Source organism: Streptomyces sp. Ag109_O5-1, from assembly GCF_003814875.1.
Lineage (GTDB): Bacteria > Actinomycetota > Actinomycetes > Streptomycetales > Streptomycetaceae > Streptomyces > Streptomyces sasae.
Genome location: NZ_RKQF01000001.1, coordinates 3427492 through 3541513 on the forward strand (window position 1 = coordinate 3427492; position 114022 = coordinate 3541513).

The 114022-nt window shown below is 71.4% G+C and carries 101 protein-coding genes and 4 pseudogenes (1 of these 105 cut by a window edge); 44 read left to right on the forward strand and 61 right to left on the reverse strand.

Annotated features, from left to right (window positions below):
* From EDD90_RS15330 to EDD90_RS15345, 4 genes are all read left to right on the forward strand, one after another.
* Positions 1-971, forward strand: partial view of a citrate synthase gene (locus tag EDD90_RS15330; protein ID WP_123973550.1) — the 3' portion only. Its footprint begins 286 nt before the window's first position; 971 of the gene's 1257 nt are visible here — the last part of the coding sequence; the start codon falls outside the window, past its left edge; its stop codon occupies positions 969-971.
* A gap of 68 nt (positions 972-1039) precedes the next feature.
* Positions 1040-1984 (forward strand): sucrase ferredoxin, encoded by a 945-nt coding sequence (locus tag EDD90_RS15335; protein WP_123973551.1) that lies wholly within the window; start codon positions 1040-1042, stop codon positions 1982-1984.
* An 82-nt stretch (positions 1985-2066) separates the two neighbouring features.
* Complete coding sequence (locus EDD90_RS15340) at positions 2067-3728, forward strand: sensor histidine kinase (RefSeq protein WP_185149107.1); 1662 nt, start codon at positions 2067-2069, stop codon at positions 3726-3728.
* Positions 3725-4405, forward strand: a complete 681-nt coding sequence (locus tag EDD90_RS15345; RefSeq protein ID WP_123973552.1) for a response regulator — start codon at positions 3725-3727, stop codon at positions 4403-4405. Before EDD90_RS15340 ends, EDD90_RS15345 begins: the two co-directional genes overlap by 4 nt.
* Positions 4406-4411: 6 nt before the next feature.
* Here the strand turns inward: EDD90_RS15345 and EDD90_RS15350 are convergent, their stop codons facing one another.
* From EDD90_RS15350 to EDD90_RS15360, 3 genes are read right to left on the reverse strand one after another with little or no spacing between them, the layout of a single operon-like run.
* Positions 4412-5464: an ABC transporter substrate-binding protein gene (locus tag EDD90_RS15350; RefSeq protein ID WP_123973553.1), complete on the reverse strand. Its 1053-nt coding sequence runs from the start codon at positions 5462-5464 to the stop codon at positions 4412-4414.
* Positions 5465-5516: 52 nt separating this feature from the next.
* Positions 5517-6380, reverse strand: coding sequence for an ABC transporter permease (locus EDD90_RS15355; protein ID WP_123973554.1), 864 nt, complete (start codon positions 6378-6380; stop codon positions 5517-5519).
* Positions 6370-7185 carry an ABC transporter ATP-binding protein gene (locus tag EDD90_RS15360; protein ID WP_123973555.1) on the reverse strand — a complete coding sequence of 272 codons (816 nt, stop codon included), beginning with the start codon at positions 7183-7185 and terminating at the stop codon, positions 6370-6372. Before EDD90_RS15360 ends, EDD90_RS15355 begins: the two co-directional genes overlap by 11 nt.
* A 159-nt stretch (positions 7186-7344) precedes the next feature.
* Between EDD90_RS15360 and EDD90_RS15365 the strand changes: the two genes are divergently transcribed.
* Positions 7345-8037, forward strand: a complete 693-nt coding sequence (locus EDD90_RS15365) for a response regulator (RefSeq protein WP_123973556.1) — start codon at positions 7345-7347, stop codon at positions 8035-8037.
* A gap of 22 nt (positions 8038-8059) precedes the next feature.
* Here EDD90_RS15365 and EDD90_RS15370 read toward each other — a convergent pair whose 3' ends face one another.
* The 6 genes from EDD90_RS15370 to EDD90_RS15395 all read right to left on the reverse strand — a co-directional run bounded on the left by EDD90_RS15370 (position 8060) and on the right by EDD90_RS15395 (position 15172).
* Positions 8060-9652, reverse strand: a complete 1593-nt coding sequence (locus EDD90_RS15370; RefSeq protein WP_123973557.1) for a cation acetate symporter — start codon at positions 9650-9652, stop codon at positions 8060-8062.
* The gene (locus EDD90_RS15375) at positions 9649-10203 is read right to left on the reverse strand and encodes a DUF485 domain-containing protein (protein WP_123973558.1); all 555 of its coding nucleotides are present in this window, start codon (positions 10201-10203) and stop codon (positions 9649-9651) included. The genes EDD90_RS15370 and EDD90_RS15375 overlap by 4 nt, the downstream gene beginning before the upstream one ends.
* A 68-nt stretch (positions 10204-10271) precedes the next feature.
* Positions 10272-10949, reverse strand: a complete 678-nt coding sequence (locus tag EDD90_RS15380) for a response regulator transcription factor (protein ID WP_123973559.1) — start codon at positions 10947-10949, stop codon at positions 10272-10274.
* On the reverse strand, positions 10946-12097 hold the full coding sequence (locus EDD90_RS15385; RefSeq protein WP_123973560.1) for a sensor histidine kinase: 1152 nt from the start codon (positions 12095-12097) through the stop codon (positions 10946-10948). Before EDD90_RS15385 ends, EDD90_RS15380 begins: the two co-directional genes overlap by 4 nt.
* A complete protein-coding gene (locus EDD90_RS15390; RefSeq protein ID WP_123973561.1) occupies positions 12094-12627 on the reverse strand; it encodes a CcdC protein domain-containing protein in 534 nt (177 codons plus the stop codon). The genes EDD90_RS15385 and EDD90_RS15390 overlap by 4 nt, the downstream gene beginning before the upstream one ends.
* 421 nt (positions 12628-13048) lie before the next feature.
* A complete protein-coding gene (locus EDD90_RS15395) occupies positions 13049-15172 on the reverse strand; it encodes a type IIA DNA topoisomerase subunit B (RefSeq protein WP_123973562.1) in 2124 nt (707 codons plus the stop codon).
* A gap of 441 nt (positions 15173-15613) precedes the next feature.
* Between EDD90_RS15395 and EDD90_RS15400 the strand changes: the two genes are divergently transcribed.
* The gene (locus EDD90_RS15400) at positions 15614-15844 is read left to right on the forward strand and encodes a hypothetical protein (protein ID WP_123973563.1); all 231 of its coding nucleotides are present in this window, start codon (positions 15614-15616) and stop codon (positions 15842-15844) included.
* A gap of 101 nt (positions 15845-15945) precedes the next feature.
* On the opposite strand, the gene EDD90_RS15405 is transcribed toward EDD90_RS15400, so the two are convergent.
* From EDD90_RS15405 to EDD90_RS15440, 7 genes are all read right to left on the reverse strand, one after another.
* Positions 15946-16812, reverse strand: coding sequence for a serine protease (locus tag EDD90_RS15405; protein ID WP_123973564.1), 867 nt, complete (start codon positions 16810-16812; stop codon positions 15946-15948).
* Positions 16813-16934: 122 nt separating this feature from the next.
* Entirely contained in the window at positions 16935-18485 is a 1551-nt protein-coding gene (locus EDD90_RS15410) for an RNA polymerase sigma factor (protein ID WP_123973565.1), read from the reverse strand.
* 562 nt (positions 18486-19047) lie between these two features.
* On the reverse strand, positions 19048-19935 hold the full coding sequence (locus tag EDD90_RS15415) for a FadR/GntR family transcriptional regulator (RefSeq protein WP_123973566.1): 888 nt from the start codon (positions 19933-19935) through the stop codon (positions 19048-19050).
* A 162-nt stretch (positions 19936-20097) separates the two neighbouring features.
* Entirely contained in the window at positions 20098-22869 is a 2772-nt protein-coding gene (locus EDD90_RS55460) for an ATP-binding cassette domain-containing protein (protein WP_185149108.1), read from the reverse strand.
* An 80-nt stretch (positions 22870-22949) separates the two neighbouring features.
* A complete protein-coding gene (locus EDD90_RS15430; RefSeq protein ID WP_123973567.1) occupies positions 22950-23708 on the reverse strand; it encodes an NUDIX domain-containing protein in 759 nt (252 codons plus the stop codon).
* 179 nt (positions 23709-23887) lie between these two features.
* On the reverse strand, positions 23888-25999 hold the full coding sequence (locus EDD90_RS15435) for a glycogen debranching N-terminal domain-containing protein (protein WP_123973568.1): 2112 nt from the start codon (positions 25997-25999) through the stop codon (positions 23888-23890).
* Positions 26000-26359: 360 nt separating this feature from the next.
* The gene (locus EDD90_RS15440) at positions 26360-27850 is read right to left on the reverse strand and encodes a DUF4192 domain-containing protein (protein WP_123973569.1); all 1491 of its coding nucleotides are present in this window, start codon (positions 27848-27850) and stop codon (positions 26360-26362) included.
* Between the two features lie 160 nt (positions 27851-28010).
* On the opposite strand from EDD90_RS15440, the gene EDD90_RS15445 reads away from it, so the two are divergent.
* Together EDD90_RS15445 and EDD90_RS15450 are read left to right on the forward strand one after the other, a co-directional pair.
* Positions 28011-30176 carry a RecQ family ATP-dependent DNA helicase gene (locus tag EDD90_RS15445; protein WP_123973570.1) on the forward strand — a complete coding sequence of 722 codons (2166 nt, stop codon included), beginning with the start codon at positions 28011-28013 and terminating at the stop codon, positions 30174-30176.
* A 285-nt stretch (positions 30177-30461) separates the two neighbouring features.
* Complete coding sequence (locus EDD90_RS15450) at positions 30462-31082, forward strand: hypothetical protein (RefSeq protein ID WP_123973571.1); 621 nt, start codon at positions 30462-30464, stop codon at positions 31080-31082.
* Between the two features lie 304 nt (positions 31083-31386).
* Here the strand turns inward: EDD90_RS15450 and EDD90_RS15455 are convergent, their stop codons facing one another.
* From EDD90_RS15455 to EDD90_RS15465, 3 genes are all read right to left on the reverse strand, one after another.
* Positions 31387-32013 carry a hypothetical protein gene (locus EDD90_RS15455; protein WP_123973572.1) on the reverse strand — a complete coding sequence of 209 codons (627 nt, stop codon included), beginning with the start codon at positions 32011-32013 and terminating at the stop codon, positions 31387-31389.
* Positions 32014-32081: 68 nt separating this feature from the next.
* Positions 32082-32783, reverse strand: coding sequence for a ribonuclease HII (locus EDD90_RS15460; RefSeq protein ID WP_123973573.1), 702 nt, complete (start codon positions 32781-32783; stop codon positions 32082-32084).
* Positions 32784-32864: 81 nt separating this feature from the next.
* Complete coding sequence (locus tag EDD90_RS15465; protein WP_123981287.1) at positions 32865-33488, reverse strand: TetR/AcrR family transcriptional regulator; 624 nt, start codon at positions 33486-33488, stop codon at positions 32865-32867.
* A 783-nt stretch (positions 33489-34271) separates the two neighbouring features.
* Here EDD90_RS15465 and EDD90_RS15475 point away from each other — a divergent pair.
* Positions 34272-35816, forward strand: coding sequence for an MFS transporter (locus EDD90_RS15475; protein WP_123981289.1), 1545 nt, complete (start codon positions 34272-34274; stop codon positions 35814-35816).
* A gap of 106 nt (positions 35817-35922) precedes the next feature.
* Positions 35923-36241, forward strand: a pseudogene (locus EDD90_RS15480) (MFS transporter); the annotation flags it as partial.
* A 222-nt stretch (positions 36242-36463) separates the two neighbouring features.
* Here EDD90_RS15480 and EDD90_RS15485 read toward each other — a convergent pair.
* The 3 genes from EDD90_RS15485 to EDD90_RS15495 form a co-directional block, all read right to left on the reverse strand.
* Complete coding sequence (locus tag EDD90_RS15485) at positions 36464-37390, reverse strand: ADP-ribosylglycohydrolase family protein (RefSeq protein ID WP_123973575.1); 927 nt, start codon at positions 37388-37390, stop codon at positions 36464-36466.
* A gap of 10 nt (positions 37391-37400) precedes the next feature.
* Positions 37401-38060, reverse strand: coding sequence for a histidine phosphatase family protein (locus EDD90_RS15490; RefSeq protein WP_123973576.1), 660 nt, complete (start codon positions 38058-38060; stop codon positions 37401-37403).
* 86 nt (positions 38061-38146) lie between these two features.
* On the reverse strand, positions 38147-38752 hold the full coding sequence (locus EDD90_RS15495) for a YdbC family protein (RefSeq protein WP_123973577.1): 606 nt from the start codon (positions 38750-38752) through the stop codon (positions 38147-38149).
* A gap of 151 nt (positions 38753-38903) precedes the next feature.
* On the opposite strand from EDD90_RS15495, the gene EDD90_RS15500 reads away from it, so the two are divergent.
* Positions 38904-39437, forward strand: a complete 534-nt coding sequence (locus tag EDD90_RS15500) for a TerD family protein (protein WP_123973578.1) — start codon at positions 38904-38906, stop codon at positions 39435-39437.
* An 83-nt stretch (positions 39438-39520) separates the two neighbouring features.
* On the opposite strand, the gene EDD90_RS15505 is transcribed toward EDD90_RS15500, so the two are convergent.
* Both EDD90_RS15505 and nrdR read right to left on the reverse strand, forming a co-directional pair.
* Positions 39521-42415 (reverse strand): vitamin B12-dependent ribonucleotide reductase, encoded by a 2895-nt coding sequence (locus tag EDD90_RS15505; RefSeq protein WP_123973579.1) that lies wholly within the window; start codon positions 42413-42415, stop codon positions 39521-39523.
* Between the two features lie 162 nt (positions 42416-42577).
* Positions 42578-43129, reverse strand: a complete 552-nt coding sequence (gene nrdR, locus EDD90_RS15510; protein ID WP_123973580.1) for a transcriptional regulator NrdR — start codon at positions 43127-43129, stop codon at positions 42578-42580.
* Positions 43130-43633: 504 nt separating this feature from the next.
* On the opposite strand from nrdR, the gene lexA reads away from it, so the two are divergent.
* Positions 43634-44413 (forward strand): transcriptional repressor LexA, encoded by a 780-nt coding sequence (lexA, locus tag EDD90_RS15515; protein WP_123973581.1) that lies wholly within the window; start codon positions 43634-43636, stop codon positions 44411-44413.
* Between the two features lie 151 nt (positions 44414-44564).
* On the opposite strand, the gene EDD90_RS15520 is transcribed toward lexA, so the two are convergent.
* The 4 genes from EDD90_RS15520 to EDD90_RS15535 all read right to left on the reverse strand — a co-directional run bounded on the left by EDD90_RS15520 (position 44565) and on the right by EDD90_RS15535 (position 52073).
* Complete coding sequence (locus EDD90_RS15520) at positions 44565-46538, reverse strand: ATP-dependent DNA helicase (RefSeq protein WP_123973582.1); 1974 nt, start codon at positions 46536-46538, stop codon at positions 44565-44567.
* Between the two features lie 202 nt (positions 46539-46740).
* Positions 46741-47748, reverse strand: a complete 1008-nt coding sequence (locus EDD90_RS15525; RefSeq protein ID WP_123973583.1) for a GNAT family N-acetyltransferase — start codon at positions 47746-47748, stop codon at positions 46741-46743.
* A gap of 149 nt (positions 47749-47897) precedes the next feature.
* Entirely contained in the window at positions 47898-50111 is a 2214-nt protein-coding gene (locus EDD90_RS15530; protein WP_123973584.1) for an IucA/IucC family protein, read from the reverse strand.
* Between the two features lie 189 nt (positions 50112-50300).
* The gene (locus EDD90_RS15535; RefSeq protein WP_185149110.1) at positions 50301-52073 is read right to left on the reverse strand and encodes a diaminobutyrate--2-oxoglutarate transaminase family protein; all 1773 of its coding nucleotides are present in this window, start codon (positions 52071-52073) and stop codon (positions 50301-50303) included.
* A gap of 320 nt (positions 52074-52393) precedes the next feature.
* On the opposite strand from EDD90_RS15535, the gene EDD90_RS15540 reads away from it, so the two are divergent.
* Both EDD90_RS15540 and EDD90_RS15545 read left to right on the forward strand, forming a co-directional pair.
* Positions 52394-53653, forward strand: coding sequence for a glucarate dehydratase family protein (locus EDD90_RS15540; RefSeq protein WP_123973585.1), 1260 nt, complete (start codon positions 52394-52396; stop codon positions 53651-53653).
* Between the two features lie 99 nt (positions 53654-53752).
* Entirely contained in the window at positions 53753-54976 is a 1224-nt protein-coding gene (locus EDD90_RS15545) for a serine protease (protein WP_185149111.1), read from the forward strand.
* Positions 54977-55158: 182 nt separating this feature from the next.
* On the opposite strand, the gene hflX is transcribed toward EDD90_RS15545, so the two are convergent.
* The 6 genes from hflX to miaA all read right to left on the reverse strand — a co-directional run bounded on the left by hflX (position 55159) and on the right by miaA (position 63469).
* On the reverse strand, positions 55159-56652 hold the full coding sequence (gene hflX, locus EDD90_RS15550) for a GTPase HflX (RefSeq protein ID WP_123973586.1): 1494 nt from the start codon (positions 56650-56652) through the stop codon (positions 55159-55161).
* Positions 56653-56836: 184 nt separating this feature from the next.
* A complete protein-coding gene (locus EDD90_RS15555) occupies positions 56837-58324 on the reverse strand; it encodes a M1 family metallopeptidase (protein ID WP_123973587.1) in 1488 nt (495 codons plus the stop codon).
* A gap of 112 nt (positions 58325-58436) precedes the next feature.
* Complete coding sequence (locus EDD90_RS15560; protein ID WP_123973588.1) at positions 58437-60563, reverse strand: bifunctional (p)ppGpp synthetase/guanosine-3',5'-bis(diphosphate) 3'-pyrophosphohydrolase; 2127 nt, start codon at positions 60561-60563, stop codon at positions 58437-58439.
* A 288-nt stretch (positions 60564-60851) separates the two neighbouring features.
* The gene (gene dapF / locus EDD90_RS15565; protein ID WP_123973589.1) at positions 60852-61724 is read right to left on the reverse strand and encodes a diaminopimelate epimerase; all 873 of its coding nucleotides are present in this window, start codon (positions 61722-61724) and stop codon (positions 60852-60854) included.
* Between the two features lie 192 nt (positions 61725-61916).
* A complete protein-coding gene (locus EDD90_RS15570; protein WP_123981294.1) occupies positions 61917-62423 on the reverse strand; it encodes a hypothetical protein in 507 nt (168 codons plus the stop codon).
* Between the two features lie 107 nt (positions 62424-62530).
* Positions 62531-63469 (reverse strand): tRNA (adenosine(37)-N6)-dimethylallyltransferase MiaA, encoded by a 939-nt coding sequence (gene miaA, locus EDD90_RS15575; protein WP_123973590.1) that lies wholly within the window; start codon positions 63467-63469, stop codon positions 62531-62533.
* A 182-nt stretch (positions 63470-63651) separates the two neighbouring features.
* Between miaA and EDD90_RS15580 the strand changes: the two genes are divergently transcribed.
* Positions 63652-63963: a hypothetical protein gene (locus EDD90_RS15580; protein ID WP_123973591.1), complete on the forward strand. Its 312-nt coding sequence runs from the start codon at positions 63652-63654 to the stop codon at positions 63961-63963.
* A 23-nt stretch (positions 63964-63986) separates the two neighbouring features.
* The gene (locus EDD90_RS15585) at positions 63987-64277 is read left to right on the forward strand and encodes an antitoxin (RefSeq protein ID WP_123973592.1); all 291 of its coding nucleotides are present in this window, start codon (positions 63987-63989) and stop codon (positions 64275-64277) included.
* 98 nt (positions 64278-64375) lie between these two features.
* On the opposite strand, the gene EDD90_RS15590 is transcribed toward EDD90_RS15585, so the two are convergent.
* The 8 genes from EDD90_RS15590 to EDD90_RS15625 all read right to left on the reverse strand — a co-directional run bounded on the left by EDD90_RS15590 (position 64376) and on the right by EDD90_RS15625 (position 71971).
* Positions 64376-65083 carry a class III extradiol dioxygenase subunit B-like domain-containing protein gene (locus EDD90_RS15590; RefSeq protein WP_123973593.1) on the reverse strand — a complete coding sequence of 236 codons (708 nt, stop codon included), beginning with the start codon at positions 65081-65083 and terminating at the stop codon, positions 64376-64378.
* 79 nt (positions 65084-65162) lie between these two features.
* The gene (locus EDD90_RS15595; RefSeq protein ID WP_123973594.1) at positions 65163-65474 is read right to left on the reverse strand and encodes a hypothetical protein; all 312 of its coding nucleotides are present in this window, start codon (positions 65472-65474) and stop codon (positions 65163-65165) included.
* Between the two features lie 43 nt (positions 65475-65517).
* Positions 65518-67044 (reverse strand): tRNA (N6-isopentenyl adenosine(37)-C2)-methylthiotransferase MiaB, encoded by a 1527-nt coding sequence (gene miaB, locus EDD90_RS15600; RefSeq protein ID WP_123973595.1) that lies wholly within the window; start codon positions 67042-67044, stop codon positions 65518-65520.
* A gap of 78 nt (positions 67045-67122) precedes the next feature.
* Entirely contained in the window at positions 67123-67617 is a 495-nt protein-coding gene (locus EDD90_RS15605; protein ID WP_123973596.1) for a hypothetical protein, read from the reverse strand.
* A gap of 30 nt (positions 67618-67647) precedes the next feature.
* Positions 67648-68796 carry a hypothetical protein gene (locus EDD90_RS15610; protein WP_123973597.1) on the reverse strand — a complete coding sequence of 383 codons (1149 nt, stop codon included), beginning with the start codon at positions 68794-68796 and terminating at the stop codon, positions 67648-67650.
* Between the two features lie 168 nt (positions 68797-68964).
* The gene (locus EDD90_RS57300) at positions 68965-69543 is read right to left on the reverse strand and encodes a hypothetical protein (RefSeq protein ID WP_260327880.1); all 579 of its coding nucleotides are present in this window, start codon (positions 69541-69543) and stop codon (positions 68965-68967) included.
* An 81-nt stretch (positions 69544-69624) separates the two neighbouring features.
* Positions 69625-70209, reverse strand: a complete 585-nt coding sequence (locus EDD90_RS15620) for a DUF1772 domain-containing protein (protein ID WP_123973598.1) — start codon at positions 70207-70209, stop codon at positions 69625-69627.
* 256 nt (positions 70210-70465) lie between these two features.
* A complete protein-coding gene (locus tag EDD90_RS15625) occupies positions 70466-71971 on the reverse strand; it encodes an NAD(P)/FAD-dependent oxidoreductase (protein WP_123973599.1) in 1506 nt (501 codons plus the stop codon).
* Positions 71972-72346: 375 nt separating this feature from the next.
* Here EDD90_RS15625 and EDD90_RS15630 point away from each other — a divergent pair, with 375 nt between their 5' ends.
* Positions 72347-73099, forward strand: a complete 753-nt coding sequence (locus EDD90_RS15630; protein ID WP_123973600.1) for an SDR family NAD(P)-dependent oxidoreductase — start codon at positions 72347-72349, stop codon at positions 73097-73099.
* A gap of 45 nt (positions 73100-73144) precedes the next feature.
* On the opposite strand, the gene EDD90_RS15635 is transcribed toward EDD90_RS15630, so the two are convergent.
* The 3 genes from EDD90_RS15635 to EDD90_RS15645 all read right to left on the reverse strand — a co-directional run bounded on the left by EDD90_RS15635 (position 73145) and on the right by EDD90_RS15645 (position 76306).
* On the reverse strand, positions 73145-74047 hold the full coding sequence (locus tag EDD90_RS15635; protein ID WP_123973601.1) for a LysR family transcriptional regulator: 903 nt from the start codon (positions 74045-74047) through the stop codon (positions 73145-73147).
* Positions 74048-74151: 104 nt separating this feature from the next.
* Positions 74152-74937, reverse strand: coding sequence for a glucosamine-6-phosphate deaminase (gene nagB, locus EDD90_RS15640; protein WP_123973602.1), 786 nt, complete (start codon positions 74935-74937; stop codon positions 74152-74154).
* 1 nt (position 74938) lies between these two features.
* Positions 74939-76306: a 6-phospho-beta-glucosidase gene (locus tag EDD90_RS15645; RefSeq protein ID WP_123973603.1), complete on the reverse strand. Its 1368-nt coding sequence runs from the start codon at positions 76304-76306 to the stop codon at positions 74939-74941.
* A gap of 85 nt (positions 76307-76391) precedes the next feature.
* Between EDD90_RS15645 and EDD90_RS15655 the strand changes: the two are divergent.
* From EDD90_RS15655 to EDD90_RS15670, 4 genes and pseudogenes are all read left to right on the forward strand, one after another.
* Positions 76392-76715, forward strand: a pseudogene (locus EDD90_RS15655) (carbohydrate ABC transporter permease); the annotation flags it as partial.
* 71 nt (positions 76716-76786) lie between these two features.
* Positions 76787-77533: a PP2C family serine/threonine-protein phosphatase gene (locus EDD90_RS15660; protein WP_123973604.1), complete on the forward strand. Its 747-nt coding sequence runs from the start codon at positions 76787-76789 to the stop codon at positions 77531-77533.
* A 26-nt stretch (positions 77534-77559) separates the two neighbouring features.
* On the forward strand, positions 77560-77820 hold the full coding sequence (locus EDD90_RS15665) for a hypothetical protein (protein ID WP_123973605.1): 261 nt from the start codon (positions 77560-77562) through the stop codon (positions 77818-77820).
* A 96-nt stretch (positions 77821-77916) separates the two neighbouring features.
* Positions 77917-78219, forward strand: a complete 303-nt coding sequence (locus EDD90_RS15670; RefSeq protein ID WP_123973606.1) for a helix-turn-helix transcriptional regulator — start codon at positions 77917-77919, stop codon at positions 78217-78219.
* Between the two features lie 46 nt (positions 78220-78265).
* Here the strand turns inward: EDD90_RS15670 and EDD90_RS15675 are convergent, their stop codons facing one another.
* Positions 78266-78841 carry a TetR/AcrR family transcriptional regulator gene (locus EDD90_RS15675; RefSeq protein ID WP_123973607.1) on the reverse strand — a complete coding sequence of 192 codons (576 nt, stop codon included), beginning with the start codon at positions 78839-78841 and terminating at the stop codon, positions 78266-78268.
* Between the two features lie 108 nt (positions 78842-78949).
* Between EDD90_RS15675 and EDD90_RS15680 the strand changes: the two genes are divergently transcribed.
* On the forward strand, positions 78950-80194 hold the full coding sequence (locus EDD90_RS15680) for an NADH:flavin oxidoreductase/NADH oxidase family protein (protein WP_123973608.1): 1245 nt from the start codon (positions 78950-78952) through the stop codon (positions 80192-80194).
* Here EDD90_RS15680 and EDD90_RS15685 read toward each other — a convergent pair.
* Positions 80091-81167, reverse strand: a complete 1077-nt coding sequence (locus EDD90_RS15685) for a lactonase family protein (protein ID WP_260327881.1) — start codon at positions 81165-81167, stop codon at positions 80091-80093. The two genes, EDD90_RS15680 and EDD90_RS15685, sit on opposite strands and share 104 nt — an antisense overlap.
* Before the next feature lie 98 nt (positions 81168-81265).
* On the opposite strand from EDD90_RS15685, the pseudogene EDD90_RS15690 reads away from it, so the two are divergent.
* The 3 genes and pseudogenes from EDD90_RS15690 to EDD90_RS15700 all read left to right on the forward strand — a co-directional run.
* Positions 81266-81664, forward strand: a pseudogene (locus EDD90_RS15690) (SDR family NAD(P)-dependent oxidoreductase); the annotation flags it as partial.
* A gap of 100 nt (positions 81665-81764) precedes the next feature.
* Positions 81765-81974: pseudogene (locus EDD90_RS15695) on the forward strand (D-galactonate dehydratase); the annotation flags it as partial.
* A 46-nt stretch (positions 81975-82020) separates the two neighbouring features.
* On the forward strand, positions 82021-82203 hold the full coding sequence (locus EDD90_RS15700) for a hypothetical protein (RefSeq protein ID WP_260327882.1): 183 nt from the start codon (positions 82021-82023) through the stop codon (positions 82201-82203).
* A gap of 47 nt (positions 82204-82250) precedes the next feature.
* Here the strand turns inward: EDD90_RS15700 and EDD90_RS15705 are convergent, their stop codons facing one another.
* The 4 genes from EDD90_RS15705 to mhpD are packed head-to-tail and all read right to left on the reverse strand — an operon-like array spanning position 82251 to position 85855.
* On the reverse strand, positions 82251-83084 hold the full coding sequence (locus EDD90_RS15705; RefSeq protein ID WP_123973610.1) for an isocitrate lyase/phosphoenolpyruvate mutase family protein: 834 nt from the start codon (positions 83082-83084) through the stop codon (positions 82251-82253).
* A gap of 37 nt (positions 83085-83121) precedes the next feature.
* Positions 83122-84129 (reverse strand): 4-hydroxy-2-oxovalerate aldolase, encoded by a 1008-nt coding sequence (gene dmpG / locus EDD90_RS15710; RefSeq protein WP_123973611.1) that lies wholly within the window; start codon positions 84127-84129, stop codon positions 83122-83124.
* Positions 84126-85061 carry an acetaldehyde dehydrogenase (acetylating) gene (locus EDD90_RS15715; protein ID WP_123973612.1) on the reverse strand — a complete coding sequence of 312 codons (936 nt, stop codon included), beginning with the start codon at positions 85059-85061 and terminating at the stop codon, positions 84126-84128. The genes dmpG and EDD90_RS15715 overlap by 4 nt, the downstream gene beginning before the upstream one ends.
* On the reverse strand, positions 85058-85855 hold the full coding sequence (gene mhpD / locus EDD90_RS15720; protein ID WP_123973613.1) for a 2-keto-4-pentenoate hydratase: 798 nt from the start codon (positions 85853-85855) through the stop codon (positions 85058-85060). The genes EDD90_RS15715 and mhpD overlap by 4 nt, the downstream gene beginning before the upstream one ends.
* 74 nt (positions 85856-85929) lie before the next feature.
* Here mhpD and EDD90_RS15725 point away from each other — a divergent pair, with 74 nt between their 5' ends.
* The 4 genes from EDD90_RS15725 (at position 85930) to EDD90_RS15740 (ending at position 89612) form a co-directional block, all read left to right on the forward strand.
* Positions 85930-86670 carry an IclR family transcriptional regulator gene (locus EDD90_RS15725; RefSeq protein WP_123981296.1) on the forward strand — a complete coding sequence of 247 codons (741 nt, stop codon included), beginning with the start codon at positions 85930-85932 and terminating at the stop codon, positions 86668-86670.
* 298 nt (positions 86671-86968) lie between these two features.
* Positions 86969-87520 (forward strand): histidine phosphatase family protein, encoded by a 552-nt coding sequence (locus EDD90_RS15730; RefSeq protein WP_123973614.1) that lies wholly within the window; start codon positions 86969-86971, stop codon positions 87518-87520.
* A gap of 56 nt (positions 87521-87576) precedes the next feature.
* Complete coding sequence (locus tag EDD90_RS15735) at positions 87577-87936, forward strand: DUF6204 family protein (protein ID WP_123973615.1); 360 nt, start codon at positions 87577-87579, stop codon at positions 87934-87936.
* A 221-nt stretch (positions 87937-88157) separates the two neighbouring features.
* Positions 88158-89612 (forward strand): hypothetical protein, encoded by a 1455-nt coding sequence (locus EDD90_RS15740; RefSeq protein ID WP_123973616.1) that lies wholly within the window; start codon positions 88158-88160, stop codon positions 89610-89612.
* A 7-nt stretch (positions 89613-89619) separates the two neighbouring features.
* Here the strand turns inward: EDD90_RS15740 and EDD90_RS15745 are convergent, their stop codons facing one another.
* Positions 89620-90078, reverse strand: coding sequence for a MazG nucleotide pyrophosphohydrolase domain-containing protein (locus tag EDD90_RS15745; RefSeq protein WP_123973617.1), 459 nt, complete (start codon positions 90076-90078; stop codon positions 89620-89622).
* A gap of 94 nt (positions 90079-90172) precedes the next feature.
* Here EDD90_RS15745 and EDD90_RS15750 point away from each other — a divergent pair, with 94 nt between their 5' ends.
* Positions 90173-91171 carry a TAXI family TRAP transporter solute-binding subunit gene (locus EDD90_RS15750; protein WP_123973618.1) on the forward strand — a complete coding sequence of 333 codons (999 nt, stop codon included), beginning with the start codon at positions 90173-90175 and terminating at the stop codon, positions 91169-91171.
* A 10-nt stretch (positions 91172-91181) separates the two neighbouring features.
* Here the strand turns inward: EDD90_RS15750 and EDD90_RS15755 are convergent, their stop codons facing one another.
* Together EDD90_RS15755 and EDD90_RS15760 are read right to left on the reverse strand one after the other, a co-directional pair.
* Complete coding sequence (locus EDD90_RS15755) at positions 91182-92588, reverse strand: HAMP domain-containing sensor histidine kinase (protein ID WP_123973619.1); 1407 nt, start codon at positions 92586-92588, stop codon at positions 91182-91184.
* 9 nt (positions 92589-92597) lie between these two features.
* A complete protein-coding gene (locus EDD90_RS15760) occupies positions 92598-93284 on the reverse strand; it encodes a response regulator transcription factor (protein ID WP_123973620.1) in 687 nt (228 codons plus the stop codon).
* Positions 93285-93599: 315 nt separating this feature from the next.
* Between EDD90_RS15760 and EDD90_RS15765 the strand changes: the two genes are divergently transcribed.
* The 4 genes from EDD90_RS15765 (at position 93600) to EDD90_RS15780 (ending at position 97028) form a co-directional block, all read left to right on the forward strand.
* Positions 93600-94376, forward strand: a complete 777-nt coding sequence (locus EDD90_RS15765) for an amino acid ABC transporter ATP-binding protein (protein WP_123973621.1) — start codon at positions 93600-93602, stop codon at positions 94374-94376.
* Positions 94377-94464: 88 nt separating this feature from the next.
* A complete protein-coding gene (locus tag EDD90_RS15770) occupies positions 94465-95382 on the forward strand; it encodes a glutamate ABC transporter substrate-binding protein (RefSeq protein WP_123973622.1) in 918 nt (305 codons plus the stop codon).
* Positions 95383-95496: 114 nt separating this feature from the next.
* The gene (locus EDD90_RS15775; protein WP_123973623.1) at positions 95497-96144 is read left to right on the forward strand and encodes an amino acid ABC transporter permease; all 648 of its coding nucleotides are present in this window, start codon (positions 95497-95499) and stop codon (positions 96142-96144) included.
* Entirely contained in the window at positions 96141-97028 is an 888-nt protein-coding gene (locus EDD90_RS15780; protein ID WP_123973624.1) for an amino acid ABC transporter permease, read from the forward strand. Before EDD90_RS15775 ends, EDD90_RS15780 begins: the two co-directional genes overlap by 4 nt.
* 161 nt (positions 97029-97189) lie before the next feature.
* Here EDD90_RS15780 and EDD90_RS15785 read toward each other — a convergent pair whose 3' ends face one another.
* Positions 97190-98308, reverse strand: coding sequence for an NAD(P)/FAD-dependent oxidoreductase (locus EDD90_RS15785; RefSeq protein WP_123973625.1), 1119 nt, complete (start codon positions 98306-98308; stop codon positions 97190-97192).
* A gap of 53 nt (positions 98309-98361) precedes the next feature.
* Between EDD90_RS15785 and EDD90_RS15790 the strand changes: the two genes are divergently transcribed.
* The 5 genes from EDD90_RS15790 to EDD90_RS15805 all read left to right on the forward strand — a co-directional run bounded on the left by EDD90_RS15790 (position 98362) and on the right by EDD90_RS15805 (position 102193).
* Positions 98362-99066 carry a TetR/AcrR family transcriptional regulator gene (locus EDD90_RS15790; RefSeq protein WP_123973626.1) on the forward strand — a complete coding sequence of 235 codons (705 nt, stop codon included), beginning with the start codon at positions 98362-98364 and terminating at the stop codon, positions 99064-99066.
* 314 nt (positions 99067-99380) lie between these two features.
* Entirely contained in the window at positions 99381-100997 is a 1617-nt protein-coding gene (locus EDD90_RS15795; protein WP_123981298.1) for an FAD-dependent monooxygenase, read from the forward strand.
* A 78-nt stretch (positions 100998-101075) separates the two neighbouring features.
* Positions 101076-101147 carry a putative leader peptide gene (locus tag EDD90_RS58570; RefSeq protein ID WP_311737274.1) on the forward strand — a complete coding sequence of 24 codons (72 nt, stop codon included), beginning with the start codon at positions 101076-101078 and terminating at the stop codon, positions 101145-101147.
* A 72-nt stretch (positions 101148-101219) separates the two neighbouring features.
* On the forward strand, positions 101220-101771 hold the full coding sequence (locus EDD90_RS15800; protein WP_123973627.1) for a cysteine dioxygenase: 552 nt from the start codon (positions 101220-101222) through the stop codon (positions 101769-101771).
* Positions 101768-102193, forward strand: a complete 426-nt coding sequence (locus EDD90_RS15805; protein WP_185149112.1) for a rhodanese-like domain-containing protein — start codon at positions 101768-101770, stop codon at positions 102191-102193. The genes EDD90_RS15800 and EDD90_RS15805 overlap by 4 nt, the downstream gene beginning before the upstream one ends.
* A 28-nt stretch (positions 102194-102221) precedes the next feature.
* Here the strand turns inward: EDD90_RS15805 and EDD90_RS15810 are convergent, their stop codons facing one another.
* Positions 102222-103010, reverse strand: a complete 789-nt coding sequence (locus EDD90_RS15810) for a TetR/AcrR family transcriptional regulator (protein WP_123973629.1) — start codon at positions 103008-103010, stop codon at positions 102222-102224.
* 96 nt (positions 103011-103106) lie between these two features.
* Here EDD90_RS15810 and EDD90_RS15815 point away from each other — a divergent pair, with 96 nt between their 5' ends.
* Positions 103107-103496 (forward strand): VOC family protein, encoded by a 390-nt coding sequence (locus EDD90_RS15815; protein WP_123973630.1) that lies wholly within the window; start codon positions 103107-103109, stop codon positions 103494-103496.
* Positions 103497-103522: 26 nt separating this feature from the next.
* Here EDD90_RS15815 and EDD90_RS15820 read toward each other — a convergent pair whose 3' ends face one another.
* The 3 genes from EDD90_RS15820 to recA form a co-directional block, all read right to left on the reverse strand.
* Positions 103523-106051, reverse strand: a complete 2529-nt coding sequence (locus EDD90_RS15820; protein ID WP_123973631.1) for an FtsX-like permease family protein — start codon at positions 106049-106051, stop codon at positions 103523-103525.
* Between the two features lie 97 nt (positions 106052-106148).
* Complete coding sequence (gene recX / locus EDD90_RS15825; RefSeq protein ID WP_123973632.1) at positions 106149-106973, reverse strand: recombination regulator RecX; 825 nt, start codon at positions 106971-106973, stop codon at positions 106149-106151.
* Between the two features lie 4 nt (positions 106974-106977).
* Positions 106978-108108 (reverse strand): recombinase RecA, encoded by a 1131-nt coding sequence (gene recA / locus EDD90_RS15830; protein WP_123973633.1) that lies wholly within the window; start codon positions 108106-108108, stop codon positions 106978-106980.
* A gap of 718 nt (positions 108109-108826) precedes the next feature.
* On the opposite strand from recA, the gene EDD90_RS15835 reads away from it, so the two are divergent.
* From EDD90_RS15835 to EDD90_RS15850, 4 genes are all read left to right on the forward strand, one after another.
* Positions 108827-109102: a polyprenyl synthetase gene (locus EDD90_RS15835; protein WP_123973634.1), complete on the forward strand. Its 276-nt coding sequence runs from the start codon at positions 108827-108829 to the stop codon at positions 109100-109102.
* Entirely contained in the window at positions 109095-110147 is a 1053-nt protein-coding gene (locus EDD90_RS15840; protein ID WP_123973635.1) for a polyprenyl synthetase family protein, read from the forward strand. Before EDD90_RS15835 ends, EDD90_RS15840 begins: the two co-directional genes overlap by 8 nt.
* 61 nt (positions 110148-110208) lie before the next feature.
* A complete protein-coding gene (locus EDD90_RS15845) occupies positions 110209-111348 on the forward strand; it encodes an oxygenase MpaB family protein (protein WP_260328728.1) in 1140 nt (379 codons plus the stop codon).
* Between the two features lie 82 nt (positions 111349-111430).
* Positions 111431-112225 (forward strand): hypothetical protein, encoded by a 795-nt coding sequence (locus EDD90_RS15850; protein ID WP_123973637.1) that lies wholly within the window; start codon positions 111431-111433, stop codon positions 112223-112225.
* A 72-nt stretch (positions 112226-112297) separates the two neighbouring features.
* Here the strand turns inward: EDD90_RS15850 and EDD90_RS15855 are convergent, their stop codons facing one another.
* Together EDD90_RS15855 and EDD90_RS15860 are read right to left on the reverse strand one after the other, a co-directional pair.
* Entirely contained in the window at positions 112298-113551 is a 1254-nt protein-coding gene (locus tag EDD90_RS15855; RefSeq protein ID WP_123973638.1) for an AI-2E family transporter, read from the reverse strand.
* A 60-nt stretch (positions 113552-113611) separates the two neighbouring features.
* Positions 113612-113806 carry a DUF3046 domain-containing protein gene (locus EDD90_RS15860; RefSeq protein ID WP_123973639.1) on the reverse strand — a complete coding sequence of 65 codons (195 nt, stop codon included), beginning with the start codon at positions 113804-113806 and terminating at the stop codon, positions 113612-113614.
* Positions 113807-114022: the final 216 nt, after the last annotated feature.

Here is a 114022-nt window from a genome sequence, read left to right on the forward strand (position 1 = left end):
GCGGCGTCGACGCCACCGAACTCGCCGCACGCCACTCCTACGAAGAGGTGGCCGAGTGGCTGTGGACGGGCCGGATGAACCCGGGCATGACCTTCACCGCCCCGGAGGCCATCGTCGCCACCGCCCGCCGGGCCGTCGACGCTCTGCCGGAACACACCTCCCCCACCGACCGGTTGCGGGTGGCCACGATCGCCGCGGCCGCCGAGGACCCGCTGCGCTTCGACCTGTCCGAGGAGGCCGTCCTCGGCACCGCGCGCGTGCTGATCCCCACACTGGTGACCGCCCTGCCGGTGCAGCACCGGCGCCGCCACGACGACGGCCCGCTCGCCCATCGCCTGTGGCGCCGGCTGACCGGTATCGACCCGGACGACGCCGCCGTGCGCGTCCTGGACACCGCGCTCGCGCTACTCGTCGACCACGACCTGGCCGCCTCCACGCTCGCGGTCCGGGTCGCCGCCTCCGCGCGCGCCCACGCGTACGCGGCCGTGTCGGCCGGGCTCGGCGTCCTCGAAGGCCCGCTGCACGGCGCCTCCAGCGGCCTCGCCCACCGGATGCTGCTCGACGTCCTCGACCAGGGCACCGCCGTCACGGTGATCGCGGACGAACTCCGCGCGGGCCGCCGTATCCCCGGACTCGGCCACCGCCTCTACCAGGGCGAGGACCCGCGCGCGAGTGCCCTGTTCGCGCTCCTGGAGGAGGTCCCCCGCGCGCAGCCCGCCCTGCTCGCAGCCCGGGACATCGTCGCCACGACCGCCCGGCACACCCCGCTGCACGCCAATGTCGACCTGGCGCTGGCCGTGTTCACGGCCTCCTGCGGCATGCCCGCCACCGCGGGCGAGACGATCTTCGCCGTCGCCAGGACAGCCGGGTGGATCGCCCATGCCCTGGAGGAGTACGGCGAACGCCCGCTGCGGATGCGTCCCAGCGGCCACTACGTCGGTCCGAAGCCGCCGCAGCCGCTGCCCGAGTAGCCCCGCGGAAGGCGCGAAGGGCCGAGGCCGGAAGTCACCCCGGGCGAAGTCAGGTTAGGCTCACCTCTGTGAGTAGGTGCGCAACCGTCTCCCGGATGCTCGACGAGCCCGTTTCCGGCACCGCCGCCACCGCGACGACGTGGCTGCTGCTGGAACAGCCCGGCCCGTGGGGTGCCAAGGCGCTCACGTCGAGCCATCTGGACCCCACGCTGGGCCGCGCCCTGGAGGCCGCCGCCGAGGGGACCGGCGTACGGGTCGCGCTCATCCGCCGGCCCGGTCGCCACGCCGACCCGGGCACCCCCGCCGTACGCCAGGTGTACGCGGCCCACACCGTCCCCGGGAACGTCTGGCTGCACAGCGCCACCACCCGCGACCCGCGGCAGCTGCTGGGCCTCGACTTCGCCGCGCTGGGCGCGGGCGACCACCGTTCGTTCAGCACGGCGCTCGGCGGCCGGCCGCACGCGGGCAGCCCGCTCGCGCTCGTCTGCACCAACGGCAAGCGCGACCGCTGCTGCGCCCTGCTGGGCCGCCCGCTCGCCGCCGAACTGGCCGTATCCGGTGTACAGGGCACGTGGGAGGTCACCCATCTGGGTGGTCATCGTTTCTCACCGACCCTGCTCGTCCTGCCGTACGGCTATGCGTACGGCCGCGCCGAGGCCCATGCCGTCAAGGAGGTCCTGCACGGCGTCCAGGAGGGCCGTGTGGTGCTGGAGGGGTGCCGCGGCTGCTCCGCCTGGGAACGGCCCGGCCAGGCGGCCGAGCTGGCCGTGCGCGAGGCGGCGGGCGAGTACGCGGCAGGGGTGCTGAGCGTCGTACGGACCGAGGGCGCGGCCCCCCGCTGGGATGTCACCGTGGCCCACGCCGACGGCCGCCGCTGGCGGGTGTGCGTGGCCCAGGGCGCCTCCCTGCCGCCCCGCCCGGAGAGCTGCGGGGTGTCGGTGCTGGGCTCGCCGGCCCGGATGGACGTGGTGTCGCTGCGGGAGCTGCGGGCGACGACGGCGCTGGCGTGCTGATCCCGGTCTCCCCAAGAGGTGGTCAAGAGATCCACGCCACACCCCTTAAGCGCGGCGGGCCCGCGCACGTACCTTCGTGGGTATGAGCCCCACGCCCCCAGCGCGCCGTCTGCGCCCCCGGCTGCCCCGGAAGGTGTTCTCCCAGATCCTGCTGATGCAGTTGGCGATCGCGGCGGGGGTCGCGGTGCTCGCGACCGGACTCTTCCTGGCACCGCTGAGCAAGCAGCTGGATCAGGAGGCGATGCGCAGAGCGCTGGCGATCGCCGAGACCACGGTCCAGGACCCGCAGATCGCCGAGGGTGTCCTGACCACCCGGCCCACCGTGGACGGGCCGGTGCAGAAGGAGGCGGAGCGGATCCGGAAGGCCACCCACGCCGAGTACATCGTTGTGATGGACCGGCGGGGATTCCGCTGGTCGCACACCACCCCTTCGGAGATCGGCCGGCATGTGTCGACCAGCGCCAAGGAGGTGCTGTCCGGCAAGGAGGTCATGCAGATCGACAGCGGCACCCTGGGGCGCTCCGCTCGCGGCAAGGTGCCGCTGTACGACTCGGAACACCGGATCATCGGGGCGGTCTCGGTCGGCATCGCCTACGACAGTGTGCGGGCGCGGCTGCTCGGCACGATCCCAGTGCTGTTCGCTTACGCCGGCGGTGCTCTCGCGGTCGGCGCCCTGGCCGCCTGGCTGATCTCCCGGCGGGTCCAACGGCAGACCCGTGACCTGGCGTTCTCCGACATCTCGGCGCTGCTGGCGGAGCGCGAGGCGATGCTGCACGGCATCCGCGAGGGCGTCGTCGCCCTCGACCGCGGCGGCCGCATCCGCCTGCTGAACGACGAGGCGAGACGGCTCCTCGGCATCGGCGACGAAGCCGTCGGCCGGTCCCCGGACGAGGCGCTCGGCGAGGGCCGTACAACCGATGTCCTGGCCGGCCGGGTGACCGGCACCGATCTGCTCACGGTGCGCGGTCAGCGGGTGCTGGTCGCCAACCGCATGCCCACCGACGACGGCGGCGCCGTCGCCACCCTGCGCGACCGCACCGAGCTGGAGCAGCTCGGCCGCGAACTCGACTCCACGCGCGGGCTGATCGACGCCCTGCGCGCCCAGGACCACGAGCACGCCAACCGTATGCACACCCTGCTCGGGTTCCTGGAGCTGGAGATGTACGACGACGCCGTGGAGTTCGTCGGCGAGGTGGTCGGCGACCACCGGGTCACCGCCGAGCAGGTCACGGAGAAGATCCAGGACCCGCTGCTGGCCGCCCTGCTGGTCGGCAAGGCGACCGTCGCGGCCGAGCGCGGGGTCGCCCTGTGGGTGTCCGACCGCACCTGGCTCCCGGACCGGCTGGTCGACCCGAGGGGCCTGGTCACGGTCGTGGGCAACCTGGTGGACAACGCGCTGGACGCGGTCGCCGGCACCCTCCACGCGCGCGTGGAGGTCGGGTTGTGCGCCGAGGGCCGCACGATCGTCCTCAGGGTGCATGACACCGGGCCCGGGATCCCGGCGGAGCAGCGGGAGTTGGTCTTCACCGAAGGGTGGTCCACCAAGAAGCCGCCCGCACACGGCAAGCGGGGCATCGGGCTCTCCCTGGTGCGCCGGTTCGCCGAACGGCAGGGCGGCAGCGCGACAGTGGACGAGGCGGAAGGCGGAGGCGCCCGGTTCACGGTCGTACTCCCCGAGGCACTGACCGAACCGGAGCTGGCGCCGGCACCGGCGCTCGCACCGGCCGACACGGAGGCACGATGATCGAGGTCCTGGTCGTGGACGACGACACCCGCGTCGCCCGGGTCAACGCCGCCTACGTCGAGAAGGTGCCCGGGTTCCATGTGGCCGACGAGGCCCACAACGCGGCCGAGGCCCTGCGCCGGCTGGAGACACTCCCCCGCCTGGACCTGGTCCTCATGGACCACTACCTGCCCGACGACACGGGCCTCGCCGTGCTCCAGGAGATGCGCCGACGCGGCCACCAGACCGACGTGATCATGGTGACGGCGGCCCGGGACGTGTCGACCGTACAGGCGGCGATGCGGCAGGGCGCGCTGCAGTACCTGGTCAAACCGTTCGCGTTCGCGGGGCTGCGCGCCAAGCTGGAGGCGTACGCGCAGCTGCGCCGCACCCTGGACGGCGGCGGCGAGGCCGAACAGGCCGAGGTGGACCGCATCTTCGGCGCTCTCTCCGCCCCGTCCGAGCCCGGGCTGCCCAAGGGGCACTCCCCCACCACCGCCGATCTGGTGCGCCAGTCGCTGATGAGCGCCGAGGCCCCGCTGTCGGCGCAGGAGATCGCCGAGCGGACGGGGGTGAGCCGCCAGACCGCCCAGCGCTACCTGAAGCTCCTGGAACGCACGGGACGGGCCCTGCTGACCCTCAAATACGGCGACGCGGGCCGCCCCGAACACCGTTACGTGTGGGCGACCCGCGCGTAAGTCGTGCTACTTGGCGGCCTCGACGAACTCCGTGGTGTACGTCTTGGCAAGGTCGACATCGGCGTTCTGGATGTTCGGGTTGAACGCCTTGAGCACCTTCTCGACGGTCGCGGGCCCGTTCGCGGGCATCACACCGTCGTCGGTGAACATCGGCAGCGTGCTCTTGATGGCCTCCGTGTAGAGCGTCTTGTCGCCCTGGGAGTAGTCGGCCGGCATCTTGGCCGCGATCTCGGCGGCGCTGTGCGTGGACATCCACTTGAGCGTCTTGACGAATGCATTGGCCAACTTCTGGACGGTGTCCTTGTGCGCGTTCACCCAGTCCGTCTGCATGTACAGACTCGACGACGGGTACGGGCCGCCCAGGGCCTTCTGCGAACCCTCGGGGGTGCGCATGTCGACGAGGACGTTGCCCGCCTTCTTGTCCAGGACCGTGGCGACCGTCGGGTCGGTCGTCATACCGCCGTCGATCGCGCCCTTCTGGAGCGCCGCTATGAACGTCGCTCCGGCCCCCACGGCGACCGGCGTGAACTCGCTGACCTTCACACCGTTCTTGACCGCGAGGTACTTGGTGAGGAAGTCGGTCGAGGAGCCCAGGCTCGTGACGCCGAGCTTCTTCCCCTTGAAGTCCTTGGGCGAGGTGATGTCGCCGGCCGCCTTGGTGGAGACGATCTCGACCTCGCCGGGCGCGTGCGAGAACTGCACGACGGACTCGACCGCCTTGCCCTTGGTCTGCAGGTCGAGCGTGTGGTCGTAGAACCCGACGGTGCCCTGGACCTGCCCGGAGACGAGCGCGGTCTCGGCCTGGACGCCGGCGGGCTCGCTGAGCAGCTCCACGTCGAGGCCCTCGGCGTCGAAGTAGCCGAGCTGCTGGGTGAGCATGGCGGGCAGGTAGATGACCTTGTCCAGGCCACCGACCATGATCTTGACCTTCTCGCCCTTGCCGTCGCCCTTGCTGCCGGTGGCGGTGGAGCTGGCCGCGTCGTTGGCGCAGGCGGTGAGCGAGGAGAGGGCCAGCAGGCCGGCGGCGGCGAGCGAGGCGTATCTGGCGGTGTTGCGCATGGGGTTCACGTCCTTGTGAGAGGGCGGTGCGGGGAGCGGGGAAGAAGCGGGCTCAGCTGTCGGAGCCGGTCGGCTTCCAGCGGAAGATGCGGCGCTCGGCGAAGGTCAGCAGCCCCTCGGCGGCGAGGGCGACGACCGCGAGGATGACCATCGCGGCGTAGACGCCGGCCGGGTTGAAGGTGTTCTGCGACTGCGAGACGAGCAGGCCGATGCCCTTGGTGGCGCCGATGTACTCGCCGACGATGGCGCCGATGAGCGCGAAGCCGAAGCTCACGTGGAGGCTGGTGAAGATCCAGGAGGTGGCCGACGGGATGACCACCTGGAGGGTCACCCGGCGGTCGCTGGCCCCCAGGATGCGGGCGTTGGCGACGAGGTTGCGGTCGACCTCGCGGGCGCCCTGGAAGGCGTTGAAGAACACCGGGAAGAAGACCAGCACCACGGCCGAGGCGACCTTGGAGGACGGGCCGAGCCCGAACCAGATCAGGAAGATCGGGGCGAGGACGATCCTGGGGATCGAGTTGAGCACCTTGATGAACGGACCGAGGACATCGGCGAGGAAGCTGATCCGCCCCAGCGCGATACCGAAGACGACACCGGTGATGACACCGATGACCCAGCCGAGCAACGCCTCGTAGAGCGTGTACCAGATCTGCTCGCCCAGGGAGCCGAGCGCGGTGCCGTGCGTGCCCCAGGTCCAGATCTGATCCCAGATCTTCGACGGCATCGAGAAGTTGAACGGGTCGATGGCCTTGGCCCGGGACAGCAGCTCCCACAGGCCGAGGAACGCCACCAGGAGCAGCACGCGCACGGCGAACACGATGGCCTTGCGTCTGCGGGCGGCCTGGGCCCGCGTCTGCGCCCGGTCCGGGGCCTTGGCCGTCTCGACGACCGGTGTGCTGAGGGTGTCAGGCGACATGCGCGGCACCCCTCTCACGGGTGATGCGGACCTCTTCGCCGAGGGACTCCCAGATCTCGCGGTAGATCTCGATGAACCGCGGCTCCAGACGCACCGACTCGACCTTGCGGGGGCGGGGCAGGTCGATCTCGAAGACCTGCTTCACGGTCGCGGGCCCGGCGGTCATGACGACGACCTTGTCGGCCAGCGCGATGGACTCCTCCAGGTCGTGGGTGACGAAGACGACCGAGGCGCCCGTGCCCTCCCACAGCTCAAGGAGTTCGTCGGACATCAGAGCCCGGGTCTGCACGTCGAGCGCGGAGAACGGCTCGTCCATGAGCAGGATCTCGGGGTCGTTGACGAAGGTCGCTGCGAGCGCCACACGCTTGCGCTGACCGCCGGAGAGCTGGTGCGGGTAACGGTCCTCGAAGGCGGCGAGACCGACCTTGGCCAGCCAGGTGCGGGCCTTGTCCCTGGCCTCCGCCTTGGGCACGCCCCGGAAGCGGGGGCCCGCCATCACGTTGGACAGCACGGTCCGCCAGGGGAAGGTGGCGTCCTGCTGGAAGACGAAGCCGACCTTGTCGCCGACGCCGGCCACCGGCTCGCCGGCCACCAGCACCTCGCCCTCGCTGGGCTCCTCCAGCCCGCTGACCAGGGTCAGCGTCGTGGACTTGCCACAACCCGTCGGCCCCACGACGGCCACGAACTCACCGCGCCCGACGGTGAGGTCGAGGTCGCGGACGGCCGTGTGCAGACCCCCTGACGGGGTCTTGAAGATCTTGCTCGCGCCCCGTAGCTCGATGGCGGGGCTGGTGTCTGCGCTCATGGGCCGGGACGGTAGGTGTGGTCCGCACCACAGCAGCAGTCTTCTGGTCGCAAGCCGTTCTTTTGCTCGCAAGCACCTGTTGTGCTCTTTTTGCTCGCGCTACAACTGCGCAGACGAAACACGGGCTTAACGCTCGCCGGCCTTGAAGGAGAGGCCTGAATGATTGACGTCCTGGTGGTGGACGACGACTTCCGCGTCGCCGAGATAAACGCCAAGTACGTGGGAAAGGTTCCCGGGTTCCGGGTGGCAGCCCGCGCTCACAGCGCTGCCCAGGCCCTGGCCGCCGTCGAGCGCGGGGGCATCGACCTGGTCCTGCTGGACCACTATCTGCCGGACCGGACCGGCCTCGAACTCGTCCACCGCATGCGGGAACAGGGCCATGGCACCGACGTCATCATGATCACGGCCGCCAGCGATGTGACCACCGTCCAGCGGGCCATGCGTCTGGGCGCCCTGCACTACCTGGTCAAGCCGTTCACCTTCGCCGCGTTGCGGACCCGTCTGGACTCCTACGCGGCCCTGCGCCGCACGGTGGACCGGGTCGGCGGCCGGGGCCTGACCGGGCAGGAACAGGTCGACCGGATCTTCGGCGCCCTGCGCACCTCACCGGCCTCGTCCGCGCCCGGCCTGCCCAGCGGCCAGTCCGAACCCACGACCGACCTCATCTGCGGGGTCCTGCACCGCGCGGGCCACCCGCTCTCGGCCCACGAGGTGGCCGCCGAGACCGGCCTGAGCCGCTCCACCGCGCAGCGCTACCTCCGCCACCTGGAACAGGCCGGCCGCCTCCGTCTCTCCCTGAAGTACGGCGACACCGGCCGTCCGGAGCACCGGTACGCATGGGTGGCGCCGTAGCGCCTTCGGCACCGCTGTCCCTTCAGACCGCTCCCGCCCCGGTCAGCGACCGCACCTCGGTCTCCGCGTGCTTGGCCTCGTCCGGGACCTCGTCCGAGGTGACCGTGCCGAGCCAGCCGGCGAGGAAGCCGAGCGGGATGGAGACGATCCCCGGGTTCTGCAACGGGAAGTACTGGAAGTCCACGCCCGGAAACAGCGAGTCCGGGCTCCCCGACACCACCGGGGACAGCACGACCAGACCCAGGGCAGGAACCAGTCCGCCGTATACGGCCCACACCGCGCCGCGGGTCGTGAAGCCACGCCAGAACAGCGAGTACAGCAGCGCCGGCAGATTCGCCGACGCAGCCACCGCGAAGGCCAGACCCACCAGGAAGGCGACGTTCATGTCCTTGGCCAGCAGGCCCAGGGCGATGGCCACCACGCCGATGCCGACCGCCGACGTGCGCGCCACCGCCACCTCGCTGCGCTGCCTGGCGTGCGGCCTGCGCAGCGAGGCGTACAGGTCGTGGGCGACGGATGCCGAGGAGGCGAGGGTGATCCCGGCGACCACCGCGAGGATGGTGGCGAACGCGACGGCGGCGACGACCGCGAACAGAACCGTTCCGCCTGTGGAGCCCGCGCCGCCGCCCAGATCGAGCGCCAGCAACGGAATCGCCGTGTTCCCCGACGCACTCGACGCGCGCACCACATCCGGCCCGACGACGGCCGCCGCTCCGAAACCGAGCACGATCGTCATCAGGTAGAAGCCGCCGATCAGCCCGATCGACCACACCGCCGAACGCCTGGCGGCCTTCGCGGTCGGCACCGTGTAGAAGCGGGACAGGATGTGCGGCAGCCCCGCCGTCCCCAGGACCAGCGCCATCCCCAGGCTGATGAAGTCCAGCCGCGCGCTCCAGCTTCCCCCGTACTTGAGCCCCGGCGCCAGGAACGCCTGCCCGTGCCCACTGCGGTCGGCGGCCGTGAGCAGCAGCCGGTCGACGTCGCCGTGGAACCGCAGCAGCACCAGCACGGTCAGCGCCACCGTCCCGCTCAGCAGCAGGACCGCCTTCACGATCTGGATCCAGGTGGTGGCCCGCATCCCTCCCAACGACACATAGATCACCATCAGCGCGCCGACCCCGATGACCGTCCACGCCTGGGCCGCCTCACTCGTCCGCCCCAGCAGCAGCGCGACCAGGCTGCCCGCCCCCACCATTTGCGCCACCAAATAGAGAACGGACACCGTGACCGAGGAAGTTCCCGCCGCGATCCGGACGGGCCGCTCGCTCATCCGTGCGGCGATCACGTCGGCGAGCGTGAACCGCCCGCAGTTGCGCACGAGTTCGGCCACCAGGAACAGCACGACCAGCCACGCGACCAGGAAGCCCACCACATACAGCAGCCCGTCATAGCCGAAGAGCGCGATGAGCCCGGTCACGCCGAGGAAGGAGGCCGCCGACATGTAGTCGCCCGCGATGGCAAAACCATTCTCCATCGGGGAGAAGAGCCGGCCTCCGGCGTAGAACTCCTCGGCCGAACCACGCCGCTTCCGGCTCACCCAGGTCGTGATCCCGAGCGTCACGGCGACAAACACGCTGAACAGCAGCAGGGCCAGCGTCTGGTGACGGCCCGTCATGACTCACCACCTCGGGCTCCGCGCGTCAGCTCCTGGGTGTCCCAGCGCAGGTCCAGTGCGGCGCGGTCCCTGCGCAGCCGCGCGTGCCGGGCGTAGGCCCAGGTGAGCACGAACGTGGTGAGGAACTGCCCGAGCCCCGCGACCATCCCCACGTTCACGGCCCCCGCGACGGGCCTCGCCATCAGCCCGGGCACGGTCGTCGCGGTCACCACGTACCCCACGTACCAGGTGAAGAAGACGGCGAATCCGGGCACCACGAACCTTCGGTAACGGCTGCGCACCTCCTGGAAGGCCGCGCTGCGCTGCACCTCCAGATACACGTCACGGGCGCGAACGGCCGCCGCATCCCGCTCCGTTCGCGCGGCCGGCACGGGAGCCGGTGCCCCGGGGCCGTCCACCTCGCCCCAGCCGGAGGCCAGCGCGTCGTACCAGGGATCCTCGTACCTGACTTCTCGCGAGGCCGTGCCGTACTCGCCCTGGTCCTCGTGCCGTTCGGCCGGACTCTCGGAGCCGCCTCCGCCGTCACGGTGACGCCCGTTGCTTGACTGCATGCCCAAGGATGGACAGACCGGGAAGATCCCTGACTCTTCTTCCCCCGGGTCTCACCCCATCAGGTGACTCAATCCGCTGGTGGCCGCACCAATCCCTTCCCGTAGGCATAACGCACGGCCTGGGCCCGGTCCTTGAGCCCCGTCTTGGCGAACAGGTTGTTGATATGCGTCTTCACAGTCGCGGTGGAGACATGCAGCTTCCGGGCGATCTCCTGGTTGGTGAGCCCCTCGGCGATCAGCACCAGGACCTCGGTCTCCCGCGCGGTCAGCCCGTCGGGCGCCTCGGTGGCCACGGGCGCCGGCTCGGGCTGCGACAGCCTTTCCAGCAGCCGCCGTTGGATGCTCGGCGACAGTCCCGCGTCTCCCGAGAGCACGCTCTCCACAGCCCGCACGATCTCGTCGCCGCCCGCGTCCTTGGTGAGGTAGCCACGGGCGCCGGCTCTCAGCGCCGGGAACAGCGACTCGTCGTCCGCGAACGTGGTGAGCACCACGACCTGTGTCCCGGGATATTCCGACCTGATCCGCCGGGTCGCCTCCACCCCGTCGCAACGCGGCATCCGCAGGTCCATCAGCACCACGTCCGGAGCGAGTTCGGCGACCAGCCGTACCGCCTCCTCCCCGTCGCCCGCCGCTCCGACGACCTCCACGCCGGGGAGCAGCCCGAGGAGCATCACGATGCCCTCCCTGACCACTGTCTGGTCGTCGGCGACCACCACCCGCGCGGGCTTCTTCTCCCCCTCCGTCATGCGGGCACCCTCAACGTCACCTCGAACCCCTCGTCGTCACGCCCTGCCTCCAGCGACCCGCCCAGCAACTCGGCCCGCTCCCGCATACCCAGCAGACCGTACCCGCTGCCCGCGCCGGTGAGTTCGCCCGGACGACCGCCCGAGTCCCTCACGTTCAGCGTCACTTCGTGCTCGCTGTAGTCCAGCCGTACCTGGACCTTGGCGCCGTAGGCATGCTTGCGGACATTCGTCAGGGCCTCCTGGGCGACGCGTCGTACGGTCTGTGACGCCTCGGCGGGCAGGGCCCTGCGTTCACCCGTCACGGTGACACCGGCGCCGTCGACCGACCCGACGATCTCCGTGAGGAAGTCCTCCAGCGGGGTCAGCTCACCGCGGAGGGCGGACAGTGCCTGGCGGGTCTCGGCGAGTCCGTCCCGGGCCATTCCCCGGGCGGCCACGACCCGTTCGAGGATCTGCTCCCGGTCGGCTCCGCGCTCGATCAGCAGCCGCGCCGCCTCCAGGTGCACCATCTGGGCCGAGAGGCTGTGGGCCAGTACGTCGTGGATCTCCCGGGCGATCCTGGCCCGCTCCGCCAGCGCCGCCGACTCCGCCTCGGCCGCTCTCGCCGCGCGCTCCTGGGCCAGCAGCCGCTGGGCGCTGCCCCGGGCCTCGGCGTCGAGCCGCAGCACATAGCCGGCGAGGGCCATGCCGACGGCCGTGGCCGCCGTGGTCAGCCACACGTCGTTGTTGTACGCGGAGTACGAGGCCAGGCCGACGGAAGCGACGGGTACGGCGGCACCGAGCGGCAGCCGCTCCAGCGCGGAGATCCCGCAACCGCACCAGATGACAAGTGCCGGGCCCCGGAACCCCTCGGCCTGCGCGACGATCGCGATCGCCAGAAGGAGGCTGACGAGCGCCAGGGAGGGCACCAGCCGGTGGGCGTAGGTGGTCCGGAAGAAGCCCCAGGAGACGACGGCGGTCACGATCACACCGGCCACGGCCGCCATGGCGGCCCAGCCGTGGACGTGCCGTTCATGGAAGGCACCCCACAGGAGGAGGGCGAGGACGAGCAGCCGCACGAACCAGGCGAGCGCGCGCCGTGCCGGAGCGATCCCGGCGCGGCTCAGCGCTTCGCGGGAGGGCCAGCGCGTCCAGACGTTCTCCGTCACACGCCCTCCTTCCTGGTGGCCCGGGCCATGTCGTCACCGTACGCCCGGGTGGGACCGCCCGTGGACGGAGCGGAGGAGAGCGTCTGGGCACGCCAGACGAGGATGCCGGAGCGGACCAGCAGGAGGACCGCCAGCCCGAGCATCAGGGCCGCGCTGTCCTGATGGATGCCGAGTACGGCTCCGAGGGCGAAGAGGCCGATGCGCACGGCTATACCGGCGAACCAGACGAACGCGCTCGCCTTGGTGCTCTTGGTCCACACGACGCCGTCGGGTTCCGTCCACACGCGGGTGGTCCAGGCCCAGGCGGCGCCCATCACCAGTCCCACCAGTATCTCGGTGGCGAGCAGCACGGCGGATCCGGTGCGGTGGTGGGCGTCGAGTATGCCGGGTTCGCGAAGCGCGACGACCGCGAGGATCACGGGCAGCAGCCACCAGCGCCGGCCGGTGTCGACGGGGCGGGCACGAAACTGGCGCACGATCACCACGACGACGACTGCCACGATCAGCAACGCGTTGACGAGCCCGGGCATCGGAGCCTCCGTGAGCGGAAGGGGTGGTGTCGGGAGCGGGAGCTGCCGACGCCTTCGACACTACGGAAACGCGCAGGTCAGCAGATCGGAGTGAGGGTGGACCCCGGGTGGAATCCGGCGAGCGGGATCTCTCCACCCCCGGGTGGAGAGGAACCCGGGAGCCACCGGAGCAGCAGCCCGGAGGTGCCCTGGAAGCACACCTCCGGGGCGGGTCGCGAGGGGCTCCGGACCTGGCGGAGACCGTGCCCGCCCCGGCACGAGGCGCGCCGCACCCCCGGAACGACCGAGGAGCCCCGGCATCTGCCGGGGCTCCCGATCACACCTCGTCGCCCGCACAGGCGCCTGAGCAGCGCCCGGCGAGGGCCTCCGGCCGACGGACCCCCCTCAAGTCAGGTGCGTCGGCGGCGGCACTGCGCAGCGGTCACGCGTCGATCCGCGACCTGTCCAGTGTCGCCGCCGAGCCGGAGATGAACTCCTTGCGAGGGGCGACATCATTGCCCATCAGGAGGTCGAAGACCTGCTCGGCCGCTTCGAGGTCGGAGAGGTTGATACGGCGCAGGGTGCGGTGACGCGGGTCCATCGTCGTCTCGGCCAGCTGGTCGGCGTCCATCTCGCCCAGACCCTTGTAGCGCTGGATCGAGTCCTTGTACCGGACGCCCTTGCTCTGGAACTCCATGAGCTTGTCGCGCAGCTCCCGGTCCGAGTACGTGTACACGTACTTGTCCTGGCCCTTCTTGGGCTGGACGATCTCGATACGGTGCAGCGGCGGCACCGCCGCGAAGACCCGGCCCGCCTCGACCATGGGCCGCATGTAGCGCTGGAACAGCGTCAGCAGCAGGCAGCGGATGTGCGAGCCGTCGACGTCGGCGTCGGTCATCATGATGATCTTGCCGTAGCGGGCCGCGTCGATGTCGAAGGTGCGGCCGGAGCCCGCCCCTATGACCTGGATGATCGCGCCGCACTCGGCGTTCTTGAGCATGTCCGTGACCGAGGACCGCTGCACGTTGAGGATCTTGCCGCGGATCGGCAGCAGCGCCTGGAACTCGGAGTTCCGGGCCAGCTTCGCCGTACCGAGCGCGGAGTCGCCCTCGACGATGAAGAGCTCGCTGCGCTCGACGTCGTCGCTGCGGCAGTCGGCGAGCTTGGCCGGCAGCGACGAGGACTCCAGAGCCGTCTTGCGGCGCTGCGCGTCCTTGTGCTGGCGGGCGGCGATACGGGTCCGCGCGGCGGCGACCACCTTCTCCATGACCACGCGGGCCTGGGCGGCCGCGTCGCGCTTGGTGGAGGTCAGGAACGCCTTCAGTTCCTTGGAGATCACGTTGTTCACGATCCGGCGGGCCGCCGAGGTGCCGAGGACCTCCTTGGTCTGGCCCTCGAACTGCGGCTCGGCGAGGCGGACGGTGACGACGGCGGTGAGGCCCTCCAAGGCGTCGTCCTTGACGATGTCGTCCTCGGCGACGCGCAGCAGCTTCTTGGCACGCAGTACCTCGTTGAGGGTTTCGCGGACGGCCTGCTCGAAGCCGGCCACGTGGGTGCCGCCCTTGGGCGTGGCGATGATGTTGACGAACGACTTCAGGTTCGCGTCGTAACCGGTGCCCCAGCGCATCGCGACGTCGACGCCGAGTTCGCGGGTGACCTCGGTGGGAGTCATCTGGCCGTGCTCGTCCAGGACCGGGACGGTCTCCTTGAAGGTGCCCTGGCCGGAGAAGCGGAGGACGTCGCAGACCGGCTTGTCGGTAGCCAGGTACTCGCAGAACTCGCTGATGCCGCCGTCGAAGCGGAACGACTCCTCGCCCTTGCTGCCGCCCTCGCCCAGGCCGTACTCGTCACGGACGACGATGGTCAGGCCGGGCACCAGGAACGCGGTCTGGCGGGCGCGCTGGTGCAGGGTCTCCAAGGAGAGCTTGGCGTCCTTGAGGAAGATCTGGCGGTCGGCCCAGTAGCGCACACGCGTGCCGGTGCGGGTCTTGGGCACCCTCTTGATCTTGCGCAGCCCGCTGCCGGACTCGAACTTGCCGTCCGGGCCGACGCCCGCGAAGGCCCCCGGCACACCGCGGCGGAAGCTGATCGCGTGCACCTGGCCGCCACGGTCCACCTCGACGTCGAGGCGCGCGGAGAGCGCGTTGACCACGGAGGCGCCGACGCCGTGCAGACCGCCGGAGGCGGCGTAGGAGCCGCCTCCGAACTTGCCGCCGGCGTGCAGCTTGGTCATGACGACCTCGACGCCGGACAGGCCGGTCTTGGGCTCGACGTCCACGGGGATGCCGCGGCCGTTGTCCCGCACCTCGACGGAGCCGTCGTCGTGAAGGATGACGTCGATGTGGTCGCAGTAGCCGCCGAGGGCCTCGTCCACGGCGTTGTCGATGATCTCCCACAGGCAGTGCATCAGACCACGGCTGTCGGTGGAGCCGATGTACATGCCGGGACGCTTGCGCACGGCTTCGAGGCCCTCGAGAACGAGCAGGTGCCGCGCGGTGTAGTTGGAGCCGTCCCGGTCTGCTCCTGCCAGCAGCGCAGTGGACGGCACGGACGTATCGGCGGTCACGCGGTTCGCTCCTCGCTGAATTTCAGTGGGGCCCCTTTGGGGTAAGGGGCCGGCTTCGGTCGCCGTTCAGAGGGTACCGAGGCCTGGTAGAGCCGTTGTAACGCCACCCTCGTAGAGAACTCACACTAGTCCAGGGTCGTATGGGTGTTCGATCCCTCGATGGAGTGAAGTACATATCACGTTCCCTTCGAGGCATGAACCATTTAGGCTCCGGGCACGTCCTCACAAACAACCGGCAACCCGGCCGGGAGGATGAGACCGATGAATCGCGCGAACCCGTAAGCACCGCAAGACACGCAATACGGCACATTCGCCGCCAACCGGCAGCAGACGGCCACCTCGAAAGATTTTTTTCGAGGAGAAGCTCCGAGCGGGAACGTTTTCGGGCTGGTTGGATGTTGACCCTGGTACGACAGCTCGTCGAGCTAGAGAAGAGGCGACGTGACTACTGTTCTGACCCCCGCGAGCCACCTGACGGCCGCCGATCGCTGCGACCGCTGCGGCGCCCAGGCATACCTGCGCGTCGTGCTGCTCAGCGGCGGAGAACTGCTCTTCTGCGCCCACCACGGTCGCAAGTTCGAGCCGGAACTCAAGAAGATCGCCGCTGAGATACAGGACGAGACGGAGCGGCTGACGACCGCCCCTGCCACCGCCTCCGAAGATGAGCGCTGACCTCTCGCATCCACGACGAGCCAGCCCCGGCACAGGCCGGTGAACGGGCGGCCGCTCCCCGAGGGGAGCGGCCGCCCGTCGTCGTATGCCCGCAGCGGCCCTCAGGAGCGCTTGTGAGGCAGGCGTGACCCGTTGAGGGCACCGCCGGGGCCCAGCGCCCGCACGGCCTCGGAGACGCGCGTATAGACGCCAGGGCTCCCCGGGCGTCCACAGCCGTTGCCCCATGACACGAGCCCGATCAGACGCCCCTCGGCGACCAGCGGCCCCCCGCTGTCACCCTGGCACGCGTCGGGACCGCCCGTGGCCTCCCCGGCGCACACCATGGAGCCCGCCCGGTAGGTGCCTTCGGCGCCGCCCGGATAGGCCCGCTCGCAGGTCTCGTCGGCCAGCACGTGGACGTGCGCCGCGTACAGCCGGCGCGAGTAGTCACCGCCGCCCGTGACGTCACCCCATCCCGTGACCTGGGCACTGGTACCGGGCTTGTAGGCGGCGTCACCCTTGGCGGCCATCTTGACGACCGCGTCGGCCGGCAGCGGCTGGGCCAGGGTGAGGACCGCGAAGTCGCCGGTGTTCGTACCGGCGTCGTACTTCGGATTGAGCCGGGCGACGGTCACGGGGATCTCGTGGCCCTGCGTCGAGAGCAGATCCGTGCGGCCCGCGATGACCTTGAGGTCGCGTACCCGGTCGGACGGGCCGCCGATCACCTCGTCGGCCAGGCAGTGGGCCGCGGTCAGCACCGTGGTCCGGCCGATCGCCACCCCACCGCAGAACTGGCCGGCCCGCGTACCCCCGAACCGGTCACGGCTGGACAGCGCGACCGTCCAGGGAGCCTGGGAGACGTCGACGGGAAACCCTCCGACGACAACACTGTCAGCGGCTGCGGGCGGCGGGCCGGCCAGCGGTATGACCGCGGTGACGGCCGCCAGGATCAGCGGCCGGATCAGGACCGGGGCAGAAGGACGGCGCATGCACGCTCCTCACTCTGGGTGCTACTGGGAAACCCAGAGTCATCCAGAGCACCGCTGCCCGCAGCACGAAGGCCCGGTCCCCCCGCGGGGAGACCGGGCCTTCGACGACGTACTGCCGCGACCTAGTCGAGGTAGTCGCGCAGCACCTGCGAACGCGACGGGTGGCGCAGCTTCGACATGGTCTTGGACTCGATCTGGCGGATGCGCTCGCGCGTGACGCCGTACACCTTGCCGATCTCGTCGAGGGTCTTCGGCTGACCGTCGGTGAGACCGAACCGCATGGAGACGACACCGGCCTCGCGCTCGGACAGGGTGTCCAGCACCGAGTGCAGCTGCTCCTGGAGGAGCGTGAAGCTGACGGCGTCGGCGGGGACGACGGCTTCGGAGTCCTCGATGAGGTCACCGAACTCGCTGTCGCCGTCCTCGCCCAGCGGGGTGTGCAGGGAGATGGGCTCACGGCCGTACTTCTGGACCTCGATGACCTTCTCCGGGGTCATGTCGAGTTCCTTGGCCAGCTCCTCCGGGGTGGGCTCGCGGCCCAGGTCCTGGAGCATCTGACGCTGCACGCGCGCGAGCTTGTTGATGACCTCGACCATGTGCACCGGGATACGGATGGTGCGGGCCTGGTCGGCCATGGCGCGGGTGATCGCCTGGCGGATCCACCAGGTGGCGTACGTGGAGAACTTGTAGCCCTTGGTGTAGTCGAACTTCTCGACCGCGCGGATCAGACCGAGGTTGCCCTCCTGGATGAGGTCCAGGAAGAGCATGCCGCGGCCGGTGTAACGCTTGGCCAGGGAGACCACCAGACGGAGGTTGGCCTCCAGGAGGTGGTTCTTGGCGCGGCGGCCGTCCTCGGCGATGATCTCCAGCTCGCGCTTGAGCTTCGGGGCGAGCTTGTCGGCGTTGGCCAGCTTGTCCTCGGCGAACAGACCGGCCTCGATGCGCTTGGCGAGCTCGACCTCCTGCTCGGCGTTGAGCAGGGGGACCTTGCCGATCTGCTTGAGGTAGTCCTTGACCGGGTCGGCGGTGGCACCGGCGGCCGCGACCTGCTGCGCCGGCGCGTCGTCCTCGTCCTCGTCGGACAGGACGAAGCCCGCGTTCTCGGTGCCCTCGGGCTCCTCGGCGCCCGCCTTGGCCTCCTCGAGAACCTCGTCCTCGAGAAGCTCGACGTCGTCCTTCTTGGCGGCGGTCTTCTTGGCCACCGTCTTCTTCACGGCGGTCGCGGTCTTCTTCGCGGCCGTCTTCTTGGCGGTGGGGGCCTTCTTGGCGACGGCGGCCTTCTTCATGGGCGCCCCCTCCTCGGCCGGGTCATCGGCTGCGGCGGGGGACACCGCAGGGGCGGCCGTGGCGGTGGCCTTCCTGGTGGTCACCGTCTTCGCCGCGACCGTCTTGGTGGCGGTGCGCTTGGCCGGACTCTTCGCTGCGACGCTCTTTCGGGTGCGCTTGGGCTCCGCGGCACTGACCATCAGCGTCACACCCTCTTCCTCAAGGATCTGGTTGAGGCTGCGCAGTACGTTCTTCCACTGAGTGGCCGGAATCTGGTCAGCTTCGAAGGCCCGACGCACATCGTCGCCGGCGATCTGCCCATCAGCCTTTCCCCGCTCAATGAGAGCCATGACAGAGACGGACTCGGCGATCTCCGGCGGGAGCGTACGGGATGTGCTGGCCGACACGAACAACCTCTCGGAACGTTGGAAAACGGCTTCCGGCCCCGTCCAGGACGGACTGGAGCCGACCGCCGGCTTGGGGATGGGCCGACGGCGCGGGCGGGGGCCGGGAAGATTCACAGCGCCATGAATGGCGTCCGTATTCCCTCCGCGACTGTCACCTCTTAGGTCATCGCGTTGTTCGCAAGAGCGTTACGCCCAATCTACGTGGCCCGAGTCACACCCCGTAAGCGCCCAAAAACGGTCAGATGCGTGCAGATGTTGTCCTCGATGATCTCTCCGGCCCTTCGGACCGCCGGGCGCTCCGCCATACGGCCGCTCCGGGCACTCCGCACGGCAGCTCAGGGGCAGTCCACAGGAAAGCCTCAGGGCGCCGGGTACCACCGCCCCGGGCACCTCGCCCGACTGCCGTGGAGCCTGCCGTACCGCCGGTCGCCGCACACCCCGCCACGCCGCCGGGCCCCGCCGGAGCCCTGAGGGCTCCGGCGGGGTCCGCCGGATGCGGGTTCCTGGGCCCGCGGCGTCCCGAGAACACGGCACTCACCGAGCGCACCGCTCTCGGCGCGGGTCAGTGCTCGCGCGGGGCGGGCACCACGCGCTCGACCTCGGGGTGGACGGTGAGCAGCTGACGCATCGCCGACTCGGCCGCCGTGCCGTCCCCGGTGCCGAGCGCGTCGACGATCCGCGCATGCTGGGCCAGGGACGTCTCGTTCGGCCGGTCACAGCCGGTGACCGGGCCGCCGGAGACCTGCAGGGCCGCCGACACGATGCCGGAGAGGTGCTCCAGCATGCGGTTGCCCGCGATCTGGATGAGCAGCGAGTGGAACTCGGCGTCGGCGCGCGAGAACGTCAGCGCGTCACCCTGCGCCATGGCGTGGCTCATGATCTCGACCATGTCGCAGAGGCGCTGCTGGACGTCCTCGCGCCCGTGCCCGGCGGCGAGGCGGGCGGCGAGCGGCTCGATCGTCCAGCGCAGCTCGCTGAGCTCACGGCGCTGGTCGTCGCGCTGCGGCCCGAAGGCCCGCCACTCGATGATGTCCGGGTCGAGGAGGTTCCAGTCACTGACGGGTCGCACGCGCGTGCCGACGTTCGGGCGGGCACTGACCAGGCCCTTGGCCTCCAGGACCCGGAGGGACTCACGGACGACGGTGCGGGAGACCTCGAAACGCTGGCCGATCTCCTCGGGCACCAGCGGGCGGTCCGCGCCCAGATCGCCGGAAACGATCATCTGACCCAGCTGCTGGACGAGTTGACCGTGCAGTCCGCGGCCGCGGCTGCCCGCGGCACGCCGGCCGACACGGCCCAGCTCCGGGTCCGTGCCCTCCCAGGAGGGCACGCCGACGCGATCGGTGACGGGGGCCTCCGCATACGGGTAGCGGTCGAGTTCGCCCGGGCCGACCAGACCAGAGTCTGCGGAGCGGGCGGCGGTCATCATGGTGTGCGCAAGGGTACTCACGGATCCTTTGTCGGCGCTGCCTCCAACTCCCTTGAGGTCTTTGGTGAAAAGCACACGAAAGGGTGATCGCTCACCCCGTCGCAATTGACGCCTTATCGGAAAGAAATGGCCTTTCTGCGGGGAGTTGTGCGCACGGTGGGATCGGAAGCGCCCGGTCCGTGGTCATCTGCCCCTGGCACGCAGGGTGGTGAACAGATACGCGCAGAGCAGCGCGGTGAGCGACAACGCCAGCGCCCCGCCCACGGGTTGGGCGAGCACCCGCACCGCTCCGACCAGATAGCGCTCTCCCCCGAAGGGCCATCGCAGCAGGAACACCTCCCGCAGCCGCACCGGAAGTCCGGCGGTCATCCGTACACCTGGTCCCTGCAGTGCCTTGTGTACGACGGGTACCACGAGCACGGGTACGGCGAGCACCGCGGCGAGACCCGCCGTGGTGGAACGGAAGACGCCCGCCGCCAGCACACCGGCCCAGGCGCAGCCGGCGACCAGTCCGAACCAGCCGGCGGTCAGTGAAAGCCAGTCGGCGGGAACCTGCGCGAACTCCCGGCCGTAGACGAGGTAGAGCACTTCGGCGTCGCAGCCCATGGTGAGGAAAGAGAGCAGCACCGCGGTGGCTCCGGACACCAGGAGTTTCGCGGTGAGCAGCCCCAGCCGGCGGGGGACGGTGCCGCGGTCCGCCGCCAGCGCGGGGTGGCGGAACTCGTCGCCGAAGGCCAGTGCCCCGAGCAATCCGGCGCCGAGCGCTGCAGGGGGCAGCGGCAGCTCTCGCGGCCACGCCGCGAACAACCGGGCCTGCGGGGTGTGTCCGAGCCGTGCGAGCAGGACGGCGGTGACGGCGGACACCAGCAGTACGACACCGCAGATGACGAAGCCTGCGCCGATCCCGGCGGCCCGACGGAGCTCGTACCGCAGGGGGCGGAGGGGGCTGGGGGCGGAGCGGACGGAGATGGGCGGCGGGAGGGAGGACGAGGCGTCGGGAGTGGGGTCTTCGGGGCGGCGGGCGTGACCGGCCGCGGAAGGAGCGGGGGCGTCGGGGGCTGTGGGGGGCTTGTGGGGCTGCGGCTTCGGTTGCGGCCGCGGCTGTCCGGCGGGGCGCTGAGCTGTGGAGGATTCGGCTGGGGAGGTTTCGACGGGTACGGCGTGGGTCGGTGGCTGGAGGGAGGCAGCCGGAGTAGCGAGGGCGCCGGATACAGGACGGCCCGGTACCGGCGGCTGGGCGGATGTGGCGAGGGCCGGCGACTGGGCCGGCGTGGTGACGGTTTGCGGCCGGGAGGAAGCCACGACGGCCGCCGGCTGAGCGGACGCGGCGGTGGCCGCCGGCCGACCGGATGCGACGGCGGTCTGCGGCTGCGCGGATGCGGCAGCCGACGACTCACGGGATGCGGTGGCGGCCGGTGGCTGGAGCGATGCGGCTGCCGTCTGCGGCTGGGAGGAAACAGCAGTGGCAGGCGACTGCGCGGACGACGTAGAGGCCGGTGGCTGGGCGGGGACGGTGGCGGAGACCGGCTCCGTGGATGTCATGCGGGCCGACGGCTCCGGGGATGCGGCCGGGGTCTGCCGTGGCGCGGATGGGGCGGGGGCCGTTGGCCGGATGCCTGCGAAGGCGGTCCTCGGCCGGGCCGAGAGCGCGACCGCCTGGGGCTCGGCCGGACAGGCGTGGGTGGGCGGGTCTACGTGCGATGACTCGGGCGTGGCCGTCCGCCCGTCGGCGAGCGCCCCGGCGGACGCGGGCGGCTGCGGTTCGGTCGTGACGGAAGGCTCCGGGTCGGTCGACGAGTGCCCCGGTCCCGGCTCCCTTTCGGTGCTGATACGTGACTGGCTCCCCGGCCTCGGGGGGACCGCCGCCCGCGGCTGCGGGGTGACCGGGGTACTGCCCGATTCCTCGCGTCGATCCGCACCGGGCGCGGCCCACCGGTCGGTGGCCGGCACATCGTCAGCATCGCGCCGGTCGTACGCCGTTCGGTTCCCGTCGGCGGCGATCGGCTCGTCCTCGGCCTCGATCCGCTGCCGCCGCACGGCCTCCGGCCGCTCACCCGTCAGCGGCTCCGGGCCGGCGCTCGGCCCCATATCGCCGGTCTCGTCCGCGAGTTGGTGGACAAGGATGCCGTTGCGGAACGCGGACTCACCGACCTCGGCGGTCGTACTGCCGTACACCGAGAGACGGTTGCCGCCTTCCTGCACGACTTCCACCGAGCGCTGACCGGCGCGGGCCTCCTGGACGAGGAGGGCGGCGAGCCGTGCGGCGTGGGGGCTGCGGACGGCCACGCGGGGGCGCAGCCGGGTGCGGGCGAACTCGATGACCTCCTGGTCCGCGACGAGCCTGCCGCTCTCCAGGGTGACGACCCGGTCCGCGACGCGAGCGGCCTCCTTGGATTCGGCGGTGGTGAACAGCACCGTGCCGCCCTGAGCGGCGTGCGCCCGGAGCATGGCGTGCACCCAACGGGCTTCACGCGTGGAGAGACCGTGCGCGGGTTCGTCCAGGACGAGGGTGTGCGGGTCGGGAAGCAGGGCGCAGGCCAGGCCGAGCCGGCGGTCCATGCCGCGCGACAGCGTGCCCAGGCGCTCTTCGCGCAGGCCGACGAGACCGACCGCTTCGAGCACCTCGTCGGCGCGGCGGGCCGGGACTCCGGTCGCCGCGCACAGCATGCGCAGATGGCCGCGGACCGAGCGGGACGGGTGGCCGGGGACATCGCCGAGGACCACGCCGACCTCGTACGACGGGTGGGCGATGCGATGCAGGGGGCGGCCCCTGAAGTAGGTGAGTCCACGCCCCTGTTGGAGTTCGAGCATCAGTCTGAGCGCGGTGGTCTTGCCCGCACCCGCTGGGCCGAGGAGTGCGGTGACGCGCCCCGCGCGCGCTTCGAAGGTCACGTCGTCGACGGCGGGCGGGTGCGCCTTGCGGGGGTTGCTGGTCAGTCCGAAGGCCTGGATCACCTTAGGGAAGATAGCGTGGAATGACCGTTTTTCCCCGTATAGAACACTTCGTGAATGTCAGGGTTCGCGCTGCCGGCCGGTCACACCTCGGGCCGCAGCATCGGCGGGTTGAGCAGAGTGGCGCCGCCGGCACGGAAGAGCTGGGCCGGGCGGCCACCCTGACGGGTGGTCGTGCCCCCGGTGGGAACGAGGAAGCCGGGGGTCCCGGTCACCTTGCGATGGAAGTTGCGCGGGTCGAGCGCCACACCCCACACCGCCTCGTAGACCCGGCGCAACTCGCCGACCGTGAACTCGGGCGTGCAGAACGCGGTGGCCAGGGACGAGTACTCGATCTTGGAGCGGGCTCGTTCCACGCCGTCGGACAGAATCTGGGCGTGGTCGAAGGCGAGCGGCGCGACGGGCTCGCCGTCCCGGCCGTAGCCGCCCTGCGCGAGCAGTTCCTCGACCGGGGCCCAGCGCGCATTGCTGGCGTCGCCGCCGGCCCGCGGTGCGGGGAGGTCGGGGGCGAGGGCGAGGTGGGCGACACTGACGACACGCATCCGGGGGTCGCGCTTGGGGTCCCCGTAGGTCGCCAGCTGTTCCAGGTGGGCGCCGCCGTCCTGGGCGGGGGCGTCGGGGTCGTGGGCACGGAGCCCGGTCTCCTCCGCGAGTTCCCGCGCCGCGGCCTGGGAAAGGTCCTCGTCGGCCCGCACGAAGCCCCCCGGCAGTGCCCAGCGCCCCTGGAACGGCGGCTCTCCTCTGCGAACCGCCAGCGCGCACAGGGCAAGGCGGCGCACGGTCAGCACGACCAGGTCCACGGTGACGGCGAAGGGCGGAAAGGCTGACGGGTCGTAGGGCATGCGGTGATCATAGTCGTCTGCCTGACGATAAACACTCCCTTCGTCGCTCGCTTCCCCAGCTGATCCACTTCCCTCCGGTATGCACCCCACGCCTCGCTCCGGCTGGTGTTTGACGGACCGGTCGCCCTTGCGTCGCGGCCGTCATGTCACGCCTGGGCGACCCTCTCGACGGCGGCGGGTCACACCCCCAACTGCAGGCCGTCCGCGGCCTCCTCGACCATGGCCAGGCCGAGCCGGCTCACCCGCACCGAGAAGGGCGCTCCGGCGACCCGCAGTCCGGTCAGGCCGAGTTCACCCAGGGGTGCACTGTGGACGGGACGGAGGGTAACGGTCCCGGCCGGGGCATCGGGGCGGATGCCGACGAGCGCGGTGAGGAGCAGCACCCCGCAGGCGGCCGCCGTGGCCGCCGGACGGCAGGCCGCGGGGTGCGGAAGCGGAGCGGTCCCGTCGGAGCGCTGCTCGCCGGCGAACATCTCGGGCAGTCGGTGGTCGAAGTGCTCGGCCGCCGCCAGCAGGCCGCGCAGCAGCCCGCCCGCCTCCTTGTCATAGCCCGCCGCGGCCAGCCCGGCGACGGCGAGCGCCGTCTCCTGGACCCGGACGGCCCCGGCCCGGTGGCCGAACGGATTGTGTCCCGCCTCCTTCGCCCCGAGCCCTCGCAGCCCCCAGCCGGAGTCCATGGCGGGGTCGCCGAGCAGCCGGGCGAGTTGCTCGGTCTGCACCTTGTCGAGCAGACCGACGGCCAGTCGGCCCGCGCCGAGCAGGCCGGTGTCGAGCAGGTGGACGGCGGTGGCGCCGAGGTGGGTCAAGGGGTGGCCGTCCGCGGTCAGCGCCGCCGCCGGACGCCCGCCGCCCCGGTCCTCGACCCAGAAGTCGGTCCGGAACGCCTTCCTCAATTCGGCTGCCCACTGCCGGAGCCCGGTGCCGCCGGGCCGGTCGTACGCGTCCAGGAGGTCGGCGCCGAGCAGGGCCGCCCGGTGGGCGTGGGCCTGGGTCTCGCTGCGCGCGGGCCCGCCGGGCTGCGGGTCGCAGAGGTAGGTGTGATCGTCCGCCGCGGCACGCAGCCAGGTCAGACAGCGCTCGGCGGCGGGCAGCAGTTCCCGTGTCTCCCGTTCCGGAAGCCCCCAGCGGCGGGCCTCGGCCAGCAGAGCGGGGAAGAGCAGGGTGGCCTCGGTACCCGTGCAGCCCGGCGGCAGGTGCGCTCCGGCGTCGCGACGCGGGCCGGGGATCATGCCGCTCTGGGGTCCCGGGCCGCGGAGTTGGGTGCGGGCCAGGGTGCGCAGGGTGCCGGCGGCCAGGCGGGTGCCGAGGGGCAGGGTCATCCGGGCGGCGGCGAGGGCGTCGGCCGGGGCCGGTCCGCAGCGCCAGGGCGCCCCGGCCGCGAGGTAGGTGTCGGAGGGGTGCGCCGGGTCGCGGAGCAGCAGCGCCTGGAGGTCGTCGATGCTCGTCCTGAGCAGTGCCGGGACCCTCGGGTCGTCGCCTGCGGCCCTGGCCGGCGCCAGCGGGCTGGTGGCGGCGCGTCCCAGGGCGAGCAGGGGGCCCGCGCCGTCCGGGCGCACCCGCAGTTCCACGCTCACCGTTCCACCCGGTGGCAGTTCGAACTGCCAGCGCAGCAGTCCCGCGGAGGCCAGCGCGTCGGCGGGCGGCGGGTCCGCCGTGACCGACGCGTTGCCGGTCGGGGTGGCCCAGCGGAGGCCGGAGTCGTGGACGGTGGCCGGGAGTTCCGGGCCGGGGGTGCCGGAGGCGATGGCGCTCAGGTCCGCGAGGTCCGTGCCGAGTGCCACTTCCAGCGGCAGGCGCAGGGGGTGGAGTGCGAAGCTGCGGAGGGTGATGCGCTCGGTGCCGTCGGCGTGCCGGGTCCGCTCCACGACGACGTCCGGATCCGGGCCGGCCGCCGGGGAGGCCCGTAAGGTGCCCACGAAGCGAGCTGAGTCCGCCCCCGTCATCCGGGCCTGCACAGGAAGCGGTTCGCGTCCGACGACACGGACCTGGCAGCGTGCGAGCACCCGCTGGCCCGCGCGGTAGAACCCCTCCAGCCCCTGCCCGGTGAGCTGGCCCTGCTCGGTGGAAATGGCGAGGCCGGGCAGTGCGACGCAGATCAGGGCGGTGTGCGTGGGCGGCAGCCCGTCGGCGCGCCGTGCGCCGGCAGGGCCGGGAGCCGGGCCGGAGGGTGTGGGCCGGGGTGCGCGGTCGAGTGGCTGTCCCGGGGCACCTTCCACCGCCGGGAGCCGGCTTGGGCCGTCCCGGCGTCGGTGGTTGTCGTCGGCGGTGGCGGGCGGAGTCGGCTGATGCATGGGGAGGCTCCTTCTGCGCTCGGTGCGCCTGGGATGTGCCGGGCGCCGGACGGAGGTCTCCGGAGGGACAGGGGACGGGCGGCGGTACGGCCCGTCCAGGCGTTCCGCCACTCAGGTGAACGGAAGAGGGCTCCTCCTGGTCACGCCCCGACCAGGCGAACCCGACCGGACGGCGGTCCTGAGAGGCGTCGTTCAAGCCCGGCTCCCCGCGCCTGCGGACTCCGAAGGCCGGCAGGCCGATCCGACGCCGGCCGGAGGGCGGGAGGTCACGGCTGCTCTCCCGCCCGATGAGGCTCCGCGCCCAACGGCGCACGACACCGACCGACGCCCGTCCGTGTGCCGACCACGGCCGCCCCTCGTTCATTCATCCCCCTCGCCACAACCGTCCCCGGTACGCGTGCCCTCCTGTGCGGCTCGGCCGCCCCGGAGGTCGCTCTGCTCCGCCGTACGCGTGCGCGCGCCGCCGGGCCTGGGTGAACCGGGCCGGGTGTGACCGGTCGGCGTCCGTCGCGGGCGGCTGCCCTCCGGCTTGTGCCGCCGGTTGTCGGTGCCGTCCGCGGTGCGCGGACGGCGTCGACCGCGAGTCCCGGACGCGGCGGCCGGCGCGCGATCTGCATCCGGATCGACGGAACCGGTGTCATCGGCTGCCGCCGAGCTGTCCACCGCGACAGCGCCTGCGCGTTCCCTACGCAGGCAGCGGCGGATCGACTCCGGGTCCAGTCCCTCGTTGCAGGCCTGGTGCAACAGGCGGGCGAAGAGGTAGTCGGAGTCAGCGCCCAGGGCCATCGCCAAGGCCTCGCGCGCCTCCAGGTCGTCACCGGTCGACCAGGCGACCCAGCCGGCCAGCGTCAAGGGAGCAGCGGCGTGTTCGCCGTACGGGCCGACGCAACGACGGGCGAGGGCCCGCCACAGGCGCAGGGCCGGTCCGGCCTCGTCGCCCTCCATCCAGGCGGCCGCGCGGTCGCGGGTCGTACGGTCCTGCAGGCCGAGGATCAGCGCCGCGGCCTCGTCGTGGGTGAGCAGGTCGTCGTCGCGGAGGTCCGCCTGGTGGGTGCCCGGGACCGGAGTGGCGGCGGTGTACCGGCTCATGATCCGCTCGGCGAGGGCGAGGGTCTCCTCCGCCACGTCCGCCCGGGAGGCGTCGTCGAGGATGCGGGGCACCAGTGCCATTCCGGCGCTGTCCAGCGCGACCTCCTGTTCCAGCGCCGCTCCGGTCTCCCAGGGCAGCAGCCTGACCCGCAGTTCGCGCAGGGTGCCGCGCACCTGGATGCCGGCGTAGGTGGCGGCGGCCGCGAGCACGGAGGTGCCGGGCAGGCCCACGGGGGCGCCGCCGGGAGGACAGCACTCTTCTGTCGGGCAGCAGTACGACCAGTAGCGGCCGTCCGAGATGCACAGCGCCTCGATCACGGGCACGTCGAGGCGGCCGCACTCGGTGCGCAGCAGTTGGGCCAGCGGTGCGAGCCGGTGCATGACGTCCCGGCCCGATTCGCCGGTCGCCGGTTCCTGGCAGACGTAGGCGACCATCTGCTCGGGCCGGGTTCCTCGGCGCTCGCTCCCGGCCATCAGGCCCTGGGCCAGCTGGCGTGCGGCCGACTCCCAGTCGTCCTTGTTCGTGGGGATGCCGAGCCGGGCCCGTCCGCCGAAGCGGCCGCGGCCGCCCCGGTCGTGCAGGGCCACGAGCACGATGCTGTCCTCGGGGCGGTATCCGAGCAGATAGGGCAGCGCGTCGGCCAGTTCGGCCGGGGTGCGCAGGGTGATCTGGGTGTCGTGGGCGGACCGCCCGAGCGAGGCCGCATCGCCCGTGAGGTCGCCGTTTTCGGAGGGTCCGGTGGTTTCGCTGTGATTCGTCATGCGCCGACGATCTCGCGGATCCCGCGGTTCCGCTTGGGCCTGTGGATAAGCCTCCTGCGGATAAGCCGCCTGTGGATAAGTCGAATCAGGGACACACCAATGCCGTCCGCCTCGTCCACAGCTCGCCCGGCTGTCGGTCCCGTCCTGTTGTATGGGACGCATGGAGCACACGAGCAACGCGGATCTGCGGGCGCGGGCGGACGCCGTCCTCGCCCGTCTCGTCGGGGACGACACGGGAGCGGCCCGGCTGCGCGAGGACCAGTGGCGGGCGATCGAGGCACTGGTCGCCGACCGACGCCGGGCATTGGTCGTCCAGCGAACGGGCTGGGGCAAGTCCGCGGTGTACTTCGTGGCGACCTCGCTGCTGCGCGCCGCGGGCAGCGGCCCGACGGTCATCGTCTCCCCGCTGCTCGCGCTCATGCGGAACCAGGTGGAGGCCGCGGCCCGGGCCGGGATCCGCGCCCGCACCATCAACTCCTCCAACACCGAGGAGTGGGACGGGATCCAGGCGGAGATCGCGGCCGGCGAGGTGGACGTCCTCCTCGTGTCGCCCGAGCGCCTCAACAACCCCGACTTCCGCGACCAGGTCCTGCCCAAGCTCGCGGCGGCGACGGGACTGCTGGTCGTGGACGAGGCCCACTGCATCTCCGACTGGGGCCACGACTTCCGGCCGGACTACCGGCGGCTGCGCACCATGCTCGCCGACCTGCCGCCGGGCGTGCCGGTGCTGGCGACGACCGCCACGGCCAATGCGCGGGTGACCGCCGACGTGGCCGAGCAACTCGGCACCGGCGGCTCGTCGGACGCTCTGGTGCTGCGCGGGCCGCTGGACCGGGAGAGCCTCAGCCTGAGTGTGCTGCGACTGCCGGACGCCGCGCACCGGATGGCCTGGCTCGCCGACCACCTGGACGAACTGCCGGGCTCCGGCATCGTCTACACACTGACCGTGGCCGCCGCCGAGGAGGTCACCGCCTTCCTGCGGCAGCGCGGGCACACCGTGGTGTCGTACACGGGGAAGACGGAGAACGCCGACCGACAGCAGGCCGAGGACGACCTGCTCGGCAACCGGGTCAAGGCGCTGATCGCCACCTCGGCCCTCGGCATGGGCTTCGACAAGCCCGACCTCGGATTCGTGGTGCATCTGGGCTCGCCCTCCTCCCCCATCGCCTACTACCAGCAGGTGGGCCGCGCGGGACGCGGTGTCGAGCACGCCGAGGTGCTGCTGCTGCCGGGCCGGGAGGACGAAGCGATCTGGAACTACTTCGCCTCGCTCGCCTTCCCGTCGGAGGATCTGGTGCGCAGGACTCTCGACGTCCTCTCCCGGGCCGACGGTCCCGTGTCGCTGCCCGCGCTGGAGCCGCTGGTGGAGCTGCGTCGCTCGCGGCTGGAGACCATGCTGAAGGTCCTCGACGTGGATGGCGCGGTGAAGCGGGTCAAGGGCGGCTGGATCGCGACCGGGCAGCCGTGGACGTACGACGCGGAGCGGTACGCCTGGGTGGCGCGGCAGCGTGAGGCCGAGCAGCAGGCGATGCGTGAGTACGCGGCCACGGCCGACTGCAGGATGGAGTTCCTGCAGCGTCAGCTGGACGACGAGGGCGCGAAGCCCTGTGGCCGCTGCGACAACTGTGCGCGGCCGCGCTTCACGGCGGACACCTCGACGGCCGCGGTGGACGCCGCGCGGGTCGACCTGGGGCGCGCGGGCGTCGAGGTGGAGCCGCGCCGGATGTGGCCGACCGGCCTGCCGGCGATCGGTATCGATCTCAAGGGCCGCATTCCGGCCGCGGAACAGGCGTCGGCGGGGCGGGCCCTGGGTCGGTTGTCGGACATCGGCTGGGGCAATCGGCTGCGGCCGCTGCTCGCGCCGCAGACCCCGGACTCGCCCGTGCCGGACGATGTGGCGCGCGCCGTGGTGGAGATGCTGGCCGACTGGGCGAAGGGCCCCGGCGGCTGGGCACCGGGCGCCACCGGAGCGCAGCCGCGCCCGGTGGGGGTCATCACGGTCGCCTCGCGCTCCAGGCCCCGGCTGGTCCATTCCCTGGGCGCGCGCATCGCGGAGATCGGCAGGCTGCCCCTGCTGGGTTCCGTCGAGTACGCGGGCGACGCACCGCGGGTGTCACGCAGCAACAGTGCCCAGCGTCTCAAGGCCCTCGACGGCGCGTTGACCGTGCCGCCCGCTCTCGCAGCCGCCCTCGCCGAGGCTCAGGGGCCGGTGCTGCTGGTGGACGACTTCACCGAGACCGGCTGGACCCTGGCGGTCGCGGCGCGCATGCTCCGGAGGTCCGGGGCGCGTGGGGTGTTGCCGCTGGTCCTGGCCGTTCAGGGCTGATCGACCCCGCGCTGTTCGAACACGGCGCCGGGTGCGGCGCACGCGCGTACCGTACTCGAACGTCCCAGGGGCCGCCGAGTGCCTCACTAGGTGGGGATATAAGCCACGCACCACCAGATAACAGTCGGTGGCCCCATTTGCTCGTTGCCGCATTCAAGTTCGACAGGAAGAATTGAGGTCCGCTCCCCGCACGGTTCGTCCGTGATCCGGTAGGGCCTTACTGCGGTGCGCGCCCCCCTAATCCGATCTCGCCCGCAGTGTGGGCGCGTAGCCGAAGGGAGGAACGTGACCTTCGGATTCGCTCCGTCCTCGGCGGCATCGTTGTCGACGTCCGCGTCCGCCGCTTCCGCCAGCCGTCTGCTCGAACCCGCGGAGTGGGCCGCGGCCGGAATACCGCTGCTGCGCAACCCCCGAGAGGTCGTCAGCGGGCTGCACGCCAGGCACCTGCCCAGGCCTGCCACGGCGATCGTGGCCGTCCTCGACCCGGAGGAACGGCTGTGCGCCAGCGCCTCGTTCACCCGGCGTTCGGCCCCGGCCGACGGCTGGATGTTCCGCAACGCGCTGCTGGCACAGCTGCGCCGGGTCATCCCGCACGACCTGCGCCGCCGTACCCCGGTGCGGACCGCCGTACTGCTCTACTGCCGCGAGGGGGACGGGCGTTGGACGGAGGAGGACGGTGCCTGGATGTGGGGACTGCGGGACGCCTGCACCCTGCACGGGCTGCGTTGCGGGGCGTACATCACGTTGACGCACGACGGCTGGCAGGTGCTCGGCGAGGGTCGCGGCGGACGGCGCCCGAGCGCCGACTCGCCTCCCGAGCCCTTCGCTCTGTCGGAGGCCCCACCGCTGTCACCGCGTACCGGAGGCGCCGTCTCCGAGGTACTGCGCCGCGCGGCCGCCCGTTGAACCCCGGTCCCCGCAAAGGGGCACCGGTCGAGCAGGCGCCGTCGGGCATGGCCCGCTGAACATGCCGTACGGCGTGTTCAGCGGGGTCGTTCACCGCGCTCCGCGCTGCGCGGACAACACGGCGTCCGTTCGCTCGGCGGATCCGGACCGGTGCCCGTGTTCCGGATCCTCCGTCTGTCGAACGGCCGCTCCGTGACGGGCGGCGGCCACGCCGGGCGTCCGGGCATGCCGAAGGCAGCACCGTGCAAGTCCGCCGCTGCGGCCCCTTCGGTACCTCCGGAGTCCCAGAGGCGCCGGAGGTGGCTCAGACGCCTGTGCCCAGAACCGAGTTGATCCGCTGCGGGTCGCCGCAGACGATCAGCAGGGCGCCGGCCCGGGAGAGGGCCAGCGGCAGGACGGTGGCGGCGACGGTGTCGGGCCCGCCGTTGACGGCGACGACCACTACGGGGCGGGTCGCGGCGCGGGAAGCGACGGCGGCGTCCGTGTAGAAGACGTCGTCGCCCGCGTCGTGCTGCGCCCAGTAGGCCGCTTCGCCGAAGGAAAGCTCGTGGTCGGCCCACGGGTGCTGCGCGCCGGTGGTGATCACCAGCACGTCGCCGGGGGCACGGCCGGACTCAAGGAGCAGGTCCACTGTCTCCTCGGCCGCGTCGAGAGCGCTCTCGAGCGAGGCCGGGATCAGCTGGATCTGCGGGGCCGCCGCTGCCGCGGCGGACACGGCCGGGCCGGAGGGGCCTGGCTTGGCCGCGTCACGCGGCGTGCGCTGTACCGGCGGCGCGGGCCGCACAGGGCCGGGACGACCGGGACGCGACGGAGCCGCGGGGCGGGGGCCGGGTACGGGACGAGGGGTCGGCGCGGTACGGCCACTGGCCGGAGTGGCGCGGGGACCCTGGGCACTCTCGTGAATCTGAGGCTCCTCGGGAATGAGAGGCATGAGCTGATATTTATCAAACGTTGGTGCAGGTGAAGTGAACCGGGTGGCACAACAGTGCGACCGGAAGGTCAGAAATCGAAGCCGAGCTGACCCTCGATCTCCGGAACGCTTCCCTCCGCCCAGCTGCGGGCCTTCTTGAGGTGCCGCCACTGGGGCAGCGCATCAAGATACGCCCACGACAACCGGTGGTACGGGGTGGGTCCCCGCTCCTCCAGTGCGGCCTTGTGCACGGGCGACGGATACCCGGCGTTGTCCGCAAATCCGAAGTCTGCATGGTCGATACCCAGTTCGGCCATCATTTTGTCGCGCTGAACTTTGGCGATCACCGAAGCCGCCGCGACGGCCACACACGATCGGTCACCCTTGATGACCGTGCGCACCTGCCACGGAGCGCCGAGGTAGTCGTGCTTCCCGTCGAGGATGACCGCGTCGGGACGGACCGGCAGGGCATCCAGGGCACGTACCGCCGCGAGCCGCAGCGCGGCCGTCATCCCGAGGTCGTCGATCTCCTCCGGTGAGGCATGGCCCAGTGCGTAGGCCGTGACCCACGTCCGAAGCACCCCGGCAAGTTCTGTACGCCGCCTGACGGTCAGCAGCTTGGAGTCGGTGAGTCCCTCGGGCGGCCGGCGAAGACCGGTGACCGCGGCGCAGACGGTGACGGGACCGGCCCAGGCGCCGCGCCCCACCTCGTCGACACCGGCGATGACCTTCGCTCCGGTCGTGGCGCGAAGGGAGCGCTCGACGGTGTGGGTAGGTGGTTCGTACGGCATGGCGCCCTTAGCGTACGCCGCACTGATCCCCGAGCGACACCCGGCCTCCCCGGCGGCGTCCGGGGCCGCCGAGGCGGCGGATCAGACTCCCCGCGACAGCAGCAGCGGAAGCATGAAGTGGTCGATCATCTCCTCGATCTCCCGGTCGTTCCATTCGCTTCCAGAAATCTTGTTACGGTACATCATCATGGCCGGGATGGCGTCGAGCACATAGCCGTTGGCCGCGTCGGAGCGCACCTCTCCTCGCTCAATACCGCGGGCGATGATGTCACCGATCAGCTTGGTGGTCGGCCCCACCACACCGTCGAAGATCACGCTATGGAACCGTTCGGCTTCCGCCGGATCGCATTCGTGAATAACTGATCGCAGCGCGAAGCCGGGGCGCGAGAACATGGCGTCCCGGGCCCGCCGGCACAGAGCCAGCAGGTCCTCGCGCACACTTCCGAGGTCGGGAGCCTCCTCCAAACGTGGCAGACCGGCCTGCAGCGCGTCGGCGACCAGGTCCCCCTTGGAGGGCCAGCGGCGGTAGACCGCAGCCTTCCCGGTCTGGGCGCCGGCGGCGACACCCTCCATGGTGAGGCCGTTCCAGCCCACGGTACTGAGCTGCTCCAAGGCGGCGTCCAGGATCGCGCGTTCGAGCACCGCACCACGCCGACGAGGGGAGGCCGCCTGAGCGGGGGCGGCCGTCCAGCGCGAGGTAACCATCTGAGTTTCTCCAGCGAGCAGGGGGAAGCGGGGATTCCGGGACATGGGCTGCGGCGCACGACGGCGAAGGGGGACGGGGCGCACGACACACAGCTAAGTGAACGCAATCGTTCACTAACGCCTTCGTGGGGGATCCACAGTGACAACCTCTCAGGTGATACAGGACCAGAAACGGGGTGCGGCCCGCCGGGAGGGGCGCCCCGGCATCGCGCACACCGCCATTGCTGCTTGCCAGCTCATCGCGGTGCTTGATGCGACGGTTCCGTCGCGCGTTTCACCGTCCTCATCATCGCCATCGTCCTCGCGGAACAAACGGGGGTCGACCACACCCTCGACCAGCATCTCAGGCAACGACGCCTCTTTCGACGGCCCCGGCACCGGAACCGTCCGCATCCCCTGGCCCTCTGCGCACATGCCAACCCCACGACACCGTGAAGAACGGGTTACACAGGAAGAGGCAGCGCGCAGGGCTGGCGCAGGGCGGCGGCCTGTGCCGTTGACCGGCAGCATGAACTGGCTGATCCTGCGGTTCTCCGCGAAGCGCGAGCACTGTCGTTCAGCACCTCGGATCGCACCCGCGCTCCCGGCGTCGCGCTCCCCACCGCCACACCACGCAGCGTCGCCGCCAAAACCCACCACCCTCCTCAACCCACGACCACCCTCCAGGAGCAACCCCGTTAGAGAACGCTTGTGTTCACAAGGGCCGACTCGCTATCGTCCCACTTAGTGAACGCAGACGTTCACTACTTCGTCTCTGGGGGACCTCCTGTGACGCACGATCAGATACAGACGCAGTCACCCGCACCCGCCCCGCAAGGTCCGGCCTCACGCTCGTCGCACCCCGGCATTGCGCTCACGGTCATCGCCGCGTGCCAGCTGATGGTGGTGCTTGATGCCACCATCGTCAACATCGCCCTGCCGCACATCCAGACCGCCCTGAACTTCTCCACCACCAACCTGACCTGGGTGGTCAGCGCCTACACCCTCACCTTCGGCGGCCTTCTCCTGCTCGGCGGCCGCGCCGGTGACATCCTCGGCCGGCGCCGGGTCTTCATCGCCGGCATCCTGCTCTTCACCTTCGCCTCGCTCCTCGGCGGACTCGCCCAGGAACCCTGGCAACTGCTGGCCGCGCGTGTCCTGCAGGGCATGGGCGGCGCGATCGCATCGCCCACCTCGCTCGCGCTCATCACCACGACGTTCCCCGAAGGTCCGGAACGCAACAGGGCGTTCGGCATCTTCGCGGCCGTCTCCGCGGGTGGCGGCGCCCTCGGCCTCTTGGCCGGCGGACTCCTCACCGAGTGGCTCAACTGGCGATGGGTGCTCTTCGTCAACGTTCCCATCGGCATCCTCATCGCGGCGCTCGCACCGCGCTACATCAACGAGTCCGAGCGGCACCCCGGGCGCTTCGACCTCACCGGGGCGGCCACCTCGACACTCGGCATGGTCGCCCTGGTCTACGGGTTCATCAGGGCGGCATCCGACGGCTGGCGGGATTCGCTCACCCTCGGTGCCTTCGGCGCGGCCGTGGTGCTCCTCGCCGCCTTCATGCTCGTAGAGAGCCGCGCCAAGGAACCGATCACCCCGCTGCGGATGTTCGCCAACCGCAACCGCTCCGGCACCTACGTAATCATGATCAGCCTCGCCGCAGCGATGTTCGGCATGTTCTTCTACATCGTGCTGTTCGTGCAGAACGTGCTGAACTACTCCCCCATCCGTGCCGGCCTGGCCTTCCTGCCCGTCACCGTCGTCATCGCGTTGGGCGCGGGGATATCGCAGCGGCTGCTGCCGAGGTTCGGTCCCAAGCCGTTCCTGATCACCGGCGCCGCTCTTGTCGCCATCGGACTGGCCTGGCAGTCGCTGATCGACTCAGGCAGCTCGTACGTCGGCGGAGTGCTCGGTCCAATGCTGATCTTCGGCTTCGGTATGGGGCTCAACTTCGTCACCGTCACCGTGACCGCCGTCTCCGGCGTCGCCCCGCACGAGGCGGGCGCGGCCTCCGCCCTGCTCAATGCGACCCAGCAGGTGGGCGGTTCGCTCGGTCTGTCCATCCTGACCACCGTCTTCGGCTCGGCCAGCCGCGACGAGGCGACCAAGCAGGTCGCGTCGTTCATGGCCCAGGCCTCACCCGAGCAGAAGGCCGCGTTCGCCAAGACCCACCAACTGCCGGCCCCGTGGAGCCATGAAGTCCTCGCACACGGCATCTCCACGGCCTTCATCCCCGCCGCCGCCATGGCGGTCCTCGCGCTCGCCGTCGCCGCTGTCGTCATACGCGTCCGCAAGAGCGACCTGGAGGCCCTGAGCGGCGCGGGTGGCGCCCCGGCCGTGTGAGCCCCGCGGTCCCCGATCGCAGCGCCCGTGACCAGAACACTCCGTCCACCACGGGTTCGTCGGCCTACGGGCGTCGTGTGGCGCGCTGAGCCAGGGGGCCGAGTGCCCTCACCTTCAAGACGCCCTCGAGTTCAGCACCACGGACCTCACATGGGTGGTCAGCGCGTACACGCTCACCTTTGCCGGCCTGCTGCTCCTCGGCGCACGGGCCGGTGACATCCTCGGCCGCCGCCAGGTGCTCATGACCGGCATCCTGCTGTTCACCCTCTCCGCGGGCGGCGGCGCCATCGGTCTGCCGGCCGGCGGCATGCTCGCCGACTGGCTCGACTGGCGCTGGGTGTTTCTTCGTCGACGTACCGATCGGACCGCTGATCGTCGCCCTCACCCCGCCTTGCGTTAACCAGCCGCAAGCCCGAGCGGCCAGAGGAGCCCATCCGACCTGCACTATCGCCACCTCCCCCAGCGACTCCGCTTCCCTCACCGCCGTCCGCACTCGGACGGAGTGCGGAACGGATGCCGGGAAAACGCCTCGCAGTCACGCAGAGTTCCCGTTGGGCACAGAGAGTTCGGAAGGTGCTCGGGGTGCTGCACCACCGGGCCAGGGCGGACCGTGAAAGCCGCGGACTCGCGCGGTCCCGCGCCGGCCGTCACCCGCCGACAGCGGTCCCCGTCCCCGTCGGTACCCATTCCGGCAGCGCTTCCGTCCGCTCCGCCCATGCGGCCGGTGGCCGTCCCGCCTTGCCGCCCGCGAGTACGCCGCCCACGATGGCGCAGGTGGTGTCCACGTCGCCGCCCACCTGTGCGGTCGTCCAGAACGCCGTCTCGTAGTCGCCGAGGGCGCGTGCCGCCGACCAGAGGGCGAAGGGGACGGTGTCATGGGCGGTCGTACGCCGTCCGCAGCCCAGTACGGCCGCGACGGTGCCGGCGTCGGCGTAGTCGAGCATGTCGCGGGCGCGCCGCAGGCCCTGGCCGACAGCACTCCTGGGAACCAGGGAGACGACACCGTCCAGGAGCGCCGCCGGGCTCGGCGGACCGGTGGGCGCGGCTGCCAGCGCCGCTGCCGCGGCGACGGCCATGGCGCCGACCACCGCCTCACGGTGCTGGTGCGTGGGGTAGGCCGAGATCTCGGCCTGATGGGTGGCCTGCTCCGGATCGTCCGCGTACCAGGCACCCAGGGGCGCGATCCGCATCGCCGCGCCGTTGCCCCACGACCCCTGCCCGTTGAAGAGGCCTGCGGCCAGCTCACGCCAGTCGCCACCTTCCCGGACGAGGCGGAGCAGTCGGTTGACGGCGGGGCCGTACCCCCGGTCGAAGTCGTGGTGCGCCGCGAACGAGTGGGCCAGCGCGTCCTGGTCGATGCGGTGGTGGGCGGCCAGGACGGCGACGACGGAGCAGGCCATCTCCGTGTCGTCGGTCCACTGCCAGACGGCCGGTGGAAGTTCGCGCCGCTTCAGCAGCGGATAGTTCACCGGGACGAAGAACTGCGAGCCCAGCGCGTCGCCGACGGCGAGTCCGCGCAGGCTGGACAGGGCGCGCTCCAGGCGCCCGGGGATCGAGGAGTCGGTAGCGGTCATCGCGGCCAGCCTAGCCGCTCATCCAGTGCGGCTCCGGGTCCCGCCAGCGGTCGAAGGGCCGGTCGAGCGTGTACTTGCCGTCGTCTCCGAGGACGAGCATCCGCATCTCGGCGTTCCCGGGGTTGGAGAGCGACTCGAAGTCCGCGACCGTCCAGTGGAACCAGCGCATGCAGAACAGCCGCATCGCCAGTCCATGGGTCACCAGGAGCACGTTGGGCGGATGGTCCGGCGCCTCGAAGCTGCGGTACAGGCTCTCCAGGAAGCCGCCGACCCGGTCGTACACGTCGGCCCCGGACTCACCCTGCGGAAAGCGGAAGAAGAAGTGCCCGTACGCGTCCCGGTACGTCTTCTGCAGTCGTACGTCGTCGCGGTCCTGCCAGTTTCCCCAGTCCTGCTCGCGCAGCCGGGGCTCCTCACGTACCCGTATGAGATCCGGGTCGAGGTGGAAGGCGCGGAGTGTCTCGTGCGTCCGGCGGTACGGGGAGACGTACACGCTGACGCGCTCCTGGCCGAAGATCTCCCGAATGCGCTTTCCGGTCTCCTCCGCCTGCCGTCGGCCCCGGTCGGTCAGGGCCAGTGCGTGGTCGGGTTCCCGCTCGTACACGGAGTCGTCGACATTGCCGGTTGACTCGCCGTGCCGGACAAGGACGATGCGCCGTGGTCGTGCCATGCCAAAACCCTAGATCGAATGACGAAAAATCGAGCACTCGGATGGCCCTCATACAGTGCAGGTCACATAAATTGAGGGTTGGATATTCAAACGATCCAGCTCGGTTCGAGCTCCACGATGTCGCCCGTGAGGGCCGCGATGTCGGCCTCGGTCTGGGCACGCAACGCCAGCCGCTCGATCCGTTCGGTCCGGTACTTGCCGTGCTCGGCGGCCGACCGCCACATCGACAGGATCATGAACTCGTTCGCCGGGGCCTCGGCGAACATGCCGCGGATCATGCCGGGCGAGCCGGCCATCGCCGGGTTCCAGACCTTCTCCTGCATCAGGGTGAAGTGCTCGACGCGCTCCTCGTGCACGCGGCAGTGGGCCACCCGGACCAGGTCGCTGTCCGTGAACCGCGGTTCGAAACCGGTCTTCACGTCGAACCGGTACTCGAACAGCTTGACCTGCTGGTCCTTGTACGTGCCCGACTGGGACGCGGCCAGACGGTCGTGCGAACGCGCCATGAAGGAGTCGTAGAAGGCACGGCTCTCCCAGAAGGCGAAGGTGTGCGCCACTCCGGGGCGCTGCCGACTCCAGCCCCCGCCCTGTCCCCGAAATCCCGGCTCCCCCAGAAGCCCCGCCCATTTTCGCTGTCCCCGCTCGAAGCCCCGGCGGTCCACCACGGTGCAGCGAATCCACTTGACCAGCACCGCGCCATCGTAAGGCCATGGGGCGTGGCGTCGGTCACGCTCCGGCTGAGATCACCCGCGCATGCGCCCCCGCGCGCGTGGCACGATGGACAAAGAGCCTTGGCAGCCCATCAGTTGGGGCAGTGGACCTCTAGGGGGAAGGGGACGCGTGGTGAGCGGTTTCAGCAAGGCGATCAGCAAGGTGGAGGTCGGGGTGAAGTGGGATCCCAGCCCGGCCGGACAGCCGCCCACCGATCTCGACGTCATCGCCGGGACGTTCACAGCGGCTGACCCGTACGGAACTCCGGCCTACCTGGTGCACTTCGACAGCCGTTCGCCCGACGGCACGATCTTCCTCAACCGGGACAGCCAGGACGGCAAGGGCTTCGGCTGGGACGAGGTCATGACGCTCGAACTCGACCGGCTCGACGCCCGGTACACGCGCGTGGTCGTCGGAGTCGTCATCCAACAGCGCGCCGCGCACCGGACGTTCGTGAACGTCCTGAACCCCGCGGTGCGTGTCCGGGAGGGCTACAACGTGCTGGCCCAGGACGACTTCGGCTCGGTCCTCGGGGCGACGGCGGCCGCCGTCGCGGAGTTCGTGCGCGACGGATCCGGCGACTGGAGCTTCCGGCCCGGCCTGCACGGCTTCGAGGACGACCCCGTGGTCTTCACCCGGGCGATGGGCGGGCTCGGCCGGCCCTGACGGCTCACGGCCAGGAGCAAACGGTAAGGGGCGTCGGCCATTGGCCGACGCCCCTTACTTCACCACTTCACTGCGCTGATGCGTCAGCTGCAACCGCTGGTCGAGCCGCAGCCCTCGCAGATGTAGCAGGAACCGGCCCGCTGCATCTTCGTACCGCAGGAGAAGCAGAGCGGGGCGTCGGCCTGGATGCCCAGCTGCATCTCCACCAGTTCGGCGCTGGTGTGCGCCTGCCTCGGGGCCGGCTTGACCACCTCGGGCTTCGGGGCGGCGACGGCCTTCAGCTCCTGGGCGCGCGGCGCCGACTGGGCCAGACCCTCGACGTCGACGTCGTCATCGTCGATGGACGGCTCGTACGAGCCGGTCTCCAGGTGCCGCTGGCGCTCCTCGGCGGAGTGGATGCCGAGCGCGGAGCGGGTCTCGAAGGGCAGGAAGTCCAGCGCCAGGCGGCGGAAGATGTAGTCGACGATCGACTGCGCCATCCGCACGTCCGGGTCGTCCGTCATGCCGGCCGGCTCGAAGCGCATGTTGGTGAACTTCGAGACGTACGTCTCCAGCGGCACGCCGTACTGGAGGCCCACGGAGACCGCGATGGAGAAGGCGTCCATCATGCCCGCGAGGGTCGAGCCCTGCTTGGACATCTTCAGGAAGACCTCGCCCAGGCCGTCGTCCGGGTAGGAGTTGGCCGTCATGTAACCCTCGGCGCCGCCGACGGTGAAGGACGTGGTGATGCCGGGACGACCCTTCGGGAGGCGCTTGCGGACCGGACGGTACTCGATGACCTTCTCGACCGTCTCGCGGATGGTCGCCTCGGCCTTCTCGGCGACCTCCTCCTTCTCCTTCTCCTTGGTCTTGGCGGAGAGCGGCTGGCCGACCTTGCAGTTGTCGCGGTAGATCGCGAGCGCCTTGACGCCGAGCTTCCAGGCCTCGAAGTAGATCTCCTCGACCTCCTCGACGGTCGCCGACTCCGGCATGTTGACCGTCTTGGAGATGGCGCCGGAGATCCACGGCTGGATGGCGGCCATCATGCGGACGTGGCCCATCGGGGAGATGGCACGCTCGCCCATGGCGCAGTCGAAGACCTCGTAGTGCTCCTGCTTGAGGCCGGGGGCGTCGATCACATTGCCGTTCTCGGCGATGTGGGCGACGATCGCCTCGATCTGCTCCTCCTGGTAGCCCAGGCGGCGCAGGGCCTGCGGGACCGTGCCGTTGACGATCTGCATCGAGCCGCCGCCGACCAGCTTCTTGAACTTGACCAGGGCGAGGTCGGGCTCCACACCGGTGGTGTCGCAGGACATCGCGAGACCGATCGTGCCGGTCGGGGCGAGGACCGACGCCTGGGAGTTACGGAAACCGTTCTTCTCACCGAGGCGGATCACGTCCTGCCAGGCCTCCGTGGCGGCGGCCCAGACCGGGGTGTCCAGGTCGTCCATGCGGACGGCCACGGCGTTGGCGTCGGCGTGCTGCTTCATGACGCGGTTGTGGGCGTCCGCGTTGCGGGCGTAGCCGTCGTACGGGCCGACGACCGCGGCGAGCTCGGACGAGCGCTTGTACGCCGTGCCGGTCATCAGGGAGGTGATGGCACCGGCCAGCGCGCGGCCGCCCTCGGAGTCGTAGGCGTGGCCGGTCGCCATCAGCAGGGCGCCGAGGTTGGCGTAGCCGATGCCGAGCTGGCGGAAGGCGCGGGTGTTCTCGCCGATCTTCTGGGTCGGGAAGTCCGCGAAGCAGATGGAGATGTCCATCGCCGTGATGACGAGCTCGACGACCTGGGCGAAGCGCTCGACGTCGAAGGACTGGCTGCCCTTGCCGTCGTCCTTGAGGAACTTCATCAGGTTCAGCGAGGCGAGGTTGCAGGACGTGTTGTCCAGGTGCATGTACTCGCTGCAGGGGTTCGAGCCGTTGATCCGGCCGGACTCCGGGCAGGTGTGCCAGTGGTTGATGGTGTCGTCGTACTGGATGCCCGGGTCGGCACAGGCCCAGGCGGCCTCGGCCATCTTGCGGAACAGGCTCTTGGCCTGGACCTCCTCGATGACCTCGCCGGTCATCCGGCCGCGCAGACCGAACTGCCCGCCCTGCTCGACCGCCTTCATGAACTCGTCGTTCACGCGGACCGAGTTGTTGGCGTTCTGGTACTGGACGGACGTGATGTCGTCGCCGCCCAGGTCCATGTCGAAGCCCGCGTCACGGAGGGCGCGGATCTTCTCCTCCTCCTTGACCTTGGTCTCGATGAAGTCCTCGATGTCGGGGTGGTCGACGTCCAGGATGACCATCTTGGCGGCACGGCGGGTGGCGCCGCCCGACTTGATGGTGCCGGCCGAGGCGTCGGCGCCGCGCATGAAGGAGACCGGACCGGAGGCGTTGCCGCCGGAGGAGAGCAGTTCCTTGGAGGAACGGATCCGGGAGAGGTTCAGGCCGGCGCCGGAGCCGCCCTTGAAGATCATGCCCTCTTCCTTGTACCAGTCGAGGATCGACTCCATGGAGTCGTCGACGGACAGGATGAAGCAGGCGGAGACCTGCTGGGGCTGCGGGGTGCCCACGTTGAACCACACGGGGCTGTTGAAGCTGAAGATCTGGTGCAGGAGGGCGTACGCCAGCTCGTGCTCGAAGATCTCGGCGTCGGCGGGCGACGCGAAGTACTTGTAGTCCTCGCCGGCCTTCCGGTACGTCTTCACGATGCGGTCGATCAGCTGCTTGAGGCCGGTCTCGCGCTGCGGGGTGCCGACGGCACCGCGGAAGTACTTGCTGGTGACGATGTTGACCGCGTTCACCGACCAGAAGTCGGGGAACTCGACGCCACGCTGCTCGAAATTGACCGAGCCGTCGCGCCAGTTGGTCATGACGACGTCACGGCGCTCCCAGCTCACCTCGTCGTACGGGTGTACGCCGGGGGTGGTGTGGATGCGCTCGATACGCAGGCCCTTGGTGGCCTTCGTTCCCTTCGCGCGGGAACTCCGTGCCGGACCGCTCGCCGTCTCTGTCATGCCGCCTCCCTCTACGGGCAAAAACGCCCTGAAATGCCACGATGTTCCCGTGACACGCTCTTCTGTTTCGCGTTGCGGGCACGCTGAGCCGCCCCCGCAACAAGTCCTGGATCGCCGTCCGACATCCGGATCCGGGCCCACCGCCCGGCTCCGGTCCGCCCGTCAGCCGGCGATGCGGGCGGGCGCGGGCACCTGAGCGGCCCCGCCTGGCCCGTGATCGTCCTCCTGGCTCCCCGCTCCCGCGTCTTCGTCGTCCGCGGCGGGGTCCTGCGCCGCCCGCCTGAGCTCCGCGATCGCCGCCTCGAAGTCCTCGAGCGAGTCGAACGCCCGGTAGACCGAGGCGAATCGCAGATAGGCGACGAGGTCGAGCTCCTGCAACGGGCCGAGTATGGCCAGCCCCACGTCATGGGTGGTCAGCTCGGCGCTTCCGGTGGCCCGCACCGCCTCCTCGACCCGCTGGCCGAGCTGGGCGAGTGCGTCCTCGGTGACAGGTCGTCCCTGGCATGCCTTGCGCACACCGTTGATGACCTTGGTACGGCTGAATGGCTCGGTGACTCCGGACCGCTTGACCACCATGAGCGAGCACGTCTCCACGGTCGTGAAACGACGGGAGCAGTCCGGACACTGGCGGCGCCTGCGGATCGACGTGCCGTCGTCGGTCGTACGACTGTCGACCACACGGCTGTCGGGGTGCCTGCAGAAGGGGCAGTGCATGATCTCCAACCCTCCTCACAGCAGACTCAATGACCTCGTTGGGCCACATGAGCCCCTCGAAGCAGCCCCAAGCATAAGCGATCTCAGAGGCACCGGAGACCCGGGGGACCACAACTTGTGGGCTGCGGTAGCAATCCAACCACTAGATGTGGTGATTGGCTGATACATCGCCAGGTTGCGCGTGTCGCACACGTACCGCTACGGCGAATACGGAGATACCGTGGGCGCCACACGGAGGTCACGTGCGACTCCGGCGCAGATGGGGACGGTCGTCCCGGTCGGCGCCGGTCCGGATGGCAGACTGGTCACACCCACAAGGCCATCAGTCCGGCGGTGAAGAGTACAACAATGGGACCTTTTGTCCGCCGGGTACCGCGTGAGCCATACACCCAGACCTGCGATCGCGTCCGGTGAACCGCGTTTTTTCACTCGAACGTGTGTTTGGCGCAACCTTTCGAAAGCAACTACCGTTGTCCAGCAGGGAGACCATCGAGAGGGGCCGACGTGACCACGACCGCAGACAGTGCCACCATCACCGCCCAGGACCGCTCCCAGGGCCGAATCGACCCGGTGCATGCCATGAACGAAGCCGTGAATCCCGAGGGGCACAAGCGCTCCCTGCCGGGCCGACCTCCAGGCATCCGGGCGGACAGCTCGGGCCTGACCGACCGGCAGCGCCGGGTGATCGAGGTCATCCGGGACTCGGTGCAGCGGCGGGGCTACCCGCCGTCGATGCGGGAGATCGGCCAGGCCGTCGGCCTGTCGAGCACCTCCTCGGTGGCGCACCAGCTGATGGCACTGGAACGCAAGGGCTTCCTGCGCCGCGACCCGCACCGGCCGCGCGCGTACGAGGTGCGCGGCTCCGACCAGGCCGTCACCGTGCAGCCCACGGACACCGCCGGCAAGCCCGCCGCGTCGTACGTCCCGCTGGTCGGCCGGATCGCCGCCGGTGGGCCGATCCTCGCCGAGGAGTCGGTCGAGGACGTCTTCCCGCTCCCCCGGCAGCTGGTCGGTGACGGCGAGCTGTTCGTGCTCAAGGTGGTCGGTGACTCGATGATCGAGGCCGCGATCTGTGACGGCGACTGGGTCACCGTCCGCCGCCAGCCGGTCGCGGAGAACGGCGACATCGTCGCCGCCATGCTCGACGGCGAGGCCACGGTCAAGCGCTTCAAGCGCGAGGACGGCCATGTCTGGCTTCTCCCCCACAACTCGGCCTACGAGCCGATCCCCGGCGACGACGCGACCATCCTGGGCAAGGTCGTCGCGGTACTGCGGCGCGTGTGACGCCTGGCGGGCGGTCGACTCGCCCGCCCTCAGATCGGGCCCCGGAACCCCTGCGCCGGTTCCGGGGCCCTGTACTGTCCGGGACCCCGCCGCCGCTTGTTTCACATCGAAGGTTGGCCTGGCCGGCGCCGGTCAGGCCGACCCTCGATCATCACGCCTCCGCCTGCTGTGCGGCCGCATCGATGGCCGCCAGGGACTTCCTGACCTGATTACGGTCCGTGGTGTACCAGAAGTCGGGCAGTGACGCCTTGAGATAGCTCCCGTACCGGGCGGTGGCCAGCCGCTGGTCGAGTACGGCGACCACGCCCCGGTCCCCCGACGCGCGGACGAGCCGACCGGCGCCCTGGGCCATCAGAAGCGCGGCGTGGGTGGCGGCGACCGCCATGAAGCCGTTGCCGCCGGCGTCCTCGACCGCCTTCTGCCGGGCGCTCATGAGCGGGTCGTCCGGGCGCGGGAACGGGATCTTGTCCATTACGACCAGCTGGCAGCTGGGCCCCGGGACATCGACGCCCTGCCACAGTGACAGCGTGCCGAAGAGGCAGGTCCTGGGGTCGGCCGCGAAGTTCTTGATCAGCTCACCGAGGGTCTCCTCGCCCTGCAGCAGTATCGGGAACTCGGGGATCCGGACGCGCAGTTCCTCGGCGGCCTGCTGTGCGGCCCGCATAGAGGAGAAGAGACCGAGGGTGCGGCCGCCGGCGGCCTGGATCAGCTCGGTCAGCTCGTCGAGCATGTCGGCGCGGTCGCCGTCCCGCGCGGGGCGCGACAGATGCTTGGCGACATAGAGGATGCCCTGCTTCGGATAGTCGAAGGGCGATCCGACGTCGACGCCCTTCCACTGCGGGAGGTCCTCGCCCTCGGTGCCCTCCGCGGCGAGACCCAGGGAGGCGCCGACGCCGTTGAAGTCACCGCCGAGCTTGAGGGTCGCCGAGGTGAGCACGACCGAGCGGTCCGCGAAGAGCTTCTCCCTGAGCAGGCCCGACACGGACATCGGAGCGACGCGGACGGACGCTCCGAAGCGGTCATGACGCTCGTACCAGACGACGTCCCACTCGGAGCCGTTCACGATCCGCTCCGCCACGTCGTGCACGGTCTCCACGGAGGCCAGTGCCTGCTTGCGGACCGCATCCTCGTCCTGGACCGACTTGTCGCGGGTCGTGCCGATCGCGGAGATCACGGTGCGGGCTGCGTCGCGGAGAGCGGCCAGGGCGTAACCGAGGTCCTCCGGGATCTCCTCCAGACGACCCGGCAGAGCCAGCTCCATCAGCCGCTCGAAGCCCTCGGCGGCGGTCTGGAGCTGGTCCGCGGCCTTCTCGTCGACCAGTTTGGCGGCACGCCGGACCGCACGGTTGACCTGGCCAGGAGTGAGTTCGCCGGTGGCGACGCCGGTGACCCGCGAGACCAGTTCGTGCGCCTCGTCCACGATCAGCACCTCGTGCTGCGGGAGCACCGGGGCGCCCTCGATGGCGTCGATCGCGAGCAGTGCGTGGTTGGTGACGACGACCTCGGCGAGCTTGGCGCGCTCGCGGGCCATCTCGGCGAAGCACTCGGCGCCATAGGCGCACTTGGATGCGCCCAGACACTCCCTGGAGGAGACCGAGACCTGGGCCCAGGCCTTGTCGGAGACGCCCGGCGTGAGGTCGTCGCGGTCACCGCTCTCGGTCTCGTCCGCCCAGTCGCGCAGTCGCAGCAGATCCTGGCCCAGTTTGCTGGTCGGCGCGGCCGCCTCGAACTGGTCGAAGAGGCCCTCCTCCTCGTCCTGCGGCACGCCCTCGTGCAGTCGGTGCAGGCACAGGTAGTTCGACCTGCCCTTGAGCATCGCGAACTCCGGCCGGCGGCGCAGCAGCGGATGGAGGGCGTCGACGGTGCGCGGCAGGTCCCGCTCCACGAGCTGTCTCTGCAGGGCGAGGGTCGCCGTCGCCACGACGACCCGCTCCCCGTGCGCGAGCGCCGGCACCAGATAGCCGAGCGACTTTCCGGTGCCGGTGCCGGCCTGGACCAGCAGATGGGATCCGTCGTCGATCGCTCCGGCGACCGATTCGGCCATGGTCACCTGGCCGGGGCGCTCCGTACCGCCGACAGCTGTGACAGCGGCATGCAGGAGTTCAGGGAGTGAGGGCTTCGTCATAGCGCGACCACCCTACGGCCCGGCACTGACAATCGGGCGATCAAGGCGGCGGCGGTGGGTGGGATCACGCCGGATGCTCCTGGACGGACGGGCCGGGCGGGGAAGGGCGGACCGGAGGTTCGGCTGCTTCGAATTTTTTCGAGCGGCCGGAACTTGATCGGTCGCCGCTTCGTACTACATGTGTACGCGCAATCACTCAGCGCTACATCAGATGACGTAGGGACCGGTCCCGGATCATCAGGGCGGCCCGTTTGGCAGGCAGGTCGACCTCGGCCGCGTAGCGGTAGCCCGCGTTGAGGAAGGCGGCCACGGAGGGGGTGTTGCGAAGATCGGGCTCCGCGACGACGCGCGCACAGGCGGGGCGGTGGTCGAGCACGAGATCGGCCACGGCTCTGAGCAGGGCGGACCCCAGTCCCCGTCCCCGGTCGGCGACGGCACCGACGAGCAGGTGGATCCCGGTGTCGTGCGGGCGGGCCGGATAGTGGCGGGCGAGCGGGTCCAGGTCGGCCCGGTAGATCTCCCAGTAGCTCATCGGGGTGCCGTGGAGCAGGCCCAGGCACGGCACACTGCGTCCGTCTCCCGTCAGTTGGGCGCGCAGATGGTCCTCCGTCTGCTCCCGTGAGTCGGCCAGCTGCCAGAACGCGGCCACGGCAGGGTCGCTCATCCATCGGCTGACGATCGGCAGGTCGCGTTCCACGTTGACCGGCACGAGGTGGAAGAGGCCGACGGGGGTTTCGGTGGGACCCCAGGTGCCGATCCGGTCGAGCAGATCGGGTGTGCCGAGCGGGTCGAGTGCGGCGAGCCGGTCGTGGCCGGGTGCAGCGGCCCGGTCGGCGTCGAACGGGACGGCTCGGTCGCGGTCGAATGCGGAGAGACGGTCGTGGACCAGCGGACCGGGACGGTGGTCGTGATCGCGGTCGTGGTCGAACGTGGCGGTGCGGGTCTCGTCGGCCGGGGCGGTGTCCGTCTCGTCCCAGGCCGTCGGCGCGGGCCATTCCCTTCCGCCGCGGTCGGGGTCGGTCGTCCCTCCGACGTCGCCGTCGGCGCCGCCGGTCGTCGTCCCGGCGAAGAGGGCGCTGAATCCATCGGGCAGACGCAGGTCCAGGGTGTCCTCGCAGTCCCGGTCGTCCTCGGCGGGTCCGGGGCGGCCGGGGTGGACGGGATGGACCGGGACGAGGCCTGCGTCGGCGCTCGCGTCGGTGGGAGGCATGCTGCGCTCCTCTCAGGAGACGGGGTGGGTCATGTTCCTCGGTAGGTGAACGAAGGTCGGTGATCGAAGGCCGGTGGACGGAGACCGGTGGACGGAGACCGGTGGACGAAAGGACGGTGAGCGACGGGCCGGTGAGGTGGTCCGAGCGATCAGGACTGTGCGGAGTGGAGGGGGTTGGCGATGGTGACGTAGACGGACTGGGTGTCGACCGGGCCGACGAGTTCGTCGAGGCCGTGCAGCCGGGTCAGCAGGTTGGCCTTGCAGCGCAGGACGGGTGAGTCGAGCAGACGGCCGGGCAGGGGGCTGCGCAGCCGGGCGGGCCCGGTGGCCACGTCGGTGAGGAACCGGCGGAACGCCGCGAGCAGCAGGCGTTCGTCGGCGAGCCGCTGGGAGCCGAACGCGCCGATCAGGCCGAGCACGTTGTTGATGCCGAGGTAGTAGGCGAAGCGTTCGTCGGTGACCTCGTCGGAGACGAAGGTGTCGCTCTGCTCGCCGATGCCGGGCAGCCGGGCGTCGAGGTCGGCCCGCCGGGACTCACGGAAGTAGTAGCCCTGGTTGTCGCGGTATCGCCCGCCGGCGGGCCAGCCGTCGGCGTCCAGCAGGAGCAGGGTGTTCTGCTGGTGCGCTTCCAGCGCGATGCCGGCTTCGCCGTCGAGCCAGAGCACCGGGCGGACCACCTGCTCCAGGTAGCGCAGGAACCACTCGGCGCTGACGGCGCCGACGGGCCGTCCGGTGCGTTCGGCGAGCCGGGCGACCACCTGGGCGAGCCGGGAACGGTATGTCCCGGGCCTGCCGTTCGCCCCCGGGGCGTCGAGGGGCCGCGGGGCGACCAGCCCGGCGACGCAGGACGCGTCGTCGGCGGGGGTGAACGGGTTGTGCCGGATCACCACGTCCAGTCCGGGTACGGGTCGGCCGTCCTCGCCGTCGACGGCCAGCCAGGCGGGGTCGCGCACGATGTCGAAGCCCGGGTGGGCGGCCTGCCAGTGCTTCGCGAGGCCGGTGCGCAGCAGGCGGTGCACCTCGACGCCTCGGTGGAGTTCCTTGCGGAGGTTCTCCCGGCGGGAGTTGGTGATGCGCAGGCCCAGTGACAGCTTGAGCATGGCGGGAGCGCCAGTGCGGTGGACGGTTCGTACGGAGGAGGTGGGATGCCAGGGGGCGCCGAGGGGGCCCAGGTCGCGGAGGAGTCCGGCGTCGAGGAGGGCGGCGGTCTCCGCGCGGTGGCGGACCTCGCGGGCCTGCCAGGGGTGCAGGGGCAGGGCGGCGGCGCAGCCGTCGGGCAGGGGCAGGGCCGTTCCCGCCAGACGTGCCATCAGGTGCGGCGCGGGGAGGGGGCGGCCTCGCTCGGTCCAGGCCGAGTCGGTGACGAGAAGGGAGGAGGCGACCGCCATCCAGTGCAGCGGGAAGGAGCCGCGCAACTCCGGCGAGTAGAGCCGGGCTTCGGACTCGGTCAGACCCTCACGGCTCTTCGGGGTCGGATGGAACGGGTGGCCGAGGAGGAGTGCCTGCTCGGCGGCGAGGAAGCGGTCGGGGCCGTCGGCGGGACGGGCGCGCCGGTCCACGATGAAGGTGACGGTGCGACGCAGTGAGTCGGCGACGCGGGCCACGAGGTCGCCGTCGTCGGGGGTGGCCCGGGCGACAGGGGAGCCGTCGGCGGCGCCGGGTGAGCCGTCCCGGGTACCGGACGCGCCGCCGGGGCCGGGCGAGCTGTCACCGGCGCCGGTTGTGCCGATGGTTCGGGTGGTGCCGTCACTCTGGGCCGGCACGCCGTTGGCGGTGCGGGGTGTGCTGTCGCTCCGGGCAGGAACGCCGTTGGCGGCGCGGAGAACGCCGTCGGCCTGGCCGGGGACGCCGTCGGCTCGACGGACCGCTCCGTCGGCTCGGCGCGCCGCCGGGTCTTCGGCTCGCGGCCCTGCCGGGTCCTCGGGTCGCCTGGCCATGCCGTCGGCTCCCCAGGCCGTCTCCCGGGTGAGCAGGGCGGCGAGGGTGACCGCGTCGACGGGTGGGGCGGTGTCGGGGGTGCCGGCCAGACGGGGTTGGCCGAATCGGTGCCAGCCGGTCGGGGACCAGTGGCGGACCGGGGTGATGAGGGCCGTACCGCTGGAGGGGAGCGGGATGCGGAGGGTGGCGGTGTCGGGCGCGGGGAGGTTCGTCTCGCGTACCCAGCAGCGCAGCAGGTTCTCCACCGCTGCGGCCTGGGCGGCGATATGCGGGTCGGGGTGCTCAAGAAGGTCCCCGGTGTCGTCGCGCGGGCGCTCGGGCGGGGCGGTGCGGCCACGTTGTTGGGGAACCGACTCGGCGAGCGGAACGGGGCGCCCCTGTGGGCTTTGGTCTCCGTGATCGTCGGGGGTGGGGGTGGCGTTCAAGGGGGGTTCCTCGGGGACTTGTGGGGGGCGGGGAGTTCGCCGTCGGTCGGGGCGGACTCGCTTGATGCGCAGGGGAGTCGAGTGCTGAGCGTCCTGATGAGAGAGGTGGGGACGATGAGGGGTTTCCGGAGGCGGCCGACCGGCCCGCCCGGTGTGCGTCGGCGGGTCGGCCCGTTCCGGGTGCTGCGGCTAGCCGGTCGGTTTCCTGCGGCCGTCCGGGCGTGGCGGCAGAACACCGTGGCCGGCCGGGTCGCGGGCCACCGCGTCCACCGCGTCGGCGAGCCGGTCCAGTACGGCGGCCGCCTGTTCGTCGCTGATGGTGAGGGGCGGGAGAAGCCGTACGACACCGGCGTGGCGACCGCCGAGTTCGACGATCAGGCCGCGCTCCAGACAAGCGCGTTGCACAGCGGCGGCGAACTCGGGCGCCGCGGGCCGCGGCTCGCGACGCGCATCGGCGTTCCACCCGGTCGCGGCCCCGCCGACGGCGCCGCGCCCCACGCCCGGCGCGCGGTCGAGGGCGCCCGCCGCATCGCCGCCCGCACTCACCACGCCGTCCGCACGGTCCGTGACACCCGCCGCGCCGTTACCGGCACCGGCCACCCCACCCGGCACGCCCCGCCCCCACCCACGGACGTGGTCTCGTCCGCCCATGTCCGCCGCACCGCCATGCACACCCAGCCGGCCGTCTCGCCCACCCGCATCCTCGGCACCGGTCCGCCCGCCCGTCGTCGTACGCCCCGTCCCGCGCGCTTCCCGGTCCCCCGCGCTCGCCCCCGTCGCGCCGCCCGTGTCCCGGGCCTCGCCCGTACGTCCCTCCCCCTCCGGATCGACCAGTTCCACCCCGATCATCAGCCCCCGCCCGCGCACATCCCCGATGCACGCGAACTCCGCCTGGAGAGTCCGAAGCTGGGAGAGCATCCGGGAGCCGAGCAAGCCCGCCCGTTCGGCGAGGGCGTTCTCGCGGACGTGGGCGAGGGTGGCCGTCCCGGCGGCCATGGCGAGTTGGTTGCCCCGGAAGGTGCCGGCGTGGGCGCCGGGTTCCCAGACGTCGAGGTCGTCGCGGTAGACGACGACGGCAAGAGGGAGGCTGCCGCCGATGGCCTTGGACAGGACCATCACGTCCGGGGTGACCCCGCTGTGCTCGACGGCCCAGAAGGCGCCGGTCCTGCCCACCCCGGTCTGGATCTCGTCCGCGATGAGGGGGATGGACCGGTCGGCGGTGACTCGGCGCATCCGGCGCAGCCAGTCGTCCGGGGCCGGGATCACTCCGCCCTCCCCCTGGACGGGTTCGAGGATCATGCCGGCGGGCAGCGGGACGCCGGACTTGGGGTCGTCGAGGACGGACTCGGTCCAGCGGGCGGCGAGTTCCGCGCCGCGCGGGCCGCCGACGCCGAACGGGCAGCGGTAGTCCTGGGGGTAGGGCAGCCGGGCGACACGGACATCGCCGGCCCCGCCGGAGGCGGCCAGGGCGCCGGTGGTCATCCCGTGGTACGCCCCGGTGAAGGCGAGGATGCCGGTGCGGCCGGTCGCGGCCCGGACGAGTTTGAAGGCGGCCTCGACGGCGTCCGTGCCGGCGGGCCCGCAGAACTGGACGCGGGCCCGGTCGGCGAGGCCGGGCGGCAGGGTGCGGAACAGTTCGGTGATGAAGGCGTCCTTGACCGGGGTCGCCAGGTCGAGGACGGAGAGCGGGGCGCCGGAGTCGAGGACCTTGCGGATCGCCTCCAGCACGACCGGGTGGTTGTGTCCGAGCGCGAGGGTGCCGGCGCCGGAGAGGCAGTCGAGGTAGCGGCGGCCGTCGGCGCCCTCGATGGTCAGGCCACGGGCCCGCACGGGCACGATGGGGAGGGCGCGCGCGTAGGTACGTGCCCTCGACTCGCGCGCCGACTGACGCCTCAGGATCCCCTCGTGCGCCGCGCGCGCTCCCCCGGGCGTCCCCCCGGTCACCGACTCCGTCACGGCCACGGCTGGCTGTCCTCCCCGCTGTCCAGAGGCGAGTTGATCGGCGGGGCCCTGGGCACAGGCAGCGGACCCCCCACCACTACCAACCCCGGACCGTCCGACGGGTTACGGGTCATCTCAAGATCATTGCGGCGCCCTCGCCTTGGTCCGCACCTCTCATTCGACCCGCCGGACAGAGGACCATCCCTCGACGGAATCCCAGATCATGTCTTGACATCCGGATCAAGCAATTCGTAGCTTGGCTCAGTATTTACATCCGTGATGAGCGTTCATATTCGCGAACCAGCCGAACTCATCGACCACGGACCGGAGGCAGTCACCGCATGAACACTCCCGCAGGCACGAGGATCCGCGAGCTGGTCATCACACCCATCGCCTTCCGCGACCCGCCGCTGCTCAACTCCAACGGTGTCCACGAGCCCCTCGCGGTGCGGATCGTCCTCCAACTCGTCCTGGAGGACGGCACGGTGGGCCTCGGGGAGTCCCCGGGTGGCACGGCCCGGCTGGAACGGCTCGAGAAGGCCGCGAAGACGGTCGTGGGCATGGACGTCTTCGACGCGACGGCCGTCGTCGCGGCCGTCGACGCGGCTCTGCTGCCGACCGTACCCAGCTCGCACGAACGCGGCTGGACCACGAGTGCGGTGGAGGTGGCCTGCATGGACGCGCAGGGCAAGCTGCTCGGGCGGCCGGTCAGCGACCTGCTCGGCGGCACGGTCCGGGACTCGGTGCCCTTCGCCGCGTACCTCTTCTACAAGTGGGCGGAGCACCCGGCACTGGACGGACGCCCGGCGGTCGGCGACGGCTGGGGGGCGGCGCTGGATCCGGCCGGCGTCGTCGAGCAGGCGCGGCTGATGCAACAGCGGTACGGGTTACGGTCGTTCAAGCTGAAGGGTGGCGTGTTCCCGCCGGACGAGGAGATCGCGGCGATACGGGCGCTGGCGGAGGCGTTCCCCGGGCAGCCCTTGCGGCTCGATCCCAACGTGGCTTGGTCGGTGGAGACCTCGAAGTACGTCGCCCATGAGCTCGGGGACGTCCTCGAATACCTGGAGGACCCGACCGCGACCATCGAGGGCATGGCGGCCGTGGCGGAGGAGTCGCCGCTCCCCCTCGCCACCAACATGTGTGTGATCGCCTGGGAGCATCTGAGGCCGGCGATCGAGCAGCGCGCGATCCAGGTGCTGCTGACCGACCACCACTACTGGGGCGGGCTCCGTCGCACCCGTGAACTCGCCGCGGTCTGCGAGACGTTCGGGCTCGCCCTGTCCATGCACTCCAACTCGCATCTGGGCATCAGCCTCGCCGCGATGACCCATGTCGCGGCCGCGATCCCGAACCTGGACCACTCCTGCGACACGCACTACCCGTGGAACAGCGCCGACGATGTGATCGTCCCCGGTGTGCTGGAGCTGAAGGACGGTGCGGTGCGGGTGCCGACCGGTCCGGGACTCGGCGTCGAACTCGATCATGAGGCGCTGGACCGGCTGCACCGGCTGTACCTGGAGTCGGGGATGCGCACACGGGACGACACCGGTTACATGCGGCGCGTGGATCCCAGCTACGAATTTCGGTTGCCCCGCCGGTGAGGCCCGTAGCGAAACCGTTGCCCTTCCATCGGGAGTCCCCCACAGCGACCGCATAGTGTGTGGCGCTGAAGTTCCGTACCAACAGGGGGAGTCACCACCATGCGATCCTTCCGGCCGTCGTCCGTCCTGCGCCGTGGAAGGGGCGCGCCCCGTGCGCTGGCGGCCGTCGCCCTCGCCTCGTCGCTGGCCCTGACCGCCACCGCCTGCAGCGGTTCCAACGACGCCAACGCGGGCGGCCCGGCCTCGGCGTCCGCCACGGCCGACACCGGCGACGGCAAGATCAAGATCCCGGACGACATCAAGAACAAGCTCAAAGAGCACGGGATCGACATCGACAAGTGGAAGCACGGCGCCTGGAAGAACTGGAACAAGGACGACTGGCTGCGCGAGGCCAACGATTTCATCAACCCCATCATCAAGGGGCTGTGGGACCCGGACCGGATGCGGGACGCCAACGACCCGGACAAGAACAAGGGTGTCGACGACAACGACATCTCCGGTGACCAGGGCGTGACCGACCCGACGCCGGCGCCGGTCCAGGCGAAGGCCGTCCGGCCGACGTACCACGCGAGCGCGGCCGCCTCCGGGAAGGTGTTCTTCGACTCCCCCGAGGGCACGATGGTCTGCTCGGCGACGGTCGTCGAGGACCCCGCGCACCCGGGCAAGTCCAACCTGGTGTGGACGGCGGGACACTGTGTGCACGCCGGCAAGAAGGGCGGCTGGTACCGGAACATCGCGTTCGTGCCGTCGTACAACGACCAGGGTCTGACGGGTGCGGCGCTGGCGAAGGCGACCCGCTCGGAGATCGCGCCCTACGGCGTCTGGTGGGGTGACGGGGCGCAGACCTCGCAGCAGTGGATCGATCAGGGCGGGGAGACGGGCGGCGACGGTGCGTCGTACGACTACGCCGTGATCCATGTGACGCCCGAACAGGGCGGTAGCGGCAAGTCCCTGGAGGAGACGGTCGGTTCGGCGCTTCCGGTGAACTTCGACGCTCCGGCCGTGCCGAAGGTGTCGAGCATCACGGCCAAGGGGTATCCGGCGGCGAAGCCGTACGACGGGTCGTTGCTGTACCAGTGCGCGGACAAGCCGGGGCGGCTGTCGGTCGATGCGTCGGCGCCGACGATGTACCGGATCGGGTGCACGATGACCGGCGGGGCGTCCGGGGGTGGCTGGGTGGAGACCGGGTCGGGCGGGAAGCCGGCGCTGGTGTCCAACACGTCCATCGGGCCGGTGAGTTCGGGGTGGCTGGCCGGCCCTCGGTTGGGTGCTGTGGCCAAGGGTGTGTACGAGGCGGTCAGTAAGGAGTTCGCTGATCAGTGAGGGCGGCTGATATCGCCTTGTCGCCGTAGGGGGAACTGTGGTTCGGCGGCTGACGGCCGTCGTGGATTGCTCGCGCCCACGCGGCGGAGCCGCATATCGATAACAGCCCCGCGCCCCTGAAAGACAAAAGACACAAGGCCCCGCTCCCCGGTAAGGGGAGCGGGGCCTTCACCTGCCCGTCGTCACGCAGCCGGAGCCGGAACGTACGGCGCGAGTTCCGCCGCCAGTTCCTCGTGGACGCGGACCTTGAGGAGGGTGCCCTCGGCGGTGTGCTCCTCCGAGATCACCTCGCCCTCGTTGTGGGCGCGGGCCACCAGCTTGCCGTGGGTGTACGGGACCAGGGCCTCGATCTCGACCGACGGGCGGGGCAGGTCGTTGTCGATCAGGGCCAGGAGTTCGTCGATGCCCAGGCCGGTGCGGGCCGAGACCGCGATCGAGCGTTTCTCGTTGCGTAGCAGGCGCTGGAGGACCAGGGGGTCCGCCGCGTCCGCCTTGTTGATCACTACGATCTCCGGTACGTCGGTCGCGCCGACGTCCCTGATCACCTCGCGTACGGCGGCCAGCTGCTCCTCCGGGGTCGGGTGCGCGCCGTCGACCACGTGCAGGATCAGGTCGGAGTCGCCGACCTCCTCCATGGTGGAGCGGAACGCCTCGACCAGGTGGTGGGGCAGGTGGCGGACGAAGCCGACCGTGTCCGCCAGGGTGTAGAGGCGGCCGCTCGGGGTCTCCGCGCGGCGGACGGTCGGGTCCAGGGTCGCGAACAGGGCGTTCTCGACCAGGACACCTGCGCCCGTGAGGCGGTTGAGCAGGGAGGACTTGCCGGCGTTGGTGTAGCCCGCGATGGCGACGGACGGCACCTTGTTGCGGCGGCGCTCCTGGCGCTTGATCTCGCGGCCGGTCTTCATCTCCGCGATCTCCCGGCGCATCTTCGCCATCTTCTCGCGGATCCGCCGCCGGTCCGTCTCGATCTTGGTCTCACCGGGACCACGGGTGGCGAGGCCGCCGCCCTTGCCGCCGCCCATCTGGCGGGACAGCGACTGACCCCAGCCTCGCAGCCTCGGCAGCATGTACTGCATCTGCGCGAGCGAGACCTGCGCCTTGCCCTCTCGGGACTTGGCGTGCTGGGCGAAGATGTCCAGGATCAGGGCGGTCCGGTCGATGACCTTGACCTTGACGACGTCCTCCAGCTGGATCAGCTGGCCCGGGCTCAGCTCACCGTCACAGATGACGGTGTCGGCGCCGGTCTCGACGACGATGTCGCGCAGCTCCAGGGCCTTGCCGGAGCCGATGTAGGTGGCCGCGTCGGGCTTGTCGCGGCGCTGGATGACGCCGTCGAGCACGAGTGCGCCCGCCGTCTCGGCGAGGGCGGCCAGCTCCGCGAGGGAGTTGTCCGCGTCCTGTGCGGTGCCCGAGGTCCAGACCCCGACGAGCACGACCCGCTCCAGGCGGAGCTGTCGGTACTCGACCTCGGTGACGTCCTCGAGCTCGGTGGAGAGGCCCGCCACGCGGCGCAGGGCCGCGCGCTCGGAGCGGTCGAACTGGTCGCCGTCCCGCTCTCCGTCGATCTCGTGGCTCCAGGCGACGTCCTCTTCCATCAGGGCATCGGCCCGAAGACCGTCGGGGTAGTCCTGCGCGAGGCGCCTGGTGTCCTGGGAAGGGGAAGAAGAGGAGGTCATTGGGTCCTTTACGTCGATGGGGATGCCGAAGCCGGCGGGTGTGATGCTGACAACGTTCCAACGTACGAGTACCCCGGGAGATTCCCCGCGACCCGTGCCGCGTGCGGCGTACCGCGCCGACCCCATGATGGTCGCACGGTACGCCCCGTCCCGGCACGGTGTTATTCCGGGGGCCGCCCCGCCGTCACTTCCGGGCCTTCTGCCTGGCCGAGGCCGGGACCTGCTTCCAGTCCGGGTGGCCGGGCATCGGCGGGGTCTTCTGGCCGTACAGCCAGGCGCGGAAGAAGCCGGTGAGATCGCGGTCGGCGACCGCGGAGGCCAGGTGGACGAAGTCGGCGGTGGTGGCGTTGCCGTCCTTGTACCGCTGCACCCACATCCGCTCCAGGCGTTCGAAGGCGGGCTTGCCGATCTCCTGGCGCAGGGCGTACAGGGCCAGGGCGGCGCCGTCGTAGATGTTCGGGCGGAAGATGCTGATCTTCTGGCCGGGCGCGGGCGGCTTGGGCATGGCGGGCGGTCCGCCCTCGGCGCGCCAGCGGTCGGAGGCGCCGTACGCCGCCTTCATGCGGTTGATCATGGGCTGCTTGCCCTTCTCCTCCGCGTACAGCTCCTCGTACCAGGTGGCGTGGCCCTCGTTCAGCCAGACGTCGGACCAGACGTGCGGGCTGACGCTGTCGCCGAACCACTGGTGGGAGAGCTCGTGCACCATGACCGACTCGATGTACCACTTCGGGTACGCGGGCTCCGTGAAGAGGTCCTTCTCGAAGAGGGAGAGCGTCTGGGTCTCCAGCTCGAAGCCGGTGGAGGCCTGGGCCATCAGTACGCCGTACGTCTCGAACGGGTACGGTCCGACCTTGCTCTCCAGCCAGGCGATCTGGTCCGGGGTCTTGGCCAGCCAGGGTTCGAGCTTCTTGGCGTCGGCGCTCGGGACGACGTCCCGGACGGGCAGTCCGTGCGGTCCGGCACGGTGCAGTACGGCGGAGCGGCCGATGGAGACCTGGGCCAGTTCGGTGGCCATGGGGTGCTGGGTGCGGTAGGTCCAGGTCGTCGAGCGGCCGATCCGGACGGAGTCGGTGGGAAGGCCGTTGGCGACGACGGTGTAGCCCTTCGGGGCGGTGATGTGGAAGGTGAACATCGCCTTGTCGGACGGGTGGTCGTTGCACGGGAAGACCAGGTGGGCGGCGTCGGCCTGGTTGGCCATGGCGAGCCCGTCCGTGGTGCGCACCCAGCCGCCGTCCTGGCCCTTGGCGGGCACCGGATCGCTGGTGTGCTTCACGGTGATCCGGGTCCAGCTGCCCTGCCGCAGCGGCCGGTCGGGGGTGACGACCAGATCCTCGCCGGCGCCCGCGAAGGCGGCGGGCCGGCCGTCGACCTCGACGGACGCGACCTTGCCGTGCGCGAAGTCGAGGTTGACCCGGTCCAGGTCCTTGGTCGTCCAGGCGTCGATGGTGGTGACGGCCTGCAGCGGCTTGTCGTTGCTGCCGGGATAGGTGAAGGAGAGGTCGTACGACGCCACGTCGTACCCCGGGTTGCCGAGGTACGGGAAGAGCCGGTCGCCGACGCCGAGCGGAACCGGCGGGGCGCTCGCGCCCAGGAGGGCGACGGAGACGGCGGAGGCGAGGAGGACAGCGGCCTTCCGGCGCCGGGGCGAGCGGGTGCGGAAAGTGAGCGGCATGGACCACCGCTACCAACGCGTTCCCGGTTCACGGCGACGGCTCGCGACCAAACCACCCGAACGAGTAAGTCACCGGCATTTCGTTCGGCTCATGTCGTACCCGTCGGGCATGTCACTGGTGTTGCGCCCGGCCCACGTCGTACACCCCGGGCACATTGCGCATCGCGCGCATCAGGTCGGGGAGGTGGGCCGCGTCGGGGAGTTCGACCGTGTACGTGTGGCGGACGCGCTGCTGGCTGGGCGGTTCCACGGTCGCCGAGACGATCTCGGCGCCCTCCTGGGCCATCGCCTCGGTGAGGTCGGCGAGCAGATGGGGGCGGCCGAACGATTCGGCGACCAGGGTGACCCGGCAGGCGGTGCTGTCGCCCCAGCTCACGGCGGTCTCGGGGCGCCCGGTGCCCTTCATGTGCGCCACCGCGGCACACTCGACGCGGTGCACGGTGACCACTCCCCCGCGTACGGCGAAGCCGGTGACCTCGTCGGGCGGTACGGGGGTGCAGCAGCCGGCCAGCCGTACGGTCGCGCCGGGGCGGTCGACGACGACGGCGCTGGCGGTGCGGGGGCTGGAGGCCTGGGGTTCCGGGACAGGTCGGGTGGGTACCGCGGCGGGGACGTGCGGTTCCTCGGCGCTGTCCGGGTGGGTGGCCAGCCAGCGCTGGATGGCGATCCGGGCCGCCGGGGTATGGGCGTGCTCCAGCCACTCCCGGGAGGGCTCGGAGGCCGGGTCCTGGCCCATCAGGAGCTGGACGGTGTCGCCGTCCCTGAGGACCGTGCTGAGGGTCGCGAGGCGGCCGTTGACGCGGGCGCCGATGCAGGCGTGGGCGTCCTCGCCGTACTGGGCGTAGGCGGCGTCGACGCAGCTGGCGCCCTCGGGGAGGCCGAGGGTGCCGCCGTCGGGGCGGAAGACGGTGATCTCGCGGTCCTGGGCGAGGTCCTCGCGCAGGGTGGACCAGAAGGTGTCGGTGTCGGGGGCCGCCTTCTGCCAGTCGAGGAGGCGGGAGAGCCAGCCGGGGCGGGTGGGGTCTGCGCGCTCGCCGTCGGCCGGATCCTCGGAGGTCTCCGGTGCGGGGGCGTCGGCGGCCGGGGCGTAGGGGTTGCCGAGGGCGACGACTCCGGCCTCGGCGACCTTGTGCATCTGGTGGGTGCGGATGAGGACCTCGGCGACCTGGCCGTCGGCGCGGGCCACCGCCGTGTGCAGTGACTGGTACAGGTTGAACTTCGGTACGGCGATGAAGTCCTTGAACTCCGAGACCACCGGGGTCAGACAGGTGTGCAGTTCGCCGAGGACGGCGTAACAGTCGGCGTCCTCGTTGACCAGCACCAGGAGCCGGCCGAAGTCGGCGCCGCGCAGTTCGCCGCGCTTGCGGCTGACGCGGTGGACGGAGACGAAGTGCCGTGGCCGGATGAGGACTTCGGCGGGGATGTCGGCCTCGCGCAGCACTGAGCGCACCTCGTCGGCGATCGCGGCGAGGGGGTCGTCGGCACGGGCCGCGTTCGCGGCGATCAGCTCCCGGGTGTGCTCGTACTCCTCGGGGTGCAGGATCGCGAAGACCAGGTCCTCCAGCTCGGTCTTCAGGGCCTGCACGCCGAGCCGCTCGGCGAGCGGGATGAGGACGTCACGGGTGACCTTGGCGATGCGTTCCTGCTTCTCGCGGCGCATCACGCCGAGGGTGCGCATGTTGTGCAGCCGGTCGGCGAGCTTGATCGACATCACACGGACGTCGCTGCCGGTGGCGACGAGCATCTTCCGGAACGTCTCGGGTTCGGCGGCGGCCCCGTAGTCGACCTTCTCGAGTTTCGTCACCCCGTCGACCAGATAACGGACCTCCTCGCCGAACTGTTCCCGCACCTGATCGAGCGTCACATCGGTGTCCTCGACGGTGTCGTGGAGCAGGGACGCCGTCAGGGTCGTGGTCTCGGCCCCGAGTTCGGCGAGGATCAGGGTCACCGCGAGGGGATGGGTGATGTACGGCTCACCGCTCTTGCGCATCTGACCGCGGTGCGAGGACTCGGCCAGCACATAGGCGCGGCGCAGCGGCTCGAGGTCGGCGTCGGGGTAGTGGGCGCGGTGCGCCTCCGCGACATGGCCGATGGCGTCGGGCAGTTTGCCGCGGGCGGCGTTGCCGAGCAGCGCGGCCAGGCCGAGCCGGCGCAGGTCGATCCGGGCGCGGGCCTTCCTGCGGGCCACTGTGGGCACTACAGGACCGGGCGTCGCAGGGTTCGTGGCCTCCGCACTCATGGGCACACCTCCGGCTCGTGGACCGGCGGACGGGGCCCCAGGGCATACGCGGCTCAGGGATTGGCGACGTTCCCCCGTCCGTGCCGGTGCTTGATGCTACCGAGCCCATCGCGCCCGATTGACCGGCTCCCGCCGAGCGTGAAACGGATCACCCAATCGAGCGACGATTTGGAGGTTTACGATTTTGCGCCACCTGTTCGGGGTGTGGCCGATGTTTCTCGCCGCCCGGGGCAACGCGGGCCGTGGATCCAGGCGTTGGACGACCACCCGGACCACGGTTCATTACGTTCAGTCAGCTCGGTGGAGGGCGTTTTCCAGCCACTCGGCGTCGATCTCGCCCTCGGCAACGATCACGGCGGGGCCGGTCATCTCGATCTCGCCGTCGGGCCGTTCGGTGATGACGAGCCGGCCGCCGGGCACGTCCACGGTGTAGGTCACCGGGGTGCCGGTGGCGGCGGGGTCGGCGCCGTCACGGCGGATGGCGGCCACGGCGACCGCGCAGGCGCCGGTGCCGCAGGAGCGGGTCTCGCCGGAGCCGCGCTCGTGCACGCGCATCGCGACGTGGCGGGGGCCGCGGTCGACGACGAACTCGACGTTGACCCCTTCGGGGTAGGCCGACGGGGGGCTGAAGGGGGGCGGGGTGTAGAGGTCGCCGGCGTGGGCGAGGTCCTCGACGAAGGCGACGGCGTGCGGGTTGCCCATGTTCACGTTCCGCGCGGGCCAGGTGCGGTCGCCGACGCTCACGGTCACGTCGCCCTCGGGGAGGCGGGCGCTGCCCATGCCGACGGTGACATCACCGTCCTTCGCGATGTGGACCTTCTTCACTCCGCCGCGCGTGGCCACGGCGAGGTCGCCCTCGGTGACGTGGCCGGCGTGCTGGAGGTAGCGGGCGAAGACGCGGACGCCGTTGCCGCACATCTCGGCGATCGAGCCGTCGCCGTTGCGGTAGTCCATGAACCACTCCGCGTCGGCGGCCATCCCCTTGGCCTCGGGGTGCGCAGCGGACCGTACGACGTGCAGCACGCCGTCGGCCCCGATGCCGGCCCTGCGGTCGCAGAGAGCGGCGACCGTGGCCGGGGTGAGGTCGAGGGCGTTGTCCGGGTCCGGGACGATCACGAAGTCGTTCTCGGTGCCGTGGCCCTTGAGGAAGGGGATGCTCATTCTTCGAGGGTACGGGAGGGGTGCGTGGCGCCTTGGCTGCGGGCCGGTGGGGGCTGGCGGTTCGGCTGCGGGCCGGCGGGCTGGCGGTTCGGCTGCGGGCCCGTGGGAGCTGGTCGCGCAGTTCCTCCTCCAGCCCTTCGGCCGGGGGTACCCCCAGCGCCCCTGACGGGGCGCTGCAGTCAGCGGCGTTTTCTAGCGCAGTCGTGCTACTCGCCAGACGGCCAGGACGGCCACGATCGCCACCAGGGCCATGTAGGCGATCACCACGCGCCAGTCGGGCCTGCGGCCCGAGCCCTTCGCCGGGATGCCCGGCCAGGTGTAGCCGACCCTGCGGGCGGCCGTCATGCCCCAGCCCGCCGCGCAGGAGCAGATCAGCAGGCCCAGCATCGCGATCACCGCTCCGCTGTCGCCGAAGTCGAAGGCCAGCGGGAACGCGAACATCAGGGAGCCGACCGCGGCAAGGCTCACGATGGGGGCCAGCTGCCACAGGCGCAGCCGGCGCTGCGGACGGAGTTCGACCTCGACCTCGGGGCCGCTCGCGAACATCTCCTCCGGCTCGGGGCCGTCGGCGGTCACACCGCCGCCCACCGTGTCGTCCGGACCGTCGGAGCTCAGCCGGTCCTCGGCCTCTTCCGTGTCACTGGGCCCGACTGCGACATGCTCGGTGTCTTCTGCGGTGTCGCGAGGGCCGGCCTCCATCGCCACGCGCCCTCCCAACCTAGGACTCCACTTGCGATCGAAGCTCGATGATGGCACGTCGCCGGAGGCCGGGACGGCCGGTGGCGCATCCCGATGCCATGACGTGATCAGGCTGTGACCGGTCGTTCGAGCAACGCCAGGGCCAGCCGCGGAAGTTCCTCGCGGTCCGCCGCGGCCCCACTCAACCAGTGCACCCGCGGGTCGCGCCTGAACCATGAATCCTGGCGGCGCGCGAAGCGTTTGGTGGCACGGACGGTCTCGGCCCGCGCTTCCGCTTGCGTGCACTCCCCGGCGAGCGCCGCGAGGACCTGCTGGTAGCCGAGGGCGCGCGACGCCGTGCGGCCCTCGCGCAGCCCGTGCGCCTCCAGTGCGCGCACCTCCTCCACGAGCCCGGCCTCCCACATCCGGTCGACGCGGAGCGCGATGCGCTCGTCGAGCTCGGGGCGGGCCACGTCGACGCCGATCTGGACGGTGTCGTAGACGGAGTCATGGCCCGGGAGGTTGGCGGTGAAGGGCTGGCCGGTGATCTCGATCACCTCCAGGGCCCGGACGATTCGGCGGCCGTTGCTGGGCAGGATGGCCCGTCCGGCCCCGGGGTCGGCGGCGGCCAGCCGGGCGTGCAGGGCGCCGGAGCCGCGCAGCGCGAGTTCCTCCTCCAGGCGGGCCCTGACCTCGGGGTCGGTGCCGGGGAACTCCAGGTTGTCGACGGCACCGCGGACGTACAGCCCGGAGCCGCCGACCAGGATCGGCCAGCGGCCCTCGGCGAGCAGGGCGTCGATGCGGGCGCGGGCGAGCCGCTGGTACTCGGCGACGGAGGCTGTGACGGTGACGTCCCAGATGTCGAGCAGGTGGTGCGGTACGCCGGCGCGCTCCTCGGGCGTCAGCTTGGCGGTGCCGATGTCCATCCCCCGGTACAGCTGCATGGAGTCGGCGTTGACGACCTCACCGCCGAGCCGTTGGGCCAGGAAGACGCCGAGGTCGGACTTTCCGGCCGCAGTGGGGCCGACGACGGCGATGACACGGGGGGCGGGGGGTGCGCTGCTCACCGCACCAGTCTTGCAAACCTCGGACGCGGCTCTCGAACGAGTTACGTGACGGTGCGTGTCCGGCTTCGTTGCCCGTTGCGAGATTCCCGCCGTCGCTGCCGGGAGGCAGTGACCGGAGTGGCGCAAACGGACGCACCGGGTCACGCGGGATTTCGCCCGCACGAGTAACGTATGGAGTGGATATGGGCGTTTTTGCACGGCTCCTCGGAAAGAAGCCGAAGGTCATGGAGGAGCCGGAAGCCGAGGCACCGGCCGGTACCGAGCCGGACGGGTCCGAGGCGGAGAACGCGGCGGAGCAGGCGGCCGAGGCGACGGCTGCGAAGGGGCCTGGCGAGGACGACGGCGGGAGCGCGGACACGGAGCCGGACATGGAGCCGGATACCGAGCCGGAAACGGGCGCCGCGGTCGTCGCCGCCGAGAGCACCGAGATCCCCAAGCAGCAGTCCGCCAGGGAGGCCGCCGACAACGAGGCCGGCGAGGGCGCCCGGACTTAACGGCCCGCGAGGGAAGGTGGACCATGCGTCTTTTGGACAATTTGAAGGCCAAGCTCACCCCGGCCAAGGACAAGGCCTCTCACCTCGCGCAGCAGCACGAGGACAAGTTCGACAAGCTCCAGCACGGCATCGACAAGGCCGCGCGGGTCGTCGACGAGAAGACCAAGCACAAGTACAGCGACAAGATCCAGACGGGCACGGGCAGGGCCAAGGGCGCCATGGACCGGTTTGTACACCCGGACGCCACGGGTGCGACCGGGCCGACCGACCCCACCACCCCGACCCGGCCGGAAGGTCCGCCGTCGGCTCCCTGAGCCGGGCGGATCGCGGAGATCGGCGGACGGCCGAGAGTCACCCGACTCCCGGCCGTCCGCCGTTTCACGGGGCGCCCGGGACCGGGCCGGGCGAGCCGTCAGGACCAGGTGGCCACGAGGTAGCCGACGCCGTACGGCGCGTCGTCGTACAGCAGCGCACCCGCGAGGCCGGCGTCCTCGGCCGCGCCGGCCAGGACCTGCCAGGGGGCGCGGCCACTGGCCCTGAGCTCGGCTGCCAGGTCAGCGTCGAGGTCCCTGATCGCCGCGATGTCGGCCGCGCCGAGCGCCCGGGCGGCCTCGGCGTCGAAGGGGGCCGCACGCTCGTCGAGGTAGCCGGGTGCTTTGAGGGTGCGGCAGGCGCTGGCGTCGCCCATGACCAGCAGGCCCACCCGGGCGGCCCGGGTGGCGATCGCCCGCCCGGCGTCGACGCATCGCGCGGCCGCCAGCTGTTCCCCGACGCCGAGCCCCTCGATGGGGGCGTCGGCCCAGCCGGTGCGCTCCAGCAGCCAGGCGGCGACGGAGAGGGAGGACGGCAGTTCCCGCTCGCCGGTCTCTCCGGGTCCGAGCTGTACGTCGACGTCGACGCCGTAGCCCCGGAAGGTGCCCCGGCTGCCCTGCGGGAACGCGCCGCGCCCGGCCTGCTCGGCGGGCCCGACGACGACCAGCAGGTCCGGCCGGGCGGCGGCGAGGACGCCCAGCGCGTCCGTGCACGCGGCCCGTGCGGAGTCCAGCTCGGGTGCGGCGCCCGCAGCGACGTCGGGCACGAGGAGCGGCGGGCAGGGGCAGATCGCGGCGGCGACAAGCATGGTCGGAGCCTACTTCCAGACCGCTCGGCTCACGGCCCGTCCCCTTCAAAACCGCTCGGTTGCTTCAAGATCGCCTGGTTTACTCCCCGTCCACTTTCTTCCAGGCCCAGGGCCAGGACTCCGGATGGGTGCTCCACACCAGTTCGGCGAGCCGGTACGTCACGCGGTGGGTGGACATCGCGCCCTCGATGTTCGCGTAGTACGCGTCCCCGTCCCCGATCCGGTAGACCTGCCGGCGCTTCTGGCGCAGGCCGACACCGGGACGGTGGGTACAGGCGATCTCGTACAGGCGGGCGCGGGCCTCGTCCCGGGTGCCCTCGAAGTGCGCCACCTCGTCGACGTCGTTCTGGTTCCCGAGATTGCGGTCGAAGACCACCACCCAGCGCCCCATGCCCCGCCCCGCCTCTCCTGTCCGAACCCGGCGCGGCGCGCGCTCAGTGCGCCGCGCAGCCCCCCGTCGCCGCCGGCAGCGGCTCCGGCACCCCGATCTTCGGGAGCCCCAGCATGACACCCGCGGGCCTGGCCGCCTCCGCCGCGTTCCGCTTCTCCCAGGCGTCGCCGGCGCGGGTGCGGCGCACGTCGAGGACCACGCCCTCGGCGAGGAGGTGGTGCGGGGCGGCGTACGTGATGTCGACCGTGACGACGTCGCCCGGGCGGACCTCCTGGTCGGGCTTGGTGAAGTGGACCAGCCGGTTGTCGGGGGCGCGGCCGGAGAGACGGTGGGTGGCGCCGTCCTTGCGGCCCTCGCCCTCGGCGACCATCAGCTCCAGGGTGCGGCCGACCTGCTTCTTGTTCTCCTCCCAGGAGATCTCCTCCTGGAGGGCGACGAGACGCTCGTAGCGCGCTTGGACGACCTCCTTGGGGATCTGGTTCTCCATGGTGGCGGCCGGGGTGCCGGGCCGCTTGGAGTACTGGAAGGTGAAGGCCTGGGTGAAACGGGCCTCGCGGACCACGTGCATGGTCTGCTCGAAGTCCTCCTCGGTCTCGCCCGGGAAGCCCACGATGATGTCGGTGGTGATCGCGGCGTGCGGGATGGCGGCGCGGACCTTCTCGATGATCCCGAGGTACCGCTCCTGCCGGTAGGACCGGCGCATGGCCTTGAGCACGGTGTCCGAGCCGGACTGCAGCGGCATGTGCAGCTGCGGCATGACGTTCGGCGTCTCGGCCATGGCCGCGATGACGTCGTCGGTGAAGTCACGGGGGTGCGGGGACGTGAACCGCACCCGCTCCAGCCCCTCGATGCTCCCGCACGCCCGCAGCAGCTTGCTGAAGGCCTCGCGGTCGCCGATGTCGGAGCCGTACGCGTTGACGTTCTGCCCGAGCAGCGTGATCTCGGAGACGCCCTCGCCGACCAGGGCCTCGATCTCGGCGAGGATGTCGCCGGTGCGGCGGTCCTTCTCCTTGCCGCGCAGGGCCGGGACGATGCAGAAGGTGCAGGTGTTGTTGCAGCCGACGGAGATCGAGACCCAGGCGGCGTAGGCGCTCTCGCGCCGGGTCGGCAGCGTGGAGGGGAAGGCCTCCAGCGCCTCGGCGATCTCGACCTGGGCCTCTTCCTGGACCCGTGCGCGCTCCAGCAGGACCGGCAGCTTGCCGATGTTGTGGGTACCGAAGACGACGTCGACCCAGGGGGCCTTCTTCACGATGGTGTCGCGGTCCTTCTGCGCGAGGCAGCCGCCGACCGCGATCTGCATGCCGGGACGGCTCGCCTTCCGCGGCGCGAGGCGGCCGAGGTTGCCGTACAGCCGGTTGTCGGCGTTCTCCCGCACGGCACACGTGTTGAAGACCACGACATCGGCGTCACCGTCCGACCCCTCGGGGGCGCGCACATACCCGGCGTCCTCCAGCAGCCCGGACAATCGCTCGGAGTCGTGGACGTTCATCTGGCACCCGTAGGTACGGACTTCGTAGGTCTTGGGTGCTGCTACGTCCACTGCGGGGCTCCGGTCGCTGCTGATGGTCATGGGTCAAGGGTAGGCGCTCCCGTGAAACCCTCCGTCCCGGCATCGTCCCGATGCCCCTTTCCCTCGGTCCGGCATCGCTCACCGCACCCCGCGCAGCTCGAGTGCCACGCTCACCGTCATCAGCGCCAGTGCCAGCACCTCGAACGCGAGCGCTGTCAGGAGCGCCCGGGCGCGGGTCCGATTGAGCCGCCTCAGCTCCTGTGTCGTCGCCACCTTCTGCCGTATCTCCTCCTGCAGACCGAAACTCGCCCCGCCGCGCAAGCGCGGATCGTCGAGGGCGTCGGCATCGGCGTACGGCAGCAGCGCGGGCAGGTTCACGGCCAGCCCCACGAGAGCGGCCAGGGACAGCAGGCACAGCGCCGCGACGAGAAGCCGCTGGGCCGCGCCGTCGAACGCTCCGTGCCCGTCCCACGGGGCGAGGGCCACGAGTCCGGTGACGATGCCCACGAGGGTGCCCGCCGTGGATATGACGGTGACCCCGCGCTGCTCGAACGAGTTCTTCCTGGCCCGCTCCTCGGCCAGCAGATCGGTCACGAACGACGAGAAGAGGCGGGTACGGGCCTCATCGTCCACCGGTCCCCCTACGTGCCGCTCCGCCCGCCGTCACGTGCGCTCCCTGCGGCGCCCGATCTCGAAGGGCTGTGGCCTGGCCAGCACCGTCAGCGGCCAGTCGAGTCTCCGCGGGGTGAGCAATCCCGGCTCCTGCGCCTGCTCCAGTCCCAGCTCCTGAGCAGCACCGACGACCGAGTCGCCCAGGCGCAAATCCCGGCCGAGCTCATCGAGCTGCCTCTTCGCGCGGCCGATCCGGACCTCGATCGCCTCCTTCTCGGCCTCCGCCGCCGCCAGCCGCGTCAGCGCGCAGGAGGTCGCGGGGTAGCCGCCGTTCAGTCGCGCCAGGGTTCGGCGGATCCTTCTCGGTAGCGTCCGCGGTGCCCCCGATCCCCTCAGCGCATGGAGCAGGTCCTGGACCCGCCCCCACTCGTGGCCGGCGATCGGCCGGGGCTGAGCTAGCCGGCCGGCCAGCCATCGAGACAGGTCGCCGGCGTCTTCGGGGAGGCGGGCGGCGAGGGTGGACAGCTCGTCGCCGAGCCGGCGCAGATGCGTCTCCCACTCCTCGCGCACAGAGAGGGCGGAGTCACGCAATCGCCCCAGGGTGCTGCGGTGCCGGTATCGGGCCGCCAGCTGCGCGACCAGTTCGGCGTCCTGCTCGTCGACGGCAGGGACGACGCGTTCGATGCGCGTCATGATCCGCTTGAGCAGGTCGTAGACGTGGGTGTGTTCATCCAGCGCGACGGCGAAGACCCGCCGCTCCTCCAGGCAGGCGATCACGGCACACGGAACGAGTGCCCCGGGGATGCCGAAGAAGCGCTGCATGGCCGACACCGTGAGCGTGAGGGCCCGTTGGTGTTCCGGCAGGTCCGCGGCCAAAACCTCGTTGGCCAGTCCGACGGCCTCCGGCTCCCGCCGTGCTGCCGGGTCCGGCGCCGTACCCATCCGTACGGCGCACGGCGACTGACGGGACGACCGGTAGATGCGGGAGCGATCGCCGATGGCCCGCACACCGCTGACGTACAAGCTGCCCTGGCTGCCTCCGGCTCCCTCCGGGTGGCGCAACGAGACCTGCAGCTCACGAGGGTGCGGTGAGAAGACGCCGACGTAATGCCCCGTCAGGTCGTCGATGTCGCTCCACTCCTCGAAGAACCGCCGCTGCAGGTCGGGGGCGTCAGCGGTACGGGCCAGCAGGAACACCATTCCGGCGAATCCGCGGCCGCTGAGGGTGCGGAAGGGCAGGCTCAGAAAACCCTCGACTGAGACACTCCGATCGTATGACCACACAGCCACCTCGCCTCGGGGATCGGCGTCTCCACGGGCAAGCACTTTAGATCACGATCCGTCACTGAGCGGTCGAATAGGGAAAGTTCACAGAAAGGCAGTCGCCGAGGCGTACCAACGTTCGCTGCCGTGAGAAGTCTTCTGCGTGTGTGGATCGCGCTGACGCTGTTCGGCGCGGGGCTCGTCCTGCTGATCGACCGGCTCGCTCCGTCCGCGCACGGCCTCACCTTGGTGCGCCGCTGGTGGCCGCTCGCCCTCGTGCTCCTCGGCGTGGGCGGGGCGATACGGCTGCTCCTCGCCACGAAACACGTCCTGCGCGGCCCGCTGGTCATCGCCTTCGCGGGCGGCCTGCTTCTCCTGGCGACGCTCGACCCGTTTCCGGACTCGGTACGGGCGCTGCTGTGGCCGCTCGTCCTGCTCACCGCGGGCACGGCCATGCTCGTGGCCCTTGCGGTGCACCCGCCGCGTACACAGGGACCGCTTGTCACCCGGCTGGTGTCGGTGGCGGAGGGGCGCCGCGTGATCTGGCCGCAGGGCGAGTTCTCGCTGTGCACGGTCACCGCGGTGGCCAGCGGGTGCGTGATCGACCTCCATGGCATGCCGGAGCAGTCCCCTCGCGACGCTCTCCGCAAGGTCCCTGTGGTCCTCCACGATCAGTACGCGCATGCCGCAACCCTGGCAGCCGGAGGGTCATACCGGGGTGACAACCGGAGGGCGATGCCAAAGTTCCGGCGCTCGGTACGCCGGTCACGCCGGCCGGTGGTGCACGGTCGCGCGGCCGTACCGGACCAGGGCGGAGCACAGCGCCCCGAGGCTCAGCACACACAGCACCGTCCGGACGGCGTTCACCGGCACCCACACCGACTTGAAGTCCTCGATCACCGCGGGAAGGTCCTTGGCGGTCGCGGGGTCTCCCAGGGCCGCGAGCTCCGCGTTGAGCGGGAGGTTGACCGCGACGGTGACGACCAGCACCGCCAGGTAGCAGGCGGCCGCCGCGACCAGCGGTACGGCCACCGCGCGCCGCTTTCTCCGGAAGGCCACCGCCGCCGAGGCGGCCGTGCAGGCCAGTGTGGCGAGGAAGACCAGGCCGAACAGCGCGCTGCCGTCGATCACCGCGTTGAACCGCTGCATGGCCGCCGCGTACGCCCGGTCGTCCAGCTGCGCAAGGCCCGGCATGACAGAGATGTCGTAGGCGAAGAAGAGCCCGGCCATCAGGCCGGTGCACAGGGCGGACGCTCCCAGGAGCGGCCCGGCGACCCGGTCGGCGAGAGAGCTGTGGCTGTGCTGGCTGAACCAGCCGGCCTGGACGAAAGACCTCGGTTGAGTGCTCATGCCCTCAGTCAAGTCTCCGCACACCGGACGGCACATGGCTCTCAGACTCACGTGCATACGCGATCGTCTCGATGCGCGGGTGGCGGCAGCTCCCGACGCCGTCCGTTCGCGGCCGGGGGTTGACCGACCAGGATCCCACCCGGCGCAGACCTGGTCGGCCTGAGGGATCTCACCCCGCGTCGCCCTGGTCCGGGCGTTGTCCTGGTCCGGCCTGAGGGGTCTCATCCGATGCCGGGCCGCGTCCGTCGGTGGGATCTCACCCCGCGTCGCCCCGTGCCCGCTGCCGGCGGTACGCGGCGACCAGGAACACCCAGATCTCGCTGACCGTCGGGAACGGTGCGATCGCGTGCCGGAGGCGCTTGAGCGGGACCTCTCCGGCGACCGCGATCGTGGCCGAGTGCAGCAGTTCGCTGACCCCGGACCCGACCATGGTCACCCCGAGCAGCACGTCCCGGTCGACGTCGACGACCAGCCGGGCATGGCCCGTGTAGCCGTCGGCGTAGAGGTTGGCGCCCTGGGCGGCGTCGAAGTCGAGGTCGACCGTCTCCACGCGGTGCCCGGCGGCGGCCGCCTGTTCGGCGGTCAGGCCCACCGCGCCCGCCTCCGGGTCGGTGAAGAAGACCTGGGCGACGGCGTGCTGGTCGGCGGTCGTGGCGTGATCGCCCCAGTCCCCGTCGTCCAGCGGCCGCCCGGCGGCGCGGGCGCCGATGGCGTCGCCCGCCGTCCGCGCCTGGTACTTGCCCTCATGGGTCAGCAGCGCGCGGTGGTTGACGTCCCCGAGGCCGTACAGCCAAGCGCCCCCGGCACCGTCGGCATCCTCGACCAGGCAGGTCGTGTCCACGTCCAGCCAGGACCCGGGGGTCAGACCCACGGTCTCCAGGCCGATGTCGTCGGTGTTGGGGGCCCGCCCGGTGGCGAACAGGATCTCGTCGGCCTCCAGTTCACTCCCGTCGTCGAGCGTGACGGTCACCGGCCCGGCGGCATCGGGGCGGCGCAGCGCGGTCACCTGGACGCCGATCCGCACGTCCGCGCCCGCCTCGGCCAGCCCCTGGGCGACCAGCTCCCCGGCGAAGGACTCCATCCGGGGCAGCAGCCGCCGTCGGGCGAGCAGCGTGACCTGCGATCCCAGCCCCTGCCACAGCGTGGCCATCTCCACGCCGACCCCACCGCCGCCGACCACGACGAGCCGGGCGGGCACGGTGCTGGAGTCGGTGCCGTGCCGGTTGGTCCAGGGATGCGCCTCCGCCATCCCCGGGATGTCCGGGAGCACCGGCCGGCTGCCGGTGGCGACGGCCACCGCGTGCCGGGCGACGAGGGTCTGCCGGGCGCCGTCGTCGCGAGTGACGGTGACCCGGCGCGGCCCGTCGAGCCGGCCCTGGCCCCGGAAGAGGTCGGCGCCGATGGACTTGACCCACAGCGCCTGCCCGCTGTCGTCCCAGTCGGTGACGTAACGGTTGCGCCGGGCGAAGACCGCTCCGGTGTCCAGCCGCCCGGTCACGGCCTGCCGGGCGCCGTCCACCCGGCGGGCGTCGGCGATGGCGATGACCGGCCGCAGCAGCGCCTTGCTGGGGACACAGGCCCAGTAGGAGCACTCGCCGCCGACGAGTTCCCGCTCCACGACGGCCACGGACAGGCCGGCGGTCCGGGCCCGGTCGGCGACGTTCTGCCCGACCGGTCCGGCTCCGAGAACGATCACGTCGTAGGTGCCGTTCCCCTCGGTTGTGCGCGGTGCTGCATGCGCCTCTGTGTGCGGTTCACTCATTGCTGCCTCACATGACGATCAGTGCGTCACGATCAGTGCGTGACGACCGGTGCGTGCCGTACAGGTGCGTGCCATACAGGTCATGTAACCGCCGGGCGTGCGCAGTTGACGCGGTACGGCCATACGCCTCACCAAGAGCGGCCATAAGCGCCGCCTCTGGCCGCCCGCCCACCGCGACCGGCGCAGTCGCGGCGCGGCCGGCCGGGCGACATCCCGGACGCCACACCGCCCCGCGCGCTTATGGGGGCCATCGGCTCCGCCGATGAGGAGATCGGAATCCCCGGAACACCCCTGCTGCTGTGGACTCCCGTCGCCTCACGGACGAGACGACGGGACGATGGATTCGCCCCACTTTCCACACTTTAAGGACACCTCATGAGTTCTGCTGATCTGACCGGACGCGTGGCCCTGCTGACCGGAGCGACCAGCGGTATCGGCGCCGCGACCGCGACACTGTTCGCCGAACGGGGCGCGCACGTCCTGGTCGCGGGACGGGACGCCGACCGTGGCGAGAAGGTGGTCGGCGCCATCCGCGAGCGCGGCGGCAAGGCGGACTTCCTGACCGCCGACCTGCGGGACGCCGACTCGGTACGGCGGCTGGCCCACGAGGCGACCGCGCTGGGCGGCGGTCGCGTGGACATCCTCGTCAACAACGCCGGTGTGTTCCCCTTCGGCCCCACCGCGCAGACGCCCGCCGACCAGGTGGACGCGGTCTACGACCTGAACGTGAAGGCGCCGTTCCACCTGGTCGCCGAGCTCGCCCCGGCGATGGCCGAGCGCGGGCAGGGCGCGATCGTGAACGTCAGCACGATGGTCGCCGACTACGGCGTCGCGGGCATGGCGCTCTACGGGTCGAGCAAGGCCGCGGTCAACCTGCTCACCAAGGCGTGGGCCGCCGAGTTCGGCCCGCAGGGGGTGCGGGTCAACGCCGTGGAGCCCGGCCCGACCCGCACCGAGGGCACGGCCGGCATGGGCGAGGACCTGAACGCCCTGGCCGCCCAGGCGCCCGCCGGCCGGCCCGGCGAGGCGCACGAGATCGCCGAGGCGATCGCCTACCTGGCGAGCGACGGGGCGAGCTTCGTGCAGGGCGCGATCCTGCCGGTGGACGGCGGCCGCACGGCCGTCTGACGCGCGTCGACCGGGACGGGGTGCCGTGGGGCCGGCACCCCCGTCTCAGCCGCTCTCCGCCGACCGGTCCAGCGCGGCGATGAACCGCCCCAGATCCCGGCGGCGCGAGTCGGCCGGCCACACCACCCAGGTGCGTCGCACCAGCGGATGCCCGGCCAGCGGCGACCAGGTCACATGGTCGGGCAACGGCTGCTGCCACCCGGCCGGCGCCAGCGCGAAGGCCCGCCCGGAGGCGACCGCGGCCAGCTTCACGTCGGCGATCAGCGCCTGTCCCTCCGGAGCCTCCGGACCGAGATCGAGGCCGTGGCCGCGCAGCACCGCGGTCAGCTCGTCGAACCAGGCAGGACTTCCCGACCGCGGAAACCCGACCCACTGCAGCGACCCGAGCGCGTCGAGCGGCACTCCGTCGGGCCCGGCGAGCTCGGCGGCCTGCTCGGCGGCGATCAGCACACCGAGCCGCTCCCGTACGACGAGCAGCGCGTCGAACTCCGGACCGGACGGCCGCTCCCGCAGAAAGCCGACGTCGAGCTCGCCGGCACGCAGGGCCGTGAGCTGGTCGGAGGTGGACAGATGCCGGGCCTGCACCCGGGTCTCCGGGTACGCCTCGGCCAGCTCGGCGAGGGCCGGGTCGAGCAGCCCGGACGGCAGCTCCAGGGGGATCCCGACGCGCAGCGCCCCGCCGCCAGGACCGGCGTACCCGGCCATCACCCGCAGCGCCTGATCGTGCCGGGCGAGCACCGCGCGCGCCTCCCCCACCATCGCGGTCCCCGCCTCGGTGACCTTCACCCCGCTGCTCCCGCGCACCAGCAGCTTCACCCCGAGGTGCCGCTCCAGCCCACTGATGGTCTGGGAAAGGGCGGGCTGACTCACATGCAGCCGCCGGGCGGCAGCGGACAGCCCCCCTTCCTCCACGACGGCGACGAAGGCCCGCAGCTCCCGCATTTCCATACCCTCATGATCGCTCCCCTTCAGGGGCGCGGGGCTGTATTGGATGTGCGGCTACCGCCGCGCGGGCGCGATCCCCCCATCGGCCCGCGCCGGACCCACGACCGCTAGATCCCCTGCCACTCCGGCTTGTTGACAAAGGTGTACCGGAAGTAATCCGCGAGCTTCAGCTTGGAAGCCGCAGCCTCGTCCGCCACGACCGTGGCATGCGGGTGGAGCTGCAACGCCGACGCGGGGCACACCGCGGCAAGCGGCCCTTCGACGGTCGCCGCGACCGCGTCCGCCTTGCCCTCGCCGGTGGCGAGGAGCACCAGGTGCCGTGCCTCCAGGATCGTCCCGATGCCCTGGGTGATCACATGGTGCGGCACCTGGTCGACGTCACCGTCGAAGAACCGGGCGTTGTCGGCACGGGTCTGCTCGGTCAGGGTCTTGATCCGGGTCCGGGAGGCCAGCGAGGAGCAGGGCTCGTTGAACCCGATGTGCCCGTCCGTGCCGATGCCGAGCAGCTGCAGGTCCACACCGCCGGCCCGCGCCAGCCCCGTGTCGTAGGCCTCGCAGGCGGCCTGCACGTCCTCGGCCGTGCCGTCCGGGCCGAGGAACGCCTCCATCCCGATCCCGAGGGGCTCCAGCACCTCACGGCGCAGCACCGAACGGTAGGACTCCGGATGCTCGGCCGGCAGGCCCACGTACTCGTCGAGCTGGGCTATGCGCGCCCGCGAGATGTCCACGTCACCGGCGCGCACCTTGGCCGTGAGCGCCCGGTAGACGGGCAGCGGGGTCGAGCCCGTGGCCACCCCGAGCAGCGCGTCCGGCTTGCGCCGCAGCAACCGCGCCATGGCCTCGGCGATCAGCTCGCCACCCGCCGCGACATCCGGAACGATGACAACTTCCACGCTAGCCCCGCCCGCCTGCGAACACGGCCGCCACCTCGGGAATGCGGTCGATGTAGCCGTCGAGGAGCTGACGGCCGACGTTGACCGAGTCGACCAGAGGATGGAGCGAGAACGCCTTGAGGGCGTCGGTGCGGGAACCGGTGACGGCCGCGCTGATCGTGAGCCGCTCGACCGCCTTGACCTGCTGCATCAGACCGGCCTGGTGGAGGTCGGGCTGGGTGACGGTGAGCGGGTGGACACCGTTGGCGTCGACGGTCACCGGGACCTCGACGACGGCGTCCTCGGGGAGTGCGGACACGGTCGTGCCGTTGCGGACGTTGAGGATCATCGTCGCGCGCTCGTTGCGGCTGATCGCGGCCATCACCCCGAGGGCGACGCCGGCGTAGCCCTGGTGCGCGGGGTCGGGCTGGAAGTCTGCGGCGGCCTCGGCCTCGCCCTGGACGGCTCCCTTGGCCTCGGCCATGTAGTTGGCGCTGCGGTTGGCGACGGTGTCCCGCCACAGCTGCACGGCCGAGCCTGCGGCGGCCTCGGTCACCCGCTCGTAGAACTCCCGCTGCTGCCGGGCGAGGAACTCGCCGCGGGTCTGCGGGGCGTCGAGGATGGAACGGACGGCGTCCCGGTTGAAGTAGTAGTACAGGTACTCGTTGGGGATCAGGCCCAGGTCGCGCAGCCAGTCCTTGCCGAAGACCACACCCTCCTCCAGGCTGCCGAGGCGCTGGTCGTCGGCGAGCAGCCGGGGCAGTACGTCCTCGCCGTCGTGCAGCACCCGGCGCATCCAGCCGAGGTGGTTGAGGCCGACGTAGTCGAACTGGGCCCGGGACGGGTCGAGTCCGAGTGTCGTGGCGATACGGCGGCCGAGGCCGGACGGGGTGTCGCAGATACCCAGGACGCGGTCGCCGAGGACGCTCTGCATCGCCTCGGTGATCATCCCGGCCGGGTTGGTGAAGTTGATGACGTACGCGTCGGGCGCGAGGCTGCGCACGCGGTGCGCGATGTCGAGCATCACGGGGATGGTGCGCAGGCCGTAGGCGAGACCGCCCGGGCCGGTGGTCTCCTGGCCGAGGACGTTCAGGTCCAGCGCCACCCGCTCGTCGCACATACGGCCGTCGAGGCCGCCCACCCGGATGGCCGCGAACACGAAGTCGCTGCCCTCCAGGGCGTCGTCGAGGGACGTGTTCACCGTGACCCGGGGGGCGTCGGGCCGGCCGTCGGCGAACCGGGCGAGCACCTCGGCCATCGCCTTGAGACGGGCCGGATCGGTGTCGTAGAGCCAGACGTCGTCGATACGGGGACTGCCCTGGTCGCGCAGCAGGGCCTGGTAGACGTACGGCACGCGGAATCCGCCGCCGCCGAGGACGGTCAACTTCATGCGAGTATCACCTTTCCACCCGCCTCGCGGCAGAGCTGGAGCGTGTCGGGATCGGCACCGCCGGTCGTGATCAGGACGTCGATGTGAGGCGGCCCGCCTGGACGGCGCGACGGACTGGCGGCTCCTGTGGCGCATCCTCGTCCCCACCAGCCGCCCCGCCCTGCTGACGATGGCGATGCTGGTGTTCATGTGGACCTGGAACGAGTTTCTGCTGCCGCTGGTCATGATCACCGACGAGAACAAGCGCACCGCGCCCCTGGGCCTGGCGTTCTTCCAGAGCGAGCACACCACCCAGTACTCCCTGCTGGCGGCCGCGTCCATCATCGTCGCCCTGCCGGTGGTCGCGCTGTACGTCTTCCTGCAACGTCACTTCATCTCGGGCATGCTCTCCGGCGCCGTCAAGGCGTGAGAAGGTGAGAGTGTCGCCGCGCGGCGAGTCGACCGACCGCCGTGGCCCGTGCGGGAAGGCGGTGGCGTCCCATGCGATACGCGGCTGTGAGCGCGCTCAGCCACCCCGGGCTGCTCCGCGAACGGAACGAGGACAGCCTTGTGATCGGGCCGTGGACCCTGTGCGCCACGGTGACCGAGAGTTCGCAGACCCTGGTCTTCCCGCTCGGGACGCCCCTCGTCGTCGCCGTCGCCGACGGGCTCGGCGGGCAGCCCGGCGGCGACGTGGCCAGCGCCCTGGTGGCCCGCCGGATGGCGTCGATCGGCCCCGCCCTGAGCGGCGAGGACGCCGTCCGCGACGCCCTGAACGCCTGCAACCGCGCCGTGTACGAGGCCGGCGGCGGCGAAGGAGGCGACCTCGCCACCATGGGGACCACGGTCGCCGGGATCGTTGTGCAGCCGGACTCGCTGACGGTGTTCAACGTGGGCGACAGCAGGGTCTTCGCGGCCGCTCCCGACGGGCTGCGCCAGGTGAGCGTCGACGACAGCCCCCCGCTCGAACAGGGGCGGCACACCACGCACCTCGTCACCCAGTGCCTGGGCGGCACGCTCGCGTACCGCGCCGTCCACCCCCATGTGACGACCGTGCCCCTGTCTGCCGGCGACCGCTACCTCATCTGCACCGACGGCCTGACCGACCCGGTGCCGCAGCACGTGCTCGACGAGGTGATCCGGGAGCACGACGACGGCCGGGCGGCCTTCGAGCTGTGGAAGGCCGCCATCGCGGCAGCCGGCCCCGACAACGTCACGCTGGCGGTCGTACGCGTCGCGGACACCTGAGGAAGGTCCCCGCCTACGGTGGAGACATGACCGAGATCGTCGTCTACGAACTCGACCGGCCGGCGGCAGCGCCGGGTGGCACACAGCGGCGCGTCCGCAGGGTGCACGTGGCTCCCGCGGCCCCGGGATCGCACACCGTCGCGGGACCGCGGACGCTCTGCGGCAAGGACACCTTCGCCATGGAGACGACCGGCCTGCGTCCCTCCGAACACCCCGGAGAGCCCTGGTACCCCACGGAACACGCTTCCGTGGCCTGCCCGGACTGCGACGCCGTGATGGAGGTCTGACCGGGCGGCACACAGCGCTACGGCGCGGTCCGGGGGCCGAGCCGCAGGCAGCGGCGCCGCGCCCATGCGCGCACCCGACTCCGTATCGCGCACGGCATGCTGGAGTCCATGGGGATGGCGGCTTTCGCGGCTCGGGCCCGCCGCGAGCAGGGCGCCACCGGGGAGAGCGCCCCCACGCGGGCCGTGCCCGGCACGGTCGAACTGACGCCCCAGGAGGCCCGGACAGCGCGGCCGGCCCGGGAGTGCCTGTCCGACCCCGAGACCGGGGTACGGCTGTTCCTCAGCCCGCGCACGGTCCAGTACCACCTGGGCAAGGTCTTCGCGAAGCTCGGTGTCACCTCGCGCGGCCAGCTGCGCGGCGCGCTGTCCGCCGGTCCGGACGACACGGCCGCGCGCTGATCCGGGGCCGCGCCGGTGTCGTCCATGCGGAGTCGTCCATGCGCACTCACCCGAGGCTGAGCACCGCCCGGACGGTGACGCGGACCTGCTCGGCGACCGCCTCCGGTGTGGCGGCGTCGAGTTTGCCGTCCAGGAACAGGAACGCCAGCCCGTGGACCAGGGCCCACACCGCGGTCGGCAGTCCGTCCCGGGTGTCGCCGGGGAAGGCGTCGGCGACGAGGGTGTCGACGTACGCGGAGATCACGGCGGTCGCCTCGACGCGTTCGGCGCTGCCGGGGTCGCAGGGCTCCGCGAACATCGCCCGGAACAGCGCCGGGTGGTCGAGGGCGAACCGGACGTAGGCCACGGCGACGGCGACGAGGTCGTCGGGGGCCGAGGGGGCGGGGTGCGCCGCCGTGAGATACCCGGCGAGTTCGCGGTAGCCCTCCGCGGCGACGGCGGAGACCAGTGCGTCGCGGTCCGCGTAGTGGCGGTAGGGCGCCGTGGGCGAGACCCCGGCCCGCCGCGCCACCGCGCGCAGCGACAGCGCGCCGCTGCCGTCCTCCTCCAGCAGCTCCCGGGCGGCGCGCAGGCAGGCGGCCCGGAGATCGCCGTGATGGTACGAGTCGGTCGACGGTGTCATGGGTCACCCTCAGGGATGTTTACAGTGCTGACATCAGCGACCTAATGTGAGCGTCGTACACATTGTTGGCGCCGCACACATTCTACGGCGGCCGAGAGGAGACCCCCCATGTCCAGCCCCCTGTTCTCGCCCCTGCACCTGCGGTCCGGGGCGGTGCTGCGCAACCGGATCGCGAAGGCGGCCATGGAGGAGGGGATGGCCGGTGCCGGGCAGCTCCCGGACGACCGGCTGCTCTCGCTCTACCGGCGCTGGGGCGCCGGCGGCGCCGGGCTGCTGATCACCGGCAATGTCATGGTGCACGCCGAGGCGCTGACCGGCCCGGGCGGTGTCGTGCTCGACGAGTCGACACCGCTGGAGCCGTTCGCCGAGTGGGCGAGGGCCGGCCGGGCCGGGGGCGCGGCCATGTGGATGCAGATCAACCACCCCGGCCGCCAGATCCAGGCCGGCATGCCCGGGGTCGTCTGGGGACCGTCGGACGTGCGCGTCGACCTGGGCAGGCACAGCAAGCGGTTCGGCCGGCCGACCGCCATGACGCCGGAGCAGATCGAGGCCACGGTGCGGCGGTTCGCGGTCACCGCGCGGCGCGCCGCACAAGCCGGTTTCGACGGGGTGCAGATCCACGCGGCGCACGGTTATCTGCTGTCCCAGTTCCTGTCCCCGCTGGTCAATCGGCGCACCGACCGGTGGGGCGGCCCGCTGGAGAACCGGGCACGGCTGCTCCTGGACGTCGTACGCGCGGTACGGGCCGTGGTGCCGCCGCAGTTCGCGGTCGCGGTGAAGCTGAACTCCGCGGACTTCCAGCGCGGCGGCTTCGAGGTCGAGGACGCCCGCCGGGTGATCGCGCTGCTCGAACCGCTCGGCGTCGACCTGGTGGAACTGTCCGGCGGCAGTTACGAGAGCCCCGCCATGTCGGGCCGCCCGGCCGACGCCCGCACCCGGGCCCGCGAGGCCTACTTCCTGGACCTGGCGAAGGACCTGGCTGCCACCAGCCCGCTCCCGCTCATGCTCACGGGCGGCATCACACGGCGGGACTCCGCCGAGCAGGTCCTGGCCGACGGCGTCGATCTGATCGGCGTCGGCACCGCGCTCGCGGTGACCCCGGACCTGCCCGCCCGCTGGCGGCAGGGCCGCGAGGCGGACGGGCAGCTGCCCCCGGTGACCTGGCCGGACAAGACCCTCGCCGCGGCGGCGGGCATGGCCCTGGTCCGCCATCAGCTGCGCCGCATGGCCCGCGGCGCCAAGCCGAGGGTCACCACCCGCCCGGCCTGTGCCCTCGCCTCCGAACAACTGCGGGCGCGCCGCCAGCTGCGCCGCTACCGCTCCTGGCTGCCGAAGGCGACCTCACACCACTAGGCCTCGCACCACCAGGCCTCACCCCAGGCCCTGGCACCTCCAGGCCACACACCACCAGCGCGCACACCACCGACGGAACGGCCGCCTTGGCGACCGCCTCGCCCAGTACGCCCGACTCCAGGACCGGCAGCGCGGCCAGGGTGCCGCTGTGCTGGCCGGCGACGAGGAGGTGGCCCGGGGCCCGGGTCAGGCCGCGCGGCCAGGTTGCGCCGGCCGGGGTCTCGCCGAGGGGCACCAGGGTGGTGCCGTCGACGCGGAAGGCCGCCACCGTGTCGGCGCCCCGGTTGGTGACCCAGACGAACCGGTCCGAGGCGACGATCCCGCCGGGCTGGTTGGGCACATCGGCCACGGCCGTCGCGGGCACGCGGGACAGCTCGACGAGGGTGCCGGTCTCCGCCTCGTACCGGTGGCAGGTCACCGTCGAGGACAGCTCGTCGGCGCTGTACACCAGGTCGCCGGCGGGTGCGAAGGCGAGATGGCGGGGTCCGGAACCGGGGCGCAGCTGGTTCACCGCCGTGCGTTCCAGCGTGCCGTTCACCGGGTCCAGACGGTAGGTGAACACCGCGTCGGCGCCCAGGTCGGTGGCGAGCACGAACCGGCCCGCCGGGGCGACCAGGACCTGATGGGCGTGGCTGCCCTCCTGCCGTCCGGCGACCGGTCCCGAGCCCTTGTGCTCGACGACGTCGGTGAGGTCCGTGATCCGGCCGGCCGCGCCGAGCCGGTGCACGGCGACCATGCCGGGGAGGGTGTCGGTGCTGTAGTTGGCGGTCAGCAGCCACCCGCCGTCCGGGTGGACGGTGAGGTGGCAGGGGTTGGCGCCGCCGCTGGTGACGGGCGCGCCCAGCGGGGCCGGCCCCTCGGCCGACCCTTCGGCCGCGAAGGCCGAGACGGCCCCCTCGGTGGACTCGTGAGTGGTGTAGACGACGGGCAGGGTCGGGTGGGCGGCCAGGAAGGAGGCGCCGCTCGCGGGCACCGCGAGCCGGGCCTCGTGCGGTCCCGCGAAGACCAGGTCGCTGTCGCGCAGCAGCGGCAGTACGGCCCGCCGGGCCTCCTCTTCGCTCTACAGACTCGGTCTTCTACGGCACGAGGGCCTCGGTGCCGCTTCTGGATGCCGCCCGGGGCGCCATCGTCATCACGTCGTCCGTGCACGCGGTCCTCGGCTTCGCCGGCTTCCCGGCCTACGCCGCCGCCAAGGGCGGAGTCACGGCTCTCGTACGGCAGCTGGCGGTCGAGTACGGCGGCCGGATCCGCGTCAACGCGGTGGCCCCCGGGGCGGTGGACACCGGCCTGTGGGTGGACGCGCCGGCCGAGTACCGCGCCCAGACCGCCGCCCGCACCCCGGTGGGCCGCATCGGCGAACCCGAGGACATCGCCGCCGCCATCGCCTTCCTCGGCTCCGAGGACGCCGCGTTCATCACCGGCCAGACCCTGGTCGTGGACGGCGGCCGCAGCATCAGCGCGCACGAATAACGGCCGCAGGCACGAGTAACGGCCGCAGGCCTTCTCTCGGAACCCCTTCTCATGTCACCGCCCCGGGCCGTCGTGCCCGCGGACCCGGAGGTCCCGCACCATGAAAATCACCGGATACGAGCTGTTCTTCGTCGAGCCGCGCTGGCTGTTCCTGCGTGTCGACACCGACGAGGGCATATCCGGCTGGGGAGAACCCATCCTCGAGGGCAAGGCGCACACGACGGCGAAGGCCGTGGAGGAGATGTTCGACCACCTCCTGGGCCAGGACCCGGCGCGTATCGAGCAGCACTGGCAGATGCTCGCCAAGGGTGCTGGTCGGCTGGACCAAGGTGGCCACCGCCGGTGAGGAGGTCGCGGTGGGAGTGAAGAGCTTCGGCGGTACGGAGACGTATCTGCGGGGCTCGACCACGTCCTACACCCAGCAGCCCATCTTCTTCACCACGGGCGTCTCCACCACCTCCGCCGGTGTCTACTGCTACAAGAACTCCGGTTCGGCGGCCGGTTACTGCGACGACTACTCGCTGATCAAGCTGTCGTAACAGCGGCGGGCGCGGGCGGGCCGGAGCCATCCGGTCCGCCCGTTCCGTCATCTCCGGAAGAGTTCGTTCAGGTCCGTCTGCGAGATCTGGTCCTCGGCGTACGAGAACGTGCCCCGCTCCGCCAACTCCCGTGCCGCGTCCAGCAACCGCGCGTACATCGCCCGCGCGATGCTGCCGCCCACCGTGACCCGGCGCACCCCCAGCTCGCGCAGCTCGGCCAGTGTCAGGGCGCTGCCCGTCAGGCCCATCACCACGTTCAGCGGCCCGTCGATCTCCTTCACCAGCGTGCCGATCGTCTCCGCGTCGGCCGCACCCGGTACGAACGCGCAGTCCGCGCCCGCCGCCAGATACGCGTCGGCCCGCCGGACGGCCTCGTCGAGCGGGCCGCCGGTCAGCAGCACGTCGGTGCGGCCGACCAGGACGAACGGCTCGCCGGCCGCGTCGACGACCTCGCGTGCGGCGCGCATGCGGTCGGCGGCGAGCTCGGGGTCGTACAGCGGCCGGGAGCGGTCGCCGGTGAAGTCCTCGATGTTGCCGCCCGCGGCTCCGGCGGCGAGGGCCATCGAGATCGTCTCGGCCACGGTCTCGGGGGACTCTCCGAATCCGTCCTCCAGGTCGGCGCTCACCGGAATCCGTACCCCGGCGGCGATCTCGCGGATCCGGCCGGTCATCGTCGCGCGGTCGACCCGGTCACCGCCGTAGTCATGGTCCGGACGGCCCAGCGAGAAGGCGACGCCCGCGCTGGTGGTGGCCACGGCCGGGAAACCGGCCGACTCCAGGACTCGGGCGCTTCCCGCGTCCCAGGCGTTGGGGAGCAGGAAGCAGCCTTCCTGGTGCAGTCCGACGAAGCGTGCGGCCAGTTCACGGCGTTCGATGTCCACGCCGCCCAGTCTGTCAGCCACCGCTGACAACCACGCGTCACCGGCTCCCGGCGAGATCCAGGGCGATGTCCGTGATCATGTCCTCCTGCCCGCCGACCAGCTTGCGGCGGCCCACCTCGACCAGGATCGCCCGGGTGTCCAGACCGTGCCTGCGGGCGGCGGCCTCGGCATGCCGCAGGAAGCTGGAGTACACGCCCGCATACCCGAGGGTGAGGGTCTCGCGGTCCACCCGCACCTCGCGGTCCTGCAGCGGTCGTACGACGTCGTCGGCGGCGTCCATCAGCGGGAACAGCTCGCAGCCGTGTTCCCAGCCCATCAGGTCGGCGACCGCGACGAAGGCCTCCAGCGGGCAGTTGCCGGCCCCGGCGCCCTGTCCGGCGAGGGAGGCGTCGACGCGGGTGACGCCGTTGTCGACGGCCACGACGGAGTTGGCCACGCCCAGGCCGAGGTTGTGGTGGGCGTGGATGCCCAGCTCGGTGGCCGGGTCCAGGACGTCTCGATACGCCCGGACGCGGTCACGGACACCGTCCATCGTCAGCCGGCCGCCGGAGTCGGTGACGTACACGCAGTGCGCGCCGTAGGACTCCATCAGCTCGGCCTGGCGGGCCAGTTCGGCGGGTTCGGCGAGGTGGGACATCATCAGGAAGCCAGCCACATCCATGCCCAGTTCGCGGGCGGCGGCGATGTGCTGGGCGGAGATGTCGGCCTCGGTGCAATGGGTGGCGATCCGGACCGAGCGGATGCCCAGGGAGTGGGCCTGCTTCAGGTCGTGGACCGTGCCGATGCCGGGCAGGAGGAGGGTGGTGGGGACGGCCCGGCGCACGGCGCCGACGACCGCCTCGATCCACTCCCAGTCGGTGTGCGCGCCGACTCCGTAGGTGACGCTGGAGCCGGAGAGGCCGTCGCCGTGGGCCACTTCGATCGCGCGGACCCCTGCCGTGTCGAGGGCGGCGGCGATGGTGCGGGCCTGGTCGACGGTGTAGCGGTGGCGGACGGCGTGCATGCCGTCCCGGAGGGTCACGTCCTGGACGTACAGACGGGTCATCGGGACGCCACCTCCGGGGTGCGGTGTGCGGCCATGCGCTCCGCGGTGCGCAGCGCGGCCGAGGTCATGATGTCGAGGTTGCCCGCGTAGGCGGGCAGGTAGTGGGCGGCGCCCTCCACCTCGAGGAAGACGGACACCTTCACGGCGTCGCCGCCGGGGGCGAGCGTGCGCAGCGGGTCGTCGGCGGCCACCCGCTCGAACTGCACCTTCTGCTTGAGCCGGTAGCCGGGGACGTACGTCTGCACCCGGGCGACCATCTCCTCCACCGATTCCGTCACCGCCGCGTCGTCGCAGTCGCCGACCAGACAGTGCACGGTGTCCCGCATGATCAGCGGCGGTTCGGCGGGGTTGAGCACGATGATCGCCTTGCCGCGGGCGGCGCCGCCGACCTTCTCGATGGCGGCGGACGTGGTCTCGGTGAACTCGTCGATGTTGGCCCGGGTGCCGGGACCCGCGGAGCGCGACGAGATCGAGGCGACGATCTCGCCGTAGTGGACGGGTGTCACGGCGTTCACCGCGGCCACGACGGGGATCGTGGCCTGGCCGCCGCAGGTGACCATGTTGACGTTCGGGGCGTCCAGCTGGGCGTCGCCGTTGACGGGCGGGACGACGTACGGGCCGAGCGCGGCCGGGGTGAGGTCGACGACCGTACGGCCCAGGGCGCACAGCACCTCGTCATGGCGGCGGTGGGCGCCGGCCGAGGTGGCGTCGAAGACGACCGAGACGTCCTCGAAGGCGTCCATCGCGACCAGTCCGTCCACGCCCTCGTGGGTCGTGGCCACCTTCAGGCGGCGGGCGCGGGCCAGGCCGTCCGAGCCCGGGTCGATGCCGGCCATCGCGGCGATCTCCAGGGACTCGGAGAGCCGCAGGATCTTGATCATCAGGTCGGTGCCGATGTTGCCGGACCCGATGACGGCGACCTTCGTGGTCATGCTGCTCCCTCGGTGGCGAAGGCGACCCCGACCGTCCCGAGGCCCTCGATGTGCGCGGTGAACTCGTCGCCCTCGGTGGCGACGGCCATCGGGCCGAGCGCGCCGGTCAGGACGATGTCGCCGGCCCGCAGCGGGTCGCCGAGCCCGGCCAGGGTGGCGGCGAGCCAGCGGGCGGCGGTGAGCGGGCTGCCCAGGCAGTCGGCGCCGGTGCCCCGGGAGACGGTCTCGCCGTTCTTGGCCAGGGTCATCCGCACGCCCCGCAGGTCGACGCGGTCCAGCGGGACCGGCGTACCGCCGAGGACGAACAGGCCGCAGGAGGCGTTGTCGGCGACGGTGTCGACGATGGTGATGTCCCAGTCGGCGATCCGGCTGTCCACGATCTCCAGCGCGGGCAGCGCGAAGGCGGTGGCCCGCAGCAGGTCGGCGACGGTGGGGTCGCGGTGCGGCAGATCGGCGTCCAGCACCAGGGCGACCTCGGCCTCGACCTTGGGCTGCAGCAGCCGCCCGGCCGCGATCGGCTCGCCCTCGCCGACCGCCATGTCCGCGAACAGCGCCCCGAAGTCGGGCTGGCCGACCCCGAGCTGGCGCTGCACGGCGGGCGAGGTCAGCCCGATCTTGCGGCCCACGAGCCGGCGGCCGGCGGCCACGCCCCGCTCGACGTGCAGTCGCTGCACCGCGTAGGCGGTCTCGATGTCGCCCCCGGGAAGGAGGGCGCGGACCGGGGCACAGGGGGTGCCGGTGCGGGTGGCTTCGGCCAGGACGTCGGCCACCTTGGTCACGAGGTCGGTGTTCATGCCGACAGGTATAGGCGCGTACTTCGGAGTGCGGCAAAATATGTTCCATGACACGGAACAGCTCCCAGGGCAATATGCTCGACAAGGCGGTGTCCGTACTGGACTGCTTTCGCCCGAACGGCGGCGCGTTCCGCCTGACGGAACTCGCTGCACGGACGAAGCTGCCGAAGACGACCGTGTTCCGGCTCTGCGCCGACCTGGTCCGCCTGGGCCTGCTGGAGCGGGACGCGGAGACCTACCGGCTGGGCGGGGCATTGTTCGAACTGGGGTCGCTGGTGCCGCGCCGGCAGGATCTGCGGGAGGCCGCGCTGCCGTTCCTCCAGGACCTCTTCGAGGCCACCCACGAGACCGTGCACCTGGGGGTGCGCGAGGGCCACGAGGTGGTCTACGTCGAGCGCATCCACGGCCACGACGTGCTCCGGCTGCCCTCGCGGATCGGCGGCCGGCTCCCGCTGACCTGCACCGGGGTCGGCAAGGCCCTGCTGGCGTTCTCTGGCGCCGAACTGCTCGAGGAGGTGCTGGCCGAGCCGCTCCCCCGCCTCACCCCGCACTCGATCACGGATCCGGCCCGGCTGCGCACAGCCGTCGAACAGGCCCAGGTCGCGGGCCTGGCCTACGATGAGGAAGAGGCCGCGCAGGGCGTCAGCTGCATCGCGGCGCCGGTCTTCGACGGGCCCACGGCGGTCGCGGCCCTCTCGGTCGCGGTACCGTGCGGCCGGTTCCGCCCGGCCCAGCTGGCCCCTGCCGTACGGACGGCGGCGCTGGGGCTGTCGCGGGCGCTGCGCGGGGTCAGGCGTCCAGCGGGATCGGCGTGAACCGGGGAGGGCCCGAGCGCGGGCTGGTGGCCACGCTGACTTCGGTGGCCCGGGGGATCGAGACCGAGCTCGGGGGATCGAGGCGGAGCCCGGGGTTTCATGACGCATGACGGCGTACTGGCGTGCTGGCGTACTGTCATGCGCGTCCAGCCATCGGCCCCGACGCCGCGGCGACGAACGTCGACGGCGGACGATGACGGTGGACGACGGCCCGCTGACGACTGACGACTGACGACTGACGACTGACGACTGACGACTGACGACTGACGACGATGGACTCCCCAGGAGGAACCGGCCCGTGAGCTGCCGAGTCATTCTCATAGCCCCGGCGATCACCCCTTCCCTGCGGCGGGCCCGTTTCGACGACGGCGACTCCATCGAGCAACCGGAGGCGGTGGCGCTCGATCTGCCGGTCGCCGGCCGGGCGGTCGTCTCCCCCAGCGTGCGCTGCCGGGAGACGGCGGCCGCGCTGGGCCTCGACGTCTCGACGGAGCTCGCGTTGTCAGGTCTGGACGCGGGCCGCTGGCGGGGACGGACGCTGGAGGAGGTCGGCGCCGCCGAGCCCGAGGCGCTGGTCCAGTGGTTGTCCGACCCGGGGGCCGCACCCCACGGGGGCGAGTCGGTACGGGAGTTCCGTGCGCGGGTCATCGAGTGGCTGGACCTGACGGGCAGGACGACGGGCAGAACGGTCGCCGTGGTGGAACCGGAGGTCGTACGGGCCGTGGTGCTGCACGCCCTCGGGGCGCCCGAGGCGGCGTTCTGGCGGGTGGACGTCCCGCCGCTGGCGGCGACGGAGATCACGGGCGGATCCGGACGCTGGAACCTACGGCTCGGCCAGGTGGGCGGTTGACCCCGGGCGGGAAAACCGGTGGAGCGACGGCCGCCGCCCTGCCTAGGGTCGCGGGCATGACCACCCGCACCTTCCGTGTCACCGTCCGCGGCGTCTTCGCCGGTCTCGGCGCCGAGCAGCGCGCCGAACTGCTGTCCCGGGCCGCCGACGACGACGTGCTGCGCGCGGCCTTCACGCCCGAGGGCCACCTGAGTTACGACATCGCCGCCCGGCCCGCTTTCACCTTCCGTTTCCTGGACGGCGGGGAGGAAGAGGAGGACATCCTGGAGGCGGCCGAACGTGCCGAGGAGGCGGCCCGGGCATGGCTCACCGAGCGCGGGTACGGCTACAAGAACCTCAGGTCGAGCGCCGAGGACCTCTCGCAGGCTCCACTCGGCAAGCGGCAGCGGCGGGCGGCCACGCAGCGACAGGGCTGACCTTCCCGGAAATGGCCACGGCGACCTGAAGTCGCCGTGGTTCAGGTCACGTTGGGATGTGGCCGGTTTGCGGAGGCCAGGTGTCGCGGGCGTGGCATGCTCGGGGCCACACCGAGTTACCGACCAGTTCTACTGGCCGGTAGCCATCGTCGGTGTCTCTTCGTGACCCCCCACCCCCAGGACTGACCTTGCGCAGACGCACGAGGCACGGGCATGCCCTCATGCCCGCCTTCGCCGTGACCGCCCTGCTCCTCGCCACCGGCTGCTCCTCGTCGCAGCACCAGACCTCCGCGGACGACCGCGCCCAGGGGACCGCCCGGGTCTCCGACGACACCACGGGGGCCGCCCGCGCGGACGGCCGGGCGCTCGCCGTCGCCGCCGCGCCCGCCGCCACCGCGACCACGGCCGCCGGTTCGGCGGGTTCGAACCGGCCGGCCCACCGCACCACGCTCACCGTGAGCTCGTACGACAGCAAGACCCGACGTGCCGTCATATCCAAGGCCGGGAGCGGAGGTTCGTCCTCACCCACGGCCTCCCCGGCCGCTCCGGTCTCCCCGGTCTCCCCGACGGCGTCCCCCGGCTCTCCGACGGTCTCCCCCAGCCCCTCCGCGCCGGCTTCGGCCCGGCAGGCCGCCGTCGGTGACGTCATCGCCAGCGCCCCCGCCCCCGGCGCCCCGGACGGCCTGCTCGCCAAGGTGACCAAAGTGATCGGCGAGACCGGCGAGGGCACCGAGGTACAGACCGAGCCCGCCACGCTCGACGCCCTGCTCGGCGACGACACCGCGAAGGGCACCGTGCCGGTCGACCCGGCCGCCTTCGACGTGGACAAGCTGCTGCCCGACGTGAAGGTGTCCTGGTCCAAGTCCGGTGATGTGCACGTCGGTCCCGAGGGTGCCACGGTGCCGCTCGGCAGCCTCCGCCTGGACGTCAGCGCCGAGGTGCCCACCGCCGAGGGCGCTCCGGCGTCCGCCGCGGCCTCGGTGTCCGGCTTCGTCCAGGTCGCCCCGCAGGTCGACTTCGCCTACGGCGGCGAGGGCACCGGAAGCGCGCCCGGCTCCGCCTACCTGGGCGTGTCCGGCGACTGGAACTCGGGCTGGGCGGTCAAGGGCCGGGCCGCGGCGGCCACGGCCACCCCGCTGCGCATCCCGTTCGCCAAGCTGCACGCCGACCCCGTCCTCCAGGTCGGCCCGGTCCCCGTCGTCGTCAACCTCGACCTGACCTGTTACCTCCAGATCAGCGGAGACGGCCGGATCACCGTCGACGTGGAGCAGAGCCTCAAGGGTGACTTCAAGGCGGGCGGCACCTTCGGCACGGCCCAGGGCTGGACGCCGGTCAGCAGCTCCGACATGACGAGCACGCCGGTGCGCTCCTCGGTGACCACCGCCGGAAGCGTCAAGGCCGGGCTGGGTGCCGAGGCCTCCGTCGGCCTGTACGGCACCGTGGGCGTCACCGCCGACCTGGCCCCCTACCTGCGCGGCGAGGCCACCGGCACCGTCACCGCGACCTCGGCGACCCCCGGCGCGGACGCCCAGGGCGCCTGGAACCTGTACGGCGGTGTCGACCTCTCCGGCACCCTCCGTCTCCAGCTGTCGGTCTTCGGTACACCGGTGTTGCAGCGGAGCATCCCGCTGGGCGCTCTGCACCGCGAGTGGAAGCTGGCGGGCGGTACGCTCTGAGCCCGGGTCAGGCCTCGCCGCCGGGTATCCAGCCCTGGCTGCGCAGCACCGCCGAGACGTCCGGCGCCCGGTAGTGCTCGCCCTTGAGGACCTTGCCGTCGGCCCGGCGGGCGACCTGCCCGTCGGGTCCCAGCTTGCTCATGTTGGAACGATGAACCTCGGCGATCACCGCGTCGAGGTCGATCCCGTGCACCAGCGCGGTGCCGTACGCCACGTAGACCACGTCGGCCAGCTCGTGCGCGAGCCGGTCGAGGGGCCCGGCGACCGCGACCTCGGCGACCTCCGCGGCCTCCTCGGCGAGCAACTCCCCCCGGTGCGCGGCCAGCTCGGGCGACACCTCGGCCGGCGTGGTGCGGGCGTGCAGGCCGAAGGCGCGGTGGAACTCCCTGACGAGGCCGGCGGGCGAGGAGCCGGCCGGCGAGTCGGTCGAGGAACGGGCCGAGGAACCGGCCGAGGAGCTGGTCATGCGAACGACTCTAGCGGCCGGCACTGACAGTCCCGCTCCGTCGCCGTGCCCCCGGCCCTGGTCAGGACGGTGACCGGCTGGCAGGATCGCGCTCATGTCCAAGGTGTTCCCCCGTATCGGCCGGCGCCGCGCGCTCCAGGGCGCGGCCGCCGGCTTCGTCGCGTCCGGCCTGCTGCTGTGGTGGCTGCTGCCGCTGGGCGAGGAACCGCCGAGCGGGACGATCACCTTCAGCACCGGGACGCTGCGCGGGGTGTACCAGGAGTACGGCGAACGGCTGCGCACCGAACTGGCCAAGGACATGCCGGGTCTGAAGGTGAAGCTGGTCCAGAGCGCGGGGTCGTACGAGAACGTGCAGCGGGTGGCGACCGGCCGGGCCGACTTCACCATCGCGGCGGCCGACGCGGTGGAGACGTACGGACTCAACGACGGCAAGGGCGCCGGACGGCTGCGCGGCGTGGCACGGCTCTACGACGACTACGTCCAGCTCGTCGTGCCGCGCGACTCGGGCATCTCCAGCGTCGCGCAGCTGCGCCACAAGCGGGTGGCGATAGGGCTGCCCAACTCGGGCGTGCGGCTGATCGCCAACCGGGTGCTCAGGGCGGCCGGGATCGACCCCGCGAAGGACATCACACCGGTGTCGGACGGTATAGACACCGGCCCGGACCAGCTGCGGCGGGGCCAGATCGACGCGTTCTTCTGGTCGGGCGGCCTGCCGACCAAGGGGCTGCTGGATCTCGCGGACAAGTTCAGCTACACGTTCGTGCCGATAGAGGGCAGTCTCGTCACCAAGCTGCACACCGAGAGCGAGGCGGCGCTCTACTACCGGGCCACCAACATGCCCGAGTCGGCGTATCCGTCGATCCAGGCGGGCACGACAGTGCCGACGATCGCGGTGTCCAACGTGCTGATGACCCGCAAGGACATGGACCCGCGCCTCACGGAGTGGGTGACCCGCACGGTGATCAAGAGCCGCGACGACATCGGCAACCACGTCCACTCCGCCCAGCTGGTGGACCTGCGCACGGCGATCTACACGGACCCGCTGCCCCTGCAGGAGGGCGCGAGGCGCTACTACCGCTCGGTCAAGCCCTGAAGAACCTCCCTCACCCACTACGCGGCACCGAAACAGTCACCCGCAACCCCCGCTGCTCGTCCTGCTCATGGTGCTCGTAAGCGATCGCTCCCCCACCCGCCGCCAGCAGCGCCCGAGTGATCGACAGCCCCAGCCCCGACCCCTTCACATTCTGGTGCCGTCCGCTCCGCCAGAACCGGTCCCCCACCCGCACCAGTTCCTCATCGGTCAGCCCCGGCCCCGTGTCGGTCACCACGACCGTGCGCATATCGCCGTCCGCGGCCACGGACACCTCCACCGCACCCCCCTCCGGCGTGAACTTCACCGCGTTGTCGATCACCGCGTCCAGCGCGCTGGACAACGTGATCGGGTCGGCCCACCCGGTGGCCGGCGGGCAGTCGCCGGTCAGCCGGACCCCCTTCGCCGTGGCCGCCGGCGCCCACGCGGCGACCCGCTCCTGTGCCAGCCGCCCGACGTCGATCAGCATCAGGTCCGCCTCGGCGTGCTCGGCGAGCGCGAGGTCGAGCAGGTCGTCCAGGACCTGCGCGAGCCGCTTGCCCTCGGTCTGGACCGAGGCGATCTCCTCGTTGCCCTCGGGGAGTTCGAGGGCGAGCAGTTCGATTCGCAGCAGCAACGCAGAGAGCGGGTTGCGCAGTTGATGCGACGCGTCGGCGACGAACGCGCGCTGCTGCTCCAGCACGTCCTCGACGTTGTCCGCCATCTCGTTGAACGACCGGGCCAGCCGTCTGAGTTCCGGCGGCCCGCCGGCCGCCGCGACCCGTGACTTCAGCCGCCCGCTGGCGATCGCGTGGGTGGTGGCGTCGAGGACCCGCACGGGCCGTAGCACCCACCCGGTCAGCCGGAGCGCCGCGCCGACGGCGAGCAGCATCGCCGCGATCTCACCGGCGCCGATGAGCAGCCAGCCGCGCAGAGTTCGCGAACGCATCGGCCCGGTCGGCGAGTCGGTGACCACCACGGCCACGACATCGCCGTCCCGGATCACCGGCGAGGCGACGATCAGCCGGCTGCGCTGCCAGGGCCAGACCTGCTGGGGGTCGTGGCTGCGGCGGCTGAGCAGCGCTTCGCCGAACGCCTCCCGGACCTCGCCCGTCTTCGGCAGCACCCAGTCGTCGGGCGCGTTGGCCATGGAGGACGCGTTGCGGTAGAAGACGCCCGCGCGGATGCCGTAGACGCCGTAGTAGCTGGCGAGTTCGCGGCGGAGGGTCTCCAGGCGGTCGTCCGTGCGCATGGGGCGCGCGGTGGTGGGCGCGTCGGTGACGAACTGGGCGAGTGCGGCGAACCGCGCGGTGTCGTCGATGCGGTCGACGACGACCTTCTGCTGCTGTGCGGAGGCCGTGCTGACGGCGAGCGGGACGCCGAGCGCGAGCAGCACGGCCGCCATCAGGACGATGAGCAGCGGGAGGAGCCGGGTGCGCACCCGTCCCCGCTACGCGGCCGGAGCGACGAGCCGGTAGCCCACGCCGCGTACGGTCTCGATGAGCGCGGGCATGCGCAGTTTGGCGCGCAGGGAGGCGACGTGCACCTCCAGGGTGCGGCCGGTGCCCTCCCAACTGGTCCGCCAGACCTCGCTGATGATCTGTTCGCGGCGGAAGACCACGCCGGGCCGCTGGGCGAGCAGTGCCAGCAGGTCGAACTCCTTGCGGGTGAGCTGGACGGCGGTGCCGTCCACGCTGACCTGGCGGGTGGGCAGTTCGATGTGGACGGGGCCGAGCCGGAGCGCGCTGTCGCCGCCGGTCGAGCCGTCCTCATGGTGGGTGCGCCGGCTGACGGCGTGGATCCTGGCGAGCAGTTCCCCGGTGTCGTACGGCTTCACCACGTAGTCGTCGGCGCCCAGGTTGAGCCCGTGGATGCGGGAGCGGACGTCGGAGCGGGCGGTGACCATGATCACCGGAGTGCTGGTGCGCTTGCGGATCTTGCCGCAGACCTCGTAGCCGTCCTGGTCCGGCAGGCCGAGGTCGAGCAGGACGACGTCGTAGCCGTCGCTCTCGGGGACCAGGGCCTGGAGGGCCTCCTCGCCGTTGCGGGCGTGGGTGACGGAGAACCCGTGCCGGGCCAGGACCGCGGAGAGCGCGGCGGCGACATGGTTGTCGTCCTCGACGAGCAGCAGTCTCATCCCGGCCCCCTCCGGTTCAGCGGTCGTACGGTCCTGGTTCGCCGTCGGCTTGCCAGTGGAAAACCCGCGCGTTGTAGATAGCGCACGCGCGCGTGCATCAAGGCAGTCACGCTGATGGACGTCGACGGCGTCAAGAGGGTTCCGGCGCCGCGCCGGTTCCGTTACGGGGCCGATATGCGGGCCCCTCGCCGACGCTACAACACGTGTCCGGATGCAATCGGATCGTGATGCTCAGATCTCCCTCAGATGTAATGACGCTGGTCATCCGCTCTCACTACATTCCTCCGAAACCGAGGAGGACGGAGCCCGAAAGCGATGACCGAAGTATCGGTGGCCGAGGAAGACAAGGCCGCGACCGGCGAACTGGTCGTCCTGAAGAGCGTCAACAAGCACTTCGGCGCGTTGCACGTGCTCCAGGACATCGACCTGACGATCGCCCGCGGTGAGGTCGTCGTGGTGATCGGACCCTCCGGGTCCGGCAAGTCCACTCTGTGCCGCACCGTCAACCGTCTGGAGACCATCGACTCCGGAACGATCTCGATCGACGGCAGGCCGCTGCCCCAGGAGGGCAAGGAGCTGGCCCGGCTGCGCGCCGACGTCGGCATGGTCTTCCAGTCGTTCAACCTCTTCGCGCACAAGACCGTGCTCGAGAACGTGATGCTCGGTCAGGTCAAGGTCCGCAAGGCGGACAAGAAGCAGGCCGAGGACAAGGCCCGCGCCCTGCTGGACCGGGTCGGTGTGGGCGCCCAGGCCGACAAGTACCCCGCGCAGCTCTCCGGTGGCCAGCAGCAGCGGGTCGCGATCGCGCGGGCGCTGGCGATGGACCCGAAGGTCATGCTCTTCGACGAGCCGACGTCGGCGCTCGACCCCGAGATGATCAACGAGGTCCTGGAGGTCATGCAGCAGCTGGCCAGGGACGGCATGACGATGATCGTCGTCACCCATGAGATGGGCTTCGCCCGCTCGGCCGCGAACCGGGTGGTCTTCATGGCCGACGGCCGGATCGTCGAACAGGCCGCGCCGGACCAGTTCTTCAGCAGTCCGCGCAGCGACCGGGCCAAGGACTTCCTGTCGAAGATCCTGCACCACTGACACCGCCGCACCGCCTTGCCGGTTCCCGGGCCCGCGTGTGCCCGGAACCCCGTGCCGCCGAACTCACCGATCCGAAGGAAATCCGTTCATGAAGACTCGTACGTCCGCCTCCGCGGCGCTCCTCGCCGCCCTCGCACTGTCCCTGACGGCCTGCGGCGGTGAGTCCGGGAACGCCGGCGACCAGGCCGGCGACACGGCGACCGGCGCGAACGCGCCGAAGCTGCCGACGTACACCGTCGCCACCGGAGTGAAGATCGACTCCGCCACGCTGAGGAAGGCCCAGCAGGCCGGCAAGCTGGTCATCGGCGCCAAGAACGACCAGCCGTACCTGGGCTTCGAGGACACGACCGGCAAGCGGTCCGGCTTCGACATCGAGATCGCCAAGATGGTCGCCGCCGACCTGGGATTCAAGCCGGAGCAGATCGAGTTCAAGACCGTCGACTCCAACGTCCGTGAGACCACCATCTCCAAGGGCGAGGTCGACCTGTACGTGGGCACGTACACGATCAACGACGAGCGCAAGAAGCAGGTCGGCTTCGCGGGCCCGTACTTCCTGGCCGGCGCGGACCTGCTCGTGCGCAAGGACGAGCAGGGCATCACCGGTCCCGATTCCCTGAAGGGCAAGACGGTCTGCTCCATCAAGGGCTCGACCCCGCTGCAGGAGATCAAGAAGCCCAAGTACGGCGCGAAGACCGTGGAGCTGTCGAAGTACTCCGAGTGTGTCCAGCAGTTGCTCAACAACGAGGTCGACGCCGTCACCACCGACGACGCGATCCTCAAGGGGTACGCGGCGCAGCGCCCCACGAAGCTCAGGGTGATCGGCAAGCCGTTCACGCAGGAGCCGTACGGCGTGGGCATGAACAAGGACGACAAGGCGCTGCGCGACGCCGTGAACGACGCGCTGGAGAAGCACGAGAAGAACGGCGACTACAAGAAGGCGTACGACGCGACGCTCGGCCTGTCCGGCTCCGCGTACCAGGAGCCGCCGGCCGTCAACCGCTACTGACGCGCCGCTGAGACGCCGTCGCCGCGGCGTCGCCGGCATCGCCCGCGACGCCGCGGCGGCGTATCGCCCCGGACGCGGTCTTCCGTGCCCGCACACCACCACGAGGACCTCCCCGTGAATGTATTGCTCGACCATTTCGCCGACTTCCGCGAGGGGTTCGTCGGCACCGTACTGCTGACGCTGGCCAGCGGACTCCTCGCGATGGTGCTGGGTGTCGTCATCGCCGGGTTCCGGGTCTCCCCCGTGCCTCCGCTGCGGGCGTTCGGCACCGCGTGGGTCACGCTGTTCCGCAACACGCCCCTGACGCTGCTCTTCCTCATAGCGTGGTTCGTCGTCCCGGTCATCTTCGCGCCGGGCATGAGCCCGTGGACGAAGGCCCTGCTGGCCCTGAGCTTCTACACCTCGGCCTTCGTCTGCGAGGCGGTGCGGTCGGGCATCACCACGGTCCCGCTGGGGCAGGCGGAGGCCGCGCGTTCGCTCGGCATGACGTTCTCGCAGACCCTGCGGCTGATCGTGCTGCCGCAGGCGACCCGCACCGTGGTCGCGCCGCTGAGCTCGATCTTCATCGCGCTGACGAAGAACTCGGCGATCGCCGGCGCGTTCAGTGTCACCGAACTGTTCGGCTGGCAGAAGACGTTGAGCGACCAGGGCTACGCCATCGCCTGGATCTTCCTGTGGGTGGCACTGGGCTACCTCGTCATCACCTTCTCGATCAGCGGTCTGTTCCAGCTGCTGGAGCGTCGACTGGGGGTCGCGCGATGAGTTCGAGCGTTCTGTACGACACACCGGGCCCCAAGGCCCGCCTGCGCAACCGTCTGTACACCGTGGCCGGCTCGCTGGCACTGGCCGCGCTGCTCGCCTTCGTGGTGTACCGGCTCGACGCGAAGAACCAGCTGGATCCGAAGATCTGGAACATCTTCAACAACGCGGGCGTACGCACCAACATCCGCGACGGTGTGCTGACCACCCTGAAGGTGTTCGCGGCGGCCGGCGCGCTGTCCCTGGTACTCGGGCTGCTGCTCGCCGTGGGACGGCTGTCGGAGCACCGGCCGGTCCGCTGGTTCGCGACCGGGTTCATCGAGCTCTTCCGCGCCGTGCCGCTGCTCATCACCATCTACGCCCTGTGGGTGCTGTTCCTCAGCTACAAGGACGATCTGGGTGTCGTCGGGGACAACGCCGCGTTCTGGGGCCTGGTCGTCGGGCTGACCTTCTACAACGGATCCGTGCAGGCCGAGGTGTTGCGCGCGGGCATCAACGCCGTGCCCCGTGGGCAGGTGGAGGCCGCGTACGCCCTCGGCCTGCGCAAGTACCAGGTGATGACGACGCTGTTGCTGCCGCAGGCGGTGCGCTCCATGCTGCCGACGATGATCAGCCAGCTGGTGGTCACCCTGAAGGACACCTCGCTCGGCTATGTCATCACGTACACGGAACTCCTGTTCGCGGCGCGGACGATGGCCTCCAACATCATCGTCAACGGGGACAACCCGTTCACGGCGGTCGTCATCGTCGTCGGCGCCATCTACATCGCCATGTGCCTCGCCCTCTCGTCCCTCGCGACGTGGATCGAGCGGCGGGGACGGCGCGCGAAGACCGGCGTCGCCGTGGCGGCGGCTGAGCCCCCGGTGGTGCTCGACGGCGCCAGGTGATCGTGCCCCGGTCCGCGAAGCCGGAGAAGCCGTAGCGGGCAGGGGCGGGCGGCAGAACGATGCCGCCCGCCCCTGCCCTGTCGCGCGACGCCGGGTGACGCCGGCCCGCGTGTCGCCCTGGGGCGTGAGCGGGGGGCTGGAGTGCAGCCGTGGCTCGGCGGTCAGGACGGCTGAACCTGGTCGAAGAGGGCGAGGGCCGCGGCGGGGTCCGGGCTCACCAGGCGTTCCAGACCGGCCGTCGTGATCTTCGCCCACCGGCCGGCCCGCACCCACATCTGTTCCTCGAACGCGCGGACGGTGTCGTCCAGATCTCCGGGGCCGGCGGCGATGGACTCGGCGAGTTCGGCGCCTTCCAGCATGGCGAGGTTCGCGCCCGCCCCCAAGGGCGGCATCAGATGGGCGGCGTCGCCCAGGAGCGTCACCCCGGGGACATGGGTCCAGGTATGGGACACGGGCAGGACGTGGAGGGGGCGGTGGACGAAAGCGGTGCCCCGCTGGAGAAGGTCGAGCACGGGAGCGGCCCAGCCGTCGAACAGCGCCAGCAGGCTCGCTCGCACGGCCTCGGCGTCGGCCAGGTCCAGGTCCGAGTGCCAGTCCAGCGGCGCGCGGAACTGGGCGTACACCTTGACGTGACCTCCGCTGTTGCGTTGGGCGACGAGCTTTCGGTTCACGCCGTAGACGGCCACTGAGCCGTCGCCGATCAACCGGGCGAGGTCGGGGTGGCGGGTGTCGACGTCGTCCAGGGAGGTCTCGACCGTGGTGACACCGGTGTAATGCGGCGTCACCGGCGAGACTGCCGGGCGGATCCGGGACCAGGCGCCGTCCGCGCCGACCACGAGGTCGAACGTCTCCTGTCGCCCGTCGTCGAAATGGACGAGTACGCCGTCCCGGGTCCCCGGCACCACTTGTGTCACGCCCTGCCCCCAGCGGACGTCGAGAGGGCCGAGCAGCAGGTCACGGAGTTGCCCGCGGTCGATCTCGGGATTGGCCCGGTCGTCGGGACGGGGTTGCCAGTCGCGCAGGACGGTCCCGTCCGTGTCCAGGATGCGCATGGCCTGTCCCTCGGGACGGGACAGCGCCTGGAATTCCGCCAGCAGCCCTGCCTTGTCCAGCGCACGCTGGCCCAGCCCTTCGTGCAGGTCCAGCGTGCCGCCCGGGGGGCGGGCGTCGGGGCCGGGATCGCGTTCGAGGATGGCGACGGGGTAACCGTGGCGGTGCAGGACGCGGGCGAAGGTGAGGCCGGCCGGGCCGCCGCCGACGACGGCGATGCGATGTCTCATGTCGATACACTGTATTTTCACAGTACGATGCATCGCAACCGTACGATGTGACCATGACTGTGTGGGACCGGCCGGAGCCGCCGACTCGCCCCGTGCCGCTCGACCGGGACCGGATCGTCGCGGCCGCCGTCGCGCTGGCCGACGACGGCGGGCTGGAGGCGGTGTCGTTGCGCAAGGTCGGCGCCCGGCTGAACGCCGGCCCGATGCGGCTGTACGGATACATCTCCACCAAGGAGGAGCTGTTCGACCTCATGGTGGACGTGGTCCAGGGCGAGATCCTCCCCGAGGAGCAGTCGGGTGAGCAACCGGGTGACTGGCGGGAGGCGCTGCGCGTCCTCGCCCACCGCACCAGACAGGCCGCCCTCCGTCACGAATGGCTGGCCGACCTGCTCGGCGGCCGCCCGTCCCTGGGCCCGAACGGCCTCGCCGTGACCGAGGCCAAGCTGGCCGCCCTCGACGGCCTGGCCGACGTCGACACTGTCATGCGCGCCACCGAGACCGTCAGCGCCTACATCAACGGCGCGATCAGACGCGAGATCGCGAACGTGCGGGCCGAGCGCACCACCGGCCTGTCCGAGCACGACCGGCAGCGCGCCTCCGGCCCGTATGTGACGAGAATGCTGGCCACGGGCCGCTTCCCGGCGCTGACCAAGGCCGTGTACGACGGCACGGACGTCGACGCCGAGGCATCCTTCACCACCGGCCTGGACTGGGTCCTCGACGCCGTGGCCGCCAGACTCACCCGACCGCCGGCCTGACGCCCGCCTCGTGCCGGACACCGGCAGGAACCACGTCCGCACGCCGAGCGTGAAACCGGGTGCGGCCGGCCGGATCCACGCCGCCCGGATCGCCCGGCAGGCCGGCGCGGCGGCCTGCCGAACCGGCTCCCGCCGCTCCGCGCTCCCGGCCGTCCCGGCCGCCGCGCGCCCGCCATGCTGACGTGTCCCCGGGTGCGCCGCTTGACCGGGTGGCGCCCAGTCTGTTGCATACGTTCTGTGATCGTGCACCCTGCTCCAACAACCTGTTCACCTATCTCCGTCGGGACTTGCGTACGGGCAGGGGGCGCCGCGCCGTGGACCCGGTGATCGTCGTCGGAGCGGGGCCCGTCGGGCTCACGCTCGCCCTGGCGCTGGCCCGTCAGGAGGTGCCGTCCGTCGTCCTGGACGAGGGCCCGGGCAAGGACGAGCCGCGCCCGGCGCGCACCGTCGTGCTGCGCGAGGACACCGCCGCCCTGGTGACACGGCTGAGCGGGGCCCCGCTGGACGACCTGGGCACCCGCTGGACCGGCTGGCGGTCGATGCGCCGTCGGCAGGTGATCCGCGAGGTCGTCTTCGACGAGGCGGCCGAGCCGTCCCCGCTGCACATCGCACAGCACGTGCTGACGAACGCCCTGCGTGCCGCGATCGCCGACGAACCGCTGGTCAAGGTGGCCACGGACAGCCGCCTGGACACGATCGAGCAGGAGCGCTCGGGCGTCACCGCGCACACCCGCGGCCCCAAGGGCACCTGGTGGCGCGGCAGCTACCTGGTGGGCTGCGACGGCCCGCGCTCGACCGTCCGCAAGCTCCTGGACATCCGTTTCCCGGGCCGTACGGCGGTGGAGCGGCAGGCGGTCGCCGCGCTGCGCGCGGAACTTCCGTGGCCCGGTCAGGCGTTGCTCCATCGGACACCGCCGTGGCGGATGTCCGGGCCCTCGGCCGGGGAGGTGACCGCCCGCCCCCTCCCGGACGGCGTGTGGCGCCTGGACTGGCTGCTGCCGCCCGGCAAGGACCTGGTCACGCCCGAGCTTCTGGTCACCCGGATCCGCGAGACCCTCGCGGGCTGGACGGACGGCACCACACCGCCGTACGACCTGCTCGACACCGGTGTGCACACGGTGCACCACCGCCTCGCCCGCCGGTGGCGGGTGGGCCGGGTGTTCGTCGCCGGCGACGCCGCGCACCTGCTCGGCGCACTCGGGACGCACGGGCTGGACGAGGGCCTGCGGGACGTGGACAACCTCGCCTGGAAGCTGGCCCCGGCCTGGCACCACGGCCCGCACGAGGCACTGCTGGACAGCTACCAGACCGAGCGGCGTGCGGTGGTCGCCGCCCGGCTGCGCGCCGCAGACCAGGTGCTGCCGGTACTGCGCGGCGGTGGCGGGCTGCGCGGGTTCGTCCCCGGCACGTCCCGGGGGCATGACACGCTTCTCACCGACGGCCATCTGGGGCACGGCCCGCTCGGCGCGCCGGGGGCGTACGCCAACTCGCCGCTCGCACCCCGGCACCTGGAGCACGAGGTCCCGGTCGACACCCCGCCGGGGTCGCCGGTCACCGACGTCCGCGTCACCGCGGAGGACGGCACCTTCGTGCAGCTGCGCTCCCGGCTCGGCCGCGGCGCGCTGCTCGTCGTACTGATCGCGCCCGGTACCGGCGTGTGGGACCGCAAGCACTGGGTCTCCGCCGGGATCATGCCCCGGCTGGCGGCCGCCGTGGCCGCGCTGCCGCACCCCGCCGAACTGCTGGTCGCCGAGGCCTATCCGGGCGCCCCGGCGCACTCGGTGCTGCTGGTACGCCCCGACGGCCATCTGGTCACGGCGCTCAACGGGGTCCGGCCGGCCGATCTGTACGCGGCGGCCGAGGCGACCCTGGGCGGCAAGGACACGGAGAAGACGGAGACGGAGGCGGAGGCCGGTTCCACCGCGCGGTGACCGAGCGGTCCACATGCTGACGGTGAGTTGACCGGCCTCGACCGGCGTGGTGTACTCCGCATCGTGAACGACACCACTGTGCGCCTGTGGCGGAAGGTCCATGTGGACCTCGTCCGCTATGCGGGCTGCGTGTGTCTTCCGTCCTGCTGACTTCGCATTCACCTCTTCTCTCCGGGCGCCGTCTGCGCCCGCTTCTGCGAACCCTCATCAGGAACGGTGCACGTGTCTGCCTCTCTCTCCTCGTCCGTTTCTCCCTCCGCCTCCGCCTCCGCGCCCGGCGCCGCACCCACCCAGGCGGACCTCCTCGACTTCGTCCGGCGTACGGCCGCCGACGCCGAGCTGATCGCCTCGCTCCCGCTCGACCCCGAGGGCCGCACCTGGGTACGGCTCGACGGCCCCGGCGGCAGCGAGGCCTGGCTGATCGGCTGGCCGCCCGGCACCGGCACCGGCTGGCACGACCACGCCGAGTCGGTCGGCGCCTTCCTGACCGCCGCCGGTGAGCTGAAGGAGAACTCGCTGGCCACCCGGCTGCCCACCGACGGCTGGCGGACCCTGGAGCTCTCCGAGGGCGTCGACCGCGAGCGCCGGCTGCCCGCCGGAAAGGGCCGCTCCTTCGGCCGCGACCACGTCCACGAGGTGCTCAACGAGTCCACCGAGCACCACGCGATCTCCGTCCACGCCTACTACCCGCCGCTGCCCCGGATCCGCCGCTACAGCCGCAGCGGACCGGTGCTGCGCCTGGAGCAGGTCGAGCGCCCGGAGGACTGGCAGTGAGCGGCGCGGAGCAGATCGAGCAACAGCCGGTGGAGCAACAGCCGGTGGGAATCGACGAGTTGCTGGAGCGGGTACGCGCGGGCTACCGGCGCATCGGGGCGCACGAGGCGTACGGCGCCGCGCAGGCCGGCGAAGCCCTCCTTGTCGACATCCGGTACGCGGCCCTGCGTGAACGCGATGGCGTGATCCCCGGCGCCCTCGTCATAGAGCGGAACGAACTGGAGTGGCGCCTTGACCCGCAGGGCAGCCACAAGACCCCCGAGGCCACCGGCCACGACCTCCAGGTCGTCGTCATATGCAACGAGGGCTACGCCTCCAGCCTGGCCGCCGCCTCCCTGCACCAGCTGGGGCTGCGCCGGGCGACGGACCTGATCGGCGGCTTCCAGGCGTGGAAGGCGGCGGGGCTGCCGGTCACGCCGTAGTCACCCATGGGCGACTTGGTGTCGTCCCCTACGGCGCGCCGGTCCCGGTCGAGTCCCCGCGGCCGTCGACGAGAGCGGCGAGCCCGTCGAGCACCCGGGCGAGCCCGAACTCCCAGGCGTGCCGGGGGCTGTACGCCGCACCCTGCGCGGTGCCCGCCGCTGTGCCGACCCGGGCGGCGACGGGGTAGGCGCGCGGGTCCAGAACCCTTTCGAGCAGCGGGGCGTTGGCCGCCCACCACTGCTCGTCGTCCATCGCGCTGTCCTGCCGGGCGGCGCGCGCCTCCGCCGCCGAGCGGGCGTTGGCCTGCACGAAGGTGAGCAGGAAGGTCAGCGCGGCGTCCATCTCGACGTCGTCGAGCCCCAGTCCGTCCAGTGCCGACAGTTCGTGCTCGTACTTGGCCATCATCCCCGGCCCGAGCGGCGGACGGCCGGTGGAGACCGTCGCGGCCCATGGGTGCGCCTCGAACAACGCCCTGTTCTCCTCGGCCACCGCGGCCAGCCGGAGCCGCCACGGCCGGCCGACGGTCTCGGACCGGGGCATCTGCACATAGGCGGTGTCCAGCATGAGATCCAGCAGCTCGGCCTTGCCCGGCACGTAGGTGTAGAGCGTCATCGGGACCACCCCCAGCTGCTGCGCTACACGGCGCATGGTGACCGCGTCCAGGCCCTCGGCATCTGCCAGCCCGACGGCGACGGCAACGACCGTGTCGATGTCCAGCCGCTGCCGTGGACCGCGTCGCGGTGCGGCGGCAGGGACACGCCAGAGCAGTTCCAGGGAGCGGGCCGGATCACCGGCGCCGCTTCGGTCGAGAGGCATCCGAACATCCTCCCCCACCATGGCCCCGATGGATTACTCTGTACGCGGTACAGTGTACCGCGTACAGAGTAATTCGCCCGGGCCAGAGGAGCTTCCGTGTCGATCACCGCTTCGGCCGTGTCCCTGAATGTCGACGACGTCATGGCGTCCAGCACCTTCCTCACCGAGCACTTCGGATTCCGCGAGGAGCTGGCCGCCGACGGTTTCGCGTCGCTGACCCGCGACGACGCCGGGATGAACGTCGTCTATCTGCGGCGCGGGCTGGCCTCGCTCCCCGAGGACCAGCGCGAGGACCACGCCGACGGGGTGATCCTCGCCTTCGTCGTCGACAACCTCGAAGCCGAACTGGCCCGCCTGACCGCCGAGGGAGTCACGATCACGATGCCGCTGCGCGAGGAGCCCTGGGGCGAGCGCGCCTTCCAGGTCACCGACCCCAACGGCGTCATCGTCCAGCTCGTCGACTGGAACGCGTCCGGCGGCCACTGAGCCGACCCGCCTCCGGAACCGGCCGGCTAGTCCTTGGCCGTCGCCACCGTCACCGCCGGCACCCGCAGCGCCACCCGCCCGGGAAGCGCCGCGGCCACCAGCGCGAGCAGCGTGGCGGTCGCGACGACGGTCACGTACAGCAACGGCGTGACCGTCGGCGCGGCCCGGCCCGTCATACCGACGCTGAACGCGGTCAGGACGGCGAGCGCGATGCCGCTGCCGAGGGCCGTGGCCAGCGTCAGCACCGACAGCACCTCGGTACGCAGCATCCGCAGCACCTGGCGACGGGTGGCCCCGGCCAGCCTGAGCAGCGCGAACTCCCGAATCCGTGCGGCGACCGACATGGCGAGCGTGTTGACGACGGCGATGGCGGTGAAGGCCAGGACCAGCCCCATGGCCAGGTAGTTGACCTCGGCGTTGGTCTGCTGCCGGTCGGCCTGGAGGGAGTCGGCGGCGGCCGGCGAAAGAATCCGGAGCCCCGGGAACTCACGGAGGGTAGTCGCGAGTTGTGCTTGTGTACGGGCTGTGCTGACGAGGACGGAGGAGGCGAGCGGGTTGTCCACGTGGTGCGCGACCAGGTCGTGGGCGAAGGTGAGGTCGCCGAAGCCGAGACCCCGGGCGTAGACGGCGGCGACGGTGAGCGTGGCGGGCGTGCCGTCGCCGAGGGTGAGTCTCAGGGTGCTGCCGGGCGCCAAGTGGTGCTGGTCGGCGGTCAGTCGGCTGACGGCGACGGTGCGGTCGGTGAGCCGGCCGAGGGAGCCGGCGGTCACCTCGGGGTCCCAGGTGCGGGTGAGGCCCTCGGGGGTGACGCCCTGCGCCGCGTACTTGTCGAGTCCGATGCGGACGGTGGTGCGGACCACTTCGGTGACGGCGTCATGGCGCGTGCGCAGCTGCCGTGCCGCTGCGGCCGGTACACCGGGTCCCTGGGCGGCCACCACCCAGTCGGCGGTGACCCCAACGCGGGCCTGGGCGCGGGCGGCGTCACCGAGGGTCGACTGGACGAACAGCACGGTGCAGGTCATACCGATGAGCAGGGTGAGGGGGGTGACGACGGAGGCCATCCGGGCGGCGTTGCCACGCAGGTTGGCGGTGGCGAGCCGGCCGCCGTGACCGGTGAGCCGCAGCGGGCCGGCGAGCAGCAGTGCGGCGGCCCTGACCAGTAGCGGGCCGAGCAGGGCGACGGAGGTGGCGAGGACCACGACGGCGAGGAAGGTGACGGGAGTCGACGCGGGTTCGGTACGCAGGGAGGTGAGCAGGACGACGAGTACGACCCCACCGGCGAGCAGCAGCAGACCGGCGGCGATCCGTCCCCAGGCGGGCCGGGCGGGCTCGACACGGGACTCGGCCAGCGCCTCGGTCGGCCGGATCCGGGTGATGCGCCGAGAGGCGATACGGGCCGCGGCCCAGGCACCGGCCAGTGTCGCGGCGAACGCGGCGAACGGCGGGAAGACGCCGGTGGTGTGCTGAAGCGTGGCGGGCACGGCGCCCAGGGCGACGAACCTGGTGTGCAGCCAGGCGCCGAGCGGAAGCCCGAGGAGTGCGCCTGCCGTGCCGGCGACGGCGCCGACGATCAGCGCCTCGCGGCCGAGCAGCCGGCGGATCTGTCCGGGGGTGGCGGCGATGGCTCGCAGCAGGGCGAGTTCGCGGTGCCGTTGCTGGACGGTGAGCGCGAAGGTGCCGACGACCACCAGGATCGCCACGAGCAGCGAGGTCCCGCCCATGGCACCGCCCATGCTGACCAGCCGGACCCTGGCGGCGGCCGCGTCCAGGAACTCGACGGGGCCGCGGGCGTCCCCGGTGGAGACCTGGGCGGTGGTGCCGCGCAGTGCCCGCGTCACGGCCTGCTTCAGCCGGTCCGGGGCGGTGCCGTGGGCGGGCAGCACGCCGAACGCGGTGACCTGCCCGGGGTGCGCGGCCAGCCTGCGGGCCTCGGCGGCGGAGAAGAAGAGGGACGTCTGGTGGCGCACGTCCGTGGCCGGGGCGGCGATGCCGGTGATCCGGTAGGCGCGTGGGGCCTGCGTCGACTGCACGGTGAGGGTGGCGCCGGGCCGCAGGTGGGCGCGTGCGGCGAGGTCGCGGTCGACGACCAGGTCGGTGGCGGCCTTCGGGGCGGTGCCGGAGACCAGCCGGTACGGGGTCAGCGCGGCGGACTCCCAGGCGTGCCCGTAGGCGGTACGGCCGCCGGTGCCGGCCGGGGTCAACGGCTGCGCGAGGAAGGTCAGCTCGGGCACGACCCGGGCGACACCGGGGGTGCGGGCGAGTCCGGTTTCCAGGTCGGCCGGCAGCCAGGCGCGCTCGGCGATGGGTTTCGCCTTGCGCTTGACCTTGGTCTTGCCGTGCTTGTGCTTGACGGTGGTCCGGCGGACGTACTGGTCGGCGGAGACCACGACGGGGGTCGCCGCGTAGCGCTCGGTGCGGATCGTGCCGCGCAGACCGGTGTCGAGGAGGGTGCCGCAGGCGGAGATCAGCGCGGCCGCGCACAGCAGGGCCAGAAAGGCGCCGAGAAACCCGGCCTTGCGGGCGCGGACGGTCTTGAGGGCGTAACGCAGCATCATGGCGTACACGGTCGTCCACGCGAGGGTGTGCGGGCACTGCGGTGGTCCGGCGTCTTGGCAGGGGGTTAACCCCACCCTCCTCGGGGCTGTCGGCCCGTCAGAAGTCCCCGCCCTCCAGGAAGTCCGTGTCCTCGCCCTCCTCCTCCAGGGCCCGCCGGACGACCCTGAGGGCCATGCCCTCGGAGTACCCCTTGCGGGCGAGCATGCCGGCGAGGCGGCGGATCCGCCTGTCCCGGTCGAGCCCCCGGGTGGAGCGGAGCCTGCGGGCGACGAGTTCGCGGGCCGTCTCCTCCTCCTGCTCGGAGTCGAGCTGTGCGACGGCCTCGTCGATGAGCGTCGAGTCGACACCCTTGGTCCGCAGCTCCTGGGCGAGCGCGCGCCTGGCCAGTCCCCGGCCGTGGTGCCGGGACTCGACCCAGGCGTCCGCGAACGCGCTGTCGTTGATCAGCCCGACCTCCTCGAACCTCGACAGCACCTCCTCGGCGACATCGTCCGGGATCTCCCGCTTGCGCAGGGCGTCCGCGAGCTGTTTCCGGGTGCGCGGGTTCCCGGTGAGCAGGCGCAGACAGATCGCCCGCGCCCGCTCAGCCGGTTCCGCTGGAGGCTCCTCCTGCTCGGCCCTCGACAAGGAGGAGGAGCCCCCGTCCTCACCGGACGGCTCCCCGAAGCCGCGCCGACGGCGGGTCCCGGGTTTCCGCGGGCCACGGCCGGGTGACCCGTGCCCGCGGGGCCCGTCCGGGCCGTCGTGTGTGCCGTCCGCGTACGAGCCGCCGTCCGCGCTGTCCCGCCCGTACCTGCCGCCGTCCGTGCCGTAGGCCTCGTCGCCGTCCCCGGCGGAGCCCGAGTCGCCTCCGGCACCCCTGCCCCATGGGGCACCGGGGGACGTGTACTCGTGGTCGGCCCAGTCGGTTCGTCGTGTCACGGCGTCAGCTCTTGGCGGTGGCGGCCTTGGGCTTGGTGGCCTTGGCGGCGGCCGGGGCGGGCACCGTCTTCGCCGCGTCGTCCGTGGCCGCGGTGGTGACCGCCGCGTCCGCGCCCGGCTCGGCGGCGGGCTTCTCCGGCCGGACACCGACGCCCAGCTTCTCCTTGATCTTCTTCTCGATCTCGTTGGCCAGGTCGGGGTTGTCCTTGAGGAAGTTGCGCGCGTTCTCCTTGCCCTGGCCGAGCTGGTCGCCCTCGTACGTGTACCAGGCGCCGGCCTTGCGGACGAAGCCGTTCTCCACGCCCATGTCGATCAGGCCGCCCTCGCGGCTGATGCCCTGGCCGTAGAGGATGTCGAACTCGGCCTGCTTGAAGGGCGGTGCGACCTTGTTCTTGACGACCTTGACCCGGGTGCGGTTGCCGACCGCCTCGGTGCCGTCCTTCAGGGTCTCGATGCGGCGGATGTCGAGTCGCACCGAGGCGTAGAACTTCAGCGCGCGGCCACCGGTCGTGGTCTCCGGGGAGCCGAACATCACGCCGATCTTCTCGCGGAGCTGGTTGATGAAGATCGCGGTGGTCTTGGACTGGTTGAGCGCGCTGGTGATCTTCCGCAGCGCCTGGCTCATCAGGCGGGCCTGGAGACCGACGTGGCTGTCGCCCATCTCGCCCTCGATCTCCGCGCGCGGGACGAGCGCGGCGACGGAGTCAATGACGATGAGGTCGAGGGCGCCGGAGCGGACCAGCATGTCCACGATCTCCAGGGCCTGCTCGCCGTTGTCCGGCTGGGAGAGGATCAGGTTGTCGATGTCGACGCCGAGCTTCTGCGCGTACTCGGGGTCGAGGGCGTGCTCCGCGTCCACGAACGCGACCTGGCCGCCCGCCTTCTGCGCGTTGGCCACGGCGTGCAGGGTCAGGGTCGTCTTACCGGAGGACTCCGGTCCGTAGATCTCCACGACGCGGCCGCGCGGCAGGCCACCTACGCCCAGGGCGACGTCGAGCGCGGTCGACCCGGTCGAGATGACCTCGATGGGCTCCTTCGTCCGGTCGCCCATGCGCATGACCGCGCCCTTGCCGAATTGCCGTTCAATCTGTGCGAGCGCGGCGTCGAGCGCCTTCTCGCGGTCGGTTCCTGCCATGGGTTCCACCCGGTTTGCTTGAGTCGATCGCTTCACGTCAAAGACGCTAACGCCTGCCACTGACAATGCGCCCCGACGCCGGTCCGGCCTGTGGATAACTCGGGGACTTCTCCACCGAAATCGTGTTGAACTGCCGCTGGAATCCCCACCGCGGGCCATGCCGGAGCATCCATAAGAATGGATGTTCGATTTTCGTGTCAAGCGCACCACGCGGTACTCCCGCCACTTCCCCGCAGAGCGCTCACCCACCGCTCACCCACCGCTCACGGACCGGCTCCGGGCGGACTCCGAGCGGACTCCGAGCGGCGTGTCGGACAGGGACAGGGGATGCGGGGGCAGGAGCACCCAGCGCACGGGGACGAGAACGACGAGAACGAACGGACGGCGCACGAGGCGGAGACGCAGGGCGTGCGCGGCGGAGACGGGCGACGCACCGGGGGACTCGGACACAGGGCGACGCGCCGGAGGCTCGGACGCAGGGCGTGCGAGGCCGGCATGCGCGACGCGCGGGAGTCGGGCGTGCGCGCCACGCGGGCGGGAGCGCGTGGCACGCCGGGGGCGGCAGCCGGACGCGGCAGCGCGGCACGGCGATCCGCACCACCCGGCCCGGCGTTCACCCGATCGTGAGTTTCCGCCTGGCCGCGCCCGACGTGCCGCGATGCTCGAAGAGGGGGCCGGTGACTGGCGCCGCCCCCGTGTGCCGTGGGTGGGAGAGCGCATGACACATGTGACGGGACGACGCGGCCTGGACGAGCAGGCCGTGCTGCTGGCGGCGGGGCTGGCCGATCTGGCGGTGAGCACGCTGGGCACCGCGTTGGGGACGGTACGGGGATTGCTGCGCCGCTCGGACGCCGGGGCGCTGGCGGCGGACGCCGAGCACGACCTCACCGCTCGGGGGCGCCTGGTCCTGGACCGGTACACGACCGTCCCCCCGGCCCATCTGGAGATCCTCGCCCGGCACGCCCTCGTCCGGCGGGCCGCCGGCGATGACTGACCGGTGGGATCCGGGCGCCTTCAAGAGCCGCGTCGACGAGGTGCTGCGCCGGTTCGTCGCTCAGGAGGCCGACCTGTTCGCGGCGGTCGACCCGCTCCTGGGCCCGGTGGCCGAGCAGCTGGAAGCGGCGGTCACGGACGGCAAACGGCTGCGGGCGGCGTTCTGCTACTGGGGCTGGCGTGCGGTGGGCCAGCCGGACAGCGACGCGCTGGTGCGGGCGGCGGCCTCCATGGAGCTGGTGCACGCCGCGGCCGTCGTCCATGACGACCTCATCGACGACAGCCCGCTGCGGCACGGGCGCCCCACCCCGCACATCGCCCTGCGTGCCGCCGTACGGGACCGTCCGCGCGCCGACGACACCGCGCGGTCGCTGGCGATGCTCGTCGGCGATCTGCTGATGTCGCTGGCCGGGCAGCTGTTCGCGACCTGCGGGCTGCCCGCCGCCTACCTCGCCCGGGCCCGCCCCCTGTGGTCGATGCTGGCCCGGGAGCTGATCGCCGGCGAGTGCCTGGAGATCCTGCGCACCGGAGCCGGTCCGGACACCGCGGCCTCGCTGAAGGTGATCCGTTACAAGACCGCCAAGTACACCGTCGAGCAGCCCCTGCTGATCGGCGGCGCCCTGGCCGGAGCCGGCGAGCGGCTGCGCGAGGGGTACTCCGCGTACGGGCTGCCGCTGGGCGAGGCGTTCCAGCTGCGCGACGACCTGCTCGGCCTGTTCGGAGCACCGGAACACACCGGCAAGGCCAACGCCGACGATGTGCGCGGCCAGCGGCCCACGGCCCTGCTGGCGGAGACCTGGCGGCTCGCCCGGGACGACGACCGGGAGCGGCTGCGCGCCCTGCTCGGCAGCCGTGATCTGGACGCGGACGGCCTGGACGCGGTCCGCGAGGTGATGTGCCGGCTGGGGGCACCCGACCGGATCGAGCAGATGATCGGCGCACGGGTCACCGAAGCGCTCGACGCCCTCCACGAACTGGACGTGCCGGCCCCCGCCGCCGGCGCCCTGACCGCGCTGGCCCGTTCGGCGACGGTCCGCCTGTCCTGACACCCGCGATACACCCGCGATGACAAGGAGCCCCGCCGTGACCCCCCACACCGAGGCCTCGATGGACGCCCTGCGGCACGCCGGTGACGAACTCGCCGACGCCACGGTCGCCGCACTCTTCGAGCGCGGGGAGGTGGGGACGTTCAACACACTGATGCGTTACGTCTCCACCGCCGGCGCTCCCCTGCCGGACGGGCTGCCCGACGTCGCGCGGGAGTACCTGGAGGCCACCCGGGTGCCACCGTCCTGGGTGGACTGGGGCGAGATGGAGAAGGCCCGGCTGTTCTTCATCGACAACAACGTGCACATCTCGACCGCGCTCTCCTTCGCCTCCATGCCGGCCTGTTACGTCGTCCCGCGCGTGGCGAAGCTGCTGTCGGCCACCCACGGGCTGAAGTACCCCTCGAAGCGGATGGCGGAGACCGGCCAGTTCACCGTCTATCTGATGCGGCCCGACGCCTTCGAGGCCGGCAGCCGATTCGTCCCGGCCGCCCAGAAGGTGCGCCTGCTGCACGCCTCCATCCGCCACCACCTCAAGCGCGAGAACCGCTGGGACACCGAGGCGCTGGGGACGCCCATCTGCCAGGAGGACATGATCGGCGGGCAGATGTTCTTCTCGCTGCTGGTCCTCGACAGCCTGCACCGGCTGGGCATCCATCTGTCCACGGAGGGCGCGGAGGCGTACTACTACGCGTGGCGGGTGGTGGGCGCCATGCTCGGCGTCGACCAGGAGGCCGTCCCGAAGACCCTCGACGAGGCACGCGCCTTCCTCGACCTGTACATGGTCCGGTACATGGGGCCCTCCGAGGAGGGCGCGGTCCTGACCCGGCAGCTCATCGACCTCTACGAGGAGGTCGTCCCCGGCACCTTCTTCGACCCGATCGTCTCGGCCCTGATCCGCCACCTGGTCGGCGACACCTGCGCGGACTGGCTGGACGTGCCGCGCACCCCGTGGGAGCCCGTCGTCAAGGCCGTACCGCACCTCCTCGGCGTCCTGGAGACCATCGAGGACCATTCCCCGCTGGGTGCCTGGGCCCTGGACCGCCTCGGCCACCTCACCACCGTCCTCGAACTGTCCTCCCTCACCCGTGGCCGCGTCATGCACTACGCCATCCCCGAACACCTCAAGAAGGACTACGGCGTCTCGGGCACGGTGCCCCGCACGCGGCGGTGGACCCCGCCGGCCGCCACGGTCTCCTGATCCCCCGCTACTCCTCAGGGCGTACGACGGCTGTCTTCGGCCGGACGACGACCGCGCGGGCGGTTCCCGGGAGGCTGGGCGCATGCCCTCGCCCGTGAAGACGCCCATCCGGAAGACACCGTCGAACGCCCTGACCGGGGCCCGTCCCGCCGAGCGTCTCTGCCACGCGACCGGTGCGCTCCTCGTCCTGTCCGGCCTGGCGCATCTGGTGGTGTTCGCCGTGGACGGCGGCCCCTGGTACGGCCCGGTCTCCTGGCGCAAGCCCGTCACGTTCGGGCTCTCCTTCGGGCTGACGCTGATCGCGGTCACCTGGGTCACGTCATATCTGAGGATCGGGGAGCGGTTGCGGACCGTGCTGCTCCTCGTGTTCGCCGCCGACTGCGTGGTGGAGGTCGGCGGGATCACACTGCAGGCGTGGCGGGGAGTGCCCTCGCATCTGGACATGGAGACGCCGTTCGACACGGCGGTGTCCATGGCGCTCGCGGTGGGCGGCGGGGTCCTGGTGGTGCTGCTCGCCGTCTTCGCGGTGGCGTCCTTCCGGCGGCGGCCGGCCGGTCCCGTGGGCATGGCGCTCGCGGTGCGCTCCGGGTTCGCAATCCTGATGGTGGCGCTGGCCTCGGGAGCCGCGATGGTCGCGCGCGGGGTGGTGCTCGTCCGGACCGGGCACCAGCAGGCGGCGTACGACTCGACGGCCCCGCTCAAGCCGCTGCACGGGGTCAGCCTGCACGCGGTGCTGGTTCTGCCGGCGCTCGCCTGGCTGCTGTCCCACACCTCCTGGAGCGAACAGGGCCGGTGCCGGGTCGTGGCCGCAGCGGTGTGCTGCTATGCGGCCGCGGTCGGCGCGGCCGGGGTGTGGGCAGTGCTCACCTACCGATAGCGGCAGCCGCAGCCGTCACCGATCGCCGTATCCGTCACCGATCGCCGTATCCGTCACCGATTGCGGCGGCCGTCAGGCCGAGCCCTCCTCGGGCTCCTCGGGCGGCCGCTGCCATATCAGCCGTCGCACACGTGTGAGCAGCCCGGGTCCGCTCGTGCCGCGGCGGCGGTGCCCGTGCACTCGGGGGTCGTCCGTCACGTCGTACCGCTTCACATAGGCGCCGAGGAACGCCTGGAGCGTGGCGACCGCCGGGATGGCGATCAGTGCTCCGACGGCGCCGAGGAGCGCGGTGCCGGCGATGACCGATCCGAAGGCGACCGCCGGGTGGATGTCGACGGACTTGGAGGTCAGCTTGGGCTGCAGCATGTAGTTCTCGAACTGCTGGTAGATCACGACGAACACCAGCACCCACACCGCGTACAGGGGGTTGACGGTGAACGCGATCAGCATCGGCAGCGCGCCCGCGAGATAGGTGCCGATGGTGGGGATGAACTGCGAGACCAGTCCCACCCAGACGCCGAGCACGGGCGCGTAGGGCACGCCCAGGGCCGCCAGCAGGATGTAGTGGGCGATGCCGGAGATCAGCGCCATCACACCGCGCGAGTAGAGATAGCCGCCGGTCTTGTCGACGGCGATCTCCCAGGCGCGCAGCACCTCGGCCTGGCGGGCGGGCGGCAGGACGGAGCACAGGGTGCGCCGCAGCCGGGGGCCGTCGGCGGCGAAGTAGAAGGCGAACAGCGCGATCGTCAGCAGCTGGAACAGACCGCCGAGTACCTGCCCGGACACGTCGAGGACACCGGCCGCGCTGTTCTGCGCGTACTTGCGCAGCCAGTCGGAGTGCAGCAGGCCCTCTTGGACGTCGACCCGTCTCACATGGGTGTGGAACGTCTGGTTGACCCAGTTGATGACCGAGTCCAGGTAGTCCGGGAAGCCCTCGACCATCTTGATGATCTGCCCGGCCAGCATCGAGCCGAGCAGCGTGACGAACCCGGCGACCGCGATCGCCAGGCCGAGGAAGACCAGGAAGGTGGCGAAGCCGCGGCGCATACCGCGCAAGGCCATCCAGCTCACCGCGGGCTCGATGGCGAGCGCCAGGAAGAACGCGATCAGGATGTTGATCAGCAGACCGGTGAGCTGGTGGAAGGCCCAGCTGCCCAGCTGGAACGCGGCGACGAGGGCGAGCGCCAGCACCATGGCGCGCGGCAGCCAGCGCGGCATGCGGGCGCCCGGTGCCACGGCGCCGGTGGCCGGGGATGCGGCACGCGGCGCCGTGTCGACCGGGGATGCGTTCTGGGCGGTCCGCCCGTCCTCGTCAGTAGGTGCCACGGTGCAAGTCTCGCCCACGCCACTGACAACACGTGGCCCGTATCCGATCTTCGTGCACGGTCAGCGCTTCTCCCCCGGAACGTTCATGACCGTGCAGACCACGCGCCACACGTCCTTGGCCTCCCAGCCGGAGTCGAGCGCCTCGTGCACCGTCAGCCCGCCGAGCTCCGTCATCACGTGATCGCGCGCGAAGGTTTCGGCGTACCCGGAACCGAAGTGTTCCGCCATCCGCTGCCAGAAGACCGTCAACCGCATGAATTCCGCTCCATACCCGCCATGACCTGCCTGTTTACCGCCCCGCACGCCCCGCACGACCGTCAGGGGGTTGCCAGGGAGTCCGCCTCCCCGCTGAACCAAGCATCCATGGTGGCGCAACCCGGCGCGCCCGCGTCGGGCATGAGGTGCGTGTACGTACGCAGAGTAGAGCCGGGGTGGGCGGCGAAGGTGTGGCGCAGGTCATGAAAGCCGAGC

Coding starts and splice junctions, on each gene's coding strand:
- miaB (WP_123973595.1), bottom strand. CDS start 67,044: ATGACCATCAGCAGCGACCGGAGCCCCGCAGTGGACGTAGCAGCACCC.
- recA (WP_123973633.1), bottom strand. CDS start 108,108: ATGGCAGGAACCGACCGCGAGAAGGCGCTCGACGCCGCGCTCGCACAG.
- EDD90_RS15560 (WP_123973588.1), bottom strand. CDS start 60,563: ATGAGTGCGGAGGCCACGAACCCTGCGACGCCCGGTCCTGTAGTGCCC.
- EDD90_RS15745 (WP_123973617.1), bottom strand. CDS start 90,078: ATGACCAGCTCCTCGGCCGGTTCCTCGGCCCGTTCCTCGACCGACTCG.
- EDD90_RS15850 (WP_123973637.1), top strand. CDS start 111,431: ATGCCCTCGCCCGTGAAGACGCCCATCCGGAAGACACCGTCGAACGCC.
- EDD90_RS15445 (WP_123973570.1), top strand. CDS start 28,011: ATGGAGCACACGAGCAACGCGGATCTGCGGGCGCGGGCGGACGCCGTC.
- EDD90_RS15675 (WP_123973607.1), bottom strand. CDS start 78,841: ATGACACCGTCGACCGACTCGTACCATCACGGCGATCTCCGGGCCGCC.
- EDD90_RS15355 (WP_123973554.1), bottom strand. CDS start 6,380: ATGTCGCCTGACACCCTCAGCACACCGGTCGTCGAGACGGCCAAGGCC.
- EDD90_RS15810 (WP_123973629.1), bottom strand. CDS start 103,010: ATGCCTCTCGACCGAAGCGGCGCCGGTGATCCGGCCCGCTCCCTGGAA.
- mhpD (WP_123973613.1), bottom strand. CDS start 85,855: ATGAACACCGACCTCGTGACCAAGGTGGCCGACGTCCTGGCCGAAGCC.
- EDD90_RS15580 (WP_123973591.1), top strand. CDS start 63,652: ATGGGCGTTTTTGCACGGCTCCTCGGAAAGAAGCCGAAGGTCATGGAG.
- EDD90_RS15645 (WP_123973603.1), bottom strand. CDS start 76,306: ATGAAGTTGACCGTCCTCGGCGGCGGCGGATTCCGCGTGCCGTACGTC.
- dapF (WP_123973589.1), bottom strand. CDS start 61,724: ATGAGCATCCCCTTCCTCAAGGGCCACGGCACCGAGAACGACTTCGTG.
- EDD90_RS15680 (WP_123973608.1), top strand. CDS start 78,950: ATGTCCAGCCCCCTGTTCTCGCCCCTGCACCTGCGGTCCGGGGCGGTG.
- EDD90_RS15390 (WP_123973561.1), bottom strand. CDS start 12,627: ATGCCCGGGCTCGTCAACGCGTTGCTGATCGTGGCAGTCGTCGTCGTG.
- EDD90_RS15365 (WP_123973556.1), top strand. CDS start 7,345: ATGATTGACGTCCTGGTGGTGGACGACGACTTCCGCGTCGCCGAGATA.
- EDD90_RS15595 (WP_123973594.1), bottom strand. CDS start 65,474: ATGGGGCGCTGGGTGGTGGTCTTCGACCGCAATCTCGGGAACCAGAAC.
- EDD90_RS15725 (WP_123981296.1), top strand. CDS start 85,930: ATGCTCGACAAGGCGGTGTCCGTACTGGACTGCTTTCGCCCGAACGGC.
- EDD90_RS15440 (WP_123973569.1), bottom strand. CDS start 27,850: ATGACGAATCACAGCGAAACCACCGGACCCTCCGAAAACGGCGACCTC.
- EDD90_RS15740 (WP_123973616.1), top strand. CDS start 88,158: ATGCCCGCCTTCGCCGTGACCGCCCTGCTCCTCGCCACCGGCTGCTCC.
- EDD90_RS15505 (WP_123973579.1), bottom strand. CDS start 42,415: ATGACAGAGACGGCGAGCGGTCCGGCACGGAGTTCCCGCGCGAAGGGA.
- EDD90_RS15765 (WP_123973621.1), top strand. CDS start 93,600: ATGACCGAAGTATCGGTGGCCGAGGAAGACAAGGCCGCGACCGGCGAA.
- EDD90_RS15770 (WP_123973622.1), top strand. CDS start 94,465: ATGAAGACTCGTACGTCCGCCTCCGCGGCGCTCCTCGCCGCCCTCGCA.
- EDD90_RS15760 (WP_123973620.1), bottom strand. CDS start 93,284: ATGAGACTGCTGCTCGTCGAGGACGACAACCATGTCGCCGCCGCGCTC.
- EDD90_RS15660 (WP_123973604.1), top strand. CDS start 76,787: ATGCGATACGCGGCTGTGAGCGCGCTCAGCCACCCCGGGCTGCTCCGC.
- EDD90_RS15630 (WP_123973600.1), top strand. CDS start 72,347: ATGAGTTCTGCTGATCTGACCGGACGCGTGGCCCTGCTGACCGGAGCG.
- EDD90_RS15585 (WP_123973592.1), top strand. CDS start 63,987: ATGCGTCTTTTGGACAATTTGAAGGCCAAGCTCACCCCGGCCAAGGAC.
- hflX (WP_123973586.1), bottom strand. CDS start 56,652: ATGACCTCCTCTTCTTCCCCTTCCCAGGACACCAGGCGCCTCGCGCAG.
- EDD90_RS15435 (WP_123973568.1), bottom strand. CDS start 25,999: ATGCATCAGCCGACTCCGCCCGCCACCGCCGACGACAACCACCGACGC.
- EDD90_RS57300 (WP_260327880.1), bottom strand. CDS start 69,543: ATGCGCGTACTGATCGTGGAGGACCACAGGGACCTTGCGGAGAGCGTC.
- EDD90_RS15670 (WP_123973606.1), top strand. CDS start 77,917: ATGCTGGAGTCCATGGGGATGGCGGCTTTCGCGGCTCGGGCCCGCCGC.
- EDD90_RS15405 (WP_123973564.1), bottom strand. CDS start 16,812: ATGCGCCGTCCTTCTGCCCCGGTCCTGATCCGGCCGCTGATCCTGGCG.
- EDD90_RS15835 (WP_123973634.1), top strand. CDS start 108,827: ATGACACATGTGACGGGACGACGCGGCCTGGACGAGCAGGCCGTGCTG.
- EDD90_RS15665 (WP_123973605.1), top strand. CDS start 77,560: ATGACCGAGATCGTCGTCTACGAACTCGACCGGCCGGCGGCAGCGCCG.
- nrdR (WP_123973580.1), bottom strand. CDS start 43,129: ATGCACTGCCCCTTCTGCAGGCACCCCGACAGCCGTGTGGTCGACAGT.
- EDD90_RS15545 (WP_185149111.1), top strand. CDS start 53,753: ATGCGATCCTTCCGGCCGTCGTCCGTCCTGCGCCGTGGAAGGGGCGCG.
- EDD90_RS15520 (WP_123973582.1), bottom strand. CDS start 46,538: ATGACGAAGCCCTCACTCCCTGAACTCCTGCATGCCGCTGTCACAGCT.
- EDD90_RS15790 (WP_123973626.1), top strand. CDS start 98,362: ATGACTGTGTGGGACCGGCCGGAGCCGCCGACTCGCCCCGTGCCGCTC.
- EDD90_RS15350 (WP_123973553.1), bottom strand. CDS start 5,464: ATGCGCAACACCGCCAGATACGCCTCGCTCGCCGCCGCCGGCCTGCTG.
- EDD90_RS15590 (WP_123973593.1), bottom strand. CDS start 65,083: ATGCTTGTCGCCGCCGCGATCTGCCCCTGCCCGCCGCTCCTCGTGCCC.
- EDD90_RS15625 (WP_123973599.1), bottom strand. CDS start 71,971: ATGAGTGAACCGCACACAGAGGCGCATGCAGCACCGCGCACAACCGAG.
- EDD90_RS15555 (WP_123973587.1), bottom strand. CDS start 58,324: ATGCCGCTCACTTTCCGCACCCGCTCGCCCCGGCGCCGGAAGGCCGCT.
- EDD90_RS15380 (WP_123973559.1), bottom strand. CDS start 10,949: ATGACGGAGGGGGAGAAGAAGCCCGCGCGGGTGGTGGTCGCCGACGAC.
- EDD90_RS15610 (WP_123973597.1), bottom strand. CDS start 68,796: ATGGTGTTCCTGCTGGCCCGTACCGCTGACGCCCCCGACCTGCAGCGG.
- EDD90_RS15430 (WP_123973567.1), bottom strand. CDS start 23,708: ATGCCCTACGACCCGTCAGCCTTTCCGCCCTTCGCCGTCACCGTGGAC.
- EDD90_RS15485 (WP_123973575.1), bottom strand. CDS start 37,390: ATGACCGCTACCGACTCCTCGATCCCCGGGCGCCTGGAGCGCGCCCTG.
- EDD90_RS15715 (WP_123973612.1), bottom strand. CDS start 85,061: ATGACCACGAAGGTCGCCGTCATCGGGTCCGGCAACATCGGCACCGAC.
- EDD90_RS15370 (WP_123973557.1), bottom strand. CDS start 9,652: ATGACGGGCCGTCACCAGACGCTGGCCCTGCTGCTGTTCAGCGTGTTT.
- EDD90_RS15375 (WP_123973558.1), bottom strand. CDS start 10,203: ATGCAGTCAAGCAACGGGCGTCACCGTGACGGCGGAGGCGGCTCCGAG.
- EDD90_RS15735 (WP_123973615.1), top strand. CDS start 87,577: ATGACCACCCGCACCTTCCGTGTCACCGTCCGCGGCGTCTTCGCCGGT.
- EDD90_RS15635 (WP_123973601.1), bottom strand. CDS start 74,047: ATGGAAATGCGGGAGCTGCGGGCCTTCGTCGCCGTCGTGGAGGAAGGG.
- EDD90_RS15620 (WP_123973598.1), bottom strand. CDS start 70,209: ATGAGCACTCAACCGAGGTCTTTCGTCCAGGCCGGCTGGTTCAGCCAG.
- EDD90_RS15455 (WP_123973572.1), bottom strand. CDS start 32,013: ATGCCTCTCATTCCCGAGGAGCCTCAGATTCACGAGAGTGCCCAGGGT.
- EDD90_RS15820 (WP_123973631.1), bottom strand. CDS start 106,051: ATGATGCTGCGTTACGCCCTCAAGACCGTCCGCGCCCGCAAGGCCGGG.
- EDD90_RS15345 (WP_123973552.1), top strand. CDS start 3,725: ATGATCGAGGTCCTGGTCGTGGACGACGACACCCGCGTCGCCCGGGTC.
- EDD90_RS15570 (WP_123981294.1), bottom strand. CDS start 62,423: ATGGAGGCCGGCCCTCGCGACACCGCAGAAGACACCGAGCATGTCGCA.
- EDD90_RS15540 (WP_123973585.1), top strand. CDS start 52,394: ATGAACACTCCCGCAGGCACGAGGATCCGCGAGCTGGTCATCACACCC.
- EDD90_RS15860 (WP_123973639.1), bottom strand. CDS start 113,806: ATGCGGTTGACGGTCTTCTGGCAGCGGATGGCGGAACACTTCGGTTCC.
- EDD90_RS15360 (WP_123973555.1), bottom strand. CDS start 7,185: ATGAGCGCAGACACCAGCCCCGCCATCGAGCTACGGGGCGCGAGCAAG.
- EDD90_RS15785 (WP_123973625.1), bottom strand. CDS start 98,308: ATGAGACATCGCATCGCCGTCGTCGGCGGCGGCCCGGCCGGCCTCACC.
- EDD90_RS15780 (WP_123973624.1), top strand. CDS start 96,141: ATGAGTTCGAGCGTTCTGTACGACACACCGGGCCCCAAGGCCCGCCTG.
- EDD90_RS15490 (WP_123973576.1), bottom strand. CDS start 38,060: ATGGCACGACCACGGCGCATCGTCCTTGTCCGGCACGGCGAGTCAACC.
- EDD90_RS15525 (WP_123973583.1), bottom strand. CDS start 47,748: ATGCCTCCCACCGACGCGAGCGCCGACGCAGGCCTCGTCCCGGTCCAT.
- EDD90_RS15840 (WP_123973635.1), top strand. CDS start 109,095: ATGACTGACCGGTGGGATCCGGGCGCCTTCAAGAGCCGCGTCGACGAG.
- EDD90_RS15845 (WP_260328728.1), top strand. CDS start 110,209: ATGGACGCCCTGCGGCACGCCGGTGACGAACTCGCCGACGCCACGGTC.
- EDD90_RS15460 (WP_123973573.1), bottom strand. CDS start 32,783: ATGCCGTACGAACCACCTACCCACACCGTCGAGCGCTCCCTTCGCGCC.
- EDD90_RS15340 (WP_185149107.1), top strand. CDS start 2,067: ATGAGCCCCACGCCCCCAGCGCGCCGTCTGCGCCCCCGGCTGCCCCGG.
- EDD90_RS15750 (WP_123973618.1), top strand. CDS start 90,173: ATGTCCAAGGTGTTCCCCCGTATCGGCCGGCGCCGCGCGCTCCAGGGC.
- dmpG (WP_123973611.1), bottom strand. CDS start 84,129: ATGACCCGTCTGTACGTCCAGGACGTGACCCTCCGGGACGGCATGCAC.
- EDD90_RS15465 (WP_123981287.1), bottom strand. CDS start 33,488: ATGGTTACCTCGCGCTGGACGGCCGCCCCCGCTCAGGCGGCCTCCCCT.